Source organism: Lederbergia ruris, assembly GCF_018332955.1.
Lineage (GTDB): Bacteria > Bacillota > Bacilli > Bacillales > Bacillaceae_C > Lederbergia > Lederbergia ruris.
The window spans coordinates 1-115,343 of record NZ_BORB01000011.1; the positions used below are offsets into that span (position 1 = coordinate 1).

The 115,343-nt window shown below is 37.8% G+C and carries 121 protein-coding genes, 1 tRNA gene, 3 pseudogenes and 2 riboswitches (1 of these 127 running past the window's edge); of the genes and pseudogenes, 31 read left to right on the forward strand and 94 right to left on the reverse strand.

The window, feature by feature from the left end:
• Together KI363_RS07815 and KI363_RS21980 are read left to right on the forward strand one after the other, a co-directional pair.
• A partial coding sequence (locus KI363_RS07815; RefSeq protein ID WP_212966097.1) for a transposase occupies nucleotides 1–122 on the forward strand: 122 nt, incomplete at its 5' end.
• Nucleotides 123–179: 57 nt separating this feature from the next.
• A pseudogene (locus KI363_RS21980) lies at nucleotides 180–286 on the forward strand (LysR family transcriptional regulator); the annotation flags it as partial.
• 41 nt (nucleotides 287–327) lie between these two features.
• Here the strand turns inward: KI363_RS21980 and KI363_RS07820 are convergent.
• From KI363_RS07820 to KI363_RS07880, 13 genes are all read right to left on the reverse strand, one after another.
• A complete protein-coding gene (locus tag KI363_RS07820; RefSeq protein ID WP_158323603.1) occupies nucleotides 328–876 on the reverse strand; it encodes an NADPH-dependent FMN reductase in 549 nt (182 codons plus the stop codon).
• Nucleotides 877–1,124: 248 nt separating this feature from the next.
• Complete coding sequence (locus KI363_RS07825) at nucleotides 1,125–1,673, reverse strand: NADPH-dependent FMN reductase (protein ID WP_212966034.1); 549 nt, start codon at nucleotides 1,671–1,673, stop codon at nucleotides 1,125–1,127.
• A gap of 417 nt (nucleotides 1,674–2,090) precedes the next feature.
• Complete coding sequence (locus KI363_RS07830) at nucleotides 2,091–2,762, reverse strand: YesK family protein (RefSeq protein WP_505744238.1); 672 nt, start codon at nucleotides 2,760–2,762, stop codon at nucleotides 2,091–2,093.
• Between the two features lie 24 nt (nucleotides 2,763–2,786).
• On the reverse strand, nucleotides 2,787–3,275 hold the full coding sequence (locus KI363_RS07835; RefSeq protein ID WP_212966036.1) for a hypothetical protein: 489 nt from the start codon (nucleotides 3,273–3,275) through the stop codon (nucleotides 2,787–2,789).
• Complete coding sequence (locus tag KI363_RS07840; RefSeq protein ID WP_212966037.1) at nucleotides 3,272–3,772, reverse strand: RNA polymerase sigma factor; 501 nt, start codon at nucleotides 3,770–3,772, stop codon at nucleotides 3,272–3,274. Before KI363_RS07840 ends, KI363_RS07835 begins: the two co-directional genes overlap by 4 nt.
• A gap of 236 nt (nucleotides 3,773–4,008) precedes the next feature.
• Nucleotides 4,009–4,464, reverse strand: a complete 456-nt coding sequence (locus KI363_RS07845; RefSeq protein ID WP_212966038.1) for an FtsX-like permease family protein — start codon at nucleotides 4,462–4,464, stop codon at nucleotides 4,009–4,011.
• Nucleotides 4,465–4,469: 5 nt separating this feature from the next.
• Complete coding sequence (locus KI363_RS07850) at nucleotides 4,470–6,347, reverse strand: ABC transporter permease (protein WP_246516813.1); 1,878 nt, start codon at nucleotides 6,345–6,347, stop codon at nucleotides 4,470–4,472.
• Nucleotides 6,348–6,358: 11 nt separating this feature from the next.
• Nucleotides 6,359–7,120, reverse strand: coding sequence for an ABC transporter ATP-binding protein (locus KI363_RS07855; protein WP_212966040.1), 762 nt, complete (start codon nucleotides 7,118–7,120; stop codon nucleotides 6,359–6,361).
• A gap of 121 nt (nucleotides 7,121–7,241) precedes the next feature.
• Entirely contained in the window at nucleotides 7,242–8,501 is a 1,260-nt protein-coding gene (locus KI363_RS07860) for a HAMP domain-containing sensor histidine kinase (RefSeq protein WP_212966041.1), read from the reverse strand.
• Nucleotides 8,498–9,187 (reverse strand): response regulator transcription factor, encoded by a 690-nt coding sequence (locus tag KI363_RS07865; protein ID WP_158323610.1) that lies wholly within the window; start codon nucleotides 9,185–9,187, stop codon nucleotides 8,498–8,500. The genes KI363_RS07860 and KI363_RS07865 overlap by 4 nt, the downstream gene beginning before the upstream one ends.
• 205 nt (nucleotides 9,188–9,392) lie before the next feature.
• Nucleotides 9,393–10,211, reverse strand: a complete 819-nt coding sequence (locus KI363_RS07870; RefSeq protein WP_212966098.1) for a DUF817 domain-containing protein — start codon at nucleotides 10,209–10,211, stop codon at nucleotides 9,393–9,395.
• Between the two features lie 64 nt (nucleotides 10,212–10,275).
• The gene (locus KI363_RS07875) at nucleotides 10,276–10,500 is read right to left on the reverse strand and encodes a helix-turn-helix domain-containing protein (RefSeq protein WP_212966042.1); all 225 of its coding nucleotides are present in this window, start codon (nucleotides 10,498–10,500) and stop codon (nucleotides 10,276–10,278) included.
• Nucleotides 10,501–10,510: 10 nt separating this feature from the next.
• The gene (locus KI363_RS07880) at nucleotides 10,511–10,993 is read right to left on the reverse strand and encodes a DUF2975 domain-containing protein (protein WP_212966043.1); all 483 of its coding nucleotides are present in this window, start codon (nucleotides 10,991–10,993) and stop codon (nucleotides 10,511–10,513) included.
• Between the two features lie 222 nt (nucleotides 10,994–11,215).
• Here KI363_RS07880 and KI363_RS07885 point away from each other — a divergent pair, with 222 nt between their 5' ends.
• Together KI363_RS07885 and KI363_RS07890 are read left to right on the forward strand one after the other, a co-directional pair.
• Entirely contained in the window at nucleotides 11,216–11,761 is a 546-nt protein-coding gene (locus KI363_RS07885) for a PadR family transcriptional regulator (RefSeq protein ID WP_212966044.1), read from the forward strand.
• 158 nt (nucleotides 11,762–11,919) lie between these two features.
• Nucleotides 11,920–12,399, forward strand: coding sequence for a DUF4188 domain-containing protein (locus KI363_RS07890; protein ID WP_212966045.1), 480 nt, complete (start codon nucleotides 11,920–11,922; stop codon nucleotides 12,397–12,399).
• A 187-nt stretch (nucleotides 12,400–12,586) separates the two neighbouring features.
• On the opposite strand, the gene KI363_RS07895 is transcribed toward KI363_RS07890, so the two are convergent.
• The 15 genes from KI363_RS07895 to KI363_RS07965 all read right to left on the reverse strand — a co-directional run bounded on the left by KI363_RS07895 (nucleotide 12,587) and on the right by KI363_RS07965 (nucleotide 28,392).
• Entirely contained in the window at nucleotides 12,587–12,751 is a 165-nt protein-coding gene (locus KI363_RS07895) for a hypothetical protein (protein ID WP_191967462.1), read from the reverse strand.
• A 180-nt stretch (nucleotides 12,752–12,931) separates the two neighbouring features.
• Complete coding sequence (gene copZ, locus KI363_RS07900; RefSeq protein ID WP_158322296.1) at nucleotides 12,932–13,135, reverse strand: copper chaperone CopZ; 204 nt, start codon at nucleotides 13,133–13,135, stop codon at nucleotides 12,932–12,934.
• A 750-nt stretch (nucleotides 13,136–13,885) separates the two neighbouring features.
• Nucleotides 13,886–16,270, reverse strand: coding sequence for a heavy metal translocating P-type ATPase (locus tag KI363_RS07905; protein WP_212966046.1), 2,385 nt, complete (start codon nucleotides 16,268–16,270; stop codon nucleotides 13,886–13,888).
• Nucleotides 16,271–16,283: 13 nt separating this feature from the next.
• Nucleotides 16,284–16,586 (reverse strand): metal-sensing transcriptional repressor, encoded by a 303-nt coding sequence (locus KI363_RS07910; RefSeq protein WP_212966047.1) that lies wholly within the window; start codon nucleotides 16,584–16,586, stop codon nucleotides 16,284–16,286.
• Nucleotides 16,587–16,822: 236 nt separating this feature from the next.
• Nucleotides 16,823–18,085, reverse strand: coding sequence for a cation:dicarboxylate symporter family transporter (locus KI363_RS07915; protein ID WP_212966048.1), 1,263 nt, complete (start codon nucleotides 18,083–18,085; stop codon nucleotides 16,823–16,825).
• 474 nt (nucleotides 18,086–18,559) lie between these two features.
• Nucleotides 18,560–18,710, reverse strand: a riboswitch (cyclic di-AMP (ydaO/yuaA leader).
• A 135-nt stretch (nucleotides 18,711–18,845) separates the two neighbouring features.
• Nucleotides 18,846–19,406 carry a GNAT family N-acetyltransferase gene (locus KI363_RS07920; protein ID WP_158323977.1) on the reverse strand — a complete coding sequence of 187 codons (561 nt, stop codon included), beginning with the start codon at nucleotides 19,404–19,406 and terminating at the stop codon, nucleotides 18,846–18,848.
• A 166-nt stretch (nucleotides 19,407–19,572) separates the two neighbouring features.
• Nucleotides 19,573–20,358 (reverse strand): nucleotidyltransferase domain-containing protein, encoded by a 786-nt coding sequence (locus tag KI363_RS07925; protein WP_212966049.1) that lies wholly within the window; start codon nucleotides 20,356–20,358, stop codon nucleotides 19,573–19,575.
• A gap of 86 nt (nucleotides 20,359–20,444) precedes the next feature.
• Nucleotides 20,445–20,960, reverse strand: coding sequence for a DNA topology modulation protein (locus tag KI363_RS07930; protein WP_158323980.1), 516 nt, complete (start codon nucleotides 20,958–20,960; stop codon nucleotides 20,445–20,447).
• 66 nt (nucleotides 20,961–21,026) lie between these two features.
• Nucleotides 21,027–21,590 (reverse strand): histidine phosphatase family protein, encoded by a 564-nt coding sequence (locus tag KI363_RS07935; protein ID WP_212966099.1) that lies wholly within the window; start codon nucleotides 21,588–21,590, stop codon nucleotides 21,027–21,029.
• Nucleotides 21,591–21,783: 193 nt separating this feature from the next.
• Nucleotides 21,784–22,263: a GNAT family N-acetyltransferase gene (locus KI363_RS07940; protein WP_212966050.1), complete on the reverse strand. Its 480-nt coding sequence runs from the start codon at nucleotides 22,261–22,263 to the stop codon at nucleotides 21,784–21,786.
• A 236-nt stretch (nucleotides 22,264–22,499) separates the two neighbouring features.
• On the reverse strand, nucleotides 22,500–23,090 hold the full coding sequence (locus KI363_RS07945) for a hypothetical protein (RefSeq protein ID WP_212966051.1): 591 nt from the start codon (nucleotides 23,088–23,090) through the stop codon (nucleotides 22,500–22,502).
• A gap of 1,027 nt (nucleotides 23,091–24,117) precedes the next feature.
• Nucleotides 24,118–25,434 (reverse strand): ABC transporter substrate-binding protein, encoded by a 1,317-nt coding sequence (locus tag KI363_RS07950; protein ID WP_158323983.1) that lies wholly within the window; start codon nucleotides 25,432–25,434, stop codon nucleotides 24,118–24,120.
• Between the two features lie 17 nt (nucleotides 25,435–25,451).
• Nucleotides 25,452–26,261, reverse strand: a complete 810-nt coding sequence (locus KI363_RS07955) for a carbohydrate ABC transporter permease (protein WP_158323984.1) — start codon at nucleotides 26,259–26,261, stop codon at nucleotides 25,452–25,454.
• A complete protein-coding gene (locus KI363_RS07960; RefSeq protein ID WP_158323999.1) occupies nucleotides 26,258–27,187 on the reverse strand; it encodes a carbohydrate ABC transporter permease in 930 nt (309 codons plus the stop codon). The genes KI363_RS07955 and KI363_RS07960 overlap by 4 nt, the downstream gene beginning before the upstream one ends.
• A 1,037-nt stretch (nucleotides 27,188–28,224) precedes the next feature.
• Nucleotides 28,225–28,392 carry a hypothetical protein gene (locus KI363_RS07965; RefSeq protein WP_191967577.1) on the reverse strand — a complete coding sequence of 56 codons (168 nt, stop codon included), beginning with the start codon at nucleotides 28,390–28,392 and terminating at the stop codon, nucleotides 28,225–28,227.
• 156 nt (nucleotides 28,393–28,548) lie between these two features.
• Between KI363_RS07965 and KI363_RS07970 the strand changes: the two genes are divergently transcribed.
• On the forward strand, nucleotides 28,549–29,487 hold the full coding sequence (locus KI363_RS07970) for an SDR family oxidoreductase (RefSeq protein WP_158323986.1): 939 nt from the start codon (nucleotides 28,549–28,551) through the stop codon (nucleotides 29,485–29,487).
• Nucleotides 29,488–29,608: 121 nt separating this feature from the next.
• Here KI363_RS07970 and KI363_RS07975 read toward each other — a convergent pair whose 3' ends face one another.
• A complete protein-coding gene (locus KI363_RS07975; protein WP_212966052.1) occupies nucleotides 29,609–30,430 on the reverse strand; it encodes a MerR family transcriptional regulator in 822 nt (273 codons plus the stop codon).
• A 138-nt stretch (nucleotides 30,431–30,568) separates the two neighbouring features.
• On the opposite strand from KI363_RS07975, the gene KI363_RS07980 reads away from it, so the two are divergent.
• Entirely contained in the window at nucleotides 30,569–31,918 is a 1,350-nt protein-coding gene (locus KI363_RS07980) for an MATE family efflux transporter (RefSeq protein ID WP_373306757.1), read from the forward strand.
• 151 nt (nucleotides 31,919–32,069) lie between these two features.
• Here the strand turns inward: KI363_RS07980 and KI363_RS07985 are convergent, their stop codons facing one another.
• The 15 genes from KI363_RS07985 to KI363_RS08050 form a co-directional block, all read right to left on the reverse strand.
• Complete coding sequence (locus tag KI363_RS07985) at nucleotides 32,070–33,764, reverse strand: FAD-dependent oxidoreductase (RefSeq protein WP_212966054.1); 1,695 nt, start codon at nucleotides 33,762–33,764, stop codon at nucleotides 32,070–32,072.
• A 111-nt stretch (nucleotides 33,765–33,875) separates the two neighbouring features.
• The gene (locus tag KI363_RS22350; protein WP_212966055.1) at nucleotides 33,876–34,070 is read right to left on the reverse strand and encodes an MFS transporter; all 195 of its coding nucleotides are present in this window, start codon (nucleotides 34,068–34,070) and stop codon (nucleotides 33,876–33,878) included.
• Between the two features lie 179 nt (nucleotides 34,071–34,249).
• A complete protein-coding gene (locus KI363_RS07995) occupies nucleotides 34,250–34,528 on the reverse strand; it encodes a glutaredoxin family protein (protein WP_212966056.1) in 279 nt (92 codons plus the stop codon).
• 37 nt (nucleotides 34,529–34,565) lie between these two features.
• Nucleotides 34,566–35,237, reverse strand: coding sequence for a DUF8832 domain-containing protein (locus KI363_RS08000; protein ID WP_212966057.1), 672 nt, complete (start codon nucleotides 35,235–35,237; stop codon nucleotides 34,566–34,568).
• A gap of 154 nt (nucleotides 35,238–35,391) precedes the next feature.
• On the reverse strand, nucleotides 35,392–37,818 hold the full coding sequence (locus KI363_RS08005) for a heavy metal translocating P-type ATPase (RefSeq protein WP_212966058.1): 2,427 nt from the start codon (nucleotides 37,816–37,818) through the stop codon (nucleotides 35,392–35,394).
• Between the two features lie 86 nt (nucleotides 37,819–37,904).
• Nucleotides 37,905–38,111: a copper chaperone CopZ gene (gene copZ, locus KI363_RS08010; RefSeq protein ID WP_212966059.1), complete on the reverse strand. Its 207-nt coding sequence runs from the start codon at nucleotides 38,109–38,111 to the stop codon at nucleotides 37,905–37,907.
• A gap of 205 nt (nucleotides 38,112–38,316) precedes the next feature.
• Nucleotides 38,317–38,835, reverse strand: coding sequence for a DinB family protein (locus tag KI363_RS08015; RefSeq protein ID WP_212966060.1), 519 nt, complete (start codon nucleotides 38,833–38,835; stop codon nucleotides 38,317–38,319).
• A 173-nt stretch (nucleotides 38,836–39,008) separates the two neighbouring features.
• Nucleotides 39,009–39,431, reverse strand: a complete 423-nt coding sequence (locus tag KI363_RS08020) for a DUF1801 domain-containing protein (RefSeq protein WP_212966061.1) — start codon at nucleotides 39,429–39,431, stop codon at nucleotides 39,009–39,011.
• 495 nt (nucleotides 39,432–39,926) lie between these two features.
• Entirely contained in the window at nucleotides 39,927–41,552 is a 1,626-nt protein-coding gene (locus tag KI363_RS08025) for an ATP-binding cassette domain-containing protein (RefSeq protein ID WP_246516806.1), read from the reverse strand.
• Nucleotides 41,553–41,619: 67 nt separating this feature from the next.
• On the reverse strand, nucleotides 41,620–42,354 hold the full coding sequence (locus KI363_RS21985) for an ATP-binding cassette domain-containing protein (RefSeq protein WP_246516807.1): 735 nt from the start codon (nucleotides 42,352–42,354) through the stop codon (nucleotides 41,620–41,622).
• A gap of 248 nt (nucleotides 42,355–42,602) precedes the next feature.
• Complete coding sequence (locus KI363_RS08030) at nucleotides 42,603–43,172, reverse strand: DUF4256 domain-containing protein (RefSeq protein ID WP_212966062.1); 570 nt, start codon at nucleotides 43,170–43,172, stop codon at nucleotides 42,603–42,605.
• Nucleotides 43,173–43,306: 134 nt separating this feature from the next.
• Nucleotides 43,307–43,795: a DinB family protein gene (locus KI363_RS08035; protein WP_158323995.1), complete on the reverse strand. Its 489-nt coding sequence runs from the start codon at nucleotides 43,793–43,795 to the stop codon at nucleotides 43,307–43,309.
• A 563-nt stretch (nucleotides 43,796–44,358) separates the two neighbouring features.
• Nucleotides 44,359–45,600, reverse strand: a complete 1,242-nt coding sequence (locus tag KI363_RS08040) for a multidrug effflux MFS transporter (RefSeq protein WP_212966063.1) — start codon at nucleotides 45,598–45,600, stop codon at nucleotides 44,359–44,361.
• Nucleotides 45,601–45,761: 161 nt separating this feature from the next.
• Nucleotides 45,762–46,643, reverse strand: a complete 882-nt coding sequence (locus tag KI363_RS08045) for a LysR family transcriptional regulator (RefSeq protein ID WP_212966064.1) — start codon at nucleotides 46,641–46,643, stop codon at nucleotides 45,762–45,764.
• Nucleotides 46,644–46,964: 321 nt separating this feature from the next.
• Entirely contained in the window at nucleotides 46,965–47,147 is a 183-nt protein-coding gene (locus KI363_RS08050; protein ID WP_158323565.1) for a hypothetical protein, read from the reverse strand.
• A gap of 560 nt (nucleotides 47,148–47,707) precedes the next feature.
• On the opposite strand from KI363_RS08050, the gene KI363_RS08055 reads away from it, so the two are divergent.
• Nucleotides 47,708–48,397, forward strand: coding sequence for a hypothetical protein (locus tag KI363_RS08055; RefSeq protein WP_212966065.1), 690 nt, complete (start codon nucleotides 47,708–47,710; stop codon nucleotides 48,395–48,397).
• A 367-nt stretch (nucleotides 48,398–48,764) separates the two neighbouring features.
• Here the strand turns inward: KI363_RS08055 and KI363_RS08060 are convergent, their stop codons facing one another.
• From KI363_RS08060 to KI363_RS08080, 5 genes are all read right to left on the reverse strand, one after another.
• Complete coding sequence (locus KI363_RS08060) at nucleotides 48,765–49,070, reverse strand: hypothetical protein (RefSeq protein ID WP_158323567.1); 306 nt, start codon at nucleotides 49,068–49,070, stop codon at nucleotides 48,765–48,767.
• A 100-nt stretch (nucleotides 49,071–49,170) separates the two neighbouring features.
• The gene (locus KI363_RS08065; protein ID WP_158323568.1) at nucleotides 49,171–49,497 is read right to left on the reverse strand and encodes an AzlD domain-containing protein; all 327 of its coding nucleotides are present in this window, start codon (nucleotides 49,495–49,497) and stop codon (nucleotides 49,171–49,173) included.
• Nucleotides 49,494–50,219 (reverse strand): AzlC family ABC transporter permease, encoded by a 726-nt coding sequence (locus tag KI363_RS08070; protein ID WP_158323569.1) that lies wholly within the window; start codon nucleotides 50,217–50,219, stop codon nucleotides 49,494–49,496. Before KI363_RS08070 ends, KI363_RS08065 begins: the two co-directional genes overlap by 4 nt.
• Nucleotides 50,220–50,414: 195 nt before the next feature.
• Nucleotides 50,415–50,966 carry an NADPH-dependent FMN reductase gene (locus KI363_RS08075; protein ID WP_158323570.1) on the reverse strand — a complete coding sequence of 184 codons (552 nt, stop codon included), beginning with the start codon at nucleotides 50,964–50,966 and terminating at the stop codon, nucleotides 50,415–50,417.
• A 538-nt stretch (nucleotides 50,967–51,504) separates the two neighbouring features.
• Entirely contained in the window at nucleotides 51,505–52,389 is an 885-nt protein-coding gene (locus KI363_RS08080; RefSeq protein ID WP_158323571.1) for a helix-turn-helix transcriptional regulator, read from the reverse strand.
• Nucleotides 52,390–52,598: 209 nt separating this feature from the next.
• Here KI363_RS08080 and KI363_RS08085 point away from each other — a divergent pair, with 209 nt between their 5' ends.
• Nucleotides 52,599–53,315 carry a dihydropteridine reductase gene (locus KI363_RS08085; RefSeq protein WP_212966066.1) on the forward strand — a complete coding sequence of 239 codons (717 nt, stop codon included), beginning with the start codon at nucleotides 52,599–52,601 and terminating at the stop codon, nucleotides 53,313–53,315.
• Between the two features lie 352 nt (nucleotides 53,316–53,667).
• On the opposite strand, the gene KI363_RS08090 is transcribed toward KI363_RS08085, so the two are convergent.
• Nucleotides 53,668–54,018, reverse strand: a complete 351-nt coding sequence (locus tag KI363_RS08090; RefSeq protein WP_158323573.1) for a DUF2200 domain-containing protein — start codon at nucleotides 54,016–54,018, stop codon at nucleotides 53,668–53,670.
• Between the two features lie 62 nt (nucleotides 54,019–54,080).
• The gene (locus KI363_RS08095; protein ID WP_246516808.1) at nucleotides 54,081–55,073 is read right to left on the reverse strand and encodes a dimethylarginine dimethylaminohydrolase family protein; all 993 of its coding nucleotides are present in this window, start codon (nucleotides 55,071–55,073) and stop codon (nucleotides 54,081–54,083) included.
• Between the two features lie 390 nt (nucleotides 55,074–55,463).
• Between KI363_RS08095 and KI363_RS08100 the strand changes: the two genes are divergently transcribed.
• The 3 genes from KI363_RS08100 (at nucleotide 55,464) to KI363_RS08110 (ending at nucleotide 56,110) form a co-directional block, all read left to right on the forward strand.
• Complete coding sequence (locus tag KI363_RS08100; RefSeq protein WP_158323575.1) at nucleotides 55,464–55,790, forward strand: hypothetical protein; 327 nt, start codon at nucleotides 55,464–55,466, stop codon at nucleotides 55,788–55,790.
• A 28-nt stretch (nucleotides 55,791–55,818) separates the two neighbouring features.
• Nucleotides 55,819–55,889: transfer RNA gene (locus tag KI363_RS08105), tRNA-Gln, on the forward strand.
• Between the two features lie 47 nt (nucleotides 55,890–55,936).
• A complete protein-coding gene (locus KI363_RS08110; protein WP_191967546.1) occupies nucleotides 55,937–56,110 on the forward strand; it encodes a hypothetical protein in 174 nt (57 codons plus the stop codon).
• Between the two features lie 306 nt (nucleotides 56,111–56,416).
• Here KI363_RS08110 and KI363_RS08115 read toward each other — a convergent pair whose 3' ends face one another.
• Nucleotides 56,417–56,704 carry a hypothetical protein gene (locus tag KI363_RS08115; protein ID WP_212966067.1) on the reverse strand — a complete coding sequence of 96 codons (288 nt, stop codon included), beginning with the start codon at nucleotides 56,702–56,704 and terminating at the stop codon, nucleotides 56,417–56,419.
• 1,136 nt (nucleotides 56,705–57,840) lie between these two features.
• Between KI363_RS08115 and KI363_RS08120 the strand changes: the two genes are divergently transcribed.
• Nucleotides 57,841–58,032, forward strand: coding sequence for a hypothetical protein (locus tag KI363_RS08120; protein WP_212966068.1), 192 nt, complete (start codon nucleotides 57,841–57,843; stop codon nucleotides 58,030–58,032).
• A 484-nt stretch (nucleotides 58,033–58,516) separates the two neighbouring features.
• On the opposite strand, the gene KI363_RS08125 is transcribed toward KI363_RS08120, so the two are convergent.
• Entirely contained in the window at nucleotides 58,517–58,924 is a 408-nt protein-coding gene (locus KI363_RS08125) for a nuclear transport factor 2-like protein (RefSeq protein WP_212966069.1), read from the reverse strand.
• 338 nt (nucleotides 58,925–59,262) lie between these two features.
• On the opposite strand from KI363_RS08125, the gene KI363_RS08130 reads away from it, so the two are divergent.
• Nucleotides 59,263–60,051 carry a hypothetical protein gene (locus KI363_RS08130; protein WP_212966070.1) on the forward strand — a complete coding sequence of 263 codons (789 nt, stop codon included), beginning with the start codon at nucleotides 59,263–59,265 and terminating at the stop codon, nucleotides 60,049–60,051.
• A gap of 133 nt (nucleotides 60,052–60,184) precedes the next feature.
• Here KI363_RS08130 and KI363_RS08135 read toward each other — a convergent pair whose 3' ends face one another.
• From KI363_RS08135 to KI363_RS08175, 9 genes are all read right to left on the reverse strand, one after another.
• A complete protein-coding gene (locus tag KI363_RS08135) occupies nucleotides 60,185–61,483 on the reverse strand; it encodes an NCS2 family permease (protein WP_212966071.1) in 1,299 nt (432 codons plus the stop codon).
• 72 nt (nucleotides 61,484–61,555) lie between these two features.
• Complete coding sequence (gene deoC, locus KI363_RS08140) at nucleotides 61,556–62,227, reverse strand: deoxyribose-phosphate aldolase (RefSeq protein WP_212966072.1); 672 nt, start codon at nucleotides 62,225–62,227, stop codon at nucleotides 61,556–61,558.
• 34 nt (nucleotides 62,228–62,261) lie between these two features.
• Nucleotides 62,262–63,077 carry a purine-nucleoside phosphorylase gene (locus tag KI363_RS08145; RefSeq protein ID WP_212966073.1) on the reverse strand — a complete coding sequence of 272 codons (816 nt, stop codon included), beginning with the start codon at nucleotides 63,075–63,077 and terminating at the stop codon, nucleotides 62,262–62,264.
• 6 nt (nucleotides 63,078–63,083) lie between these two features.
• The gene (deoB, locus tag KI363_RS08150) at nucleotides 63,084–64,268 is read right to left on the reverse strand and encodes a phosphopentomutase (RefSeq protein ID WP_158323583.1); all 1,185 of its coding nucleotides are present in this window, start codon (nucleotides 64,266–64,268) and stop codon (nucleotides 63,084–63,086) included.
• A gap of 96 nt (nucleotides 64,269–64,364) precedes the next feature.
• Entirely contained in the window at nucleotides 64,365–65,669 is a 1,305-nt protein-coding gene (locus KI363_RS08155) for a pyrimidine-nucleoside phosphorylase (RefSeq protein WP_212966101.1), read from the reverse strand.
• 56 nt (nucleotides 65,670–65,725) lie between these two features.
• Nucleotides 65,726–66,925: a NupC/NupG family nucleoside CNT transporter gene (locus tag KI363_RS08160; protein WP_158323584.1), complete on the reverse strand. Its 1,200-nt coding sequence runs from the start codon at nucleotides 66,923–66,925 to the stop codon at nucleotides 65,726–65,728.
• Between the two features lie 242 nt (nucleotides 66,926–67,167).
• Nucleotides 67,168–67,893 carry a GntR family transcriptional regulator gene (locus KI363_RS08165; protein ID WP_158323585.1) on the reverse strand — a complete coding sequence of 242 codons (726 nt, stop codon included), beginning with the start codon at nucleotides 67,891–67,893 and terminating at the stop codon, nucleotides 67,168–67,170.
• Between the two features lie 161 nt (nucleotides 67,894–68,054).
• Nucleotides 68,055–68,849: an SDR family NAD(P)-dependent oxidoreductase gene (locus tag KI363_RS08170; RefSeq protein ID WP_158323586.1), complete on the reverse strand. Its 795-nt coding sequence runs from the start codon at nucleotides 68,847–68,849 to the stop codon at nucleotides 68,055–68,057.
• 131 nt (nucleotides 68,850–68,980) lie between these two features.
• Nucleotides 68,981–69,994 carry an AraC family transcriptional regulator gene (locus KI363_RS08175; protein WP_158323587.1) on the reverse strand — a complete coding sequence of 338 codons (1,014 nt, stop codon included), beginning with the start codon at nucleotides 69,992–69,994 and terminating at the stop codon, nucleotides 68,981–68,983.
• Between the two features lie 580 nt (nucleotides 69,995–70,574).
• On the opposite strand from KI363_RS08175, the gene KI363_RS08180 reads away from it, so the two are divergent.
• The 5 genes from KI363_RS08180 (at nucleotide 70,575) to KI363_RS08200 (ending at nucleotide 74,812) form a co-directional block, all read left to right on the forward strand.
• The gene (locus tag KI363_RS08180; protein ID WP_158323588.1) at nucleotides 70,575–71,189 is read left to right on the forward strand and encodes a TetR/AcrR family transcriptional regulator; all 615 of its coding nucleotides are present in this window, start codon (nucleotides 70,575–70,577) and stop codon (nucleotides 71,187–71,189) included.
• Between the two features lie 311 nt (nucleotides 71,190–71,500).
• The gene (locus KI363_RS08185) at nucleotides 71,501–71,920 is read left to right on the forward strand and encodes a cupin domain-containing protein (RefSeq protein ID WP_158323589.1); all 420 of its coding nucleotides are present in this window, start codon (nucleotides 71,501–71,503) and stop codon (nucleotides 71,918–71,920) included.
• Between the two features lie 546 nt (nucleotides 71,921–72,466).
• Nucleotides 72,467–73,072: a class I SAM-dependent methyltransferase gene (locus KI363_RS08190; RefSeq protein WP_158323590.1), complete on the forward strand. Its 606-nt coding sequence runs from the start codon at nucleotides 72,467–72,469 to the stop codon at nucleotides 73,070–73,072.
• Nucleotides 73,047–73,733, forward strand: coding sequence for a response regulator transcription factor (locus KI363_RS08195; protein WP_158323591.1), 687 nt, complete (start codon nucleotides 73,047–73,049; stop codon nucleotides 73,731–73,733). The genes KI363_RS08190 and KI363_RS08195 overlap by 26 nt, the downstream gene beginning before the upstream one ends.
• Nucleotides 73,730–74,812 carry a sensor histidine kinase gene (locus KI363_RS08200; RefSeq protein ID WP_158323592.1) on the forward strand — a complete coding sequence of 361 codons (1,083 nt, stop codon included), beginning with the start codon at nucleotides 73,730–73,732 and terminating at the stop codon, nucleotides 74,810–74,812. The genes KI363_RS08195 and KI363_RS08200 overlap by 4 nt, the downstream gene beginning before the upstream one ends.
• Here the strand turns inward: KI363_RS08200 and KI363_RS08205 are convergent.
• From KI363_RS08205 to KI363_RS08230, 6 genes are all read right to left on the reverse strand, one after another.
• Nucleotides 74,734–75,432 (reverse strand): hypothetical protein, encoded by a 699-nt coding sequence (locus KI363_RS08205; protein ID WP_246516809.1) that lies wholly within the window; start codon nucleotides 75,430–75,432, stop codon nucleotides 74,734–74,736. The genes KI363_RS08200 and KI363_RS08205 overlap by 79 nt on opposite strands.
• A gap of 198 nt (nucleotides 75,433–75,630) precedes the next feature.
• A complete protein-coding gene (locus KI363_RS08210; RefSeq protein ID WP_212966102.1) occupies nucleotides 75,631–76,140 on the reverse strand; it encodes a GNAT family N-acetyltransferase in 510 nt (169 codons plus the stop codon).
• Between the two features lie 46 nt (nucleotides 76,141–76,186).
• Nucleotides 76,187–76,501 (reverse strand): DMT family transporter, encoded by a 315-nt coding sequence (locus KI363_RS08215; protein WP_158323595.1) that lies wholly within the window; start codon nucleotides 76,499–76,501, stop codon nucleotides 76,187–76,189.
• On the reverse strand, nucleotides 76,501–76,842 hold the full coding sequence (locus KI363_RS08220; protein WP_158323596.1) for a DMT family transporter: 342 nt from the start codon (nucleotides 76,840–76,842) through the stop codon (nucleotides 76,501–76,503). Before KI363_RS08220 ends, KI363_RS08215 begins: the two co-directional genes overlap by 1 nt.
• Nucleotides 76,843–76,921: 79 nt before the next feature.
• Nucleotides 76,922–77,022, reverse strand: a riboswitch (guanidine-I (ykkC/yxkD leader).
• Between the two features lie 630 nt (nucleotides 77,023–77,652).
• Nucleotides 77,653–78,360 carry a YqeB family protein gene (locus tag KI363_RS08225; protein WP_212966074.1) on the reverse strand — a complete coding sequence of 236 codons (708 nt, stop codon included), beginning with the start codon at nucleotides 78,358–78,360 and terminating at the stop codon, nucleotides 77,653–77,655.
• Nucleotides 78,361–78,366: 6 nt separating this feature from the next.
• Entirely contained in the window at nucleotides 78,367–79,020 is a 654-nt protein-coding gene (locus tag KI363_RS08230) for a TetR/AcrR family transcriptional regulator (RefSeq protein WP_246516810.1), read from the reverse strand.
• 183 nt (nucleotides 79,021–79,203) lie between these two features.
• Between KI363_RS08230 and KI363_RS08235 the strand changes: the two genes are divergently transcribed.
• Nucleotides 79,204–79,521 carry a PadR family transcriptional regulator gene (locus tag KI363_RS08235; RefSeq protein ID WP_373306755.1) on the forward strand — a complete coding sequence of 106 codons (318 nt, stop codon included), beginning with the start codon at nucleotides 79,204–79,206 and terminating at the stop codon, nucleotides 79,519–79,521.
• Entirely contained in the window at nucleotides 79,518–80,006 is a 489-nt protein-coding gene (locus KI363_RS08240) for a DUF2812 domain-containing protein (protein WP_158323598.1), read from the forward strand. The genes KI363_RS08235 and KI363_RS08240 overlap by 4 nt, the downstream gene beginning before the upstream one ends.
• 438 nt (nucleotides 80,007–80,444) lie before the next feature.
• On the opposite strand, the gene KI363_RS08245 is transcribed toward KI363_RS08240, so the two are convergent.
• The gene (locus tag KI363_RS08245; protein WP_212966075.1) at nucleotides 80,445–82,109 is read right to left on the reverse strand and encodes a hypothetical protein; all 1,665 of its coding nucleotides are present in this window, start codon (nucleotides 82,107–82,109) and stop codon (nucleotides 80,445–80,447) included.
• 469 nt (nucleotides 82,110–82,578) lie between these two features.
• On the reverse strand, nucleotides 82,579–82,920 hold the full coding sequence (locus KI363_RS08250; protein ID WP_191967548.1) for an avidin-fold protein: 342 nt from the start codon (nucleotides 82,918–82,920) through the stop codon (nucleotides 82,579–82,581).
• A 298-nt stretch (nucleotides 82,921–83,218) separates the two neighbouring features.
• Here KI363_RS08250 and KI363_RS08255 point away from each other — a divergent pair, with 298 nt between their 5' ends.
• Complete coding sequence (locus KI363_RS08255; protein ID WP_158324375.1) at nucleotides 83,219–84,184, forward strand: bile acid:sodium symporter family protein; 966 nt, start codon at nucleotides 83,219–83,221, stop codon at nucleotides 84,182–84,184.
• A 297-nt stretch (nucleotides 84,185–84,481) separates the two neighbouring features.
• On the forward strand, nucleotides 84,482–85,492 hold the full coding sequence (locus tag KI363_RS08260) for a DUF3231 family protein (protein WP_191967611.1): 1,011 nt from the start codon (nucleotides 84,482–84,484) through the stop codon (nucleotides 85,490–85,492).
• A gap of 225 nt (nucleotides 85,493–85,717) precedes the next feature.
• Here the strand turns inward: KI363_RS08260 and KI363_RS08265 are convergent, their stop codons facing one another.
• Nucleotides 85,718–86,221 (reverse strand): DinB family protein, encoded by a 504-nt coding sequence (locus KI363_RS08265; RefSeq protein ID WP_158324377.1) that lies wholly within the window; start codon nucleotides 86,219–86,221, stop codon nucleotides 85,718–85,720.
• Nucleotides 86,222–86,502: 281 nt separating this feature from the next.
• Here KI363_RS08265 and KI363_RS08270 point away from each other — a divergent pair, with 281 nt between their 5' ends.
• Nucleotides 86,503–87,072, forward strand: a complete 570-nt coding sequence (locus KI363_RS08270; protein ID WP_212966076.1) for a Uma2 family endonuclease — start codon at nucleotides 86,503–86,505, stop codon at nucleotides 87,070–87,072.
• A gap of 74 nt (nucleotides 87,073–87,146) precedes the next feature.
• Here the strand turns inward: KI363_RS08270 and KI363_RS21990 are convergent.
• The 6 genes and pseudogenes from KI363_RS21990 to KI363_RS08295 form a co-directional block, all read right to left on the reverse strand.
• Nucleotides 87,147–87,277: pseudogene (locus tag KI363_RS21990) on the reverse strand (DMT family transporter); the annotation flags it as partial.
• A gap of 20 nt (nucleotides 87,278–87,297) precedes the next feature.
• Nucleotides 87,298–87,963 carry an HAD family hydrolase gene (locus KI363_RS08275; protein WP_212966104.1) on the reverse strand — a complete coding sequence of 222 codons (666 nt, stop codon included), beginning with the start codon at nucleotides 87,961–87,963 and terminating at the stop codon, nucleotides 87,298–87,300.
• 41 nt (nucleotides 87,964–88,004) lie between these two features.
• Nucleotides 88,005–88,640, reverse strand: a complete 636-nt coding sequence (locus KI363_RS08280; RefSeq protein ID WP_212966077.1) for an HD domain-containing protein — start codon at nucleotides 88,638–88,640, stop codon at nucleotides 88,005–88,007.
• Nucleotides 88,641–88,692: 52 nt separating this feature from the next.
• A pseudogene (locus tag KI363_RS08285) lies at nucleotides 88,693–88,908 on the reverse strand (HAD family hydrolase); the annotation flags it as partial.
• A 381-nt stretch (nucleotides 88,909–89,289) separates the two neighbouring features.
• Entirely contained in the window at nucleotides 89,290–90,162 is an 873-nt protein-coding gene (locus tag KI363_RS08290) for a pirin family protein (protein ID WP_212966078.1), read from the reverse strand.
• 38 nt (nucleotides 90,163–90,200) lie between these two features.
• Nucleotides 90,201–90,836, reverse strand: a complete 636-nt coding sequence (locus KI363_RS08295; RefSeq protein ID WP_212966079.1) for an FMN-dependent NADH-azoreductase — start codon at nucleotides 90,834–90,836, stop codon at nucleotides 90,201–90,203.
• 194 nt (nucleotides 90,837–91,030) lie between these two features.
• Between KI363_RS08295 and KI363_RS08300 the strand changes: the two genes are divergently transcribed.
• On the forward strand, nucleotides 91,031–91,603 hold the full coding sequence (locus tag KI363_RS08300) for a TetR/AcrR family transcriptional regulator (RefSeq protein ID WP_212966080.1): 573 nt from the start codon (nucleotides 91,031–91,033) through the stop codon (nucleotides 91,601–91,603).
• A gap of 66 nt (nucleotides 91,604–91,669) precedes the next feature.
• Here KI363_RS08300 and KI363_RS08305 read toward each other — a convergent pair whose 3' ends face one another.
• The 10 genes from KI363_RS08305 to KI363_RS08350 all read right to left on the reverse strand — a co-directional run bounded on the left by KI363_RS08305 (nucleotide 91,670) and on the right by KI363_RS08350 (nucleotide 102,593).
• Nucleotides 91,670–92,503: a hypothetical protein gene (locus KI363_RS08305; RefSeq protein ID WP_212966081.1), complete on the reverse strand. Its 834-nt coding sequence runs from the start codon at nucleotides 92,501–92,503 to the stop codon at nucleotides 91,670–91,672.
• A 700-nt stretch (nucleotides 92,504–93,203) separates the two neighbouring features.
• Entirely contained in the window at nucleotides 93,204–95,006 is a 1,803-nt protein-coding gene (glmS, locus tag KI363_RS08310) for a glutamine--fructose-6-phosphate transaminase (isomerizing) (RefSeq protein WP_212966082.1), read from the reverse strand.
• A 647-nt stretch (nucleotides 95,007–95,653) separates the two neighbouring features.
• Entirely contained in the window at nucleotides 95,654–96,319 is a 666-nt protein-coding gene (locus KI363_RS08315) for an LPxTATN C-terminal sorting signal domain (protein ID WP_212966083.1), read from the reverse strand.
• Between the two features lie 63 nt (nucleotides 96,320–96,382).
• On the reverse strand, nucleotides 96,383–96,973 hold the full coding sequence (locus KI363_RS08320) for a TasA family protein (RefSeq protein WP_212966084.1): 591 nt from the start codon (nucleotides 96,971–96,973) through the stop codon (nucleotides 96,383–96,385).
• Nucleotides 96,974–97,054: 81 nt separating this feature from the next.
• Complete coding sequence (sipW, locus tag KI363_RS08325; protein WP_212966085.1) at nucleotides 97,055–97,630, reverse strand: signal peptidase I SipW; 576 nt, start codon at nucleotides 97,628–97,630, stop codon at nucleotides 97,055–97,057.
• On the reverse strand, nucleotides 97,627–98,610 hold the full coding sequence (gene tapA / locus KI363_RS08330; RefSeq protein WP_158323390.1) for an amyloid fiber anchoring/assembly protein TapA: 984 nt from the start codon (nucleotides 98,608–98,610) through the stop codon (nucleotides 97,627–97,629). The genes sipW and tapA overlap by 4 nt, the downstream gene beginning before the upstream one ends.
• A 478-nt stretch (nucleotides 98,611–99,088) precedes the next feature.
• On the reverse strand, nucleotides 99,089–99,820 hold the full coding sequence (gene tatC, locus KI363_RS08335; RefSeq protein ID WP_158323389.1) for a twin-arginine translocase subunit TatC: 732 nt from the start codon (nucleotides 99,818–99,820) through the stop codon (nucleotides 99,089–99,091).
• 11 nt (nucleotides 99,821–99,831) lie between these two features.
• Nucleotides 99,832–100,059, reverse strand: coding sequence for a twin-arginine translocase TatA/TatE family subunit (gene tatA / locus KI363_RS08340; RefSeq protein WP_158323388.1), 228 nt, complete (start codon nucleotides 100,057–100,059; stop codon nucleotides 99,832–99,834).
• Between the two features lie 14 nt (nucleotides 100,060–100,073).
• Complete coding sequence (locus KI363_RS08345) at nucleotides 100,074–101,789, reverse strand: GMC family oxidoreductase (RefSeq protein ID WP_158323387.1); 1,716 nt, start codon at nucleotides 101,787–101,789, stop codon at nucleotides 100,074–100,076.
• Between the two features lie 15 nt (nucleotides 101,790–101,804).
• A complete protein-coding gene (locus tag KI363_RS08350; RefSeq protein ID WP_191967531.1) occupies nucleotides 101,805–102,593 on the reverse strand; it encodes a gluconate 2-dehydrogenase subunit 3 family protein in 789 nt (262 codons plus the stop codon).
• Nucleotides 102,594–102,819: 226 nt separating this feature from the next.
• Here KI363_RS08350 and KI363_RS08355 point away from each other — a divergent pair, with 226 nt between their 5' ends.
• A complete protein-coding gene (locus tag KI363_RS08355; protein WP_158323385.1) occupies nucleotides 102,820–103,179 on the forward strand; it encodes a DoxX family protein in 360 nt (119 codons plus the stop codon).
• A 249-nt stretch (nucleotides 103,180–103,428) separates the two neighbouring features.
• The gene (locus KI363_RS08360; protein ID WP_212966086.1) at nucleotides 103,429–103,620 is read left to right on the forward strand and encodes a YbxH family protein; all 192 of its coding nucleotides are present in this window, start codon (nucleotides 103,429–103,431) and stop codon (nucleotides 103,618–103,620) included.
• Nucleotides 103,621–104,114: 494 nt separating this feature from the next.
• On the opposite strand, the gene KI363_RS08365 is transcribed toward KI363_RS08360, so the two are convergent.
• Nucleotides 104,115–104,885 carry an alpha/beta fold hydrolase gene (locus tag KI363_RS08365; RefSeq protein ID WP_246516811.1) on the reverse strand — a complete coding sequence of 257 codons (771 nt, stop codon included), beginning with the start codon at nucleotides 104,883–104,885 and terminating at the stop codon, nucleotides 104,115–104,117.
• A 188-nt stretch (nucleotides 104,886–105,073) separates the two neighbouring features.
• Between KI363_RS08365 and KI363_RS08370 the strand changes: the two genes are divergently transcribed.
• From KI363_RS08370 to KI363_RS08385, 4 genes are all read left to right on the forward strand, one after another.
• Complete coding sequence (locus KI363_RS08370; protein WP_212966088.1) at nucleotides 105,074–105,991, forward strand: proline dehydrogenase family protein; 918 nt, start codon at nucleotides 105,074–105,076, stop codon at nucleotides 105,989–105,991.
• 14 nt (nucleotides 105,992–106,005) lie between these two features.
• Nucleotides 106,006–107,550, forward strand: coding sequence for an L-glutamate gamma-semialdehyde dehydrogenase (gene pruA / locus KI363_RS08375; protein WP_212966089.1), 1,545 nt, complete (start codon nucleotides 106,006–106,008; stop codon nucleotides 107,548–107,550).
• Between the two features lie 179 nt (nucleotides 107,551–107,729).
• Nucleotides 107,730–108,965 (forward strand): PucR family transcriptional regulator, encoded by a 1,236-nt coding sequence (locus KI363_RS08380; protein ID WP_212966090.1) that lies wholly within the window; start codon nucleotides 107,730–107,732, stop codon nucleotides 108,963–108,965.
• Between the two features lie 89 nt (nucleotides 108,966–109,054).
• The gene (locus KI363_RS08385; protein ID WP_212966091.1) at nucleotides 109,055–109,330 is read left to right on the forward strand and encodes a hypothetical protein; all 276 of its coding nucleotides are present in this window, start codon (nucleotides 109,055–109,057) and stop codon (nucleotides 109,328–109,330) included.
• A gap of 294 nt (nucleotides 109,331–109,624) precedes the next feature.
• Here the strand turns inward: KI363_RS08385 and KI363_RS08390 are convergent, their stop codons facing one another.
• The 6 genes from KI363_RS08390 to KI363_RS08415 all read right to left on the reverse strand — a co-directional run bounded on the left by KI363_RS08390 (nucleotide 109,625) and on the right by KI363_RS08415 (nucleotide 114,572).
• Entirely contained in the window at nucleotides 109,625–111,211 is a 1,587-nt protein-coding gene (locus KI363_RS08390) for a PTS sugar transporter subunit IIABC family protein (RefSeq protein WP_246516812.1), read from the reverse strand.
• Nucleotides 111,212–111,383: 172 nt separating this feature from the next.
• Nucleotides 111,384–111,836, reverse strand: coding sequence for a hypothetical protein (locus KI363_RS08395; RefSeq protein ID WP_212966093.1), 453 nt, complete (start codon nucleotides 111,834–111,836; stop codon nucleotides 111,384–111,386).
• 24 nt (nucleotides 111,837–111,860) lie between these two features.
• The gene (locus KI363_RS08400; protein WP_212966094.1) at nucleotides 111,861–112,106 is read right to left on the reverse strand and encodes a DUF6429 family protein; all 246 of its coding nucleotides are present in this window, start codon (nucleotides 112,104–112,106) and stop codon (nucleotides 111,861–111,863) included.
• Between the two features lie 68 nt (nucleotides 112,107–112,174).
• The gene (glsA, locus tag KI363_RS08405) at nucleotides 112,175–113,104 is read right to left on the reverse strand and encodes a glutaminase A (RefSeq protein ID WP_158323368.1); all 930 of its coding nucleotides are present in this window, start codon (nucleotides 113,102–113,104) and stop codon (nucleotides 112,175–112,177) included.
• A gap of 63 nt (nucleotides 113,105–113,167) precedes the next feature.
• Entirely contained in the window at nucleotides 113,168–114,160 is a 993-nt protein-coding gene (locus KI363_RS08410) for a hypothetical protein (protein ID WP_158323367.1), read from the reverse strand.
• Between the two features lie 58 nt (nucleotides 114,161–114,218).
• Nucleotides 114,219–114,572, reverse strand: coding sequence for a calcium-binding protein (locus KI363_RS08415; RefSeq protein ID WP_191967530.1), 354 nt, complete (start codon nucleotides 114,570–114,572; stop codon nucleotides 114,219–114,221).
• Between the two features lie 346 nt (nucleotides 114,573–114,918).
• On the opposite strand from KI363_RS08415, the gene KI363_RS08420 reads away from it, so the two are divergent.
• Nucleotides 114,919–115,343, forward strand: partial view of a ZIP family metal transporter gene (locus tag KI363_RS08420; RefSeq protein WP_212966095.1) — the 5' portion only. Its footprint extends 391 nt past the window's final position; the window shows 425 of its 816 coding nt (coding positions 1–425); the start codon lies at nucleotides 114,919–114,921; its stop codon lies beyond the right edge, outside the window.

Genomic DNA, 115,343 nt, shown 5'->3' on the forward strand with positions numbered 1-115,343 from the left:
ATCTTAAACCCTATTATTGGAAACCGTATTTTTGGAGTAAAAGCTACCTTCTGCTTACAACAGGGGGAGCACCGATATCAGTAATAAAGGAATATATCAAAAATCAAGACCGCGAAGGCTAACCCCCCACTAAATGCGGCGCATTTTGAAGGGGACTGCACCTTCGCTTTTTTGTTCAATTGGATATAAGACAACTTCGGCATTTTATAGTAATTGTACAAGTAAGATTTCTGCCGCTGCTGAACGGCTTCATATTTCTCAACCTCCATTAAGCCAACAACTTAAAAAGGCAGCCATCTACGGCCGCCTTCCATGATAATTATGCTGCTAATGTTTCTTGATTAACTCAATAAACGCATCCACAAAGGTTTGTAAAAATTCTCTTGTTCCTTCGTTTTTTAAGTGTCCATTTTCATCTAACAATTCTGCAACATTTCCAAGATATGCTTCTGGTTGCTGTAGTATTGGCATATTTAAAAAGACAAGGGATTGTCGTAAATGATGATTGGCACCAAATGCACTTAAATTTCCGGGAGATTGGCTAATAATCGCGGCAGGCTTACCATCCCATACACTTGAGCCATAAGGTCTTGACCCTACGTCCAATGCATTTTTTAATACAGAGGGCACCGAACGATTGTATTCAGGAGTGACGAATAATACTGCGTCTATTGCCTGCATTGTTGTCCGAAATATAGTATATGCCTCTGGTACCTTGTTTTCATCATCGTAATCCTGATTGTATAAAGGCAGATGGCCGATTTCTATCATTTCTGTTTCGTATCCTTCTGGAAAGAGGGGTGCAACATTTTGAGCAATTTTTTTAGAGAATGAATCTTTACGGAGACTTCCGACTAAAATTCCAACTTTTGCCATTTTTGTTTCCTCCCTATTTTTTAATTGTAAATAACTGGTTCTAGTTACTATTCCCGAAATACAACGATTTAATATAATTAAAAAGTTTGTTTACTGTACTATCCTATCGTTATTCTCACCTACTTTCATTTACGAATTAGCAAGATTGTCTCTATTATGTAATTCAAGTAAATGTGAATTTTACCTTCTAACCTACAAAAAAACCGACCTATTTTATAAAAAAAGAAGGTCGGTTTAAATTCATTCACTTATCTTAAAGTTTTTAATGCTCCACTCCAGGCAAGTACCTCATCTAACATGGTGTTAACATTTACAAGATGCAATTCTTGTGGTTGAAATTCTGTTGCATTCACGAAATCTGTAAATAAGCTTAAAGTTGGATGTGTACGAACATCTGCAACTTTTTGTTCTGCTAAAATACCGCGCAAATGTTCAGCAGCGCGTGCTCCACCAGTTGAGCCATAACTTACAATCCCAGCAGCTTTGTCATACCAAGCTTCTCGAGCAAAATCGATCGCATTTTTTAGAGCGCTCGTAATACTATGGTTATACTCTTGAACAATAAATACAAAGCCATCAAAGCTGGCAAGTTTTTCATTCCACGCGACAATTCCCGGTTCTGTTCCATCAGTTGTTCCAAAAAGTGGGAGATTGTATTCCGCAATATCAACGATTTCATAATGAGCATCTCCGCGTTGAGCGGCAATTCCTTTCACCCATTCTCCTACTTGTGGACTTACTCGCCCTTGTCGTGTACTCCCTAAAATAATTCCAATGTTTAATTTTTCAGTTGTCATTCATTCTTCCTCCATGGTTTGCTTCCCTAATATTTTTTGTTCCCTACTTAGCAAGCTAGCTAAAAATTAGCTGAACTGATCAAGCTAATTGTTCACCAACTCTATACTTTCAAACTAGTAACATCTGGTTTTCTTTCCTATATTGTAAAATCCCAACCGGTTACTTTATGTAAGTAAGTATAGTTATATAAGCATATTAAGTCAAGTAACTAATGAAAATGAGATTATTTCCCGGTTATTGCCTTTCTTGCTATCGCATCATTATATGGCTTCACTCAAAACCACTATTTTTTTAGAATCGAAGTGGAATTATATCAATTGAAATCGTTTTCTTTTTCTTCTATTTTACCATTCATTCCCAATTCATCCACAAAATCATTAAAAAGACTATTTTAAAGGTAACATAGCAACACAATTTCAGTTAAGTGGAGTCTTTCTCCAAAAGTAATAATCAAACTTTGGTGGAATGTTTTCTCCATCTTTCATGCGAATTTCCAGTGGTTCGACGATTTTATCTAGACCTATCTTAATATATGGAAGTCTTTCCACTTCTCCTTCATCAATAGCACTGATTATAATCTCGGTATTACCGATGGTTTTTATATTTTCGATCTTAATTGCTTTCCCTTCATATTCCTCCCCTAATTGAATCAGTAGTTGTTTTTTCCCTTCTGATATGGTGGAGATTGTATAATAGGTAGCCGTACCTTGTCCGGCGGCCATATCACCCTCACCACTAATCCAATATCCTTTGCTTTCGTACATCCCCCAGCCAATCAACGCAAAAAGCAGTAGTGGAATGATGACGAGAATGGATTTATCCAGTTTTGTAAACTCAGACTTTTTCATCCCTTTCATAAAAGGTAAAAAGAGTACTCCAATGATCGCTACTCCCCACATGCAAGCTCCCAAAATACCAAAGCCCATGCCTTCAAAGCCGCCTATCTTAAATAAACTATAAAAAACGATAAACATTGCAATTAAAAATGTCACAAGCGGGGCTAAATAGAATTTCCCTGTTTTTTTCGCGGCAACAAAAGTAAAAAGATAGATCAAAATCCCTAAAAAGAAACCCATAGTCATAAGCATTCCCAAAAAATTCACCCCTGTTCATTAAATGAAGAGCGATATCAACGTATCTAAAAATAAAATGATGCACAAATCAAAAAGAAGAGAAATGACAATCCAGCGTTTATTAAAAAACATCATCGCAAATACAGTTAAAAAAAGCACCGCTGGGAAATAGAACAGGAAGGTGCCACTTTTAATATAGTCAATGGCCGCATTAGCAGATAGCTCCCAGTTGTATAATTGAATGGCTGAAAAAATAATATAAAATAAAAGCAGTGCTCGAATCGTAATAAACAACCATTTTAGCCCTCGATTAAACTGGACTAATTTCTTTAATGGCTTGATTCCGACCTCTTCTTCTCTTGTTGGAGTTGGATGATCTTCTGCTTTCGATGTATCACTATATACTCGCTGACACTCCTGACAATCTTGGATATGCTCGAGAAGAACTTCTTTTGTTTCCTGTTCAAGCTCATCAAACACAAGTATTAATTCACGAGAAAGAATATGAATTTTTTGAAACTCATTCATGTTTTGCACCTCTCTTTAGCCATTTGCTTGCGCATTCTGAATATCTTAGATTTCAATGTAGGAACAGGTATATCCAAGAGTGTACTAATTTCTTGATAATGATAGCCATAGTGAAACTTTGCTAAGAAAATTGCTTGATCTTGGGTCGATAAATGACCTAAAGCTGTTTTAATTTGAAATTGAATCATCATTTTCGATTCAGGTGTTTGATTCTCTATCAATAAGCTTTCAATGACACTTTCATCATATAACAGCTCTGGTTTCTTTTTTCGATAATGATCGAGGAATGTATTCTTTGCTGCCTTCACTAACCAACTTTTCATATGTGTCACTTGTTGAGTTTTTGCTGGATCCGTTAACATTTTCGCAAATAATTCCTGAATAATATCATCAGCTAGCTCGTCACTTTTCGTTAGTCCGATTAGAAAGTGCCGTAAATAGGTGTAATGCTCTTTATAAAGCCCTTCAATCACCCCAAATGGATTTTGATTCAGCATGTTTATCCTCCATAAAATCTCCCTTACTAAAGAGACGATTTAAAATGAAAAAGGTTTTACGTTTTATAGAAAAGTTTTTAGATCCTCCCCCATTTTAGGCACACAGGTTAATTGTAAAGTAAAAATCGAATTGCTTTATTCAGAAGTTCATAACAACATAATAAAAGACCGCCCATGCGTGAACATGGAACGATCCGAGTGTAACAGCCCTTCCAGGGGGCGGCTCGCAGGGTCATCTATTCTGCCATTAAACCGTAAGCAGAAATTTTCTTAATCTTCCGGGATACGAACATGGAGACAATATAGGCTAAAATTAAGATTCCTACACAAACCATTAGAATAATCGGAAAATGAACAATAAAGTCTAAACGCTTTACCCCTGCACTGGAAAGTAATACGGAAAGTATAGGATTCGTGAAAAAGTAACCGAGTATACCACCGATTACGACTCCTGTAATGATTATAGGTAAAAAACTAATGGATATTTGATTCATCAATTGAATCGTCGAATAGCCTATTGCTTTCATGACGCCAAACTCTTGCTTGCGTTTAATAATGACCGTTTTGATCACCAGATATAGAATCATCACTACGACCACAACGGTAATGGCCAATACCATCAACATCACGGCAAACACGGCAGCTGTATACATCCCTGTTTGGCTTTCGATATTTTCATCGATATCTAACATCTCAGCTATGGCCCCCCGTATTCCTCTTGGACATTATCGATAAAGTCTTTATTCGATATCCCATCCAAATATACATAAAGAGTCGATCCTTGATAATTTGAATGTAATTGTTGCATTCCTTCCATCGTTAATGCAGCAATCTGGCCTGCATTACCAATGGACTGACTAAGACCGGTAATTAGGAAATTACCTGTTTCATCTCCATATTTCAATTCAACCGTATCGCCAATTCCTTTATTGATTTGACTTGATATAACCCAAGAGATCGCTATTTCATTCTCATACTTTGGCTGCCGTCCCTCATAAACAATATTATTTTCTAACTGATCATAATCCTCTGTAACGTTTGTATATGCGGTCTGACCGTCAATTTTCGTTTGAATCAAGTCAAAAATACTCAATTTTTCTACATGATCCATTTTTTCAAAGTTACTCATAAGCTCCTTAATATTTGCATCTGATTGAACCATTATGTACACATTGGCCGGTTCAGATCCAAATAAGTTAATAAAGGCCGTTTTGTCTGAAGCAATATTGTAATAAAGAACCATTGAAAAGATTGATGTAAAAGTTAGCGCGATTGTGATTAAGAGAATCATGATATTTTGTTTTGCATGAACTAACATCGATTTCATAGCCAGTAAAAAATGAAGACTACCCTTTGCTTTCTCTAAAGGAAAATGATTTCTTCTAAAGTTATGCGTTTTGACCCCACCACGAAGTGCCGAAACAGGGGGGATCTTTCGGATAGTGATGGCTGATAGTAATGTAACGGTAATGACACAGAAGGCAACAAAAAATATGCTAACTAAATTCATTGTTATATCAAAACTCTGAGACCATATTAATCCAGATAAAGATGATATTATCTCTCCAAAGAAAGGCATAAGTCCATATGACACTGCAATACCTACTATACTTGCACTTAATGAAACTAAGATAAATTGTAAAATAATCGATAAAAGAATTTGCCTACTCGTATAGCCAATAGCTTTAAGTACGCCGATATTCACCATTCCATCCTCAATGCTACTGGAAACTCGGAACCTAATGACTATGAGTGAAATAAGTACGATAATAGCTGCAAAAGTAACTAATATTGTAGCAACGATATTAATCGTTAATGTATTGACGCTCTTCACCAGATCTATATTTAATGACTCAATATCAAAAATGGTTTCTTCCCCTGTTGACCGTTGAAATTCTCTCATAAATTCAGTTTCTAATTTCGCTGATTGTGTTTGGTCATCCATTATCGCAGAAATCATCATACCCTCTGATTGATCATCTAATTCATTTAACAATTTATCATACGATTTTTCCGGTAACATAAATTTCATCATACCAATATTGCTCGTGCCCATCATGGTTGTTTCAAAGAATCCAGCAATCTGATACTCATACTTTTTGTTTTGATAAGTAATGGTAAAATGATCGCCTAATGTATATCCCCCGTTTTTAAAACTATAAGGTACATAAATTTCGTCATCACTATTCGAGGTAGTGTTCCGCTTTTCAATCAATTGTAAGGGTGCAACATCGCGTTTTGCATCCGCATTAAATAAAATAACACTGTTTGATAATTCCCCATTCCCAAAATCAAATTTAGCCATATTCATTTTTATAATATTTTCTGTTTCTTCCACAGATACACCAGGATAGTTTGCTATAAATGCTTCATACTCTGCTTGATTACTAGTATCATCCATCATGATTGTGACATGTGGATCTTTTAATTGTTCTACTTTATGATCAAAGAATGCATTGATTTGAGTCATTACCATTAACCCTATATTCAGCAGCACCGCAGCAACTAATATAAAGACAAATAAAGAAACCATCGCCGATTTACCTTTTCTAATATTGGCCAACGCCAGCTTCATAATACTCACTTTTACCACCCCATTTCTGCAAGGAAATGTTTGAGCTTTTCATGCCGCTCGTCATTTTCACTCTCACAGTATGCCCCTAACTGTAAATCTCCACAAATGACACCATCGCGCAAATAAAGAATGCGATTTCCCCGTAATGCTGTTTGAATATCATGTGTGACCACGACAATACTTTGCCCATTATCATGGACATTCGTGATTACATCTAAGACCCGCTTACTAGCTGCTGAGTTTAAAGCACCTGTTGGCTCATCTGCAAACAGGACTTTCGGACGGTTAATTAATGCTCTAACAATCCCTACTCGTTGCGCTTCCCCACCAGAAAGCTGCGTTGGAAATTTAGACCATGAGTTTTCATGAATTCCTACCTGCAATAGTAGTTCTTTAGATTCTTTTACAAGTTCCCGCTTATTTTTATTTACTAAAAGACCACTTGCTAGTACATTATCAAGTACGCTCATATTGTCTAGTAAATAAATTTGCTGAAATACAAACCCACAATGTTTTCTTCGAAAAACAGCTAATTGATCATTATTTAATTTGACTAAATTTTTCCCAGCAAAATCGATACGACCTAATGTCGGTTGATCCATACCACTTAATGCATAAAGTAAAGTGGATTTTCCAGACCCTGAACTCCCCATGATGATCGTAAAATCCCCTTCAAATAAACGAATATCTAAATTTTTTAATACATGCTGCTGAATTCCACCGCTAGAAAAGCTTTTACATAGCTTCTCCGTTTCAATAATGGTTTTTGTCATGGTTTATAGGCACGCTCCTTTATTTTCCACCTCAAAAAAGACTGTAAAAAAGCTTACAGTCTTAGCATACAAAATAAATTCTTATTAAATCTTTGTGCAATTCTTAATTAATTCTAAAATCTTAAGCCAACTTAATTTTCAGGACAACTGTAAAACCATCATTGCGGTTGGAACAGCTAATTTCTCCCTTCATATTCTCCATGAAGTACTTCGATATAAAGAGACCTAAGCCTGAACCATTCTCTCCTTTTACATTTTTCCCCCGATAATATTTATTAAATAAAAGTGGCAATTCTTCTGCGCTGATTCCTGGTCCAAAGTCGAGAATATGAAGTTCGAGATAACCTTGATTGATTTGCGAGTGAACGGTAATCCTTGTTCCGGCATACTTATATGAGTTGCTGATAATATTATCTATCACCTGTTGCATGCGAACAGGATCCATTAAAATCATACATTCCGGAATGGGGTCATGAATAATTTGCTGATCATAATTAACATTTTCAATCATATCAATGAGTATTTCACTCGATTCTTCCGTTACAGTCAATTTCAACTGTTGCAGTTCTTCTAAAGTGGCATGGAACATATCCGTAACAAGTAAGTCAATTTGCTCAGCTTTTGAATAGATGGTATTCACTTGTTTCGTTACCTTTTCATCTTTAGCTTGTATAAGCAGCAATTCACTAACCGCTTTGATCGAAGCAATAGGTGTCTTAATATCGTGACTTAATGTAGCCACAAGCTCTTTCTTGCTTCGATTGGATTCATATTCTCTTTGCCGTGCAAGGCTAAGTTCTTCACGCATTAAATCAAAACTTTCCGTAAAGGCACCAAAGTAATTATTCTGGGTCATGTTTAAAGGGATATCTAGATTACCCCGTGCCACATTTGCTGCAAAATCTTTCAAGTGTTGAAACGGCTTCAATAATGTTCTATCAATATAAACAATATATATAATACTCGTAACCATGAGGAAGCTAAAGATCAAACTGATCGCTATAATCAGTTCTTTTTTTATTTGTTGTAATATTTCATGATCCTTATTGGGGATAATCAATTTCCCAACCATTTCGTTGTTTTGCCATATATCGATAATAGTTTCTCTATGTTTGATTGATTCGTATAAATTGATATAATGACTGCCTGAAGTTTGATAAACCAGCTTTCCTGAAGGATCTACGACGGAAAATGACTGTTTAAAATCGAGTTTGTTAAAGGATTCCTCCTTCCCCCAATTTTTTTCAATCGTTTTAACCAATTCATTCATGGCTACAAGATCGACTTCTGAGCTATTTTTGTTATGAATAATCATGACAGAGAGCATCATACCAACACTAAAAACAAGCAAATTCAAGACGATTAACCTTTTTACTTTCATTGATTGGCATCCTCTAAAACATACCCTGTTCCCCAAATCGTTTTGATTAATTGTGGATTCTTTGGATCTTTTTCAATTTTCTCTCGTAAATGTCGAATATGTACATTCAAAGTTCCATCTCCTACAAAGGAATCTCCCCACACATTTTGAAACAGTTCATCTTTTGGAATAATGCGATTTTTATTTTTCGCCAAATAAGACAAAAGTTTATATTCCATCGTTTTTAATTGAATCTCAGCATTATTTATTCGGACGCGTTGCAGCTTCGTATCCATTTGGATCTGGCCAAATTCCAAAACATCTGGCTGATTGTCCATGTCATTCCCATATCTTTTTAAGACAGCTTTCACTTTGGCCAGTAGAATACTTAGTGTATAAGGCTTTTGAATGTAATCGTCTCCACCTATATTTAAAGCAATCAGAACGTCATCATCACTAGAACGTGCACTAATAAATAGAATCGGAATCTGTGTTGTTTTACGTAACTTTTTACATAAATCAAATCCAGAAGAGTCTCCAAGATTAATATCAAGAAGAATCAATGATGGTTCATGCTCCGACAAAAAGCGTTCACATTCCTTAGCACTTGTCACAAACGCTGTTTTAACCTCAAACATATTAAAATACTCACAAGTTGTTTCCACTAAAGCAATCTCATCATCCACAATCAAGCAATCTAATTTCATAGCAAATCTCCTAGAAATATACTATCTAAATCTATGTCTAGATATATACAGTATACATGATATCTGGTAAGCAGATGTACATTAATAGGACTATTTCCGTTGGTTGGAAATCTTTTTATCATGACAAGCGGTTTACTAGCAAATGCTAATCTTATTCTAAGGGGCATTATTTAGGAGGTACTGAGGCTTTTCAAAATTTACTTTTCTAACCTTGTTTCCCCTTCACTCGCTTCAACATCGCGACAATTAGAAAACTAACAATGACTAATAAGACCCAAGAGCTGACTTTTCCTAAATGGACAAGGCTCCATACTTCTGCCTGGTTCGGATATGTCCAAGCGCCAAAGAACGTGGCAATATTTTCGGCGATCCAGATGAAAAAGCCGATTAACATAAAAGAAAAGGCAAGTGGCATCCGGTAACGTGCTCCATTTACTTCGTATGTCACCCACGTTTTCCAGAAGACAATGATCACAAGTCCAGCTAACCACCACCGGATATCGATCCAATAATGATGGGTAAAAAAGTTCAGATAAATAGCTATGGCAAGCGGCGCAACGATCAGAAATGGTGGCCACTTAATTAGATCAACCTTTAACCTTCTCCATGCCTGGCAAAGATAACTCGCAACACTTGCATACATAAATCCGCTGTAAAGTGGCACACCGAAAATTTTAAAATAGCCATCCTCTGGATATGACCAAGAACCCATATGTACTTTAAAAAGTTCGAGGGCAAGCCCAATCAGGTGAAACATTGTAATCACCTTTAATTCGTCCTTCGTTTCAAGCCCTGAACGCACCATCCACCATTGCATTAGAAGGCAAATGATCAGCATCCAGTCGTATCGACCAAGGAATGGGAGTGGTAAGATTTTCGTCAAAGCTAAGGAGGAAAAAATAACGACAGGAAACAAACAGGACAGCGCCTGCTCCCAACCAAAATGAATGAGTTGTTTAGCTGCTCTTACAACTTGTGCCTTTAAAGGCTTTTTCTGTGACTTATTTTCAATGGCTAAATTCATCGATAACTCCTCTTTTTGCAATGTATTTGAATGGAACTCGCCGGTTTCTTGCAAGCATTTTCTCCTATTCATCTTCAATGCCTTCATTATTTTGATATTCTAAAATATCTCCTGGTTGACATTCTAAAGCTTTACAAATTGCATCTAATGTTGATAAGCGAATCGCTTTGGCTTTTCCATTTTTCAAAATCGAAAGGTTTGCCATTGTAATTCCGACTCTCTCTGAAAGTTCTGTCACACTCATCTTCCTTTTAGCCAACATCACATCAATATTGATGATAATTGCCATCTTATTCACCTCAGACCGTTAAGTCATTTTCTGATTTTATAGCGATCGCCTCTTTTAAAAGTCTTTGCAGAACAGCCGCAAAGACGGCGATGACCAAAGAAGCAAAAATAATGATCAATCCGATGACGATGATTCCTGGAGCATCATCTACCTCCGCCATAAAATAGAAGAGTGGCATGCCCACGACATAAAAGCTACTGATCGAGATTGCACAGTATTTTATATTTTTTAAAGCTTTTACAGAGATATCTGCGAACGCCTCGTTTTTGTCAATATAACTTAAAAGTTTAAATGCCTGGTACAATGCAATAAAAAACGGAATCGCTGATATATACATCACAATCAAAATGCCGTACAGTACATAAGCAAACTCCGAATAACTATCCACTGCCTCTTTGGCGACCATTGGTAATCCAAATAGACATAAAGCAAGAATGGGAGTCCCAATCAGAAAAACAGCTATTTTCAAAAAAAGCGTTGAGCCTCGTTTCATAAAAAGCACCTCACTTGGTCAATGTCAAATTGATTTTAACACTCCATTTATCGAATTACAATAAATTTTTATTCCTACTTATGATTTTTTTATTGTTAATTTATTCTTTCTGTATAAAGCAAAATTCAGACTAACTTTATATATACACCCTTTGACATCTGAGTAACAAATATCGTATTATATATCTAAATGATACATATCAATTAGATAGGTGATATAAAAATGAAAAAGTACAATCATACAACTTACGCGATTCTAGGCATTTTGACGACTGGATGCAGAACGGGGTATGCGATTAAACAGCTGATTGATCAGAGCTTAAATCATTTTTGGAAAATCAGTTATGGACAAATTTATCCTACTCTGAAATTGATTGTTGAGGAGGAATTATCAATCGTTCAAACCTTATCAGAAAGAGGCAAGCCTGAACGAAATGAATATTTTCTGACTGATAAAGGAAAAGCTGTTTTTAAAAACTGGCTGGAAACACCAATTGAGCAAATACCAGTTGAACGAAACGAAGTTTTATTAAAATTATTTTTTGGACGTCACCAATCTAAGGAAAACACCTTATTACAACTCGAAGATTATCAACAAAAGTTAGTAGAACGCTACCAACTTTATCAAAATATAGAAAAAATGATTACTTCCACCCCTCATAACACAGAAGATGTAACTTATTGGTTATTTACTTTGGATTATGGAAAACGCGTAACAAATGCGGCCATTGAATGGTGTGATGCAACGAAGGAGCATTTTATAAAGTGAAACTTCAATCAGTGGGGTTTCTTCCATCCCCACTGTTGTTAGTTGAACCAATCGGGCTGTTACGGGCAGTTTATCCCTCACCGGAGCTTCTCCGTATTCTCTAAAGCCTTGAGGTGAGGGATTACTGCCCGTTAATGCGGGATAAAAGGAGAATCAACATGACAAAAAATATTTATGCCGGACGTTATACAACCGAAAACGATAAGGATGTCGTCGTTTTTCTAATTGGAATGCGTGTGAACAACCGCTTCGCCATTCATAAATGGGGACCAGTGTTTACCGCCATGCCTGGCATGATTAAAGAGCTGTATACACATAAAGAAGAATTAGGATTTCTCTCGATGGAAAGCTATTTTGGACTGAGAACCACTGTTATGATTCAATATTGGCGATCTACCGAAGATTTATTAGCCTACGCCAAAGGTAAAAAACATTTAAGTGCGTGGAAAAATTTCAACAAAAAAGTCGGTAATAATGCGGCTGTTGGTATATATCATGAAACCTACGAACTAAAGAAGGGCAAGTATGAATCAGTCTATGGAAATATGCCTTTATATGGGTTAGGGAAAGCTATGAAGCATATTCCGATTGCAAAAGAAAATATGGGTGCGCTAAAACGACTCAAAAGATATACCTAGATTCATATAAAAATTGATCATTTTAACAGCAAAAAAACGCCCAGTTCATTCATCATTGAACTGAGCGTTTGACTTTATTATGTTGAACAAAATCTGCCCTAGCATTTCTTGCCCTCATCTTTCCACATAGGATTTTTTTCATTCTATCATAGAATAGAGACAAAATATGCTACCCTATTCATGCCTTTTATAGAGTTGATAACCAGTGAGAGCCCTTTCCTTTTGTACTTGGTTGTATATTTATGTTCACGATTTTTTTATTCGTGACCGCTTCTGGTCCTTTTCCCCGAATTCGGGCACGATTCGCACTTATTCGTGACCGTATCGGATTCTTTTCTTCAAATACGGTCACGATTGCCCCCTAATCATGACCGTTGTAGGTGATTCTGTTCAGTTTGGGGTACGATTTCTAATAGGACATTCCCCATCAATCATATCTCCCTTATGCAAATTTATTTTTATAATGTGCCAAACGAAAGATAAAATATAAAAGCTGATTTTCCAAACAGAAAATCAGCTTTTATTCATATATTTAGGCAATATCATAGCCTTGTTCTTCAATAGCTTCTTTCATAGCTTCAACATTTACTTTAGATTCATCAAAGGTAACATCTACTTTACCAGTTTCCAAATGAACTTCAGCCGCAGATACGCCATCTAATTTTTTCAATGCACTTTCAACGGACATTTTACAATGACCACATGTCATGCCTTGTACATTTAGCGTTTTCTCCATGACCTATTCACCTCCTTTAAATTGGTCCTTTTATAAGATTAGAGTATAAAATTTGGCGAGTGTTTGGATCTAGCTCCAGCGCCCAGCGACTAGCAAACTTTCGGTGCCTGCTTGCGTAAGTCAACATCCATTCGCTTTTCAATGTCTAGCTACAGGCGGTAGGGGCTCGAGGTCAAATAACCTGGAACCCTAGAAGGGAAAGAACGCCCTTCCAGGGTTCCAGAACATTTGCTTGTCGCCCCTGAACAACCGCCTTCCGCTTTTCAATGTCTAGCTGCAGGCGGTAGGGGCTCGAGGTCAAATAACCTGGAACCCTGGAAGGGAAAGAACGCCCTTCCAGGGTTCCAGAACATTTGCTTGTCGCCCCTGAACAACCGCCTTCCGCTTTTCAATGTCTAGCTGCAGGCGGTAGGGGCTCGAGGTCAAATAACCTGGAATCTTGGAAGGGAAAGAACGCCCTTCCAGGATTCCAGAACATTTGCTTGTCGCCCCTGAACAACCGCCTTCCGCTTTTCAAGCTCATGGTGTTTCCTTTATCTCAGGCCAACAGGATGTTGGTCAGAACAGCGTTGCGACGTACAAGGATGTACTAGTGCAGACGAAGCGACAGGACGTCGCGATTGAGTCTGCCGCCAGGACGGAGGCCCACAGGATGTGGGTCAGAACGGCGTTGCGCCAGGACGGCGCGCCTTTAGCCGTTCATCCTTATGGACTAAGTTTGTACGTCGCTAACGGGCGCTTGTGCTTTTCTTATAGTTTCACTCGTTTTAAGCGAAGTGAGTTCGAAACAACACTTACCGAACTTAATGCCATTGCTGCGCCAGCAATCCATGGTGCAAGTAAACCGACTGCAGCAATCGGGATGCCTGCTGTATTGTATCCGAAAGCCCAGAAGAGGTTTTGCCGGATATTTCGAATCGTTGCATGGCTTATTTTAATGGCCTTTGGAATGAGCAATAGCTCACCGCCAAGAATCGTCAAGTCAGCCGCTTCAATCGCCACTTCTGTCCCTGTTCCAATGGCGATTCCAATATCTGCTGTAACTAATGCAGGTGCATCGTTCACACCATCTCCCACCATTGCGACTTTTTTACCCTGTGATTGAAGTTCTTTTACTTTATCTGCTTTTTCTTCAGGTAATACTTGAGCAATGACTTGATCGATTCCAACTTGTTTTGCAATCGCTTGTGCCGTTCTTTCATTATCACCTGTTAACATGATCACTTCAATTCCCAAGTCTTTTAACTCTCGAATGGCTTGTGGTGCGGTTTCTTTAATGGTATCTGCAACGGCCACAATGCCACGATACTTTCCATCAATTGCAATCAACATAGCTGTTTTACCATTGTTTTCAAATTCAACTAATTTCTCTTCATAACCCTCAATATGAATTTGATGGTCATTCATTAATTTTCGATTTCCAACAAGAACATGTTTTCCAGACATCTTCGCTTCAATACCATGGCCAGCTATGGCGTTAAATTCATCCACATCCACAAAATCAATATCATTCTCTGTTGCGTATGCCACAATCGCTCCTGCAAGTGGATGTTCAGATCCTTTTTCCGCACTAGCTAAAAGTTGTAATGTTTCTTCATCACCGGAAAAGTCGGTTACTTCAGGTTTTCCTTTTGTGATGGTTCCTGTTTTATCAAGAACGATTGCCTCTAATTGATGGGTTCTTTCTAGGTGTTCTCCACCTTTAAATAAGATTCCATTTTCGGCTGCCTTTCCAGTTCCTACCATAATCGATGTTGGAGTTGCCAGCCCTAACGCACAAGGACAGGCAATAACAAGGACAGCAATGGCTGCAACTAAGCCGGATTCAACTTGGCCAGGTTGAACAAACGCAATCCAGATAATAAAGGTGATAATCGCAATACCGATGACAATTGGAACGAAATAACCGGAAATTATATCAGCCAAACGTTGGATAGGTGCTTTCGATCCTTGCGCTTCTTCCACGACCTTTATAATAGAAGCGAGGGCCGTATCTTTCCCAACTTTTGTCGCTTTCATTTCAATAGAGCCATTTTTATTTATCGTAGATCCAATCATTTTCGCTCCTGTTTCCTTTTCAATCGGGATAGACTCGCCTGTAAGCATCGATTCATCAACAGATGTTCTTCCCTTTACAAGGATACCATCTACAGGTATTTTTTCTCCTGGTTTTACAATCAAATGATCCCCAACCACTACATTTTCAACCGGAATCAGTACTTCTTTGCCATCCCTTATGACACGAGCCTCTTTTGCTTGTAAATTAAGCAATTCAGATAACGCATTGGTCGTTTGACTTTTGGCTCTTGCCTCCAAATATTTACCAAATAAAATTAACGTAATTAATACTGCGCTTGTTTCAAAATACAAATGCGGCATATAGTCAGGATGGCCAATTGTCTTAACAGCTTCGTATAAACTATAGAAATAAGCAGCACTTGTCCCTAATGCAACAAGCACATCCATGTTCGCTCCACCATTCTTCAGGTTCTTATAGGCACCAACATAAAATTGCCATCCAATGATAAATTGAACAGGTGTTGCTAAAGCAAATTGGAACCATGGATTCATGAATATATCCGGTAGATTCATGCCAAATAAATGAACGAGCATCGTTAATAGTAATGGAGCAGATAGAACAGCTGAAACAATTAGTTTCGTCTTCTTATGTTGCAGTTCTTTTTCTTTATACGTTTGTTTTTCATCGGCTTCTGCTTTTGGTTTCGCATCATAGCCAATATTTTGGATTTTCCCTATTAATGCCTTTGGATCAACTAATCCAGGGTTATATTCAACCGTTGCACTTTCGGTCGTTAAGTTTACCGTTGCACGTTTAACCCCTTCTTGTTTATTTAGTATTTTTTCAATACGGGTAGAACAAGCCGCACAAGTCATCCCAAAGACATCAAATTCAGCCTTTTCCATTAGAACACTATAACCGATATTTTCTATTTTTTTCGTAATATCTTCAATAGACGTTTTCTCTGGATCAAAATCGACGGTGGCCTTTTCTGTTGTTAAATTGACTTGGGCATCGACCCCATCCATTTTATTTAATGTTTTTTCAACACGATTGGAACAAGCAGCACAAGTCATACCTGTTATACCAAGTGTTGCATGGTTTGTTTCACTCATCATAACTCCCTCCTTACTTAGAAAACTGTTTTAATACTCCCATCAATTCCTCGATGGTTTCTTTCCCCTCCCCTTGTTTGATCGCATCACTGACACAATGGTTGATATGTCGTTCAGTGATCGCGAAACCTACATTTTTTAAAGCGGATTGAATCGCACTAATTTGTACTAAAATATCTAAGCAATAACGATCATCTTCCACCATTTTTTGTATGCCACGAACTTGACCTTCTATTCGCTTTAAACGGTTGATGACCGCTTGCCTTTCATCTTTTGTTCTAGGTTTAACCGGGTGATCATGCAAGAATTTATCCAAATGAATCACTTCCTTTTCTTTATATCTATACTATACCCCTATATGGTATAATTGTCAACAGAAGTGCCTAAAGCATTTTTAGTTTATCCTGAACCCCGAAAATATACATTTGCAATGTATGAACAAGGGGATAATAACTAAGACAAGCACAAAGAAAGGGTCCCATGACATTCACAAAAAAAAACACTCACAAATATGAATGTTATCAACATTAGTGAGTGTTTCCCTAAATAATATTATAAAGGTTGTTCAATTAATTCTTCTTCCGTTGGAGGGTTAAATTGCCCTTCCCATTTCGCAATCACAATCGCCGCTAGTGAGTTCCCGACCACGTTCACTACGGTACGTCCCATGTCAAGAATGCGATCGATTCCCGCAATAAACGCTAACCCTTCGGCAGGTAATCCAATCGTACTAAAGGTAGCAAGTAACACGACAAACGATACACCTGGCACTCCAGCCATTCCTTTAGATGTCACCATCAAAACTAACATTAAGGTAATTTGATGTCCAATGCTTAATTCTATCCCGAACATTTGTGCAATAAATAACGAGGCAATCGCTTGATATAAAACAGAGCCATCTAAATTAAAAGAGTAACCTGTTGGAATAACGAATGAAGCAATATGTTTCGGACTTCCTGCTTGCTCCATTTTGTCCATAATTCTCGGAAGCACTGTTTCTGAACTTGATGTTGAAAAAGCCAAAATTAATTCTTCTTTTATCATCTTTAATAAAGTAAAGATACGAAATCCAACAATTCTAGCCATCAAACCTAACACAATAATAATAAAGAAAGCCATCGTTCCATATACAGTGAAAGCTAACTTGCCTAATGGAATGAGGGATTTAAAACCATATTTAGAAATCGTTACACCGATTAAGGCAAATACCCCGATTGGTGCATATTTCATAAATAGGTTTGTCACATAGAACATTGCATTAGCCATACCTTCAAAGAATTTCAATACAGGTTTCCCTTTATCGCCAATTGCTGCGATTCCAAGGCCAAACACAACAGCAAAGAAGATGATCGCGAGCATATCTCCCTCCACCATCGCCTGTAGCGGATTGGTCGGAACGATATGTAAAAGAGTATCCGCTATCGACTTGCCTTCTTGTTCTTTCGTTGTTTCGACATAGCTTGAAATATCACTTCGCTCTAGGTTGTCCGTATTTAATCCAGCACCAGGCTGAAAGAGATTACCAGCAATAAGGCCAACCATAATGGCAACCAAAGTCATACCAATAAAATAAGTTAAGGATTTGACGCCAAGTTTACCAACGGATTTCAAATCTCCAACTCCAGCAATGGCAACGATAATACTAGACAGGACAATGGGCACAACAATCATTTTAATTAACCGAAGAAACAGATCACCGAATGGTTGTAAGATCCCTTGGGCTGTTTCACTTCCGTAGAAAATACCACCCACAATAATCCCTAAAATAAGACCAATAAAAATTTGGTTAGCTAAACTTAATTTAAATTTTTTCATCAATTACCCTACCTTCTCGTTCGTTATATAATGTGTGTTTAGGCAAGGAAAACAAAGATGATTGAAATAAAAACGATAATCGGCAAACAAAAAAAGACACGGGTTGTGTCAATTCCCACCATATCATATATTCATTTGTTTCCTTTAAGAACGTGTTCAAAAAGGAGGATAAAAAGGACCCGTCGGCTAAAGGCGCTGACGTCCTGTCAGCAACGCCGACACTAGCACATCCTGTGCGTCGAAAGTTCGAGGCGGCGTAGCTTTGAGCACAAGGAAAGCTTCCCTGAATCCGCATCGCACGCCGGAAAAGTGGTTTTCTTTTCCAAGGAGCGGACTTGTACAGGATGTACTGACTTCTGCGTTGCCCACAGGACGTGGGCGGTTTTAGCAGAAGATCCTCTAACCTGATACATGAGCAGCGAAGAAGCAAGCCAACGAAGAAATTCGCAGTGTCATTTTTACCGGACTTTTTGAACATCCTCTTTAAACGCTGACGAGGTTAGCTTTCGGGTTAGGACTATGGGAAACAGCAAGCCCATCCATTAATAGGATTCACCCCACGCGGACATACCGCCGTAAAGATTGGGTCCCCCGCTCTTAACATAAGATTAAGCGAAAATCATATAAAGCGCTTTTTAATTATACTAATATAACATCATTTTGTAAATAGTAGAGAGTTCCCATGGAAAAGGGAGCTATCTTAATAGCAGCTCCCTTTTCAAATCTATCATTTTCTCGAAGATTTATGCCCTTGTGTACTTCACACTATTTTTGCATATATGCATGTATCCCTTAATTGATTCGTATCTGGAGAGACATCATCATTTTTTAGAATACCTTCTAATGAAAACCCTAATCTTTCTGGAATGGCTCTGCTCTTCATATTTTTTGCATCGCACCTAATTTCTACCCGTCTGGCTTGCAATTCCCGAAAGGCAAATTGAGCAATCCCCTTAACCGCTTCTGTCATATATCCTTCCCCACTAAAACGGCTGTCGATCCAGTATCCGATCTCGAACTTGGGAATTGACCAATCGATTCTATGCAACCCAGAGGAAGCAACGAATTCTCCTGTTTCTTTTAAAAATACCAATAATCTTAAATCTTCTCTTTTCAAAAAGGAAATATAAGCTGACCTAATATTTACTTCAACATCTTGTTCAGATTGCTCTTTTTGAGCAAATGGCATCCAAGGCTTTAGCTCATTTATGGAGGCCCTTATCGCCTCATGTACAACTTTACCATCTCCTGGTCTCGGCATTCGAATAACTAATCGCTCAGTTGAAAACTCTTCTGGAAATTCTTTCAGTATTGGATTCATTGGATGCACTCCTATCCTACCAAAATATTTTAATTGGTTTCAAATATCCCTAATTGGTACCATTCGATTTCTGAAAAAATGATTGCGCATATTTATCATTCAAATAACTTAGCATTCTCGCAAGTATAGACATTCCAGTCTGCTATTGTTAGACATTTCCCTACCCTTATGTATTCTTTTCATTGGATGATGTCAATAAATTTATCATCATCCTCAAGAACGGCCCCGCTTGTGCATTCCTACCCACATTGGATTCAATCCAATCGATTTCATCATTTAACAAATTCATTAAATGAAATATCGCTCTATTATGTGAAGCTGGTGTATTATATGTAAAAATTGTCTTTACTTTATTGAGATGACTGGAGGGTAAAAGGGATTCAAGAGCTTTTAATCCCAATTGAGCCCGTTCAGGTCTATATCTATGTAGCAATACTTTTGAAAGGTTGACCATCACATTTTGTAACATTTCGACAGCCCATAAGTCATTGCCTCTTTGGTTTGCCTTATGATATTGAAATAGAAACCAAGCCACATCATAAGCACAATCATGAAATTCTTCTTTAGAGAGCAACAAATTTTGGGTGGATTGGAATTTAGCTAACTTATTTTCAGGGTCATACACTACACGAAAAAAATCCTTTTCTTTAAATGTCTTTTCAGTCACAGTAAATAAATCAACATGAAGCAGATTATCATAAACAGCTATAATTTGCGGTGCGATGATAAAGTAGTCTTCATAAAACAATATTTTTCGATAAGATTCTAAATGTTTTAATCTCCGACTCAAAAAGTCTTCTTCCTCTTTTTCATCTACCAAACAATAAAGATCAACATCTGAATACTCGTCATATTCTCCTCTTCCCATGGAACCTTTCAGAAAAATGGCCTTCACCTGATTATCCTTTATTAAACTTTGCGAAATGGTGCGGACTGCCTCATCTTGCTTCATCCTTACACCTCCATCTGAAAAATAGGCTCTATTTTCATATAGCCAATATTTACTTGCAAGTTTACTGCTTATATCATAAAAGAATGCTAAGAAAATTTTTTTATTTTATTTAAAAATTGCTCTACCTCCATGGGAGAACGTAAGATCACGATTTCTTTTTCAGTTGAAAACGACGCCAATTTTTTTAAGATTATCGGTTTGTTTGATTTTGGATACTCCCATACCCATTTTAAAAATTCAACTGAAATTTTTTCTTCACAGCCTTCTCCCATATCCGGCCGCGTCTTATTTCGGTATTGAATCCACCGTTTGATGACACGATACACACAGATGGTTCGTGGCATATCTAGAAAAATAATCGTATCCGCTTTATTCAAACGAATATCCATAGTTCCGCCGTAATTTCCATCAAAAATCCATTTTTCTTTTTCTACTAATTCATTTTGAACGAGTCGTTGCTCTTGTTTGGACGTTCCAATCCACCCGGGTTTCCAAAATAACGCATCGAGATGAAATACCTCAATCTTTAATAATTCTCCTAACTTCCTGGCTAAAGTAGATTTCCCTGAGCCTCCCGAACCGATAATAGCGACCTTTTTCACCAGATCCCTCCTCGCCTTACAAGCGTAAAACGCAATATAATAAACGTTATTTGGTTTTCCTACACCCTAAAGGGTAGAGTTCTTCCATATTCTCTGCACCTCTATAAGCTTCTTTTCGTTAAATGAACATTTATATATATCGGGCATGTCAAGTTTCTTCCAAAAATCAAATCCGTAACTAGAATCGAAATAATTCATTATTAACACCATTATATTGCCATGAGTGCTAATTACAACGTTTTTCCCTTTGTGACTTTCTAAGACTTGTAAAATAGCGCGGCACCCTCTTTTTTGAGCAATTCTATTGGATTCCCCGCCACTCCATGAAAAATCATCGTCCTCCCAGACTTTTGTAATGGCTATCGTGAAATTTTCTACAGGTTTCTCAGCTAAAATACGTTCTTTAAAATCATTTTCAATATGAATTTCTTTATCTATGTATCTAGCCAATCCTTCTATGGTTTGCATTGCACGCTTATAGGGACTGGAATAAACATAATCAATATTTTCCTCTTTTAGTAATTCGGTCACTGTTTGGGCACCAGCAAAACCGCCTTCAGACAAAGGTCTTTCCAACTCGTCTGGGGTATAGATCGAATGGGCATGTCTAACTAAATATAAATTCGTCAGCAAATGGACCACCTCCTAACCAACGTTAAATTATAGCGCGTTATGGAAAAATCTGGCTAAATATCCATGTAAATTGAATTTTCGGAATCAGCATTTCAATATGGCGTCCCCTATTCATAATTTATGTATGAGAGATTCATTGTTAATTTAATATTTTTCACTATCGATTTAGCAGAGGCATCTTATAATTATTTTACGATAATTTTTTAATAAACCAAGCGTCCGTAGCATTATGCTCAGAACCAGCAAGTGGTCTATCAAGTGGTTGGAAACCAAATTTACTGTAAAGAAGATTCGCTACTTGGAGTTTCTTCACTGTTTCTAAGTAACAGTATGTATAGTGTTCTTTGGCGAAGTTCAGTGCTACCTTCATCAGCTCGCTGGACAGCCCCATCCCTTGCGCTTCAGGTGAAATGTAGAGCTTTTGCAACTCGCAAATCGCCGTCTCCAGCCCAAATGGAGCAATCCCCACGCCGCCTACCACTTCATCTAGTTCATTCACTACAACCCAATACCTTGCATTTGATTGTTGCTTATAAAACTGGGCTAGACTCCCCAGTTGTGGATCAAAATAGGCGGTTCCTGGAATATTTAAATTAAATGACTCCAATGAACGTTTAATGATTCGCTCTATTGTTCTATTATCTTTTTCTTCGATTTCTCGTATTTGCATTATTTTATCCCCGATTTCCCGTTATTTAATGACTAAATTCTATTCATTTTATCATACACTTCAGTCAGGATTTGTATGGATTTAGAATTTAAGTCATTTGAATATTGTTTCCCCTCGTTATGACACCTTTCTCTTTGCGTTCATCTTGGTCATCCACTTTTTTAGCAGAAGAAAGGAGTAAAGCAGGGAGACAGCAACTCAGCTCGTTTTAAATTAAATTTAATGAAATAAAACAACTAATCTTCCCAATAAAAAATAGCATCTATGATCAAATACCCATTAGGTTCACGATAAATCGTTGGTATTTTCGTATGAAAAGGCAAGGGTTGATTCACTTTTTTAGCTTCTAGTAGTTCATAACCAAATTCTTTTAAGGCTTGTTCTAATTTTTTTGCAATTGTTTGGAATTTCTCGCTCAAATATAAGAGATTTGAACCACCAAGCAAAGAACCATATGCCCCACCTATTTCTTCGTTCGTTTCGATATGAATTGTCTTATATCTTTCATCTTCGCCCATGATGGCTACAGGTGCTAAACGACAAATATCGATAATAATTCCTTCGGTCTTTATCTCCCGCCGTCCATATTTCTCTTCAACGACTATCACATCTTCTTTTTGGCAGCAAAAAAGTTCAACAAAGGAGGCATAGCCACTGCCAAAATGATTCCACTCTGCTTCACACACTACATTCGGAATACGGTTTATTCGATGAAATAGCCGTCGGATATGTGCTTCAATTTCTTGCTCATTATTTGTATCATAAGGGAACTCGTTTCCAATGATTTTTCCTTCAATTAAATCTTGTAATTGTTCAATAGAAAACATTCACAAAACACCTCTCCTTTTTTCTTCACTATACGAATACCGAAGAAACAATTCCATACTAGATTTTTAAAAAACTTATCAATACACAACAACAAATAGAAGGAATGGGAATTCGTGCTGAATCTCTTGTATCACCAATGTGATTAAGAAAAGCGCAAGCGCCCGTTTAGCGACGTACAAACTTGGATAATAAGGCTGAACGGCTAAAATCGCGCCGTCCTGGCGCAACGCCGTTCTGACCAACATCCTGTTGGCCTGAGATAAAGGAAACACAGTGAGCCACGAAAAGCGGAAGGCGGTTGTTCAGGGGCGACAAGCAAATGTTCTGGAATCTGGAAGGGCGTTCTTTCCCTTCCAGAATTCCAGGTTATTTGACCTCGAGCCCCTACCGCCTGCAGCTAGACATTGAAAGGCGAACTGATGTTAACTTATCGTAGGAAGGCACCGAAAGTTTGCTAGTCGCTGGGCGCTGGAGCTAGATCCAGCATTAGCCAAAATTTATACTTTCCTATCCTGTTAAAAACCACTTGAACCAAGATTATGTAGAATTTATATAAATTCCAGAAGTGACTCCCAAAAATACGAATCCTGCGAAAATGGGGACTCTAAATGGAAAAGCTGTGCGAAATACACTATTAATTGAATACTTTTTTCACTTCCTGATCATTTACTTGTATTCATTTATAGCATACAAAATCCATACAACCAATAATAAAATTGTATGGATTACAATCCCATTCCTTTATAGAACAAAAGCGCCCTTGCGCTTTTTCTCTATCTCCATCGATAACGTGACGACGAGCCACCTAAAGTTTGCCAGGCCTAGAGTTGAACTACGCTTATTATCCACTACTACAACTTATCCACAAGCTAGATTTTATAATTTTCGAAGCAACAAAGAACCCCCCAATATTAATAAAATGGGAAGTTTTTAAATTTTTTCTCCATAAAATCACATATGCAAACCCTACAACTATATCCTAGAGAACCCCTATGTGCAAAGTTTAAAACCAAATGATGACTCCTCCTATTTCAAGGCATCGGTAATTTTTTGTGCCGCACTATCAAGCGCTTCTTTTGGATCCTTGCCTTCGTACATTTCACCAAGTGCGGTTTCGATGATTTTTCTCGCTTCCGGAAGAACCTCAGTTAAGGCGCCTTGTGTTGCCGGACTTACTGTTGTGTTTTCCAACTGATTCACCGCTACTTTGAATTGTGGATATTCTTCATACTTCTCTTTTAAAACCTCTTCATCATATGCAGTAGGTGTAATGGGGAAATAGCCTGTCGAAGCTGCCCATTCAGCTTGGATATCTGCCTTTGTCATAAATTTAACAAATTCCCATGCAGCATCTTGCTGCTTCTCATCTACTTGGTTCGTGATCCATAATGATGCACCACCAACCACTACTCCTTGTGGATCTTTTCCGTCCGCAGCAGGTAAGAAGGCAGATCCTACTTCAAATGGAGAGTTTTTAATTACTTCCGCCGTATTTGCTGTTGAATCAAAGTACATCCCTACCTGTCCAGCAAAGAATGGACCGCGCGGGTCTTCCCAGTTACTTCCATAGTTTGTAAAAGTTTCAGCTTTATTCATTTCATCCAACCATTTGAAGATGTTTAGACCTTCTTCCGAGTTTACCAAAGCCTCTGTTGCCTCTCCACTACGACCATTATCATGATCCAAATATAATGCACCTTGGTTTGCGAGTAACTGCTCAACAAACCAACCGATTGTAGCCATCGTAAATCCATAATTGCCATCTGTGGAAAGTTTTTCAGCCGCATCTTTCATTTCACTAAATGTTTTCGGTGGATTTTCTGGATCTAAACCAGCCTCTTTAAATTTGTCCTTGTTATAGAACATAACGGCATTGGATGTATTAAAGGGCATGGAATATAATTGATCATCCAATGTATAGTAGGAAAGAATGTTTTCCTCCAGTTGAGATATATCAAAATTGTCTTTATCAATAAACTCCTGCATTGGCGTAATAAAACCACTTTCACTCATATACTTTGTACCAATTTCAAAAACCTGTACAATGGCAGGTGCTTCACTTGAGCCACCTACTGCACGCAATTTGTTCAATAAATCATCATAGCTTCCTTGATAAATTGCCTTTACTTCAACTGAATCTGACTGTTCATTAAATTTATTCACAATTTCCTCCAACGCTTTTCCGTTGTCGCCACTCATGGCATGCCAAAATGAAATATTGGCCTTCTCTTGAGAAGCCTCACCAGGCTTGCTAACATCTTTGGTATCTCCACCGCTACATCCTGCCAATACAAAAGCAAATACAATAGTCAAGACGACCCCGCCAAAAAATAACTTCTTCATTGATTTTTCCCCCTTTATTATCCTTTGATTGCTCCAGCGGTTAAGCCTTCGCGAATATATTTTATTCCCACAAATAAGAGTATTAGTGTAGGAAGTAAAATGGCTACAACCCCTGCCATAACCATGTTCCACGATGAGGAGCTCTCATTGGCTATCAGCATTTTAAGACCAATTTGAACAGGCCTTACCGTATCATCATTTGTTACTAATAGTGGCCACAGGTACATGTTCCACGTTGTCAAGAACCCGTAAATGCCTAATGCACTTAATGATGATTTGGATAATGGCAGTACAAATTTCGAATAGAAACGAAATCGGGAACAACCGTCAACCTGGGCTGACTCCCATAATTCCTTTGGGATAGTTAGAAAATGCTGTCTTAATAAAAACACCCCAAAAGGTAAGGCAAAATGCGGGAAAGTTAAACCCATATACGTGTTCACCCACCCTAGGTTCAATACCGTTAAAAAGTTCGGGATAATCGTTGCTTCCCATGGAATAAGCATCGTTGCTAAAAATAAAAAGAAGATTGCATTTCTGCCCTTAAATGGGATAAACACAAACGCATAAGCGGAAAGACTACAGACAATTAATTGCCCCACCATAACGATAAAGGACATCCAAAAACTAACCGATAAATAATGGAGCAGTGGTATGCTATGAAACACCTCTTTATAGGCATCAAAACTAAACGAAGATGGCAGCAGTTTACCAGCGTATATTTCTTGCGGCTGCATAAAACTTGCCGATATTGCATACAAAATCGGGAAGAAAAGAATCAAGGCTGACACGGATAGTAATATATATAAAAATGTTTTTCTGATCATTGGTAGTGCACCTTCTTTTCTCCGATACGAAATTGAATAATCGTTACGATTAAGATGATTAGGAATAGAACGATCGCTTGTGCACTGGCATAGCCAAAGTTACCGAAAGAAAATGCTTGTTGGTAAATAGAGTAAACAATAATATTTGTTGCCCCGGCTGGACCACCGCTTGTTAGAATATCAATCTGTCCAAATGTTTGAAACGCACCGATAACAGCAATGATTGTAACGAAGAACAATACTGGAGATAGCATCGGAATCGTAATTTTAAATAGCCTTGCCCAATACCCAGCTCCATCAATCTGTGCACTTTCATATAATTCTTGAGAAATATTTTGCAATCCCCCTAGCAAGATAATGAAATTAATACCGATATGCATCCAAACCGTAGTCAGTGCAACAGAAAAAAGCGCCCATTTTGAATTCGTTAGCCAATCAATGCTATCAATTCCCAAATGCCCTAGGATATTATTTAAAACTCCAAGTGATGGATGATACAGGAACAGGAAAATCGTAGCCCCTGCAGCAACGGAGACACCTAAGGTTGACGAAAAAATAGTTCGGAAAAATCCGATCCCTTTCAATTTTTCACTAGCAATGATTGCAAGAAAAAGAGATAGTATAATTTCTAATGGCACCGTATATAGAACAAAGAGAAAAGTACCCTTCATACTTTTTAGAAATTCTTCCGAGTGTAATAGGGTCGAATAATGATCCCAGCCCACGAAACCATTAATTATTCCACCTCCCCCAACATCAAAAAAACTAAAATAAAGTGTTTTAATGATTGGATAAAATAGAAATACACTTAGCAAAACCAATGCCGGGAGCAAGTACAACATTCCAGAACCAAACAATTTTAACTGGCTATGGTACCTAGATTTTCGCGGTTTTGTCTCTATTACGGCAGCATCTGATTTTGTCATCATCTTTTAAGCACCCCTTTTAAAAAATAATCTATAAATCTATCATTTTTATTTGCTCATTCCCTCCATTATAAGAATATGAGCCACCTTTTCTTTTTAGACATCGATTGCTTATCTATACAATAAACAACCTATTTTAAGCACCTATATAAGGAATGTGAAGAATCTATAAAGCTTTGATTGAACTTTGTAAAGAAAAAGCACAAGCGCCTGTTCAAGGGATGTTAGAGGCTGAACGGCTAAGTCCGCGCCATTCCGACCTACATCCTGTTTTGTAAGTAAAGGCATTGAGAGTATAATTTGCCAAAAATACACCTTCATCTTACATAACATATTTAATTTCCAGTAAATCATTCTTAAAGCGTTTGTTAAGTTTCATAGATGAAATGACCGGTAATCTATACATCCCTTTTCACGATTGATTTTTAACATTAGATAGATTTTCATCCTTCGTATTGTTTCTTCTACTTATTCTCACAAAATGATGTTCCTCCCTTCGAATGCCAACTATATAGTGGAAGGGTTTACAAAGAAACACAAAAAAGAGAACCCTAAACTAGATTTTAGATACACAATCTCTCTGCACCAAAAATCGTTTAGGATTCTCTTATTCTCCATCCAAGTTATATTAACTTTTTATTAATTGTTATAATTGTCAATACACTTTTTCGTTTCTTTAATTGCACAATATTCTTTCAATTCTTTTTTACATAAGATTTTCTGCCATTCCTCACTCGTACAAGCCACTATCTTGGGTTGATCACTTAATTTGAACGTTTCCAGAAGCCTAGAGGTAATAAGAATTTCTCATAGATTTTCCGTTATCTAAATATGAGGGTTTGCCTGAAAGAAAACCTTGTTATAATTTTCATTAAAAGGGCTCTCAGATTATACCATATTATGAAAATGGCAAAGTGTTACATTGGGCTTAATCTCCAATGGGGCAACATCTTTATGCAAAAATCCTCAAAATTACGATATAACCTTCACCCAAAATATTGTCAAGGATCCAATCCCATTGGCCCCCTGGCTTCCGACTAGATAACAGGATAATACTGCTCATACCGTGGATTACAATAATATGGCGGTCTAGGTCCAATTTTAGGCATTGGCCAAGTATGAGAGTTGAAATCGTATAACATCTCAACCTGTTCATCAGAATGATCTACCAACAAAAACTTTACCTCTGGATGATAATAATGCAACGTGATAACCTCCCTAGGATTTTTCTTTACTTTATTCGACCTTTCGAAGGATTGAGCCAGTACCAGGAATGTGCGGGCAAACGGATCATTACCATGCACTTAATTCGCCTATGTCACATAAAGTAACGGAAAACGGCTATTTCGAGGAGGATAAGTATGTCGCAAAATCATCACAAATATCAGAAAAAGTCAGCTGAGCAAGGTTATCCGCTGTATCCCAATTACGGAAAAATAACTCGATACGAAGATATTCCGATCACGGTTCCAGAACAACGTCAGCTTCGCCAACCCGGTGTAGAAAAAATGATGGTTCCCAGACCAATCATTGAAAATCCGAATTATCGGGGAAGTGGAAAACTAGTAGGGAAGGTCGCCCTTATCACAGGTGGTGATAGTGGAATGGGCGCAGCAGCAGCCATCGCTTTTGCTAAAGAAGGTGGAGATGTTGCCATTGCATATCTAGATGAGCATGAGGATGCAAATCGCACTAAGGCAAGAATTGAAGAACTCGGACAACGCTGTTTATTATTGCCAGGAGACTTAAGGGAAAAACAGCAGTGCATCGACATCGTAGAAAAAACCATCCAAGCATTTGGGCGATTAGACGTTCTATGCAACCATGTCGGTATCCAATTTCAGCAATTGAGCTTACTTGATATTACTGATGAACAGTTCGATGATACATTTAAAGTGAACATCTACTCTCATTTCTATACCACACGTGCAGCACTTCCATACTTAAAAGCGGGAAGCTCCATCATTAATACGTCTTCTGTTGTCGCATATGATGGAAATGAGCAATTGATTGATTATACAGCGACTAAAGGAGCTAATCTTGGTTTCACGCGAGCATTAGCAAATAATTTAGTTAAACAGGGCATCCGGGTCAACGCCATTGCTCCTGGACGGATTTGGACTCCACTCATCCCATCAAGTTTCTCTGCAGATGAAGTTACACTAGCAGGTAACCCTATGCAGCGCCAAGGCCAGCCATTTGAAGTTGCCCCTACCTTTGTTTATCTCGCCTCCGACGATTCGCGTTTTGTGACCGGGCAAACACTTCACGTTAACGGCGGGCAATGGACGTCATCTTAATACAAAGGAAATTGTCAATTGTATGCTTAGAGGAAGGTGTAATAGAGAAGCAAAGAAATAAGGAACTCATGTAAAATGGAGAATTGCAACTAATTTTGGTAGAAGAAAAGGAGCCGCTTGCTTATTTTTCTTCTACTTGTATCATTATTTTTGTTACATAATTATCTTCCCCACTTACACTTACCTCATCAATTACATACTCTTCAAAGCTATCACCACATATACGATATCCTTCCTTACTCAAATAAGCTTTCATTTTTTCATAGGTATCCTGAATCGTCACATAACTTCCTTTATGATAGCCAACCACATATTTTCCGGCTTTTTTGATGAAAGGTTCTACTAAATCAGATTGATCCACACGCATATAAAAATGCGAATAATTCCAATAGTCCCCTGCCTCTACTTGCTCTTGACGAATCAAAACTCCAATAGGGTAGCCTATATCAAGTTCCTCTTGCTTTGTATATTTAATAAACGACATAATTGACTTCGTAAATTCTTTATCGGAACAGTTGAGAATATCTCCACTTAATACATAGTATCCTATTTCTCTTTCTTCGATTGTAAACCGGTCAAAATCCAACCGTAATGCTTCCTCGATTTGTTTTTTCTTGTTTTGAATAATTTGCTGAGTACGCTGCATTTTTGCTATTTTCTTTTTCATTGCCTCTTCTTTATCCGTTAATAATTCGATGGCATCCTTGGGGCTTTTGAAATGTAAAAAATCTTTAATTTCTGCTAATGACATCCCAATTTCCTTTAGCATCTCAATCACGCTAAAAACTTCTGTTTGTTGAACGGAATAATATCGATACCCCTTTTCGTTTTTATACTCTGGCTTTAAAAGATCGATATCATCATAATGAAAAAATGTTTGTTTTTTCACGCCACATAAATCTGCAAATTCTCCTGTTGTAAATAGCTTTTTTGTCGACTCCATTTATCTACCTCTTCTCTCTTGACTATACGGTAACCGAATACCTTATCATCATAGCATAGAAAGGACGTAAAACGTCGAATGAAGATATTCAAAAAATATAAATTTTAGGCGGTATTATTTATGGAAAGCAATCATTCAATGATGCAAACAATGGAGCCTCCTCAATTATTTAGGAAGTATTTAATCCCTTCCTTATTCGGAATGATGTTGATGGCGATCAATATTTTAATCGATGGTCTATTCGTCAGTCACGGTGTTGGAGAAAAAGGCCTAGCGGGTGTTAACATCGCAGTACCGATTTATTCGGTCATTTTATCCGTTTCTTTGTGGATTGGCATGGGAGGGGCCACGTTGTATTCGATTGCACTTGGGCAAAGCAATCAACATCGTGCGAAAAAAATATTTACACATTCGATTATTCTAGCAATTATGACAACAGGTTTAATTATTGGATTCTGTCTATTATTTGAACAGCCACTTGCTTATTTATTCGGAGCAAATGATGCAATTATTTCATATGTTGTCGATTATCTTCACATTATCCTTTTGTTTGGGATTGTCTTTGTACTTGAGAATATTTTAAGTATTTTTATCCGAAACGATGGAAATCCGACGCTCGCTATGACAGGATTAATCGTGACAGCTGTTGTGAATATTATTTTAAATTATCTTTTTATCTTCATTTTCCATTGGGGAGTAAAAGGGGCTGCCTATGCAACAGTAATCGGTACTTTCATAGGAATTCTCGTTTTACTTACACACTTCTTAACGAAGAAAAAACAATTAGGGTTCGTCCATACGAAACTTGACCTTTCTATATTAAAGAATATTTTCTCGATTGGTTTTCCGAGCTTTATCGTGGAAGGATCAACCGCAGTGATGATGGTTGCATTCAATATTACATTTAGCCATTATGTCGGAGAAACGGGGGTCGTAGCCTATGCAGTGGTCAACTATATGCATACGGTGTTTCTTATGCTCTTTATCGGGATTGGAGCAGCCCTACAGCCTATTACAAGTTACCATTTTGGCGCGAAGCTCTATCAACGTATGAAACAATTTGTCCGGATTGCAATGATTACAGGATTTGGTCTAGGGATAGCTGTATTTATTGTTGGCCTAGTCGGAAAAGGGGTTATTATCGACTTATTCGGGATCGATATTCCCGAAATTATTGATTATACGAAAATAGGGATTGTCTACTTTTTTGCGGGGTATCTATTTTTGGGAATCAATATGGTATTTGTTGAATATTATCAATCAATTAAAAATATCCGTATTGCGACATGGATTATTTTAAGTCGCAGTTTTATCTTATTCATCCCTTTGCTTTGGATTTTTCCGAATCTCTTCGGTTCTAATTCAATTTGGCTTGTTTTTCCAGTAGCTGAGGGGTTAACGGTACTTATCATGTATCTAGCATTAAAAAACAAATGGATCAAACTTGTTCCTATAGAAATGCCGGAGCTGTCCAAAAAGTCGGGGTAATAAAGGGATGACGGAAATAACCTATATCAAGATCAAGCCCCGGCATATATAGCCGGGACTTTCCCCACATGCAAAAACTTCGGGAATGTTAGTTTCAGTAGTGCCTGGCTTAGTTACGATATAACCATTTTCATTTGCCTTTACACTATTACTATTTAAAATTATATTCTGATACAATCTTCTCTCTTTTCGTAGCCAAATCATTAAAGTATTCATAAAGGTTTATTCCTAAATAGGAACCGGAAATATTGTATATATTTTCATAGCCTAAATTATTTAAAGCTATGACCATATTATAGCTTCTTTGACCTGAACGGCAGTGTATATATACAGGCTGGTCTTTTGGGATTTCATCTAGTCTTTGTCTGAATTCACTCAATGGAATATTTACCGCATTTTTCAGATGACCAGCGTTATATTCCACTTTTTCTCGAGCATCAATAATAAAAGCATTACTCTCTACTAATTCGCGCACCTGTGAAACTTTCACTTCTTTATATCGGCCTTCTAATTGATTTAGTGCCACTAATGCCGCGTGATTCACAACATCTTTTGCTGTTCCTAACATTGGAGAATAAGTTAATTCAAGCTCCTTTAAATCTTCTAAGGTACCATTCATCGTAATCATGGTTGCGATGACATCTATTCTTTTATCGACATTTCCTTTTCCAATGGCTTGTGCACCTAAAATTCTGCCAGTTGGATATTCATATACTAATTTAAAATGCATCGGGTTACTATTTGGCATTAACCCTACTTTATCTTCAGGCATGACATAAACAGAATCATGCGGAATACCAGCTTGTTCTGCTGTTCTGGCATTTAAACCGGTTGAAGCTGCATTTAAATCAAAAAGATGGATGGATGAGGAGCCTATAACCCCTTGATTGTTACTTGGGATCCCATACATATGATCTGCAGCTGCTCTTGCCTGCTTCTGGGCTGGACCTGCTAAAGCTAATCTTGTTGGTTTGTGTAATAATCGATGATATACTTCGATGGCATCTCCAACAGCATAAATATTCGGATCACTAGTGACATAATTAGAATCCACTTTGATTGCCCCAGTTTCGCCAATTTCAAGACCAGCTTCTTCAGCTAAAAAGGTCTCAGGTCTCACACCAATAGCTAAAACGACCGCCTCCGCATTTATTTTTCTTCCGGAATTGGTTTCGACGTAGTCATCGTCAATTTTTGCTAATCCATCATCTAATATAAGATTGACTCCTTTATCAGCCATTTCTTTATGAAGGATTTGAGCCATATCGTAATCAAAAGGAACCATGACTTGGTTGGCAAACTCTACTAAAGATATATTGTAACCCGCCAATTTGAGATTTTCGGCAACTTCAACTCCAATAAAACCCCCACCAATGACTGCAATATCATTTATAGCGTTTTGCTTTATAAAGTCATACATATTTTCAATATCAACCACATTACGTACTGTAAACACGTTAGTATTATCAATGCCTTCTAAATTCGGTCGAATTGGTGTCGCTCCTGGTGAAAGAACTAATGAATCGTACGGTTCTTCGTAGACTGTATCTGTAATCAAATCTTTGACAGTAATTGTTTTCTTCTCACGGTTAATTCTTACAACCTCTTGATTCACTCTTGCATCAATGTTGTATCGACTTTTAAAACTGTTTGGATTCATTAAAACGAGTTCCTGACTATCTTCCACAATTCCACTTAGATAATAAGGTAAGGAACAGTTTGAAAAAGAAACATGTGGGCCTTTTTCAAACATAATAATTTCCGCCTTCTCATCTAATCTCCTTACTCTAGCAGCAACAGACGCCCCGCCAGCAACTCCACCAACAATTAATACTTTCTTTCCCATTAATATCACACCTTTCTTTATTCTATTTCACCTTGCCAAGACATCATGGCATCAATCATGTTCGTTACATCCTAGTCCTGTTCCATTAAAAACTCATATGCCGATTATCTATTACCCACGCCTGCTTCCGAATAAATCCGCTAACCTTCCACCCAGTAGTAGAAATCCTCCAAATATATTCAGAAAAGCACTCATGCCCCATTGTAAGCTTTCTTGACTATAACCGAGCGCTCCTTTGAGAGATGGCAGGGCAATCTGAATAATCGCCGAATCCATCATCACAAGGAAATTCGCAATGCACAACAAAAAGAGTGCTTTCCAACGCTTAGGATCTGGTTACGAAATTGTCTGAGCATGTGTAGACATGATGATTACCTCCAGTATTACTGTTTAATTTTGATTTTGTTTCATTGTATTTACCATACACCGGAAAGGTATAGTTCAGGATTTAAAAAAGTTAATGGAGATATCAAGCTACACAATAGCTATCCTACATTTAATAACTTCTTTATCTCTTCTTTATTCCTCTCAAACCCTATCATACTTTTTGGTTTTCTCATCCATCCTAAGAAGGACGGGTGAGAAAATACAAGTGTTGGAACAATTCTGCTTCCTGTTATCTTCAGTAGATCTTTTTCTTTTGATGGTTCTTTAGCTAAATCGTATTCCTTGTGAGGAATATGATGAGTTTGCAAGAATTTTTTCAAATCTTGGCAATCCGAGCAAGTAGGTCTAGTGTAGACTTCAAGTTGATAGTTTTTCATCTCTAAACCTCACTCCTTTCGTTTATAATACCTTTGTTTATTCCTTTACCTCGATAATAAACGAATAGGCGTGTACATGATCACCAAACTTGAATTCCGCCCAAATTTTATACATACCAGGTTTAGAAAAATGCGCATTAAACGTGGTTGTATCGTCTGAAGCAGGGTGGACATGAATATATTGTTCAACATTTTCATCCACAATCACCACATGCCCTAGGGCACCCAGATAAGAATCAGGCGTTTCTCCATGCGTATCAAATACTAAAGGAACTTCTTCTCCAACCGTAGCATGAACATCCTCTAAGGTGACGGTCTTCCCTTCGACTTCTTTTGTCCAATTATCCTCACTCTCTAGACTTACTTTATCCGTTTCGTGTGTTCCAACCTGTACAGGGTTTGGGGCGATCTGGTACGCCTTATTTTCTGATGCAATATCGATAAAGGCTTGATAGGTGCCATCCTTTAAAGCTTGACTTACCATATAAGTTCCCACTTGTTCCTTCTCCGGATGTAAATGATAATACTCCTCTAAATCATTAGAGACTACGATAAAATGCATCTCTTTTTCATGCTGTATAGTAAGTTCTGGTGGGTTTCCTTTATCATCTTCCAATTTAATAAAAACTTTTCCATCATTATACGTTACGTTTGTCTTTACCTCCGGGTCAACCTGATGGCCATGATGATTGTGTTCGCTATGATTCATTGTCTCTTCCTCCTTTTGAACTTCTGTAGTTTTATGATTATGGTCTAATTGTCCGCTTTGAAAAGGGTTATTTCCAGTAATTAAGGAATATGCTAGGATAACCAATACTAAATATACAATCCCCAGAGAAACCCACTTTTTAATTGACATAGCTTTACTGCCCTCCCTTTAGCTTCAAACGTTGTAACCGCAAGGCATTTAGGACAACGGATACGGAACTAAACGCCATCGCCGCTCCGGCAACCCATGGAGCCAGTAAACCAACGGCAGCAATCGGGATAGAAGCAGAATTATAGATAAACGCAAAGAACAGGTTTTGCTTAATATTACGCATCGTTTTGGCGCTCAGTTCTACACTGTCCGCCACACTGTGCAAATCTCCTCGCATCAGTGTAATATCAGCTGCTTCAATGGCTACATCTGTTCCTGTACCAATCGCCATTCCAATATCCGCAACAGCTAGAGCGGGTGCATCATTCACACCGTCACCGACCATGGCTACTTTTTTATTCATTTGTTGTAATTTCCTAATTTCATTAGCTTTTTGTTCAGGAACCACTTCCGCGATGACACGGTCAATGCCGACCTGTTTCCCAATGGCTTGTGCGGTTCGTTCATTGTCACCTGTCAGCATGATAACTTCCAAGCCAAGCTCGTGCATTCTTTCAATAGCTGCTTTCGATGTTTCTTTCACCGTATCAGCTACGGCAATCACTCCTGCTAACTGTTGATCAACACCGATTAACATGGCTGTTTTACCATCTAATTCTAGTTTTGACATGACTTCTTCTACAGAGGTAACATCGATAGCTTGTTGGTGCATCAATTTTCTTGTACCTACAAAAACTGTTTTACCTTCTATTACAGCGCGAATACCGAAGCCAGGTATCGCCTTAAATGATTCTGGTTCTTTCATCATAGTCCCCATTGCTTTTGCACCTTTCACAATCGCTTCAGCAAGCGGGTGTTCCGAACTATTTTCAGCGGAAGCTACTAAAGATAGGAGTTCTTCCTCCGTGAATTCTGGTTGAGGAAGAACGTCTGTTAATTCTGGATCCCCTTTGGTTACTGTTCCTGTTTTATCTAAAACAATCGTGTTTAATAAACGTGTGTTTTCTAAATACTCTCCGCCTTTAAATAATACACCTAGTTCCGCTGCTCTTCCGGAACCAGCCATAACTGAAGTTGGTGTCGCTAAACCAAGTGCACATGGACAAGCAATGACAAGAACTGTAATGGCAGGAACAAGTGCCGAGCGTAATTCACCAGGTTCGACGATGAAGAACCAAACAAGAAACGTCACAATAGCAATCCCGACAACAATCGGAACGAAGATACCTGATACACGGTCAGCTACACGCTGAATATCCGCTTTACTTCCTTGTGCTTCCTCTACGACTTTTACAATTTGTGATAGTGCCGTATCTTTTCCAACTTTGGTCGCCTCAATGGTTAACATTCCATTTTTATTAATCGTTGAGCCAATGGCCATGTCGCCCATTTTTTTATCGACAGGGATACTTTCTCCTGTAATCATAGATTCATCTACAGCAGATTCACCTTTTATAATTTGCCCATCAACTGGAATTTTTTCACCCGGACGAACAATAATGGTATCTCCAACAATGACCTCTTCAATAGCTATTTCTTGCTCGTTCCCATCCCGAATTACCCGTGCCGTTTTAGCTTGCATGCCAAGCAATTTTTGAATAGCCTGGCCTGTACGTCCTTTGGCACGCACTTCAAAAAGCTTCCCAAGGATAACTAATGTGATAATGACTGACGCCGCTTCGAAATAAAGAACTGGCATCCCCACTTGACCGTTCATTTGCCATTCAATACCGAGGAAAATGCTGTAGAAGTATGCGACAGAAGTACCGAGTGCAACGAGAACATCCATATTGGCACTTTTATTTCGTAATGCTTTATACGCACCTCGATAGAATTGTGCCCCAACAATAAATTGAACAGGAGTTGCTAATGCCAATTGTACCCATGGATTCATCAGCATATCTGGTGAATAGATAAAGGACGTAAACTTAAAATGTGTGACCATCGTCCATAACAACGGCAACGTCAAAATAGCGGAGAAGATGAATTTACCAGTCTGGTTTCGCACTTCTTCATCCTTACTGTTTGCCGTTTCTTCTTTGGATGTTTGCACCTTTAACGTATACCCCAGCTTTTTGACCGCTTCGATCATCTCTCCAGCTGTCACTTGATCTTGGTCATAAACAACCGTGACATTCTCCAAGGCAAAGTTAACCGTAGCATTAGAAACTCCATCCATTTTAGCTAGTCGTTTTTCGATTTTATTGGCACACGCGGCACAGGTCATCCCAGAAATATCAAATGTTTGTTTATCATGTACCACGTGATAACCTAATTTCTCGATTTTGTCTTCAAAATCTTGAACATTTGTTTTTTCAGGGTCGTAAACAACCTTTGTTTTTTCTATCGCAAAATTGACATTGGCATCTACCACGCCGTCTATCTTGTTTAGACCTTTTTCAATTTTATTGGCACATGCTGCACAAGTCATGCCTTGAATTTGCAAACTTACTTCTTTTTGTGCTCCCATCGTTGTTTCGCCTCCTCACAAATACCTTATAAGGGTATATTTTTTTAAAAAAAGGAGATCGTGCTAGAAAAGCACGACCACCCCTCTTAAGCAACATCGTAGCCTTGTTCTTCAATTACTTCTGTAATATCTTTCAAGTCGACTTTTTCTGGATCGAAGGTTACATCGACTGTTCCATCTTGCAAATGAACTTTCACAATTTCCACACCGTTCAGTTCCCCAACACTTCCTTCAATAGAATTCACGCAATGTCCACAAGACATACCTTGTACGTTTAGTGTTTTATTTGTCATTGAAATTCCCTCCTAATTTTTAATTCTTCTTTATATTACCATACCCCCCTTAGGTAATGTCAAGCGGAAAATTTATGTTATGATCTTGCCCTATTTAATACCAATTATTTCAATTCCTGATGATACTCAATTCAGTCTTTTTCCCGCAAAAAAAGACACTCACCATACTTATAGATAAGCGCCGAATTGGAATTTACACGAAAAATTATTCTGCTGAATTAATTTCATAAAGATAGAAAACATAATCTGTTGGAACACTTGAATAACCTTGTTGGCGTATCATTGCTGTCAGATTTCCCCGATGATAAGTGCCATGGTTCACAACATGTTGAACCAATTCGGACAGATGTGTTTCTAAACGACCAAATTGAGGATGTTCGGGGCAAATCTCTTTATCCAAATCACCTTCATTGTGGAAAAAATCTTGATACTTCTTTGATAAATCGGCAAACAGTACTTCCATTTTTTCAAGTTCCCTATTCTTTGTCTTTTCTTGCGCTTCTATAATGGAAGCTTGAATTTCATCCATACTATTCTCTCGCATTACACCAAGCCAGATTGTGTCTGTCATATAAATATGAACAAGCGTCTCCGCAATGGAAGAAAAAACACTTTGAATTTCCCGATCATAAATATCTTGAGGCAATTCTTTCAATCTTTCAAAAAACTTGTTGTTCGCCCAAACATGATAATCATATAACTGTAACGCATGATGTTTCTTCATCAAAGATCTCCCCTTGTATTCGTTTTTTTCTACCTCTATTATTTCTGTTTTCATTGGCAAAATCCTTTATTTCAATCTAGGCCTTTTTATTCTGAAAAAATTGGCCAAAATGATCGCAAGCAGATTACAACAACAATGGCATTGTTTGGATTAAAATTTAAGATGTAAAGAATTTATTCATTCGGATAGGTTTCTTTCAAAAACGTGACAGATTGTTTGATTAATGCCTTTAATACATCCACATGAATATCTGCCACTTTGTTGATGTATACACACGCTTTTCCTGTTGTGTGTTTTCCAAAATTCTTTAATAATTCGTCTCGTTGCGTGTCACCTGTTGCAAAATATAAACTGATTTTAGCTTTTCGTGGTGAAAAACCAACGAGTGGCGCGTCGCCTTCGTGCCCAGATGCATATTTATAATGATATTTTCCAAATCCGATAATGCTTGGTCCCCACATTTTCGCTTCATACCCTGTTGTGTCCGTAAAAATATCTAACAATTTATAGGCATCTTCGCGTTTTCGAGGATGATCTACACTCTCAATAAATTCAATAACACTACTATCTGTTTCTTTCGTTTTTAGTTCGTACATCGTTCCATTCCCTCCTAAAGCAAAAGCTTTGTTAGTTTAAGTGCGTAGTCGTTTATAGAGAATCGCTCCCGAAACGATGACCCAGCCAAGTAACCGGGAACAATCTAGGTGGAATCATGCCCGAACCCTTGACTCAACCAAGAAAACGGGAACAATCCAGGTGGAATCACTCCTGAAACCCTGACTTAACCGAGAAAACGGGAACGATCGAGAGTTTATAATTATATCATCTAATCGGCCCACTCATATAACGCAATCCCCCAAAAAAATAAAGAGTAGGGGTTGTAAAAAGCTAAAAAACGGAGCTTTTGTCCCGATTTTATATGTTCTCGCTAAAAACACCCCTTTAGACAAAGATATCCAAAGGGGGAAAGCGATAAACGGCAATTTTATTTTAGCTCCACAATATTGTAGGTTTACAATAAAGTTATAGTGAATAAACTTGATAGATCCCTAAAAATGAAAATTTATTCAGAATCCATTGCTGTCTTTACTTTATAAATATTGTCCTGTCACAGATGATGGATTTGCCTTCATTTCACTTGGCGTCCCTTCGGCAATAATATGTCCGCCTTTAACACCACCTTCTGGTCCTAGATCGATGATCCAATCACTCGCGTTAATCATATGGATGTTATGTTCGACCATGATAATGGAATTCCCCTTATCGATTAGGCGATTGAACAATTCTAACAAATATTGAATATCATAAGGATGTAGACCTGTTGAAGGTTCGTCTAATAAGAATAGAGTTTTTTGTTTATTTTTCTTCATTAAAGAAGTGGATAACTTTAATCGTTGACCTTCACCGCCAGATAATGTTGTAAGGGATTGACCCAGTTTTAAGTATCCTAATCCGATTTCAGTTAATAATTGGAGGACTTTATGGATTTTTGCTTCGCTCTTGAAAATGTCTATTGCTTCTTCAACGGAACACTCTAGACAGTCATTTATATTGTAGCCATTATACGTGATATTGAGGATGTTTTCTTTGAACCGTTTGCCTCTACACGTGGGACAGACAACTTCCATATCGTTAAAAAACAACATATTACTCATCACATAGCCAAGTCCTTCACATGTCTCACACCGTCCACCATTTGTATTGAACGAAAAGTATTTAGATGTAAGACCTTGTGCTTTACTCTCTACCAGTTTGGCAAAAACATTGCGAATGTCAGTGAATACGTTGGTATAAGTCGCTACATTTGAGCGCCTCATTTTTGTAATACTTGTTTGATTAATCGTGATGACTTCTTCAAATTGCTCTAATCCCGAAACATTACCAGCTTGTTCCCCTAAGACATCAAAAATTAGTGAGGATTTTCCTGACCCTGAGACACCCGTTACACTTACAAGCGATTCTGTAGGAACGGCTACACTGACAGAAGCAAGATTATGGTGCGTGGCGTCTTGAATATGGATGGCTGTTTTCCCTGCTTGTCTAACGTCTTGCTTAGGTTGACTTCTGTTTGATATGTAGTCTTTGATTAGGGATTGTTCATTATTTTTAAGATCCTCTAATGTACCGGTCCCAATTAATTCGCCACCATATCGGCCGGCTTTTGGTCCAATTTCAATTAAATAATCAGCTTCTCTCATCACATCCGTATTATGTTCAATCACAAGAACTGTGTTCCCTTTATCTCTCAGTTTTTTCATAATATCAATGATGCCTTCTGTGTCTTTAGCATGAAGACTAGCCGTTGGTTCGTCGATAATATAAACGACATCTGTTAAATCTGAATCTAAGATGGCTGATAACCGAATACGTTGACTTTCACCACCAGATAAAGTGTTTGTCCCCCGTTCTAGAGTGAGATAACCGAGACCAAGACGTTTTATACGTTTAAGTTTTGTCTCTATATCCCGAAGATAGACATCCACTACCGATCGTTCCTCTTTTGTTAAGTTCAGGCTACACTCATTCACCCATTCTAATAATTGCTCTAAATCTAACGTTGAGATTTCAGTGATTGAACGATCCATTACTTTAACACGACGACTTTGTTCGGTTAATTTCGTGCCATTACAGTCAGGACATCTATCACTATAAAAAAAGATTGATTCTTTCCCCATATCTCCACTTTTTTCTTGATATTTACGCCAAAGGTTTGTCATGACACCTTGGAATTTACCATCCCCAACCGTTTTCGGCTCCTTTTTATCCGTAAGGTTTTGAACTTCTTTACTGCTTGTACCATAGCAAAGCAAATTGTAAGGCGTTAAAATTTTTGAGTGGTGTGTTTTCTTCAATTGGCACATTGTAATAATTCATGGTCCTTTTGATATTATCAAGTTGATACTCTAGATAGCGACCATTCCATAATGTAATGGCGCCATTTTCAATGGACAATTCCATATTAAATAATGTATTTACATTAATTTGGATGACTTTACCGATACCTTTACATTTCTGACAAGCGCCTTCGATTGTGTTGTAAGAAAAGTGGCTTCGTGTGAGTTTTTTATACTTATGATCACAGTGGGGACAAATTTGAAATACAGTGAAATCACCATCTATATGTTCTGTTTCTTCAATGGCCTGAATAGGGTTAACTTTTTTCTTACAGTTTGGACAGGAGCGGATACCAAGCTTCTCATAGATCATACGTAAACTTGTATACATGGCTGTCTTTGTCCCTACTGTCGAACGAGGATTTGATGACGTTTCTTGCTGCTTTAAGCTTATCGCAGGGGAAGCACCATATATATGTGCAACATTTGGTTTTTCAATGCCTTGCATGCCCATTGCCTCTAAATATTGCCGCTGTGATTCATTAAAAAGAATATCATGTGCAAGTGTGGATTTTCCTGATCCGGAAACCCCCGTTATCACGGTCAATTTACGCTTGGGGATTTTTACACTCACATCTTTTAAATTATGTTCGTTCGCATGCTCGACACTTATCCATTCCGTCATCACAACATCCTCCTTATTTTGTTAGAGAAGATAGTATACATGTGATCATAAGGGGATGCAACCAATATCCTAAAGAAAATCTCCATGAAAATCAAAACCGTTCAACACAGCATTCTTCTAACTTTTCATTAGAAATAAAGTAAGTCCAACTGATAATAAAAAAAGGACCAGCATTTATAAAATGAAAATGCCAGCCCTTTCAAGTTTAAGTCGATCTTATGGAGGTGCAAGTAAAGCAGCCTCTCCATTTAGACTCTTAGCGAGCCACGGAATCCTCTAGCACTATAGTAAGAGTCCGCACCGTTGTGATACACGAAGACGTGTCCAAAGCGATAATCACAAAAAAGGGCCCCACCAAGTTCTCTAATATCAGCGGGGGTTTGCACCCAGCTCGACGTTTTCCTATCGAAATGTTCAAGTTTTTGCAACGCTCGATATTGGTCTTCCGTTAATAGTTCAATGCCCATGGCAGTTGCCATATCTATCGCGCTATTTTCTGGTTTATGTTTTTTCCTTGATTCCAGCGCCTTACGGTCGTAACAAACACTTCTGCGACCTTTAGGGCTTTCTGCTGAACAATCATAAAAAACGTATTCATCCGCTTGTTCATCATATTCAACAACGTCCGGTTCCCCGCCCGTTGTTTCCATTTCATTGAGCGACCACAGTTTTTCCGTATTAGTTTCCAGCTTGGCTTGAACTTTAGCCCACTCAAGACCTTCATGACGATGCATGTTTTTCTCAAAACGAGCTTTCAATACTCTGAGTAATTCTTCACGTTGTTCAAGTGACAGCTCTTTTGGATTGTTCTTTGTCATATTCGTTTCCCCCTCGTGTGTACTTATAATGATTACCAGTTGGACAGATTATACACATCAGTACACAGCTATCTCTTAGCGATTCCATCAACTATTGCTTTTAAGCCGTCACGTTCATTCCCATTCATTTACCTTTAGACATAAAGATCGAACATGTTTATATCGTAACCAAGTTGCTTCAAATAGTTGAAAAATTGACCGCGATGATGAAAAAAATGGGAAACCTCTTCAACGAGCCAATGTGCTTGAATAGCACCTTCCTCTAAATAAAACGGCTTTGTCTTTTTAGTCAAAAAGTCTTGGTCTGACAAAGACATCATAAAGGTTTTATAATCAGCATAACCGTTATTCATGGCCTCAATCATGGCTGCGGAGGATTCTAATTGATCATACTTTGCTTCTAACTTTTGAATGGTGTCCTCGTCTTTTTCTTGCCAAAGATTGAGATCCACCTCTGGTATAGAAGCGATGTGTTTAGCCAGTTCTTTAAGAGTGCGCATATTGTCTGCCGGTCGATACTCCCAATCCTTCACCTGTACCTTTCTCAACAAACTTTCCATCGACCGAATCCCCGTTTCAAGTTCAGCTAACAATTCATTTCTTATAATATCTACAGCATTCATGGTACTCATCCTTCCATATATGTTTTTTTCATTCTACCATAGAATAAAGATAAACTATCCTACCATTAATAGAAGATTTTTGAAAAAAGGATCAACTATTCTGACGGTTCTTTAATTTCTATGGGTATTCGGATTATCGCGTGGAATATATGAAATAATAAGTCAGCCAGCAAATGAAATATGCGAGACTCCATCTCGTATATTCCATTCTTATTAAAGGATCTGATAGATGGCCCGCGCTTGTTTGGGAATCACAATCTGGCCCGTTCTCCTACCTTTAACATGCCTTCAAAAAAGACAACAAAAGAAAAAAGATTATTTTATTTGAATTTGATCGTCGATTCTTTTGGAATAAGATCGAAATAGTCGGAACCGCCTTTTATGATTCCGAAGTACTCGTCACGGATTCAGGTATAGTATTTGCCCTTCTACGGCATGGCCTCAGCGCTTTAGTATATGTATTTTTAACCTCATCCCGCCCTTTGTATACTCATATCATGAGCCTACACCGTAGAGTCGACTCCAAGTCAACTCTTTTACATTAGAGGGAGGTCCCTTTTTGACTACCGCTTGTTTAACCATTTTCGTGAGGGAGCCTGTTTACGTACAAGAAACAGGTAACTTGCCAGCGCTCCAAGGTCTGCTATCATAATCGTAAGTCCCATTGGAATAGCTGTTGATTCTCCAGCTATACCAACAAGAGGCGCGGAAATAGCTCCAAGCATATAGGGAAGTAAACCTAAAAGAGCGGATGCACTTCCCGCATGATTCCCTTGTGTTTCCATCGCTAATGAAAAACAGGTTGTTTGGACGATCCCTATGCAAGAAACAATCAAAAAGAGTGGTATAACAATAAAAACAAGTGGAGCCTTTATGAAAATCATCAGCAGCAATATCAGACTGGCTACTATAGAACCGAAAAGGCCAGTTGAAAGAATCTTACTTTCGGGAAATTTCGAAGACAGTCGCCCTGTCATTCGACTTCCTAAGACAATACCGATCCCATTCATTGCGAATAAAATGCTAAACACTTGTGGGGAAACCCCATAGATCCCTTGATAAACAAATGGCGTACCGGAGACATAAGCAAAAATGCCTGCCATAATCAATCCCTGTGCCAGTGCATACCCCATAAACGTTTTATTTTTGATGAGATCCCCAAAGGTCCGGACAGTTTGTTTGATCCCGCCTTTGGAACGTTTAGCCTGCGGAAGTGTTTCCGGAAGGGCAATGAATACAACAACCCCTATCATCAAAGTCAATATAGCCAACACGCCGAACACGCCCTGCCAAGTGGTTACTTGTAAAACGACACCTCCTAAAACAGGAGCAAGTATTGGTGAAATCCCCACGGCAAGTACGATCAATGCAAAAAACTTCGTCAATTCTTCACCGGAATACAAATCCCTGACTATCGCCCGGGAAATAACAACACCAGCTGATGCCGAGAACCCTTGTATAAATCGTAAAGCAATAAACACCCCTATGGTAGGAGCGTACATACACAATATGGAGGAAACCATATAGATCAATAGGAAAAAGAGTAAAGGCCTTTTTCTGCCTTTCGCATCACTAAATGGTCCAATGACAATCTGTCCGCCCGCGAGTCCAAGCAAACAGGCGGTCAAACTTAATTGTACAAGGGACGCGCTTGTTTGAAAGTCTTGTGCAATCGTTGGGATACCTGGAAGATACATATCCATGGAAAGTGATCCAAATGTGGCTAGTAAACCAAGTAGAACAGCCATCCCTAAACGGTTGCCTGCGCCCTTAGAATTTTGTTGTGCATCGTTTAATCGCTTCATATGAATACCCCCTCTCAGTAAATAATGAACAAGGCTAAGTGAAATATTTTTAAATTAAAAAAGTTATTTATTGGCAATCATGAGAGGCCCGCGTTAGCGTTTATACCTTCATCTTAACACCGCATAAATAACCGTATCCAATACCTATATTCTATTATTGATTATGTCTTTAAAGCATGTTTGATAAATTGAATAAAGCGAGCAGTAGTTGGACTAAAAATCTTGTGTTTCTTCCAAACAATTAGAGACCCCGATTGAAGTTCGGGATCAAACGGCCTAAAGCAAAGTGAGCGATCACTCCTTGGGGCTAGGGCACCTTCAATACATATGGCATGTCCTAAGCCATTTTCCACAAGGCTGGCTGCATTGAAAATTAAGTTATAGGTTGCAAGAAAATGTAAATCATCGTAGTCATCACCAAACCAACTGGCAATTTCATTTTGTACAATAGACCGACTAGGACTTACCAGGGGGACCCCAACCAGATCTTTTGCGGTCACATGTTCTTTCTGTGCCAAGGGAGAAGATTTCTTCGTGAGAATTCCCCAACGTTCCTTTTGTGGTAATCTGATAAAACTGTATTTTTCAATATTGACCGGCTCCAATAAAATCCCAACATCCAGTATTCCTTTATCTATTTTTTCCTTTATCTCATCCCCGGTCCCGCTAAAAATTCTATAGCTTACTTGAGGATATTCCGTGTTGAATGCCTTTAACCACTTCGATAGCATTTGCGAGGTAATCGCTTCAACGCTCCCTATGGATATCTCGCCTCCTACAAGATTTTGTTGATCTTTAAATTCTCTCTCCGTTTTAGCGGCAATGGCAAGAATTTCTTCTGCCCTCTGAAGCAAAAGCATACCAGCATCCGTTAGTGATATTTTTCTTTTTCCTCGTATAAGCAGTTGCGTTCCCAACTCTTCTTCCAAATTTGTCAACTGTCTGCTTAATGTGGGCTGTGTGACATGTAATGCATCAGCCGCGTGGGTAATACTTTCCATACGTGCAACTGTCATAAAATACCGAAGCACTCTCAACTCCATTTTCCCACCTCGTTTCATGTCAATTTTTAATGACTTATCCCATTATAGAGGATGTTCAAAAAGATGAATATATTTACGGGAAAATGTTAGAAAGCCAAAGCGCAGCATTCCTTTACCGACGGATATAACATCATTCTGATTAAAAATAATCAAGCCGTTCCTCCGACATAACTGGCTCTTTGAAGTAAAACAACTCCCTGCGTAAGGCGATTGCAAGGAGTTTACTCGGTCATTTATTTTTTACTGTTTTTTCAATGATATTTTGTGACTCCTCCAAGGATTTTGCGGAAAAAACTTTCTTTAACACTTCGTCCAACAACTCTAAATTATTGATTGAACGAACTGCTTTTGCACTGAATCTGCAGATGATCCAAACCTCGCCTCCAGAAATGTGCAAATGGAATCCTGTTTACCTTCTATTTTGCCTTCTATTTTGCCTTCTTGTTTACCTTGCTTTATTCCTTTTTCCATCCCTTTTCGCTCATAAGAAGTCATCAATTCCACGACTTTCGCCTCCTCATTAGGATTTAAGCGTTTTACTTCTTCCTGCAATGTATGTTCTTGTTCGTCCGTCAGTCGTAAATACGTTTCAAAGAAAGCTGTTAAAAGACCTGGAGTAACTCTTTAAACAAGCGATCATGGTCAATTCTACTTCCCTTGCAATTATCATTTGACATACCTAACCTCCATTTTTACCTTTATTATACCGAACATTAGTTCTTATTTAAACAAAAACAATAGGGAGTGCCAATTGTCTTTTTGATGACTAGATAACTGGAAAATAAGACTACTTATGTTTAAAACGGAGTTTTAAGACTAAATTATTACGTGAATTCTAAAATGGATACGAATATAAAAAAAGATGATGCCAATGTTTCGGCAGTAAGGGGCAAAGTATGCTACCATAAAATCCGTATTGAGTTATAGACTAAAGAAAACATTTTTTGGAGAGTGATAATAGTACTGGTCATATTCACATAACTTCAAGGGAAGGTTAACCAATGTTAGGTATTATTCACTAAATTTGCTAGCTTTTTAAAAGTGATCTGAAAGGAGAATTATATATGAAACTGTATCAAGTAAGAAAAGGACAATTTGTCTATTTTAACAATGAGTTACACAGGGTATATTCTGTGAAGCCTATATACAAACAGTCCGTCCATCTTGTCAAATTGAAAGATTTAACACAGCATTTAACCAATGCTTCAAGAGTTGAAAGGTATAAACCCAAACATCTTGACAGCTTTATTTTCAACCATAAGGCTTATACACTTCACAAGGATAAAAAAGCTGAAGAAGGGGACTATATCTTAATTACGAATCCAAGCCCTGATTACACGGATCACTATTCATTAAACGAAATTGAAATTGTATCGTCTGTTGAAACCCATGGGGTTATCACAACTAAGTTTAATGGGGTCAAACATATCGAATATTTACTGATGGTCCCGGGCCGTGATCATGACAGTCATCCTATAGATTATTTAGATAAAAATATGGCCGATAGTGATCTAACAAGCGCCGATTCTGATCACCCTGCAAAAACTCTCCAAGGTGAAATGCCGAATATTGGTGATGTATATAGAAAGCTAGATGGTGATCATGCCATTGAGGCGATGGTTGTCGCCATCGACGGTGAAACGGTCTTTTTGGGAAATAATTTAGAACTATCCTTGAATGAGTTAAATGATAGTGAAATATGGGAATTTCAATATAGCCTTCTAGATGCTGATCATGGAGAAGACATATCATGAACTCTTATGGTGGCAAGTGTCATCTTGCTTTTCGCGATCTACTTAATCTTCACTAAATATGGAAAAATTAAACTTGGCAAGACGATGAAAAGCCTAAAGTTTTAATTCAAGAAAAATGTCCCTCATTCAGGGGCATTTTTCCATAGGTAACGGCTGAAATAATCGTAAAAAAATAGCACATTATTTCGAATCTCCGGCCTAAATAGGATCTTGGTATTTTTGTTCTTCTTCTCTCACTAGATAATATGCAAATGTAATTCTCGATGATAAGCTTACGGTGGCCTTGAATCTTGATTGTGTTTTTATTTTCTTTTATACTTGGTTCCGGCTTTGGTGGCACATCCTTGCCCTGTAAGGATACATATAATTATTCCTCTCTTTCAATGAAGATTATATCATTAGGGTTGAATTCGTCTGCTTCTTCATCTTCATCTAAACGCTTTAAAATGAATCGGTCTAAAGACATGCCAGAAAAATCATTTTGATTTGTAAGATATTCAATTGCTTCATCAAGATAAACTTGTTCAAAATCAGGTAAAGCCATTTCATTAATGATCGTTTCTTTCGACTTGCCTTTCCATGAATAATTGAGTAAAAAATCGCTTGTTTTTGTATATGACATATATTCCCTTTCTGTTGAAAAATCACTTCTGGATTTTAATTTATTGCCCATCTCCATCCTCTCTTTCTTCTTCTAACTATAATGTATCCATAATGCTTATTGAGCTGTCTGCCACCGAGACCCGTGTCCTTCTTTTCAATCGATGGCTTTATTAAAACAAAAACCTAACAGAAGCCATACATATTATTCCAACTATAACCGTAACGGACAAGCTTTTTGTCCATAAAGCTATAATAAGTGTTGGTATAATAGCCGCAAGAATACTCCAATCAATGGATAGCAATGATTTATTATCTTGGATGATAAAACTATCAACGACTAGTGCAGTAAAAATACAAATAGGAATAAACGATAGCCATTTAATTACAATTTTCGGTAGCTGAATATTCCTTATAACGATAAACGGAATAATTCTCGGGATAAAAGTTACGATTGCACAGCCTAAAATGATGATTAATATGGATAATTGAATACTCATTTGTCTTTTATCACTCCAATCGTTGCAACAATTATAGTTGATAAGAGAATGGCTAGATAAGAAGGGACAAACAGACAGAGTACCAACATTAAGAGAACTACATAAACAATTAATGATAGATAAAGCTTTAATTTACTATGCTCTATGTTTTCTAATTGCAACACAAGCAAGGCCAAAAACATAGCTGTTAAAGAAAAATCTAATCCTAATATTTCTGGATTTGAAATCCATTTACCAAAGATGGCCCCTAGCACACAAGATAAAATCCAAAATATGTAAGCTGTAACATTTAACCCATTCATCCACTTAGCATTGAAAGTTGCTTTTTTAACAATTTTATTAACAGCCACACCAAATGACTCATCTGTTAAAAGGGTCCCTATCGCGATATTTTTCATTAAAGAATACTTTGTAAAATAGGGAGCCAATGTCATGCTTAATAAAAAGTGGCGTAAATTTACGATAAAAGTTGTAAATACTATCACTGAAATAGGACTTTCTGCTACGAACAATGCACAAATTATAAATTGAGCTGCACCCGCATAAACGAGAATCGATAAAAGAGCGACCTCTAGTATACTTAGATTGGATGAGGCTCCAACAATCCCCATCGCAATTCCAATACTGATATAACCAATTAATGTTGGAACACAATCTTTTACTCCTTGATAAAATGTTGTGAGATTTTCTCCTCTATTGATTTCTTCACCTAGTTCATTCATAGTTGCACCTCTGCGAAATGATTATACCGTAATGGAATACCTGAAAAATTGCTATCAATATAATCATCAAGATTTCGCCGCTTAATAATCATTTGAAGCGTCAAATCATTCATTTTCTTACTTGAAGAATGGTATAAAACGAGGAAACCAACATAGTTTATTCGTAATTGCTACCATGTTTATTAAACAATCTTATTAAGATTTGTTTCTGTTCATTATCCCACGTTGCAAATAAATCATTTCTTCGGCAAGTTTTTCGATTCTCTCCGAAATTCGTTTATCTGTAATTTCATCCGTTTCGATATCAAAGGAATCATTGTGGATGAAGACATTTCCTGTTGGAACGAGCCCTTTAAAATAAGATAGGATGGAGCCTAAATGGTATTCTAAGACAAGAAAATGTTTATTTGTCCACCCTGTTGCCACCATCCCTGTCACTTTATGTCGAAATGCGTATTCGGGTAAGTGATCAAGCAGGTTTTTTAAAGCACCTGAAAGAGATGCTTGATAAATGGGGGTGCCGAAAACGAGAAAATCTGCAGATAAAATTTTATGGATAACACTCCGAGTATCTTCATTATAAGTTGCCAAAGGGAGTCCAGATGAAAATTCAATGTCGAAATCTCTTAGGTCAATTAATTCTGTCTCTACAGTCGAGTCATGAAGTCGAGCTGCAGCCAAAACACGATGTACAGCGACAGATGTTTTCTCACCAGCAAGTGCTCCAGATACACCGACAAGTTTCATTATTTCCACCTCTTTTCATATAAGTGAAACTCAAGCAGTGGCGGGTTTCTTCTATCCCCCACTAATGCAAGATGAACTCAGACTAAATTCACCGCTCCACAAATCGCCGCCTGAATGACCAACATCCTGTTGGCCTAAATCTAAAGAGTTTCTGAACATTTTATGTTCCTAATTCCGAATTACCTTTCTCCCTTACGCTTCACATCGACGGGTATATTATACACCTCAATTCCATGCATAAACAAGCGTTCCTAAGCCTGTGGCCTCCGCTCACCTCTCTGATATACCAACTATTTAGCAAATAGCAACAGGCACACAATAAAAAAGAAGAAAGAGGCAAAAATGGTACCCCCCTCCTCTATTCTCTTACTCCATTAAAGCTTGGCAATTTTAATTAAATAAAAAGCGAGCAATCATATTCCCTGCCATAAACTTTACCGCCATAATGGCGACTACAATTCCGATACCTAATACGATATGAATAGTTTGTTTTTTGAATTTAGACATACCATCCTTCCTTTCAGATAGTTTAAAAATTTTAACCTTCAAAAGATAAATTGACAGGTTCATCTAAAAGTTGAACGGAAAAATCAATATTGGTAGTTGGTGTTTGTTGATCAACTTCCGCAAATGTAAGTTCATCTATCCACACCTGCCCATTTCCTGAGAGTAAAACACCAAAGGCAATGACTGCACTATTAGTAGGAACATCTAAAACAATAGAGTAGTGATTCCATTCAGAATCTCCTATAATGGGGCGGTCACTCATATTATCAAACTGCAGCACATCCCCTAGTGCGTCATCGACTCTCATCCAAAAACCACAGAATCCATCCACATTTTTTGATTTGATAAATCCAGATAATTTTAATCTTTTGCCAAGGTATTTCTCAGCTTTAAATTGTTGCATCATCGTCGCGAATTCCTCTTGAGTTTGAGCGGAAACTGATTTTAAATAACCAGATGCATTTCCTTTATGAATGTTCTCCCTATCAATCCCAATCTGATAATGAAATGGATGACTCCCACTTAATTGCCAGCCTTTTAGTAACGGGTCAGTCTTTTCCACCATTAATTCCTCCCTTTGCACAGTTAATTTACTCATGATTTTACGATATTGTCCTGGTGGTAATTCATAATATTTTTTAAAGGAACGAGTAAATGATTCTTGTGTTTCAAAACGATAATAGAAAGCAATGTCTATTATCCTCCTATCCGAATTAAGTAGCATGTTAGCTGAGTTAGCGATTCTCCGATAGCGAATATATTCAGAGACTGTTACACCAATCTCTTTTTGAAAAATACGATGATAGTGATACTTTGAAAATCCAGCATATTGAGCAATACGCTCTAAGGATAGTTCTTCTTGTAAGTTTTTCTCGATAAATTCAATTGTTTTTTGGATTATGGGACGGTACCTCATTCTTCCTGTAACCTCCTCACAATTAAGATAGCAAAAAAGCGAGGTGATTTTTTGATATATATTGCTTTTCCATCAAGATTTTTCTAATTTGCCAGGGATTTAAACCACATAAATTTTCTGAAATAATCAATCCATTTAATTGAGAATCGTTATCACTTATTGTATATTAGATAGTAACGATATTTATAATTGAGTAAGGGGAGAATATAATGCAAATATATTGGACGAAAATAAATAAGATTATTGATGAAACGCCGGAGGTTAAAACATATTTAGTCGACCGTCCGGAAGGCCTTACATGGGAGGAAGGCGCCCATATTCACTTGGCATTGGAAGGTTTTAATGCCGGGGATAAGCCAAACCGCAGCCTGATTCGTCATATGTCAATCTCTACTTTACCGTACGAAAATTTAATCGGGATCACAACACGCATCAGAGAGCAGTGCTCTGAGTTTAAAGCCATTTTAAGAACACTTGAAGTCGGTAATAAGGTTGCAATATTTAAAATCCATTCGAATGTACCGCTTAAAAGAGAAGACAAAAATGTTTACCTGCTGTCATCAGGTGTTGGTCTGGCAACTTTTAGACCGCTTGTACTTGATTATTTTGAACGTGCAGACAACGTCAATCAAATCCATTCGTTGAACATCGATTCATCAAAGAATTTCTTATTCACTGATATTTTTTCATCCGCATCTGACAAGAAGTTCACATCACAGTTCGTCGATAACCGTAAAGACTACTATGAAGAAGTGAAAAAGCTTGCGGCAGACAAGGATGGACTCTTCTATATTGTCGGCAGTGACGAATTCCTTAAGCAGAACATTGAAGTACTGCGTGAGCAAGGCATCAAGCCAGAACAGATTATGCTCGACAAACATGAACGACAACTGCCTGAGTTTTTATCATTTGATTTGTCAATTTAGGCGCGACAAAATATTTTCTTGGGCAGTGCTAAATAAATGTTCCATTAACAGTGCGATTGCGGAACAAGGGCCAAGATAACGCTGACTTCATCAACCAGTCCGTTTTGAACGAAAGACCAGTTGATCGTTCCACCTCCTTATGCCTTTTGTAGAACTCTATTACGAACTAATAGGAAGAGCCGCCTATATTTTAGATAAATAAATAAGTGGCTCTTTCTTTATCCTTTGCATTAGAGTTAACTCTATGGGATAAACTCAGCATATACGCAAATTCTATCAGCGAAGTCGTAAAAATTAAATCACACATCAAAACACCGATTTTTTTTATATGGAATCGGCGTTTCTTCGTTTATTATTTCCGTAAAATCTTCTCCATCGCTTTTCCCTTTGCTAACTCATCGATCAGCTTATCCAAATAGCGAATTTCCTGCATGGTTGGTTCTTCGATGTCTTCCACACGAACACCACAAACCACACCTTTGATCAAAGCCCGTGAAGGATTCAATTGGGGAGCTTCCGCAAAGAAGGTCTCAAAGTCTGTCTGTTTTTCCAGCTGCGCTTCTAACTCTTCCTGACTATATCCTGTCAACCAACGGATGATTTCATCGACTTCTGTTTTCGTACGTCCTTTTTTCTCCGCCTTCGTAACATAATGGGGATAGACACTCGCAACACTCATTGTATAAATCTTATGTTTAGTCATGATACATCCTCGTTTTATAAATTTTCCTTATCTTTTAAACCCACAGCACTCCATTTTTAGATTTACCCATTCATTCGTAATAAAGGTTGTGTCGTACAGCGAAATGAGCCACCAAAGCTTCTAGATACACTGTAATCAATGTATTCAACCATTATCCCTTTCTTGGTTAATTGTTCACCAATTATTGATTGAAATTCCATGTCCGTTACGTATACTTCTTCATTTAAAGGTAATCCATTTGTGATTAATTTTTGTGCATCTTCGAGAGAAACAGATATTTTATCCCACTCTTTTAAAGATTCTGGAATACCTTCGAGAAATGCTTCTTCACAAATAATCATTAATCCATCTTTGACCAAGCTTAACGCACAGTCTAAATGTAATATTTTAGGGTGAAGTGGTACTTCCGTGACTGTATACCCGAAATTTGACACAAAGTTCCGCAACCAAACTATTCCTTCGTGATTAGAAGCAAGACCTGATGTCCCTACGAAAATTTCTTTGTTCAGAACTAAAACATCACCGCCTTCAAGAAAAGGGCCTTTCATATCATAAAATTCACCTAATCTATCCGCCTGTGGCACAGATAAATAAAGACATTCATTCTGCTCTGCTTCATGTTCTAAAATATGGCGTATAGGCATAATTTCTTTTTTTCTGTGACCGAATTTCATACTGCCTTCAATGATCATTTGCCCTATAACAAAAAAGGGATCTCTTGCAAAGAAATTGCTATACCCCTCCCCTTTTCCATCTTTTTTTTCGTTTTCAGTAAGTAATCTAGGCCGGATTACTTCAACTTCATATTTTTTAAGCAGTTTTTCAAAGTTCTCTTTTTCATTTTCCCACTTTTTTTGTACCTCTGGTAAAGCATCTGCGATATCTTTACCGTATGCATCTTTTAATACTTCTAATGAATCTTCAGTTAGGAACTGCTCACCCTGCATATTTTCTTTGGTGGGTACAGAAAATTGTGATTGCGCTAGAACAACTCTTTTCAAAGGAGCAAATTCACTTTCAACGAAAACTTGTTCATTTTTCTTATTCATAATCATGTTAAAGATACCTACCTTTCTAAAATTGTTTGTTAGCTAGAAAATAAAATAGGCTAGGTTGGAACCATATTTAAGATTAGACTAGGAAAGACATTTGAATCTTATTGTATCCTATTCCGATTTATTTTTCATTTTTTCTACCAAATGGTTCTGAGTACTTGTTTTAAGTAGTTGAACAAGTTTTCCCTCTTCTTGATACCAGCCCTAACCGCCAGTAACTAACTTTTTTCGTCTTCATCCAAATGCAAATGGATATCGTAATGAAGAACAATTTATATTAAATTTTAGCGATTTTCCTTTGCACATGAATAATTTTAAAAAATTAATACAGAATAAACAGAGCTAAAGGTTAGCCTTTAGCAAATATTGCGAGTGCAGGAGGTTTTTAATATGCCACAAAATAATCAAAATCAACAACAGTATCAGCAAGCTATTACTGCTGCTCAACAAGCACAACAGGCTGTTCAAGCTGCTCAGGCAAATGCCAATCCACAACAACTGCAACAGGCTCAACAACAGCTCCAACAAGCACAGCAACAATTACAACAAGTTCAAAACCAAGCAGGGGCTCAAGCTACTGCACAACAACAAAGCGAATTTCAACAAGCACAACAACAGATTCAACAGGCTCAACAACAAATACAGCAAGCACAAGCTACAGCTCAAGCACAGCAAAATTCAGCCCAGCAACAAAATCAACAAAACCGTTACCAATAATAATTATCCCCTGCAAAGGGGATTTTTTTGGACTATAGCCAAGTGGTAAGGCAACAGACTTTGACTCCGTGATCGTTGGTTCGAATCCAGCTAGTCCAGTCCAGCTTCAAAGTTATTAATAATTAAAAGAAAAGGATTAAATAAAGATGAACGAAGAATGCAGGCGCGACCTACAAAAAATGGATAAAGAAATTTTACAACAAATGAAACAAAAAAGAAGGGAAATCCTTGCAAATATTTCGGATTTGCCCCCATCGAAAAAAGAAACCGTGATTAAAAATCTCGATGAATTAATTATATTAGCAAGTAAATCAGTTTAGTTTTTTGACAAAACCAACGACAACGAATATTTTTATTCCCCGGATAACCGATACTTTACGAAAGTTTCCCCACCATTCCAATGTGATTTATTTTTTCAACTTATATATTTTAGATATTCTTTTCGCCACAAAAACACCCCTTTAGACAATTAAATCCAAGGGGGCAAAAGAGCGCATCGTTTTTATAAACGGTATAACTTTGTTTTAAGCGGTGCACAAACGGCGCGACTTTATGAATTAGCCAAGAAGAACACTCGTGTTTTCAATCATGAGATGAATCGGCTTCGACAAAGCGTGTCTTATTGATTAAGGGGTCCCCTCACACGAAAAATACCAGAAATCTTTAGTTTGAATAAATCCACCCCCATTCCACCTATATGTCCATCCATTATCTAACATATTTCCATGCACGGACATATCTTCTCCAGGCAGGTACACATCAATGACCTCTCCCCCAGGCCAATCATAAGCTTCAGTGTACTCATTAACAAAACCGTGTCCATTACAAGCAGCAGAAGCCTGGTGTGGTGATATTCCTACTACAAGCATTAAACCCAATACAAAAGCCACGACTACCCCTCTTGCCTTTCTCATTTTTAAACCTCCTTCGAACATATTTTGGAAAATGTAGTACTACCTTTTTTAAGTACCCTTCTCTAAATGAATTTAATCCTTAGCGTGTTTTTTCGGAGTTATCTAAAGCAAAGAACAAAAGCGCAAGCGCCCGTTTAGCGACGTACAAACTTGGATAATAAGGCTGAACGGCTAAAATCGCGCCGTCCTGGCGCAACGCCGTTCTGACCAACATCCTGTTGGCCTGAGATAAAGGAAACACGATGAACCACGAAAAGCGGAAGGCGGTTGTTTAGGGGCGACAAGCAAATGTTCCTGAACCTAGGAAGGGCGGTTTTTCCCTTCCTGGGTTCAGGGTTATTTGACCTCGAGCCCCTACCGCCTGTAGCTAGACACCGAAGGGTGAATCGATGTTGACTTATCGTAGGAAGGCACCGAAAGTTTGCTAGTCGCTGGGCGCTGGAGCTGGATGTCAAACCGCAACGTAAACAGTTATCCACAAGTCGAGAATTTTATAATTTCCTAGACCAGAACAAAAGCGCAAGCGCCCGTTTAGCGACGCACAAACTTAAGGTAATAAGGTTGAACGGCTAAAGACGCGCCGTCCTGGCGGCAGACTCAATCGCGACGTCCTGTCGCTTCGTCTGCACTAGTACATCCTTGTACGTCGCAACGCCGTTCTGACCAACATCCTGTTGGCCTGAGATAAAGGAAACACGATGAACCACGAAAAGCAGAAGGCGGTTGTTTAGGGGCGACAAGCAAATGTTCCTGAACCTAGGAAGGGTTATTTGACCTCGAGCCCCTACCGCCTGTAGCTAGACACCAAAGGGTGAATCGATGTTGACTTACGCAAGCAGGCACCGAAAGTTTGCTAGTCGCTGGGCGCTGGAGCTGGATGTCTACCGCAACGTAAACAGTTATCCACAAGCGACAAATTTTATAATTTCCTTAACCAATAAAAAAGCCCGCACTTTCCTGATTGAAGGAATGCGAGTAATGAGAATGGTATTGATAAATAAGTGTTTAAGGGGCATCGTTTTTCCTGTAAGTTTGTACTATGACATTCAACCATTTCACTTATTTAAGGTTTCATGTTTTTTCTTAAAGGCATATGGTGTATAGAACAAAAAAAAAAAAAAAAAGAAGGTGATTAAATGCATCATCATATGCACAGTTATCATGCTCATCCAGCGCACCATCATGCTCACGCAATGCATCATCATATCCATCCAATGCACCACCATGCTTATGGGATTAATCAGACTCAGTTTCAACATCAAGGATTCCATCCACACCATACGCATTATGTCCACCCCCATCATCACCACATGTATTATGGAAAGTGATCTATTGAGTGGAAAATGCACGCTATTGTTTGAGCGCTTTAAACAAGCGTTCTAACTTTTCACTCCTTCGCTTTATGTGTCGACCGTGTAATATCTTCGGTAAATGTCATTCATTGTTCGAAAATTGAACCAAAACAGAAACAGATGAATAATATACCTTAGGACTCCTCATAATAAATTCTGAGGTGAATTGACATAGAGATTTTTAACAAAATAAATAACAGAATATCTGAATGGAACACCACTCAAACTAAAAAGAAGATAAATATCAACCGCCGCAAGGGTACGTGCCCCGATTGTTCCGGCAGAGGATTTTTTGTCACGGATGCATTTATCGATCCGACTTGTCCTAGTTGCAACGGTACCGGCTCGTTTTCCGACTGGGCCGAGACTACTCTGCAACAGCTTGAGTAGTCTTAACAGTTATGTCGTAATGGGACACAAAATTAACCTTCATCAATCTGATTTCAACTTTTGTAATATATTAAGATGATTCAATTATATAAGAAGTACATTCTTTTATTTTCGAATTATTACGCGGACTTATAAATTTGTACACGTTACAGAATGCATAACTCTTCTTATTTTCTAATATGAAGGTACCGTTTACAGAACCATCATAACCGTGGGTAATAATGTTACTAATGTGCAGTTCTATTACTTTGTTATTCTGCATTTGTTTTAATGTTTCAACAAAACTTTCTTTCCCTTGGATTAATTTCCTTCCAATTATATTCCAATTAAAATCATCTGTAATATTATCCTTAATAAAACTCAAATCGTTTTTAGCAAAAGCAATGTTTACTTCCTTAAGAAAATATTTTTTTGGTGCATTTCCACAATCTTCAGGGCAAATTATTTTTAAGTCATTGTAAGTATCCGAATTATTCATTAGATTACCTCCAAACAATATGTGTTTTTTAATTTTAAACACCTTTTTAAGGTATCATAGTAGTATGCACTTTTAAAATAGATTTCATCAAAATCTCTTCAGTATATGACGTCCGGTTCATTATAATAATGAAATTCATCTTTATTGCAAAGTGAATTTCGGAATAACGATCGTTAAAGACCTTTCAAAGTGCTCCATCATCGGGATTTGAAAGGCTTTTTATACTTTTTTATTCTTTTTGAACTTGAATAATCTCCGGCTGTCTATACACCTTGATGAATGAAACCTTTCCTGCAAAGTTTCGTATATGTACTCAACAGTGAATGGAGGTGCCAATCATGCTGTTCGTTATGGTTTCAATACTTATTTTTTCGATTCCAGGTCTTTGGTTTCTTTGGACATCGATCGATTTTAAATTAGGAAAAAGAGAAAAGATTTCTTGGAAAACTCCTGTCATCTTGCTCATTATATTGGTGTTCAGTAGTATATTGATACATATTTATTTATTCAAAACGTATGGCTTTCCCATTTTCCAAACAAATATAGAAACGGTCATCGGCATGGCAATCGTCGGTCTTGTTGCGGGGATTATTTTGATCATTAATGTATTTGTCACAATCACGATGGGCAAGCAATTGCCAAAGTCAATCCATGATCCAAAAACGGTCAATATTTTAGCATTATGTTTCGCCATTCATTTATTTATCATTTTATTCATCGCAGCACCTACCGGTAAAAAAGTAGCTTTTGCTGCGTCTATCAATCAAGCGATGGCTGCCACTCAGAACGCCGACACAGAGGAATTTTCTATCGCGTTAGTAAGTTCTGAAAGAGAATGCTTGCGGAGTACAAGTTGTCGGAGCACACCATATAGCAACCAATATTTTATTCAAAACAACTTAAGCAAAACACAGGAAGTACAAGTGAAAATACGTGCTTTGAACAGCAGCAACGAGGAAATGAAAGTGATCGATTCCAAAATCATGACATTGAAGCCGAATGAACTTCGCTTACTTGAAACAGAGGAAACGAGCGAGGATTCGAGTGTATGGAACCAGTATTCGTTCCAAACAGACTATAGGATAGCGACTTATCAGCATCTGTTGCGGTTCCGGGATCCGGAATGATGAGCAACGTGGTAAGTTGAACTCAATCAACAACAAAATGCAGACAAAGTATCTTTTGACTTTATCTGCAGCCATATGTACTATTTACCAAGTTCTTTGTTAAAAAAGGATCAAGCAATGAGGCTTAATCCTTTTAAACACCGTGCAATATAAAATTTAATAAAAATAAACCGGAGATAATATATAGGGAGATGGATATTTGGGATGCTTTTCCAACTACTAATTTTGCAATCGGATAGGCAATAAATCCAAATGCAATCCCATCAGCAATACTATATGAAAAAGGAATCATAATAATAATTAAAAAAGCTGGAATTACTTCTGATAAATCCTCGAAATTAATACTTTTCACATTTTGTAGCATTAATCCTCCAATAATGATAAGTATTGGTGCAATTGCACTATTAGGTATAATGCTTACAAATGGAATAAAGAAAATTGACAATAAAAATAACAGACCCGTTACGATTGATGTAATTCCCGTCCTTCCTCCTGCAGTAATCCCTGCAGCCGTTTCAACTGTCGAAACAGTAGGACTAGAACCAAATATACCGCTAAGCATTGCCGAAATCGCGGTAACCCGAAAAGCTTTACCATACTTTTCACTTTGATTCAGCTGTCCTAACTGTCCACTAATCAATCCGATATTTTCAAAGACAAGTACCATTGTTAAGGAAAAAACGGCGATCCAAAATGTGATGGACGTCATACTTGCAAATGTCATTGCACCAAACACAGATCCATAATCACCAGAAGCACTTCCAAAGCCGTTTTTTAACGAACTCATATCCACAAGTCCGAACATCCAAGCAATGATTGTTCCAACAAAAATAGTGATTAAGAAGTTGGCTGAAACATTTCGTAAAAATAGAATCACAGCAAGAATGAGCGTTAGGATAAACACAATGACCTGGGGACTACTTATATCCCCTAAACTAATTAAAGAATGTTCTCCTCTTACAATCAGTTGACTTTTTTCTAATCCTAGCAAGGATAAAAATAAGCCTAAGCCAACGCTAATAGAATCCTTTAACGAACTTGGAATCGCCGTAGCAAGAATATCCGACAGTGGGGTAAAGGCAATGATAGCAAATAATAATCCAGCAATGAATACTACAGCAAGCGCTTCTTGCCATGTTAGGCCCATGGAATGGACAAAGGTATAAGTAAACATTGCATTGAGACCCATACCTGGAACTATGATAAGGGGCAAATTCCCCCATATTCCCATCATTAAACACCCTGCTACACAGGTTAGGATCGTTGCCCAAACCGCAGCCTGCATTGGTATACCTGCATCTGCTAAAATACTTGAATTGACAGCAATAATATATACAATTGTGAAGAATGAGACGAAACCAGCAAGGAGCTCTTGTTTCATCGTCGTTCCTTTTTCAGAAAGATTTATGAGGTTATTCAACTTTCCTTTCATTTTATTTCCTTCTTTATTAATTTCCCTCGCCCACCCAGTCTTTTATTCCTAAGAGTAAAGACCAAAAGTAATTTAATAATCTGTTTTTGCATCTCCGCCTGAAACAATGGACACTCCGGAGCTAGCCCCAAGTCTTGTTGCACCAGCTTCAATCAATGCTAAAGCTGATTCACGACTTCTTACACCACCAGAAGCTTTCACACCTACATTAGGGCCTACTGTTTTACGCATTAATTGGATATCTTCTACAGTTGCCCCACCAGTTGAAAAACCAGTAGATGTCTTAACGTAATCAGCTCCAGCCTTAACAGCAAGTTTACATGCCATCACTTTTTCAGTATTTGTAAGTAGACAAGTTTCTATGATTACTTTAACTAATGCTTTTCCTTTTGCCGCTTCTACTACATTTCTTATATCGTTTTCAACATAGTCAAGATCGCCATCTTTTAATTTACCGATATTGATGACCATATCGACTTCAGTTGCACCATTTTCTATCGCATCTTTCGTTTCCAATGCCTTCATGTTAGTTGTGGTAGCCCCTAATGGAAAGCCAATTACCGTACATACTTTTACATCAGAATCTTCTAACTGATGGGCTGCTTCTTCTACCCAAGCCGGGTTAATGCAAACCGAATAAAAACCATATTCCTTTGCTTCTTCACATAATTTTATAATTTGTTTTTTTGATGTATCTGGTTTTAAAGCTGTATGATCAATCATTTTTGCAATGTTTTTTTCCATGATTATATCCCCTGCCTCTTTTTAATCCATGCATTTACAGACGTTCGACAATCCCTTTTACTAAGTTTAAGAAGTCTTCTTTTGCTTTTTCTGTCGTTTCAATCACCTCTTCATGGCTAAGTGGTTGATCCAAAATACCCGCAGCCATGTTCGTAATACAAGAAATTCCAATGACGTTCATTCCAGCGTGACGAGCAACAATAACCTCTGGTACTGTTGACATCCCAACTGCATCTCCACCGATTTTTTCTAGCATACGTACTTCTGCCGGCGTTTCATAACTTGGGCCACTATTCCAAACGTAGACTCCTTCTTTTAGTGTAATGTTCAAATTCTTAGCAACTTCACGTACAAGTTCCTGTAAAGAAGGTGTATAAGCCGTTGACATATCAGGAAAACGTACACCTAATGTACTGTCATTTGGACCGATTAATGGATTGGCTCCTACATTATTAATATGGTCGGTAATTAACATTAAATCCCCGGGAGTGAAGGACTGATTTACACCGCCAGCAGCATTCGTTACGACAAGCGTTTCAATACCCAAGGCTCTCATTACACGAACAGGGAAAGTTACTTCTTCTAAAGGATATCCTTCATAGTAATGAAACCGTCCTTGCATGGCTAATACCGTAACACCTTTTAATTCTCCAACCACCAATTGTCCAGCATGGCCTTCCACTGTCGATACAGGAAATCCAGGAATCATTTCATATTTAATTTTTACCGGATGATCTATTTCATCTGCCAATACTCCTAAACCTGAACCTAAAATAAGGCCAATTTTTGGTTTGGAGGAAATTTTCTCCTCTATAAATGTTTTCGCGCGCTCGATTTTACTCATCCCCATCCTCCTTCAAATTTCGTTCAAAAAACTTTTCCCATGTTGTGGACTGTTAACTTGAAAATTTTCCGCAATGGTCTCACCAATATCCGCAAATGTATTTCTTATTGGCAATGATTTTCCTGCTGTGACTCCTTTATGATGTACAAGTAATGGAACATATTCTCTCGTGTGATCTGTCCCGTGATGGATAGGATCGTTCCCATGGTCTGCAGTAATGATAAGTAAGTCGTCCTCTTTTAGTTTTCTCAATACTTCAGGTAGCCTTGCATCATATTCTTCTAATGCCTTCCCATACCCCTTCGGATCACGACGATGGCCATATTTCGCATCAAAGTCTACTAAATTCAAAAAGCTTAATCCAGTAAAATTCATGTCCATTGTTTCCAGTAATTTATCCATACCATCCATATTTGATACTGTTCTTAGCGACTTGGTTACCCCTTCACCATCATAAATATCAGAGATTTTCCCAATGGCGATTACATCATAATCCGCATCTTTTAACTCATTCATAACGGTACGACCAAACGGTTTTAAAGCATAGTCATGGCGGTTTGGTGTACGTTCAAAATGACCTGGCTCTCCGACAAATGGGCGAGCAATAACACGTCCGACCATATATTCAGGATCATTTAATAATTCACGAGCATATTGACAAATATCGTAAAGTTCTTCTAATGGAACTACCTCTTCGTGAGCGGCAATTTGTAAAACGGAATCAGCTGAAGTATAAACGATTAGGCTTCCAGTTTTCATATGTTCTGCACCTAACTCGTCTAAGATTGCCGTTCCCGATGCTGGTTTATTTCCAATAACCTTTCGACCAGTCTTTTCCTCAAGCTTATGAATGATTGCATCCGGAAATCCATCAGGAAAAGTTCTAAAAGGGGTATCAATTTGGAGCCCCATAATTTCCCAGTGTCCGGTCATTGTATCTTTTCCTGCTGAGGCCTCCTGCATTTTAGTATAATGTGCTAAGGGATTATTTGCTGGTTTTATGCCTTTTAATTTACGAATATTACTTAATCCAAGGGCACCCATATTCGGCATATTTAACCCATTCATATGTTCTGCAATATGACCTAATGTATCCGCTCCTTCGTCATTGTACTTCTTTGCATCAGGTGACTCCCCGATACCGACTGAATCCATGACAATTAGGAATACTCGTTTAAAAGGGGTTGTTTTGCTCATCCCCCAAATCCCTCCTTTATGATCTGTTTTTATCGTAAGACGTCCAACCTCTAAAGGTCAATAGAAGGGATCCGAAAATTTTGGACCCCTTTATGCTTATTTAGAAATAACATCGTATACTAATGGATTGCTATCCACCGGTTCGCTTGAAATCGAGTAGGATTCATATATTTTCCCCATTACTTCCGCTACATCTTCTCGATTACTGTGAATGGTTACAAGTGAATCACCTTTTCGAACTTGATCCCCGATTTTTTTATTTAATACAAGACCTACCGCTAAGTCAATTTGTGATTCTTTCGTCACACGACCCGCACCTAAAAGGCTTGCCGCGATTCCAATTTCGTTTGCGATAATTTCTGAAATATATCCATCCTGTTTTGCTTCCACTGCAAATGTGTGGGCTGCGGTTGGTAATTTTTCTGGTTGATCGATAATCGATGGATCGCCGCCTTGTGCAGCAACAAAGGTTTTGAATGTTTCAATCGCTTTACCAGATTCTATGGCATCCACTAATTTTTCTCGTGCTTCTTCTACTGTTTCTGCTTTTCCTCCTAGATAAACCATTCGGCTTCCTAATGTTAAGCATAACTCTTCCAAATCTTTTGGACCTTCGCCTTTTAACGTATCAATGGCTTCTCTAACTTCCAAGGCATTTCCAATGGCAAATCCCAATGGTTGATTCATATCTGAGATGACAGCAATGGTTTTGCGACCGGCCCCATTCCCAATCTGAACCATAGCTTTTGCCAATTCCTTTGCACTGTCAAGATCTTTCATAAAAGCTCCCGAACCTGTTTTTACGTCAAGTACGATTGCATCGGCACCGGAGGCAATTTTCTTACTCATTATCGAACTGGCAATCAGTGGGATGGAATCTACTGTCGCTGTTACATCGCGAAGTCCATATAGCTTTTTATCTGCAGGGGTCAAATTTCCACTTTGACCTACAACAGCTATCTTATTCTTGTTAACTAATTCATTAAATGTTTTACTATCAATTTCTACTTGAAATCCTTTAATGGATTCCAGTTTATCAATGGTACCGCCTGTATGTCCTAAGCCGCGCCCAGACATTTTAGCTACAGGGACACCAATAGAAGCAACAAGTGGTGCCAGGATAAGTGTTGTTGTATCACCTACCCCTCCCGTACTATGTTTATCCACTTTAATACCATCAATATCAGATAAATCAATCTGATCCCCTGACTCTACCATCGCCATCGTTAAATGGACTCGTTCTTCTGGAGTCATATCTTGATAAAAGATGGCCATTGCTAATGCGGACATCTGATAATCCGGTATCTCCCCTTTTGTATAACCCTGAATTGCAAAATCAATCTCTTCCTTCGTTAACGAATATCCATCACGTTTTTTCTCAATAATATCGATCATTCTCATCATGGTCACCCTTTCCTACAGGCTATCGATGTTTCTCAAATTTTTTCGAATTATCATTATGAAAAGAACATGCCTGCTACTGCTGCACTTAATAGAGAAGCCAATGTCCCAGCCAATACCGCTTTTAATCCTAGTTTGGCAATATCATTTCTACGACTTGGAGCCATACCTCCTAATCCCCCTAACAGGATTGCCAAAGAGCTTAAGTTTGCAAATCCACATAATGCGAAACTAACAATAAGTGTCGTTTTTTCTGATAATACTCCGATTTCTGGGGCAAAGGAGGCATAAGCTACAAATTCATTTAGTACTAATTTTTGCCCAATAAAACTTCCTGCTTGTATTGCTTCTGACCAGGGTACACCTACAGCAAAGGCAAATGGAGCAAATACATAACCTAAAATCTGTTCTAACGTAATTCCACCGAAGATTCCTAAAATCCCATTAATTAGAGCAATAAGTGCAATGAATGCTAACAACATAGCTCCTACATTCAATGCCAATTTTAGTCCGTCTGATGCGCCTTTTGCAGCGGCATCAATGACATTGACTGTTTCCGTATCTTTTTCCAATTGAATATCATCAGAAATTTTCGCTTCTTCTGTTTCAGGCATCATCATTTTCGCCATAATCAATCCTGCTGGAGCTGCCATGAAACTTGCAGCAAGTAAATACTCTAGTGGTACTCCTAATAAAGAATATCCTACCAATACTGAACCAGCAACAGATGCCAGTCCACCAGTCATGACTGCAAATAACTCAGATTGTGTCATTTTCTCTAGGAATGGTCTTATAACAAGTGGCGCCTCTGTTTGCCCAACGAAAATATTAGCTGCAGCTGACATGGATTCGGTCTTACTTGTTCCTAGTAATTTAGATAGTGAACCACCAATAATTTTAATAAACCATTGCATAATGCCAAGATAATATAAAACAGAAATTAATGCTGAAAAGAAAATAATAATTGGTAAAACGTGAAAAGCAAATATAGAGCCAAACTGATCACTATCCGCTAATGATCCAAATAAAAAGCTAATTCCTTCATTAGCAAAATTAATAACATCTTGAACCCTTAACGTAAACCATTGCAGGGCCTCCTTTCCCGCTTCCCATTTTAATACAATAAATGCAAATGAAATTTGAATCGCTAATCCACCAAGTATAGTTCTTAGTTTAATCGCTTTCTTTTTATTGGAAAAGAGAAAAGCTATTCCTAATACAACAACGATTCCCATGATACCCCATAGGATATTCATATAACATTCTCCTCTTTCATTTTTTTGGGTGTATTATTTTTACCTAAAAATAGATAGAACGTCCAACTTAAAACTCACATTGTAATCCCTTTCGCATTGATTACAATTCCATTGTAAGGTTAGACGTCCAACAAGTCAATTGTTTTTTAAAATATTGTCGAATATTGTTGTGGTTTTTTACGAAAACTTTATAAATCCTTTCCGACAATTCTCTTGATTATTCCTTAACCAAATTTTTTCACCTAAATGTTACGTTTGCGCAATACATTAAATGATATTTGATTAGAATTAAAGAAGTTTATGGAGTAGAGAACTGGTCTATTATTTAAATCATAATGAATTTGGCGCAAAATTAAGAGGGGTGTGTCTTGATCACAATTCATAATATCAGAGATTTCCTCGTTGTAACTCATTGTTTTTATTTCAGCTTTTGCATAACTAATCGTGATCCCTACTTCTTCTAGCGATACTAGTATTGACTCCTGGTTTAATTTATACCCTTTTTCAAGTAAATTCGCTGGAATTTTATCAATACAATAAACTAGCGGTGTCTCGTCGGCTGTTCGAACTCGTTTAACTAAAAATACTTGTTCGTTTTTCTCCAAATTTAATTCCTTAATGTCGTCGCCATGCGGGTCAACATACCCCGTAAATAGAATTTCTGTTCCTGGCTTTTTCCCTTGTCTTTCGATCATATCGGTAATGCTAAATAACTCCTCTATTCCACCGGAGAATACGGGTTTTTCATTCACAAACGTCCCAACTCCATGCTTACGGATAATGATATTTTCCTCTTCTAGAATTCGTAAAGCTTCCCGTAATGTGTTACGCGAAACGCCTAATTCCTTTGCGAATTCCATTTCAGAAGGTAAACGTTCACCCGGTTCCAGCTTGCCTTCTTTGATTTTTTCCCTTATTTGTTCAATCACCACAAGATAACGAGGTGTTTGAAAATTATAGTTGTTCATACATTCCCACTCCTTTTATGTCTCTCATTTTACAATTATTATAAATCGCTTTCAAGGTAATTGGCGACACTTCCAGAATTTTGTTAGATTTTGTAGAATGCATAAGCAAATCTATTTAAGAATAAAAAAGGAAATGTTTGTTAAACTTATATACAATAATGTTAAAAAATAGTCGGTACCATCCCCCCATCCATACGGATTGGAGAACCTTTAAATGCGGATGCATAAGGACTACATACAAATGTAGTTAGTCTACCTATTTCACTTGGCTTGATAAATCGCTGTATTTCAGATTGAGGTAGGTTGGTAGTCATAAATTCTTTCTCTTTTTCTGAAAAAGTCATATCATCATTAGGGTATATCCCCTCAATTATTTGTTGAACATTTTCAGAGAGTGTTGGTCCTGGCATGATCGTATTGACTGTAACTTCTTTTCCTATTGTTAATTTAGATAAGCTTTTTGACAATGATAATAGCATTGATTTTGTCATACAATACTGAGGCATTTGTCCTGAAGGCATGATTGCTTCTTCACTCGCAATAAAGATAATGCGACCATAATCATTTTTTAACATTTTAGGTAAATAAAATTTAGATAATCCATTTGCGGCAAGAACATTAGTACGGAAATATTTTTCCCATACTTCATCGTCAATGTCCTCATATTGCATAATTTCATAAATCCCCATATTGTTAACTAAAATATCAATAGTGGGGAATTTTTTAAATAAAGCTTCTCTTTGCCCCATATCGACAAGATCGGCTGTAGCATTTTGAGGAGAGGTAGACGGGAAATCCGATTTGAGTTCATTTACAACTCGTTCTACCTCTTCATAGTTTCGTCCATTGATTAGGACATTGACACCTTCTTTGGCAAGTTCAATGGCAATTGCCTTACCTATACCTTTCGTTGATCCTGTAACTAAAGCTGTTTTATTGTTTAATCCCATATCCATAATATATTTCTCCCATTCCTTTACCTTTTATGACTACAAAAGGTTAAAATAAAAACGCTCCTACCCTTTGAGGTAATAACTAGGTTATTCTTTGTTAATATAGTTTTAAAAAATTTACTTTTAAGCCGAAGTTAATGTATCGAGTCTGCACCTAAATGTTCAGTACGCCAATTTGCGGGAGTATCACCTTCCCAAATGCGGAAGGCGCGGTAGAACGAGTTCTGATCTTCATATCCAATCATGAAGGCTACTTCTTTAATATCAAACGAGGGGTCTGCCAAGTATTCTCGAGCCAAGTCATGTCGGACTTGTGTCAAAAGATGCTTGAAGCTTGTGCCTTCGTCATTAAGACGGCGCTGCAAGGTACGATCGCTCATCCCCAACTCGCTTGCGACAGTCTGAATGTCAGGGCGCCCTCCTGCAAGGTTACGTTTCATGATCCACTTGACCATTTCGGTGATTGAATGACTGTGTTGCTGCTCATCCAACGATTTATCTAGTACGGGAGTCAGAATTTCCAGCAACTCTTCGTTGTACGAGACAAAAGGGAGGTCCAGATCTCCTCGATGTAGCGTCAACCTGTTATAATCTGCACCAATCCGGATATGACAGCCGAAGTAAGCTTCAAGTGTCTGTATGTCGCCCATCGAGTGCGTAAATTCGACAAATCTCGCCATCAACGGTTGACCTGTGCCCCGACGTCCAAGCTCCAAAAGAAATGCCAGAGTAATTCCGACGAGCAGCGGTGGACCTGGTTGCTCGGTATATAACCAATCTAGTTCAATTGTACAGTTCTCACCTTCCTCCGTGATACGTAAGCTTTCAGGGGGACACATTCGTTTGTACCGTGCCATTCGTTTTAGAGCGTCACGGTAGTTACGAGCATGGTAAGTCGCTAAGACGGCGGGTGGGTAATGCGCTGTTTCAAAGACGGTTGTAAGCTTGATAATTCCTTCGGCAGTGTCATCAATGAGATCTGAATAAGCCTGCCAAATCGCGAAATATTGATCGGTGGTGACAACTGGCTCATTAATAATGGTGAGCGGCAGTTGTGCCTTTCGAGCGACGTCGTGGGGGGCAATCCCTAATTGATGTATGCCTGCCCAAAATCCTGCCGGGATTTTAATACGAGTATGAGACTTCATAACAGGCCCTCCTTTAGCTATCTACACATTCACTAGTGGTGGTAGTGATTGCATTCTGCCTAATTAACGGGACAGATATTATATTACCTGTTCAATGTCGCCTTGTAACTAGCAAAGGACGACATTTTACTTGCCAACTACGTCGAATAAATCCGTTAGTAAAGTCTGTAACGTTACAACAAAGTTATTTAATTTTAAATCTAAATGTTTTTCCATTATCCCCGTTAATTGAAGAAAACATCCCTTTTACCTCATTCTTACCTGTAAAATTAATTCTTTTAATAATAGCCGGATGTAGTTCTGCTTGTACATCATATTGGGGTGAATTTTGTATAAATTCTTTCTTCGATTGCTCCCAGTAATCCGCGGGATGGCTGCAAGTAACTTTTACCTAGTATCTAATGCTTAGATACTTAACCCTAAGTCTTCAAGTAATTTTCCTGACAATATATTTTACCGAACGATAGTTAAACTATTGACAAAGCGTTTTGTTTGTATTTTAATTTACCTAACGGTAGTTAAAAACATCACGTTAAAACATCGAAAATATAAATCCGGATTGTAATGTGAGGAGTAAAATATGAGGAAGAAGAAAGAACTGACATCCAATCAATTGATTGAGGCAGCATTTGAGCTTTTTGCACAACACGGGATTGAAAAAACGAGTCTGGCTATGATTGCCACAAAGGTCGGTATCACAAAGCCGTCCATTTACTATCATTTCGCATCAAAAGAAGAATTGATCGATCGAATATTTGAATACAGTCTTGGCGATTATCAATTTGACCATTTCGTCCAAATTGATGAGTGCAATGAACAAAATTTTGCTAAAAAGCTATATCAAGCGGGTCTAAGAATGTTTCCGGAAAAAGATGAAATCTATCTACGAGTTTTAAATGAATTTATGAGCTATGCTGTGCGCAATGAAAAATACTTGAAACGCATTGCGAAATTTGAGCAAGAGTTTATAGAGGGCTTCCAAGACTTATTGCAAAAGGGAGCTGATTTAGGAATAGTTAAACCGCAAAATATAGCGGCCAAGGCACATATGCTAGCTATTGTCATCGATGGTATCCAAGATTCTATAGTCATGCAGATGCCGTTTAAAACAGACTATAAAGATATCTGGCGGGAAGTAGTGAACAGTGTTCTCACGAAAAACCAAAATGAATTTGGAGAGGATGAACAACTATGAACATAATTAGAAATACCAAGATTGATGCCAATACGGCCATTGAGGCAAACAAAATAATCCTCGGAAACTGGATTTTCAGAAAGGGTACTTAAGATTTTTCGAAAAGAGTGGGAATAAAGATATAACTTAATATGGAGAGAAAAACCTTATTTAACAGCCTACCATCTTATTTTTGGTAGGTGAGGTATAACTCTCCCAAACGATGAAAGGGATAAAGAAAACAGAGAGTAAAATTCAAAAATATGAAAACAAGGAGGTGAACACTCTGCTACCCGAAAGATGTTTCTACGCTTTGTAGCAGAGTAACAGACATGAGTAAAAACATTCAACCTAACGAGGTTTCTACACAAACTTTTTCCTGGGGGATCATCAAATGGTTTGTCACACCCGACCACACCAAAGGGGCAAACGTATCCTTTGGCGAAGTAATTCTCTTCCCTGAACAGGGAGTTGAGCGACATAATCACCCTGACGCAGAGGAGGTCCTCTACGTTCTTTCTGGAGAAGGAAAACAGATGTTGAACGACGAAACGCCCTTTACGGTCAAAGCCGGCGATGTGATTCACATTCCCAAAGGAGTCTATCACCACACGATCAATACAGGTTGGGAGCCCCTCCGCGGATTGTCTATCATGAACCCAGGTGGAGCGGAAAAAATACTCACCTCTGCATCCGATTTTCACGAAATACCAGTCGGTCAAATTGCAACCTTCCGTCGCAATGAGTCATAGGACACATACGAATCAACCATTCGAGGCAGAGATCACCGCTGCCTCACTTTTTTAGGAAATACTCGGTTCCCCTAAGGGAGTAAGAATACAACTTGATTTAAAAAGAGAAAACCTATCTAACAGGGTTTAGCCTAATTAAGTTTCAACCCTTCTTCTCACCGACTGCGTTTGCCCTCTCCATAATTTCCTGTACTATTGAACCTTTTGCATCCGCATGGTCTTGGACGTGTTTCCATTTACGGTGAGCTAAGTTATGCTTTACGCTTGCATACTTATCTCGTTAGGTTCTTTTGTGCTATAAGAAACATCATCTCCATTATTACGAAGGAAGTAATTAATAATAGGGGTAGTACCAGCGAAGCTGTCACTAGCCGCAATAATGAATAAAATTAAAAATACACCATTTCTGATTTCACTTCTTCAATTGGAACTCGCTCCTAAAAGGCTTATTCAAAGCTTAAGAATTCTTAAGAATTTTTGCCCCTTTTTCTTCAGGTTTGGATCCTAAAGTATGATTATGAATTCAAACCAATGGGGTGACTAATTATGAAAAATCTCTCCTTCTTATTTCAATATATTGTAAATCCTAAATCAGTTGGTGCAATTCTTCCTAGTTCAAGATTTCTTGGAGATAAAATGATTGAAGGAATCGATTTTAAGAAAGCAAAGTACATTGTCGAATATGGACCCGGTACAGGTGTGTTCACAGAAAAATTGTTAAAAAAAAGAGACCCTAAGACAATTGTTTTATTAGTGGAAAATAATAAGGAGTTTTATTCATTACTAAAAGGAAAATTTAAAGAAGAAGAGAATTTATTCATTGTATATGGATCTGCTGAAAATATTGAGCAGTATTTAAGGGAGTATGGTATGACTTATGCCGATTATGTTATTTCTGGTCTTCCATTTGCAAGTTTACCAAAACAGGTTTCAACCAAAATTTTATTAAACACCACGAAAATCCTAAACAAGGATGGACAATTCATTACTTTCCAATACACTAAATTTAAAAAAGCATTCATCCAACATTTTTTTACCAAAATAGATATAAAAAGAGAAATTAGAAATGTACCACCAGCCTATGTCTTTAATTGTTCGATGCAAGAAAAAAATGTGGAGGGATATTGTGGAGTCCAAAATTCTTATTGTTGATGATGACAAAGAAATTAGAAAACTTATTTCGGTTTATTTAGAAAATGAAGGTATGCAAACCCAAAAAGCAGAAGATGCTATCGAAGCCTTAAAATTATTGGAAGATAAGAAGTTCGATCTCATTATTTTAGATATAATGATGCCAAAAATGGATGGTATTGAGGCATGTATGAAAATTAGGGAAGAACGCAGTATGCCCATCATCATGCTTTCTGCAAAATCAGAAGATATGGATAAAATCCAGGGTCTTGCTTCCGGCGCAGATGATTATTTATCAAAACCGTTTAATCCATTGGAATTGATTGCCAGGGTAAAATCTCAATTAAGAAGGTATAAAAAATACAATACTGATACTAACAGCAATAAAACCGTAATCGATATTGGCGATTTAACCGTTAATACTGATACTCGTCAGGTATGGGTACGGGAGAAGGAAGTAAGATTAACTCCAAAAGAATTCAATATACTGGAACTTCTCGCCAGAAACAAAGGGATTGTCTTAAGTGTTGAAAAAATTTATGAAGCAGTTTGGAAGGAAGACTTCTATAAGTCGGATAATACGGTGATGGTGCACATTACAAAAATTAGAGACAAAATTGAAGAAGACCCAAAACACCCGATTTACGTTAAAACAGTTTGGGGAGTAGGGTATAAAATATGAAGAATATCAGATTTAGAAATAAGATAATTGTAAAGCTTCTTGTTTCGATTGCGATTAGTTTACTTGTTTCGATTGCTTTGATGATCCTCATCTCTCAATTCATCACGAATCCGTATATGATGAATTCGACGGGGTTCAGTATTTTAAAATATAATTTGATGATGTTCATCATGTTTACAGTAGCTATCTTCACTTTTATTACAATTTTTTTATTCATGGTAAGAAGAAAATTAATGTATTTGAAACTCATTTCCGAGAGCGTTAACCATATTGCTAATGGAAAACTTGGTATGACAATTGGGATTGAAGGTAAAGACGAATTGACTCAACTGGCTCAAAACATTAATTACATGTCAAAAGAGTTAGAAAATAAATTTGAATATGAAAGACGCATAGAGAATGAAAAAAATGAGCTTATTACAAATGTATCCCATGATCTACGGACACCTTTGACATCAATCATTGGATATTTGGATTTATTAAAAAAAGGTCAATATGACAATAAGCTACAATATCAGGAGTGCCTTGAAATCATTTATTCAAAATCACAAAGACTGAAATACCTAATTGACGAACTATTTGAATATACCCGTTTGTCAAGTCCAGATGTTAAGTTAAAGCTGAGCGAGGTTGATTTGGCAGGGTTATTGGAGCAAATAGTTGGAGAATACATACCAATATTTGAAAAAGAACAATTAAGTGTTCAAAAATCGATAAGGGAAGAATATATACCTGTTTTAATGGATGTAGAAAAGATGGTTCGTGTTTATGAAAATCTCTTTATGAATGCGATAAAATTCAGCTTGAAACCATCCGAATTACATATAAAACTTGAAGCAAAAAGGAATAAAGCCATTTTGAAGGTATCAAATAAAACGGAAAAGCCTCCAGTAAATGATGTTAATAAATTGTTTGAAAGATTTTTCAGGGGGGATAAGGCAAGAAGGAATAATCATGGAACTGGACTTGGACTTGCTATCTCAAAAAGAATTGTTGAACTTCACGATGGGATCATTTGTGCGGAATACAAAGAGGGTTGGATGAATTTTATTCTCGAATATCCTATATATAGGAAATAGCTTATGAAGCTAAAGAGGTGATCTGGTTCTCCTAAAAACAAAAGAACAACGGCTTCTTGGACATGCGAATTATAATAAAATACAACTAACCATATAATGACAAATAATGCCGTTAAAATTCTATGAATATAGAGCTGTCCTAAACCAGGGATACATAATGACCACATAACAGAAAGAATAGGATTTCGTTTATCCAAATAGTTAATCTCAAATGATCCCAATGCATATGAATTAAAACGATGATCCTCTTGTTCAGCCAGAATGTAGACCCTATTCATATCTACAGTCGTGCGGTAACTATCCCAAATGCTAAAAAGATAAACAGGAATATACATAAGAAGCCATCTTGTATCTAACACTTGTTTTGCCATATCTATATTTCCTTGAAAGGAATAAATCATTGCGGAATTAACATTTGCATTTAGATTCACAAAAACTTCCCAAATAAATAGGGCATATCCTCTAAGGTATTTTGACAATATTAAATGTCCGAATCCTGGAAAGGCAGCAGACCACCAAGCAATAATGTACGGGTTTCTTAAATGAAGCTGAGTGGTTCCAAATATGCTTACATGCGCTTTATAACGTCTAGCTGTATTATCATTGTTGTAGTTGTTCATCTAAAAAGAGGCCACCTTCGTACAAATTAGGTTAGCCATAGTTTGCTACAAATGGGTTGTTTTATCCTTTGTGGTGGCCCTATGCCACTTGGAGAGAAGATAGCAGTGAAAAGACTGGATCACTATTGGACCCAGCCTCGGATGTTGATTCATTTTACTAAATACAAAAACATATCACAGCTTAAAACATATCACAGCTTAAATGCCAGAAGGACTTTTATCCCCATCTGTATTAATTTCAATATAAAAAGGGACAATATCAACATAGCGCCCGTCCTTTTGTTTGAAACCACCTGGGATTACACCTAATGAAGAAAAGCCTAGTTTCTTGTATAGGTGAATCGCCCCTTTGTTCGAAGCCACCACCGCATTAAATTGCATAATCCGAAAACCGAGTGATCCCGCTATTTCTAACGAATCAACCACTAATTTTTCGCCAATACGTTGCCCTCTTTGTCCAGATTTCACACCGTAGGAGGCATTGGCAATATGTCCGCAGCGCCCCACATTATTCGGGTGTACAATATAAAGACCCAGTATCTCGCCATTTTCTTCGGCCACGCCTGTATAGGCTTGTTCTGCAAAAAAAGACCTAGCTTCTTCCAATGTCAATGGCTCCTCCTGTGGAAAAGCCATACCTTCTTCCACAATATCATTCCAAATGGTTATCATGTTTGGTAAGTCTGCTTCTGTATATTGTCTAATCATGATCGCCACTTCCAATCCCCCTCTTTTTTTCGTGCTATTTCACTTATTATGTGACAAGTTTAAGGCCGACCGCTGAGCATAAAACCATCGCTATAAAAACCATTCTCTTCCAGTTTTTTGATTCACCATAGAATATCATACCAATAAGCGCACCGCCAACAACACCAATTCCTGTCCAAATGGCATAACCTGTTCCCATCGGGATGAATTGTAGTGAATAACTGAGTAATGCAAGACTTGAACCAAACCCCAAAATGAGTAAAACGACTGTTTTCCAATTTCGCTTTACAGAGAGTTGATTGATCATGGCAACACCAAATGTTTCCAATAATCCCGCTAAAATTAACGTAAACCAAGCCATTAGGATTCAACTCCTTCTTTAGACTGATCAGATGTGACTAATTTCAAACCAATGACTCCAGATAATAGTGTGATGATTAAAATAATTTTCCCCCAATTGAATTCTTCTCCGAAGAAAAGAATCCCTGCAATGACAGTGCCTGCTGTTCCCAATCCAACAAAAATGGCATAGACCGTTCCTGCTGGAAGTACCTGTGCTGCTGTAATCATTAAATAATTACTAACAATAATAAATATAATTGTTCCAGTCCATGTCCAAACATCATATGAGTGGGTCAAGCCAATCACCCAAAAAATCTCCAAAAAGGCGGCAACAAACACTTTTATCCAGTTTCGATTCACTAACAACACCTCCAGATTTATTGTTCCGAAAGAACGAATAAAAAAACAAAAAGCCCTGAGAGAAAACTGTCCATACAGTTTCTCCCGGGCTTTTATCCCTCCGTGACATAGCGGTTCGCTATGAGTTTTCTCTTGGACCAGACCAACCTTATAGGTTGCGGAACCCTAGAAAACATTTGATTGATATAATTTCTTATCATTATACATACATTTAAAGAAAAATCAAGTTTTCAGGTTAAGGTAATTGCGGATAGTATGCAGTATCTGTTGCTCAGCTTTGCTTGCGCTATGACATCCAGCTTGGTCTTGTCGTCATTCCTAAAACAGCAAATCCCGATCATATGAGAAACAATGCGGAACTTGATTTCGTTATCAGTGACGAAGATATGGAAACTTTGAAGAATGTAGAGCATATCCAGGATTATGGTGAGCATAGCTTCTTCCCGGTATTTGGTGGAAAATCAAAATAAACAGCTAATGAATGCAGGACGGACAGCTCCTACTTGTGGCTATTATACAAAAAGGACCAAATAGAATTCTCCCACCTATAAGATGGAGACTTCTGTTTGGTCTACATCATGTAGGCTACTTCATTCACCCAGTAATATCCCGCCTTCTATATCCAATGAATCCGAAAACGGATAGTCCAATAGCAAAAAGTGTTAAAACCGTCATCACCATAAAATTAATCTCATCTGTTGGGATTTGTGGGAGTCGTGGATTTCACCGTCCCGTTTGGCCCAATAAAGCCAAACACCTCTCCTTCATTAAAATGTGGAATCATTTTCTTTCTTGAAAATCGTAACTTTCTTATTCCTTTGATACTTGTCGAAAGTATTGACGTGTTTCCTCATCACGTACAATGTAACCGAGTTTCGCCAGTTCTTTGCGAAGATCTTTTATGTCGTTATATTCTTTCTTTTGTAATGCAATTTCCCGAGCCTTAAATAAGGCATTTGCAGCTGCTGAAAGATCCGGTGAATTCAGCACCCAACGTCGATACTCTTCCCTGAATGGATCCCCTTTTTTTGACCAAGGATAGGAATGACTCATAAAAGCATTTGCTATATCTTTAGCAGATGCGTCGGTTGTCTCCCTTGCAAGTTCATAGCCTGATTTTCCTAAAATGACAAGCTGATTTCCATCAAGGAATACCGTATCAATGTCTTTGAATCCAATTGTTTGTATATCCTCATCCCTTTTGAGTTGTGTTTCTTGATCCGTAATCGTAATGATCAGTATCTCGCTAATAGCCATTGTAGCTAATACGATGCCAGCTATTAAGCCAATTACGGCCAAAATGATTGGAAGCCAAAATCCATTGAAGGTGTTGATAAGTTTTAATGGTCCTTCAAACGGAAACCAAGGTAACGTGATAGCCCATGATGCGATTCGTGGAAGAAAATACCCAAAAATAAGCCCTGCTACTCCAAATCCACCATAAAGGAGGAGCCCGGTTATTTTAGAATAGCCTACAACTGTTTTTTCATGATTGAAAGACCGCCCTGATTCAGTCAATTATTTTCACCTCTTATTTAGTGCTTTACCGACAATATCTATGAGTTCATCACTATATGTTTCTAAATCTACCTTTCTTGTAATGGAAGCATTCAACATATATTCACCAATTGCACCTTGAATTATATTAGCCATTACATCTACATTGAATGTTCGAAATTCCCCTTTTTCTTGACCATCACGAAGAATCCGGCAAAGCTCATCCATCATCGGATCTTCATCATCATGATCAGCTAATTTGTAATATGGAATATTATCAGGTGTTCTAGCATTAAAAATAATTTCTACCAAAGCTATATTATATGCGTGATGTGTGCCCTGGTAGGCTAGGCTTGCCCTAATAAATGTATTTAGTTTATTCGTAGGGGTCTCCTCTTTACTTACTTTCTCCAGAACATAAGACGTAGAGCTTTCTAGTAGATTCATTAGCAAATGATTCATCAAGTCATTTTTATCTGAGAAATGATAAGAAATTAACGCTGTACTTATACCTGCCCTTTTGGCTATTTGAGAAAGGCTCGTTTTCACATATCCAAGTTCATCAAGTGTATGAATTGCAGCCTCAACTATTTGTTCGCGTCTTGCTTCAGCTATGAACGATTGTTTTCCTTTATCATTTTTATCAATAGAATGCTTTACTTTTTCTTTATCATTGCTCACCCGAAGACACTCCTTGACAACTGATTAATTGATCAATTTTTTAATTGATCGATCAATCAAATTTTAACTAAAAAAGGTATTGGTGTCAATATAGGCATGTATATCGTTGACAGTTATATCGCCTGGTGATATAGCCCTTTATATCACCAGGCGATATAGCGTTTGACGATAGGTGGTGTAATGATGGAAGATAAAGCTCCCTTGACAGAAGGTGTTTATTACATCCTTCTATCGCTGTATGAGCCAAGGCATGGATATGGAATTATGCAATTTGTTTCCGAACTTAGCAATGGTCGTGTTGAACTTGGTGCTGGAACTATTTACGGAGCGATTAAAACATTGGTTAAGCGACAATGGATTGTACCGTTAGATGAGGATAGGCGAAAAAAGGAATATGTTATTACAGATGCAGGGAAATTGATCGTTGAATATAAAATCAAACGGCTTCGTGAGCTACATCATAACGGTTTGCAAATTACGAAGGGGGAGAACCAGCTGTGAAAAAGGTACTGTATCGCCTTTATTGGGATTACGAAAAAGAAGAAAATTGGATTAATGAGATGGCAGCGCAAGGTTGGCACCTAAAAAAGTTTTTCTTTGGCCGATTCACATTTACAAAGGGGGAGCCGGGCGCATTTATTTACCGTAATGAATTTATCATCGGAATGTCTGCAAATGAGAAGAAAGATTACTTTGAATTTCTGAAAGACAGTGGTATTACCATTATTAATGAATTGTGTGGCTGGGTGTACATGAAAAAGTCAGCAGCCGAAGGTCCATTTGAAATATATTCAGATACAAAATCAAAGATTACCTATTATAAGCGTATGTTGAATATTTTCCTCTTACTCTTTTTCGTTAATGTATGGATGGGCATTATGAACATAAGTGTTTTTGGGGATTCAACGGTTGGTATTTTTAACATAGTTGTTGCATTACTTATCGCAATTCCTATTATAAAAATTATACAGCGCAAAAGGAATTAGAGAAAAAAACGGCAATTTTTTGAATAATGTACTTATCCATTCGTTAATAATTAGGCCTATGTAAAGAAGTATTAGATTAGAGTATCCCAGCTTTTACAATTAAAATAACTAAAAACAGCCTTAATCCTGCGTGATTGCTGATTCTTTGGCTGTTTTTGTTTGGCAAAGATTGTTGTGTAACATTCTCCGCTTTTAAATTGGGTTAGTGGAGAAAATATGACTCTAGCGAGAAGTATGGCCGGCCACTGAAAAAAACTATATTTTGAATACCTGCATGGTTTTATTACAGGACGGCCCGATTTCTCCATTTCTCCGCCCGATTCGATGGAAGTTTGGCCCGATTAGTTCAAAATTCCGCCCGATTTAACATGAGATCCGCCCGATTCAACCTAGGTTTGGCCCGATTTGTCCGAAAAAATTTAACCGGACCCTCATTTCTCAGCGCAATCGTTCCAATTCTGCCTTAAAAGCTCTCTTTCTAGAATGCAATTTCTTATAATATTCTATTAAACTTGTCCTTCCATGCGAGACTCCTTTTGACTCCATTGTTTCATTTAATGCTGTTATTAGTTCAGCAGCCTTATGGTAGCTTTTGCGATATCCTCCCCCTACTACAGCTTGTGTCCTTTTATCCACCTCTTCCCGTAGCCATGATATATACTTGTCATATTGGTCGTTCGTTATTACTACTTTATCTTTCCAATATAAGAACCGATCAGCGAAACTTTTCTCATCTTCCTGATTTCCTAGCCTAATGTCTATTCCATCCATCAATCGTTGTCCAGCTTTCGTTAGTTTATTATTTTTGTCCAATAGCAAAATGAAAAGTGGTACAGCAATTCCTTTAAACTGAGTGCTCCAACCCAATGTTGTTTTATCCTTGTGACATTCTTCCATGATCTCATCGAATTCTCCATTGAAAAAACGAATAGCTTTTTTATGATCCTTAGAAAGTTTATTCACCCGTAACTGTTTATTATAGAATTGCCCTTCCACCATGGGACTTTCGGTTAGTGTGATCGCATACTTTGCTGCTCGGTTCGTTACATCCTGGTATTCCGGCAGCTCAAACAACCGTAAATAGTGGTTCAATGTCGATTCAGCATAAAAAGATGCCTTATAACATTCCTTCATTACATCAAAATGTTCCAATTGTACAGCCACTTTCGCTATAAGATCTGCAATCCGTCCACGAATAATCAACTTTTCAGGTAATACACGAATAGCCTCCAAGCCTAGCTGTTCACACCTAGATATTTTATTTGCATTTAGAAGTTGCTTACAAGCTTTTTCGTACAAAACCGGATGCTTTCGCCAGACTACCTTAGCTGTTTCTGCTAGACGGTTACTACCTCCCTGATACATACATGCTTCAGACAACAAGCCCCCTGCTAGATCACCATCCTTTTCTGTCAAAAAAGAAATCCACTCTTCCATAAATCGATCAATTCCGTTTAATTCTTCCGGTCCGGCACTAAATATTTCCTCCATTTTAATGTTTTTGCACATACTCCATGTTAAATACCTGTACAGAGTGTTTACCCTTTCTTCTCCCTCAGATACCTGGTATTTCGCATACAGTAAATTAAGGGAGATTTGTTTTAAATTCAAACTGACCAAATCTTCATCTACCAGTTCCTCAAGATCCAGCTCAAACATCTCTTCCGCGTCGTTATCCATCGCCATAAACGACATACAACATAGCCGTTCATATAATTCCAAGGACTGCTCGTATTGTTTATGAGATAACAAATTCTCCGCTACCTGAAATGCTTTAGAAAGCTTGTTTCCCATGCCAAAAACATCAAAATACTCATATGACCAATCACGATCCCAATAGCTTTCTCCATACTCCTCGTAGCCTTGACATTCTATATGAATGTCCTGGTTCTCCACTTTTTCACACCATTCTTCTATCTCTTTTATTGCAAAGCCCGGAAGATACTCTTCTTCCATTTCTGTGATTGTTAAGGACTTTAGAACCATCATCCTCTGGCTTTCTATTGTTGTTCTCGCAAAATTACGGATCCACTCATCTTTTTCCTTTTCAGACATCCTAGACAGACTTTCATCAACCTGTTTCATAAAATCTTTATAATTCATTGCAATCATCCTTTATATCTCTATCTATTTATGAAATCCTAAAACCATATTTTTTCCTTTTGCCATCTGTACTTCCAAAAAAACTGCATAGAAAAACGTGCCAAGAGTTACTTTTAGCATAACTCATGGCACGACTTTGTGAAACAGTCACTTGGAAGAATTTGACAAATACTCGTTCTAAACCCAGTATATTAAAGGGCAATTTCGGTAATTTCCATCCCTTTTCTTTATAAAAAACTTATCATTAGACGAGTTTCTAAGTTCACCCAAATGGGTTATTTTTATCCTTTTTTAAGCCTTTAATCGCTCTTCATTATCTTCACGCTTACCAAGTGCAATAATTTCTGCTATTTCCGCCTTATCGCCAAACTGCCTGAACTTTACCGAAATTGTGTGACCACATTTCATTTGAGTCGGAACAATTCGCACCCAAAAACATGTCCTTTAGCTGAATAATCCACCCACTTACTTATATTACTTCTTCCACAATGGATTCACCTTCACTTTTGTCACTATCAGACCACTTCCAGCTTTCTAGCAGTCTAATTCTACCGTCAGATAGAATTTCAGGTGTAGAATAACATTGGCCACCTCTTATTTCGTTTTTAACGTTTACATGGTTATATCTAAACTGTAAGCAACCATTTTCCTTCACTATTCCTATCAGTGTTCCTTTTACAATTTCTCCTCCACTATAGGTTGCTGAAAGGATATTTCCTTCTTGTTTATATTTAAAAAAGGTTTTTGAAGAAACTTCTCCATTAGCCGTATTTTCGATTGATACAAATTTGCGCCCATCATAATTTATCACATATAACACCCCTGTAACTTTGGATTCTCAAATACTTCCCGTTTGTTGAATTATACAACCCAGCTTGTCAAGCTTAAAATGATTAACCATTTACTCCTTTTATATCTACTTTAATATTTGCCCTCTTATACACATTGAAAACTTCTCATCCAGCAACTGTCATTTACCCCATCCATACGTTCAATTATAGCAAACACGACAGTAAACCAAAAAAATGTATGGATCAACACACTATTGTTCACTTTCAGTTTATAATATATAATTCAACGGAATAAATTAATTTTAAAAGAGGGAAAAGATGAAAACTTTAGAACGTTTCAGTCAGTTTGTTAGTAGCACATTCGCTGTTTGGGTGTTAATTTTTGCAGCATTCGCTTTTTTGTCACCAAATACATTTTCTTGGATTGGCGAATATATTACTATTTTATTAGGTATTGTTATGTTTGGGATGGGTTTAACTATTACTGTAGATGATTTTAAAGGGGTATTAACGAGGCCAAAAGATGTTGCCATTGGAGTAATTGGTCAATTTGTTATTATGCCTACTCTAGCTTATCTTTTGGCGAAAGGATTTCATTTACCACCGGAAGTTGCAGTCGGAGTTATATTAGTTGGATGTTGTCCAGGAGGAACCTCGTCGAATGTCATGACATTTTTATCTAAGGGGGATGTTGCGCTTTCCGTAACGATTACATCTATAACAACTATACTAGCCCCCTTTGTTACACCGGTACTTATTTTATTATTCGCCAGTGAATGGGTTGATATAACCCCAAGCTCTTTATTCATTTCGATTGTGCAAGTTGTCTTAATTCCAATTATCTTAGGGATAATCGTCCAAAAAATATTTAAAAAACAAGCACAAGCAAGCGCGAAAGTGTTACCGTTGGTTTCGGTCATTGCCATCGTAGCAATTGTATCAGCAGTTGTTTCCGGAAGCCAAGCAAAAATCGCCGAAACAGGTTTGCTCATTTTTGCAGTTGTTATTTTGCACAACACACTTGGTTATTTCTTAGGTTACCTATTTGGAAAATTATTTAAACTGAATTTACCAAAGAAAAAAGCAATCGCAATCGAAGTTGGTATGCAAAATTCTGGATTAGGTGTTGCCCTTGCAGCTGATCATTTTTCACCTTTAGCAGCAGTACCAAGCGCAATCTTCAGTGTATGGCATAATATTTCAGGTCCCATTCTGGCAACGATCTTTAGACGTATGAAAGATAAAAAAGAAAAAAGCGATGATAATATGACTAAAGCTACATAACGGGAAAAAAGGGAAGAAATATGAGGGGAAAGATTGCATTTTCTTTATTTTTGAAGCAGAGAGCCTTGCTTTGTTTGAACAAGCATCATTTGGACCCATATGTTGCAGCAAATAGAAAGAACCCGTTTTGGAAAAAGACTGATCAAAACGGGTTTTTTCTATTTTATCCTTTTTCAAACGGTGCAACTTTATTGACTTTTTAATCTCTTTTCCATCAGTTCAGCCATTTGCGATGAATATTTTATGATGAAAGCTAAATAATATATTCAAACTGTAATGGAAATGGAGATTTTAATATTGGAAACGAATGACACCTATCAAGACGAATTAACAGCGGCAGAGGTTTCAGCCCTTTGGACATCCTATCAAAATGACACTATGATGATTTGTGGATTGCGCCATTTTTTAACACATGTTACGGATGGACAAATCCGTTCCATACTAGAACAATTTTTAGCAATATCAGAGGAACATCAAACGAAAATAACGGATATATTTAATGCTGAAAACTATCCAATTCCTCAAGGTTTTACAGAACAGGATGTTAATTTGGAAGCACCAAGGCTTTTTTCTGATCGCATATATCTTGATTTGATGTTAAATGTAGCTAACTTTAGCATGGCGATTTACGGATTAGCCTCATCTCAAGTTGAACGGGATGATATCATTCAGTTTTATTTAGAAGCTGTAGACGAAACACAGAGAATGTACAAAATAACAAAGGATACAGTCAAGGCAAAAGGTCTATACATCCGTTATCCTCAAATTCCAAAGCCGAAGCACATCGACTTTGTTACCGATGATAGCTTTTTAACAGGCTTCTTTGGAGAAAAAAGACCTTTATTGGGTGTTGAAATTACAGCACTTGTATTAAACACAAGGCGGAATGCACTTGGCCAGGCACTTGTTGCTGGATTCGCTCAAGTTGCACAGTCAAAAGAGGTTAGAAAGTATTTTGAAAAAGGGCGGGATATTGCCACAAAACATCTTGAAATTTTCTCATCCATCTTAAACAAGGAATTTATCAATGATGGGTCCCGGATTTTGACATCAGAAGTAACCAATTCAACAAATGCACCGTTTTCGGATAAATTAATGATGTTTCTCGTTACAACACTTATTGCTTCTGGTATGGGTCAATATGGATCCTCCATGTCTATCAGTCCAAGACATGATTTAGGTGTTCAATATGCCCGATTAATGGCAGAAATAGGAAAGTATGCCAATCAGGGGGCAAACATTTTGATTAATAATGCTTGGATGGAACAACCCCCAATTGCGGCTGATAGAAAAAATCTAGCAAAATAGGACCCCTGTGGGCCAGATGTATCCAACTGAAGAGCCTTTTGAGCAACACGTACATGGATGAAAATAATGAACTAAAAGAAGAACAAAACCCACAACAATCATTCAAAGCGAATGCTTAGGTTGAGTTGTTGTGTGGGAGGAGCTAATGGCTGTAACAATAAAATCGTTTAAAAATCTAATCTTTATGCCACAATCGCCCGCCCTATTACGGAAAATTTCTTATTTTTATTTAGCGAATTCCTTTTCAGGCAACCCCAATACGTCTGTATTTTTAGGTATATGGCCAAGTAGACGTAGCATTGTTACAATTTGTCCTTTATGATGCGATTCATGAGTAATTGAATGGATTAGTAATTGATGGGGTGTTTTTCTCATAAACCCACTATCTGCTTTCCAAGAAGGCACTTTTTCGATAAACTCATCAAATTTGTTTTTGAATTGTTCAAACACACTCTCTACATATTCATCAGCTTGTTTAAAATAGCGTTGAATATCATCCACCTTCATATTATTAATTACTTCCTTCGTTAATAATGGAGATGATGTTTCCGACAGCACAAAAGAACCTAACCATGCATGATAGCAACCTGCCACATGAACTAAAGAATCTCTAATGCTCTGAGAACCAAATTCAAACTCTTTAGTAAATTCATCTTCATTCAATTCTCTGCACTGATCTAATAAAATTTGACGTGTTTGTTTTATCCATTCATATTCTATCTTTTCCATAGCATCTTCCCGTCGCTAAGATATAAAGGAAAGTTTTTACCTTACTATACACCAATTTACATGATTACCCAAAATACTTTAGCAAAATATGTTTCAGATCATCCTCATTATTACTACTCAAAGTGACCTCATCAGCGATCGCCTTTGCCTCGTCTGATGGATTCCCCATCGCACCCCCTATACCTGTCCTGATTGGTAATTCCCCCAAATAAAATTAATAGGTGTATAATTTTATTTTTAATAAGAATTCGCTTATAATTTAAATAAGGATGGTGATTGAATTGAATTTAACAGATAAAAATTTCAACACCTATGAAGAATTCGTAGAGAAACAACAACAAACGGATAAAATTTTGGAATATATTGATGGAATTATTTACATGTCCCCGTCTCCAAGCATAAAACATCAAAGGATATCGTCTTTTCTTCACGGAGAACTTCATAATGTATTAAAAAATAGCGGTTGTGAAGTGTTTTCTGCACCAACGGATGTCATTTTTGAACTAAACGAGAATGATAATAATAAAAATAAAAAGGTTGTCCCCGACTTATTTGTGACATGTAATCCTGAAAATTTCACTGAAAACGAATATGTCGGAGCACCAAGTTTTATCATTGAAATATTAAGTCCATCAAATAAATCTCACGACTTAGTAAGAAAGCTAAATCTTTATATGGAATATGGAGTTAAGGAATATTGGATTGTTGATCCAATGGAAAAACGCATAATGATTTATACACTTGATGAAAATGAAGAAGTACAATTTAATTTAGTCAACGAGAATGAGAAAGCGACTTCTAAATTATTTGAAGGCTTTAAAATCGATACTAAAAATTTGTTTTTCGATTAAATAACAAAAGTTGACAAACAACAGCAAATATGTCGCTGTTGTTTTGTTTAATATTTATCTCATTGTCCCTTTTTTGGATGAGGGATCCTTAAACATTTTACGAAAATTGCCATTAAGACCCCCGCCAGGAGGAATCGCAGTGCAACCAACATGATCGGTTAGCGTACTCAAGTCCAATCTTTCCGATTGCGAAAGAAGATCCCATTAAAGATGTTGTTCATAATTTTATTTGCTTTCACAGTTGTTCATGCCTATAGTTTGTAAGTGTTGTATGAATTCGTCTACGCTACTAAACATTTGGTCTGGTTGAACACTAAACTCTAATGTCTGGTAATTTGGCAACCATTGGACCCCGATTGTATGTACTTTGGCTTGAAAACCCGCCAGAATGTCAGCTTCACTATCTCCAAGAAAAACAGCTTCGGAATTTTTTATGTTAAGATGTTCCAATGCTTTATTTATTCCCTCTGGATGAGGCTTAGGTGTATCTACATCATCACCAGTAATGATTACATCAAATAAGTCATTCATATTCAGGCATTCTAAAGAAATAAGCAGACTTCTCCTTGCTTTCCCCGTTACAATTCCTAATTTATAACCTTCTCTTTTTAATTGCAGAAGTAAGTCGTTAATTTTCTCATTATCCAAAACGAGTTCTCTGTGCTTTTCACTATATTTTTCATAATACAATTCGATTGCTTGATCATGGTTTGAATCTATAAGGTTTTCTCTGATGATACCAGTCTCGGATGGACCGAACATCGCCTTTATCTCATCTGAAGTAACCTCGATGTTATCAAATTCCTTAAATACAGCTTGAAACGCATAAAAACAAATTGGCAAAGTGTCAGCAAGAGTACCATCAAAGTCAAAAATAATCGCTTTGATAATTACACACCCTTTATCAATAATTTTTAAAACGCCTTAAACCTTTAATAATCTACTTTAGTATAAATTGAATCTTCTACTCCGGGAAGTAGTTTGTATATGCTCTTATCAAGTAATCCCTCTAACTCGTTTGTATAAAAACCTTTCCAATGAAGAGAAGTGTGTGCATTTGTCCCATGGCGTAATCCAACTGATACCAATCTTCTTTCAAGTGTAGTGAAGCCTTCGGAATCAGCAAGAGCATCACATAAAGTGATTACTTTATTGTAAATATCGTATGTCCCGTTCTTATTTAGGATTTCAACCAATTTCAATTTCATATATTCGGGGACAAGGCTCCAATCAGCTGCTATTTCTATATGTTTATTCTTGTTCGGAAATGAATGCGTAACACAAACATTTGCGTTACCAAGGAAACCCAATTCCTCAAAGTAAATGTAGCCATCATATGAATGAATAACAGATTTAGTAAACCCTTTGTACCTACCTATATCGTGCAAGAGGGCAGCATTATAACTTAAATCAACATCAACTTCATATCCATTTTTATTTAATTCAATCATGATGTTTTCAGTTGCTTTTGCAACATTGACCGAATGTTGATACCAGGGTCCCGGATTTTGTGCATATGCCCATTCTATAAGCTCTTTTGCATAACCTCTGTCCAATATATATTTCATGGAAAGTTTACCCCTTTCTAATTAGTACTTAATGATAATCTACACTTATAGTTTAATTTCTTACTAAAGTTAAAATATCTTTCGGCTCTTTTAATATATAGTCTGCTGATTCAAACCGTTCTACCGTCTTAGATCCCCATAAAGCAAGAGCAAATTTCACCCCAGCACTCTTTGCACATTGCATATCATAGATTGAATCCCCAATGTAAATGGCATCACGTTGAGTAGCTCCTAAGCCTTCTAAACAAGCTAATAAGGGGGCGGGGTGTGATAGAAGAACAAGATTATTTTACTTTACTACCTTCTATGATAGCCGAACCATTTATTCATGATAAAAAACTGTATTACCTAGAAAGTGAATTTGAAATGCCCTCACACCATATTTATATATTCACCTCAAAAAATCTCAAGAAGGAATCCACTATTAAGAAAGTATTGGATTTGTTAAAGAAATAATCTTTGAAATTATTATTTCTTGTGAATACCAGAAAAAAGGGCTGGATCACTATTGGATCTGCCCCGAATTTATATTGATTTAGATTGAATAACGATTGAATTTTTGGCAACGCTGCTATCAAAATCATTTAAGCTAATATTATTTGAATAATAGTTGTTAACATTGTCATTTCTTTTCCTATGAAAATTTCACCTACCTTTTTACAGCAGGTGGTCCGAATACTCCTCGTTGAAGATCTCGAAATGCCTCCCTTATTTCTTCTGCCGTATTCATTACAAATGGTCCACCAAATGCAATTTCTTCCCGAATTGGAACACCTGAATATATCAACACTTTAGAACGAGTTTTTGCTTTTATTTTTAATTCACTTTGGTTAGACTCGGAGCCTTCTTCATTAAAGGATATTGTAGCTGCTCCTGTTTTACCTATCTTTGTCTTACTTTCTCCGAATTCCATCTCTCCTGCCAACATGTACAAGAATGAATTATGATTCTCAGGTAAAATATGTGTAAACTCAGTTCCTTCACGAAGACTAATTTCCGCCATTGTAATAGGTACCAAACTATTCATTGGTCCTTTTACCCCTGCAATATCACCTGAATAAACTCGAATGGAACCACCTTCAAAGTTCACTACAGGAGCATCTTCAACATAGATGTTTTGATAAGCTGTTTCTGTACGCTTCAAACTTTTTGGAAGGTTTAGCCATACCTGTAATGTATGAATCAAGTCATCATCATAAGCCTCTTCCGCATGTCTAGCTGCCCATCCAGCATTCATATATTGAACATCACCAGCATTTAAAAGGCTATAGCCACCCGCATTATCTATATGTTCAAGCCTTCCATCAACAACATAGGTTACAGTTTGAAAGCCTCGGTGAGGATGATCGGCGAAGACTCCACGCTTATACCAGTCTTCGGCCATAAGAATAAAGGGAGAAAATTCTTGATTCCTCTCAGGATTAAGAATAACTCCTTGTTGGACATGTGGATAACCATTTTTATTATATGTTGGATACCAAAAATCTTTTATATCTCTATGAAATGTTGATTCATTAGACATTTCAAGTCCTCCTTGTTTGAATCTATTGCACCGTGTGATTAAACATATTGATAAACCAATTTCTCTACTGTTTCAGTTACTTTACGCATTCCATTTCCAATGATTTCATCTGCTTTATCAGGACTTGCATTATGTCCCTCAATAACAACCTCATCAGTAACTTGCATACCAAACATTCCAGCAAATATACTTCTCATATAATTCACTGCATGTTCCATCTTCTGCATTTCCGGTGAAGAATAATACCCACCTCTTGCATTCATTAGAATAATCCTTTTCTCTGGCATTAAGTAGACTGGTGAACCATCTGGACCGTATTTGAATGTGTAACCCGCTTCATCAATATAGTCGATAAATGTGTGAAGTTTTGCAGGGACAGTCAAATTCCACAATGGGAAAACAAATACGACTACATCAGCTGCAGCAAATACATCTTTCGCTTTTTGTTTCGCAGCTAGAAGACGTTGTTCTAATTCTGATAGTCCTTCGCCTCTTTGTAATTTGCCGAAAGCATCAAATAATTCTTGCCCGAAGTAAGGCATATCTTCTTCAAAAACATCATAGACAGTCACATTAAGATTTTTTGCATCTTTTATAGACTCCATAAAGGTTTCATACATTTTACTAGATACACCCTCTGGGCGATTATTTGCTTTAACTACTAATAAATTCATTTATAAAATCCTCCTAAATTCCTGTTCCCACAATAAAAGGGAATTGATTATACAACTATTGCATACGCAACACTTGTTGTATAATCAAATTATAGATATGATCTGTTCACCCCTCAAGCAACAAAATCTTCACTTTGTTGCATAAGCCACAAATCACGAAAAATGTCTTATCATTCTGGAATGGAGGTATTTTAATGACGGAGGAAAACACGGATTTGCGTTCAATTCGAACAAGGAAGTTTATTATTGATTCCTTTATAGAACTCTTGGAAAAAAAGGATTTCAATAGTATCACGATTAGTGATATTACAACAGGAGCCATGATTAACCGGGCAACCTTTTATCGTCACTTTCTCGATAAATATGATTTGCTTGAAAAAGTGATAAAAGAAGATTTACTGGAGAATGTACTTAAGGAATTGTCGAATAATGAAGAGTTCAGCGAGGAAATGCTAAAGAGTTTGTTCTTATCTATTACTACATTCCATATGAGCTTATCAACCCGTTGTCAAAGAAGTTATCATGATATGAGCGTGAATATCGAAGCCATATTAAAAAAGGAGCTTGAACAGATTATTTTTCAATCACTATTAAAAAAATATCAGGATGAAAGTATTGAAAAGCTAAGAATGAACTCTACCATGTTAAGTTGGATGGTTTACGGAGCTTCAATTGATTGGAAAGAGAACAGTAATAAATCACCAGAAGAGTATTTAGAAGATGCAAGTTTGTCTATTAGGCAATTATTAAAGAATGAAATAGTGTAGAGTCTTTTCGGTAAAAAGGCGTTACTCCAAGTGGAATAACGCTTTTTGCTTTTAATCAACTTTCTGTTAGAAAGGAATTGAAGGAAAGACCTTATTTATATATTCCTGCCAGTAATCTTCATCGCCATCAATTTCATGAAGCCAACAATACATTAATAAGACTTCAAGAAATTGTTTTTTACCTCTGATAAATGGTTTGCTGGAAATTTTTCTATGTAACGAATTAATATTGAATAAATTACTTTTTTGTTTATAGTCGTACTCATATTTTCGCCAACTATCCTTGCTTCTGATTCTATGCTTAACATCCCAAGTTTCCTCATTTTCAAAAAAGCGAGACACATAGTTTGAAGCAAAAGTCAGCAAATTTACTTGATATTTGTCCCACGTTTTTTTAATCCACTCTTCTACTTCTTCTAATATATAGATATTTTCGAAATCCATTCTTGGATTACTTTGAATTCGATGATGGTCTTTGATGAAAAGGAAAAGCATTTCCGTCTGCTCTTTCAGAAAGTGATTTTTCTTTATGAGTTGTGCATAACAATCATATGAAGCACTGCGAAACTCTTGATCAGTGTTGTATAGATTAAATAAATCATCTTTTTTAAGGTAACTAACAATGGAACGATTCAATTGCTTGTCATAATCATCATAAATTCCAACTAACCATTCCTGGATATCAGATTCATAATGCCGAAGGGAATTTTTATACTTTTCAAGTCGTTCTTCGTTTAATACTGTTTTTTCATCCATTTTTGATTCATCGAGGTATTGATTGAAATATTCAAATATATAGTTCATACACGTTTGCATGTTTTGAGCTTTCGACTCAAAATCAAATTCATTAATTCGATCTTTCTTTTTTCTTTTTGAAATGTATTCTTCAAGAGTAAGCATTCTTATTCACATCCTAAATTATCTTATCTTCCTATACCATTTCTCTATTTATTATACTAAATTCCCTTTTAAACCTTTATACATATCCCGTACCCGTCTACTATGTCCCCATCTAAATTACGTTCCAACGCCCCTTCCCCTTCTCACTCCCCTCAATCCTTTCTCCTACAAGGCCTCACGCCCTATTCACCCGTTCACTCAGAATTCCTCCATAAAATAATTCCGTTCCCGTTTTTTCCGTATTTCCACTCGGGTTTGTAACGATTTTTCACTGATTTTGATAAAAAAATTACGTTCCGTAGTAGACAGAGTAGAGAGGATTCCGAATGAGTGCCTGATCTACCTTTCGCCTGAAAGACAAACGAAAAAGCCAGAAAAAACGCCTGGAAACACTCGATTCTATTATGTGTGGAAAACAACTGAAAAGGAATTGGATAAAGCCTGAACCCTTATTGGACAAGGATTGGAGAGGGCAAACGAAGGGATATGGATTGGAAACTGGTTGAAATGAAGATTGGACTGATATCGAATTGGGATAGGATTTTTTCCGATTTTGGAAATAAAAAAACCGAAGGTCTGCCGGGAATAGTACCGGAAAACCTTCGGAATTGGAACGTTATTTTTATCTAAGAACCCTTAATTATATCTAAGGAATCGAATTTTTATTTGAAGACAATTATGATGAAACAGCACTACATTTCTATTCCACCGTCACGCTCTTCGCCAAATTCCGCGGTTTGTCGATGTCACAGCCTCTATGAAGAGAGGCATAATAAGCAATCAGTTGAAGCGGGATTACGGATATAAATGGAGTTAGCCATTCATGTACTTCTGGCAATACGTAGCGATCCTCGGAGTTGTGAAGTCCCTCCATTGCGATTAAACAAACATTGGCGCCACGAGAAGCTACTTCTTTTGCATTGCCACGGATATTACCGCTGACGTTTTTCTGTGTGTTAAGGGCGATGACAGGTGTCCCTTCCTCGATCAAGGCAATGGTTCCATGTTTAAGTTCTCCACCGGCAAAGCCTTCTGCCTGAATATAGGAGATTTCCTTCAATTTTAAAGCTCCTTCAAGACAAACGAAATAATCCAAACCGCGGCCAATGAAAAAGCAATTTCTTGTGGTCGCTAAAAATTCCGTGGTGATTTTTTCGAATTCGTCTTTTGCGTCACATAAGGTCTCCATCGCTGTAGCGACAATTCCCAGTTCCTGTATCAAATCGAACTCAAGATGAATCTGTTTCGCTTGTGCCAGCACGTAAGAGATTATCGATAAGACAGTAAGCTGAGCTGTATATGCTTTTGTCGAAGCGACGGCAATTTCTGGTCCCGCATGTAGCAGCAACGTATAGTCTGCTTCACGAGACAATGTGGAACCTGGTACATTCGCGATCGTCAAAGAAGGATAACCCCACTCTTTCATTTTTACAAGTACCGCACGACTGTCGGCTGTTTCTCCACTTTGCGAGATAAAGATGAATAACGGTTTTTCAGAAAGAAGGGGTGGATTGTAGGCAAATTCACTACCAATATGCACTTCCACGGGGATCTTCGCCATTTTCTCTATTAGTTGTTTTCCTACTAATCCAGCGTGATAACTTGTGCCCGAAGCAATGATATATAGTCGGTCCGCTTTCCGAAGGGCCTCGATAATATCATCATCTATAACCAAATCACCGCGTTCATTTCGATACGATTGCATGATTTTTCTCATAACAGCTGGCTGTTCATCGATTTCTTTTAACATATAGTGTGGATAGGTTCCTTTTTCAATATCACTTGCATCGAATGCTGCTTGATAAGGCTGTCGTGTCACTGTTGTCCCATCAAGTGTTTGAATAAGTCGCTGATTTTTTTTCACCATGACAATCTCTTGATCCATTAATTCAATAAAAGAATCGGTGACATGAAGCATCGCCATCGCGTCACTCGCTACAACATGGAAGCCTTCCCCGACACCTAATAAGAGCGGGCTTTTGTTTTTCGCTACAAAAATGGTATCCGGTGTTTCTTGATCAAGCATGGCAATCGCATAAGAACCTTTTAATAAAGTTAAGGTTTTCCGAAAAGCTTCAATTGTCTCAAGCCCTTCCTCTGAAAACATCGCAACGAGCTGAACAATTACTTCTGTATCGGTATCACTTTTAAAAATCATTTCTTGTAAGTATTTCTGTTGCAGCTCTGTGTAATTTTCGATAACTCCATTATGGACTAAAGTAAATCGTCCAGAAGTACTTTGATGAGGATGAGCATTTTCATGGCTTGGTACCCCATGTGTCGCCCACCGTGTATGTCCGATTCCCACTTGGGCTTTGACTTTTTCATCCACTACTTCACGTAACTTCGCGATTCGTCCCTTTTCTTTAAAAACTTGAACACCAGTCTCGTTCATCACGGCGATTCCCGCAGAATCGTAACCACGATATTCAAGTTTTTCCAAACCTTTTAATAAAATTTCTTTAGCATCTTCGTGTCCAATATAACCTGTAATTCCGCACATTTATTATTCCTCCCGATAAAAGGAGGTAAGCAGCTTGGGGGCATACTTACCCCCTTTTCTCTGATGTTTGTCTTATGTGCACATCATCTTTCCTTTGTCCACCTGAGTCACCTCGGTGTTTTGAGAAAGACGATTCGACTGTGTGTCTCAGCCGGGAGGCATCCGCCGAAAATTCGATAACCTCCACCTCGTCAACTAATCCTTTAGATTTCGATCATGATTAGTTCTGGCGCTTTATTTAAAAATCCTCTAAGCTCCTTTCTATCCTTGAGTACGTTGAAAACAAAAACTATCATACTATATTATTTTTGGTTTGGTCAAGATGTGTGTAAAATCGATAAAACATTGGCAGTTTATTTTTAGCTTGCATTTAACCTAAATTATTGTGTGATAATGGATTAATAAATTCTATTCCCCTTTGCCCAAATTCCCTTTGATCTTCTCATCAGCTTTAAAATGATGGATAAAATAAAACACAGTAAGACTATAGGTTATTTCGATTATAAATTTAACTTCCTATTTAGTTTGTTTCTTTATTTTCTTTCCTTTTTTCTAGCGCCGATCGTGTATCAAATTAGTACCTTTATCCATCGAGCTATCAAGAGGAAAAGATCTTCTTTAGCTTACCCAAACGAAAAATTTCGCTATCACGATCCATAGCGAAATTTCCGTAAAATATATAAAGTTAAGATTCCCCCGCACAGAAGGCCCATACCGATGAACAAGAAATTGTAATAATTGGTCGCTGTATTTGGTAATTGCGCAACAATTTTCGGTTGTATCGTACTCTCTCCTAAATTTGTTATGCCACCATTGTTGCCACCAGTTTCAGATGTAGCGATTTTGTCTCCCTCTGCAAGAAAAATAATTTCCGCCTCCGCCTTAGAACCTTGAAACTCATTTCCCAAGTGACTAGGCATCGTCACTTCAAAAAACAAGGTTTCGGATTTCCCATTCGCTAATTCCCTTGGTTCAAAACCTGTAAAATCTTTTAATTTCCCCTTGAAAAGGGTGTTCTCCTCTTTTTGTACAAGTAGCTCCAACTCTTCCAAGAGCCCTTTTGTTGATTTCGATTTGCCCATCTTAGCAATATACCTAAGATCCTGGCCTCCGTCATTGGAAATCATAATATTACGCGGAATCCAATCACCTGGTTTTAAGTTATCCGCATGAAACAGAAATCCATTAGGCGTTGTTTCAATATTAATCGGATTTTCCTTAGCTGCCGCATGACTAGCCTCGCCAAACAGAAAAAATAATAAAAGGATGATAAAAGCCTTCATTGGATTTGCCAGTAAACTCTTCACCCTCACGGCCTACCCTCACATTCTTGATTTAATAAAAGACGGGAACCGCTTCCCGCCTTTTTAGTTAAATTATCTTCTTTCTCCCTTTGTTTGCTTTGCATCGAATGTCCACTTTAACTCAACACTTGCACCTTGCAGATTATTTTGGTCTTCCCCATTATCAACGAATTCAAATTGCACAGCTAATTTATCTTTTGTCCCAGCTTTCAAACCACTTTTCTCAGCAAAAATAGAATGACTTAAATTTTTTACTGCATCTGGACTCATACTCTTTAATTCATATAATGTTTTACTTACAATGACGTTAGTTGGTAAAAGGACTCCACTTTTATCTTCATTTCTTAAAAAGTTGACCTTAATGTGTTTACCAAAGTCCTCATCGGTACCAGAGATAGTATAATCCGTAGTTAATAAAACTTGGGAAATGTCTAATGATCCATTATTCTCCAAATTAAATGTCCGTGGCATCCAATCCCCAGGCTTCAAATTATTTACATCAATAATAGTTGTAGGATTTACCGCAAGGTCCAAAGTCCCCGCCGCAAATGTATTTTCAGTTACTTCCGTATCACTAAAATACGCAAATGTTCCCCCACCAACTAAAGCCAGTCCTAGTGCTGCTGATGCTAATCCTAACCCTAAATTCTTTTTGATACTCATTTGTAAATTCCTCCCCTTACCCTGTGGGTATGTATAGTTTTTTTATATTGATCTTTGCGTGTGCAAAGAGTTCAACCTTGATTAAGCTGGTTTTTCATTGTCGGCTTTTTTGACTTTGGAATCGATTTCCCGTAATGTTGTGTAGATCGTGTAGCCTGCATAGCCTAGGAGTAATAGTCCTGGAACAACCATCAGGATAGCGCTACCTGCTTTCGATTGCGAGAAGTTGAAGAAATAACCAATATATGGCACTGTAAAATTGGCATATTGTCCTCGAACATTATCAGATAGAACTAAATCCAGATCAGGAGCATTGTTGTTATCCCCTTTGGTTTCATACATCACTTGGTCTCCACTCTTCACAACGTCCATAACTCTGTGAGTAATGAGCATGCCATCCGCTGTTTGGAAGGTGATGATGTCATCTTTTGCAAGTGATTTGCTTTCCTCTTGATTAAGTGGTTTCACCGCAATCACGGAGCCTGTCATAAAAGTCGGTTCCATTGAACCTGATAAAACAGTTTTCACTTGATAACCAAATATTTGTGGTTCTCCCCCAGATGCTTTGGAGGAGATCACCAAACATACGATAAGGATGAGATTGATAAACAATACAACCGTTACGATATTGCTAAAGACTTTTAATGTTTTTCTCATTCTTGATTCACCTGCTCATCTTTTGTTATTTCCGGTGTAACAGACATCTTTTCTTCCTTTATAGGTGTATCTTGTGGAACTTCTACAGCACGTGCTTTCTCTACATCGGCTTCTTGTCTTGTGGCGTTGTTTTCGATCTGTTGCTCTTTTTTATCTGTTGATTTTGGTTGTTCAGACATCTCTTCTTGATTATCCGGTTTCTCTGGATCTGGTTTCTTTGGAACCGGGTCTTGTTTTGCTTCTTTGCCTGTTACATCTTCAGCTGATACTTGCTGTTTGTTTTCATGGTTAAGTTCTTCTTCCGACTTTTCTTCTGTTTCCTTGCCAATGGCTTTATCATTCGTGTCGACATTCATAGTCTCATAGCTTTCTTCCTGTTCCGTCACTTCTTTTACACGTTCTTCAATTACATCCACTATTATTTCCTTACTCCAAATTTCCTTTTCCCCAGGGTAATCTTCATGCTGGTAGACTATAAACAGGTATTTTCCGTTTTTCTCAGGAGTAAATGTTAGGGTGACTTCTTCTCCCTCTTTTAGGGGTTTAATTGTTAAGCTCTCGGTTAAGGTTTCTCCTTCCTGCGGATTCCCCTTTTCTATGTAGTAAACAGCATATTTTCCCTCTTTTTTCATATCAGAGCCTTCATTCTTAACAGTGGCCGTTATTACTTTATTGGTCATAGTTGCATCCACAAACACTAAAGAACTGCAATCCCACTCCCCGTGCTCCTCTTCTGGACATCCCGAATCTTCTTTTGTCTCCCAAGTGCCTGCCTGTATCGCCCCTGTTAATCCCGTTTGGTTTGAAAAATAAGCATTCGTTTCTCCATTAAAGGAGGATGAAATCCACAACACCAAATACCAAACAGCTAGTATTTTAATGGAAAGCGATAATACTCTTTTTTTAGAGCCGTATTTCCTTAACCGCGTTTGCCTAATTGGAATCCCTCCTTCAACCAGGGAAAGTTCTTTATATTGCATCTTTTGTTCTTAATAAAGAATATAAGAAATAATCTTAGTTGAAAACCCTTAAAAACAGCCGTTTTTTCTTTATAAAGAACAACAAACTTTCTTTTTCTTTCATTTTCTCGTCCATTCTTACTTTTGTTCTTTTTTAAGAACGAAAACTAGCAAATTGATCCTTTCGTGCGTTATAACGCTCACTGACTCTTTTTTCTTCGAATGTTTTTATTCCTCAGAACAAAGGCGCAAGCGCCCGTTTAGCGACGTACAAACTTTTTAGGGGCCTGACGAGATAAAGGAAACACAGTGAGCCTGAAAGGCGGCTGATGTTGACTTATCGTAGGAAGGCACCGAAAGTTTGCTAGTCGCTGGGCGCTGGAGCCAAACGTCAATACCCATTATTAGAAATTATCTACAAGCTAGAATTTTATAGTTTCCTTAACAACAAGAAAAAATCCCCCGTACAAGTACGAGAGATTCTTCCTTAGATAAACTTTTAAATTTGTGGCAATCGATCCGCTTGCATCGCTTCTTTTTGCTGTTTTTGAAAGACTACTTTCGATAAGCCAATCCCCAGTTCATACAGGATAAACAGCGGAATTAATACGATCAATTGGGATACGAAATCAGGCGGTGTAATGATTGCGGATACGATCGCTAACACAATATAAGCGTATTTTCGCGATTTTGCTAGTTGTTCCGGTGTTAAAATTTCAACGGCTGTTAAAAACATTAGCACGAAGGGGACTTCAAATAAAAAACCCATCGGAATCGTGGTCATCATCAAAAAGGAAAAATAACTTTGGGTTGTGATCATCATTTGAAAATTGGTTGTCCCCAGATTCAACAAAAATTGATAGGAAAAAGGAAACACAACATAAAAGCCAAATAGAAGTCCACTCAAAAAACTGAAAAGCATGGCAGGTATATATCTTAATGCCTTTTTACTCTCCAAATCAGTTAAAGCCGGCCGAATAAATTTCCAAAGCAACAAGCCAATAAAAGGAGCAGACACCCCTAAACTAAGGCTGCCCGCTATCCCTGTATAAAAACGAATCACATCTAATGGCCCCAACATCGTCAGTTTTTGGTCTCTGGTAATGATCGGGATCATTTTTTGTGTAAAGATAAGAAAAATCACAAAACAAACGCCAAAAAAGAGAAGCGAATAAATGATCACCTTGCGAAGCTCACCTAAGTGCTCTGTTAAAGCTCTTTCTTCATCCATTTTAGAAACCCCTATTCTTTCGTCGGCTTAGATGCCGACTGCAAGACTTCTGTTGAAGGATGATTCTCTTGTTTTTCTGTTCCTTCTGAGCTCATAATTTCATTCGCTGACTTTTTAAATTCTGATAAAGTTTTGCCAAAGGCTGCGCCAATTTCAGGCAACTTCTTCGGTCCAAATACAATTAAGGTAATGATGAGGATGATAATTAATCCCGGGATACCTATCTGTTGAAAAAACATAGCTGCACTCCTTCCTAGGCTAACTGACCACCTTTTTTACTGTATTGAATGATCCCTTCTGAGGCTCGATATGCTAAAGCACCGAGGGTTCCAGTTGGGTTGTATCCACTGTTGTGAGGAAATGAAGAAGCTCCTACAACAAATACATTATCAGCGTCCCACATTTGCGAATAATTATTCACAGCGGAAATCGATGGATCATCCCCCATTATGACGCCGCCAACATTATGTGTGGTTTGATAAGGAACGATATTATAGTCCATTAATTCTCCAGAGTCCTCAACAATATCTGCACCCATTTCCTTCATCACTTTATGGCTTTGCTTATTAAGATAATTATAGAGATTCCGATCTTGTTCAGTGTAATTATAGGTCATTCTTAACAAAGGCACGCCATAGGCATCTTTATAATTCGGGTCAAGGTCTAGGTAGTTATAACGATAAGGCATCGATGCTCCTTGATAGCCCGCCGAAATTGTTCTTGTGTAATACTTAATTGATTTTTGTTTGAATTCTTTTCCCCATAATGGAGTTCCTGATGGGACTGGGTTATTCCCAATTGGTCGATAGCCTGCTTGACTGACGACAAGGGCACCACCATGAATAAAATCAAGATCACTATGATCAAAATTATCTCCATTAAAATCATCCACCACTTCACCAAGGGCTCCTGCCCCCATATAAGAATTAAAGCGTTCTTTCTCATAAAAACCAGTTGACCCTGGCAATATTTGGTAACAGTAATTTCTTCCAATAACCCCTTTTCCTGTATCTGGATTGTACGGTTGGCCAAGTTTAGAAACGAGTAAAAGTTTGGAATTATTCATTACATAACTAGTCAGAACGACAACATCTGCTGGCTGAATATATTCTTCCCCTTTTAGCGTATCAATATATCTAACGCCAGTTGCTTTCCCGTTTTTATGAATAATTTCCACTACATTGGCATGTGTCCTTAATTCGAAATTACCCGTTTTTTTCGCGGTTGGAATAACGGTCACATTTGGACTTGATTTTGCCCCATATTCACAGCCAAATCGTTCACAAAAAGCACAATATTGACAAGCGTTTAATTTTTCGCCATCTGGATTTGTATAGTCTGTTGACAAATTGGCAGAAGGCAAAGAATAAGGATGGAGCTTCAGTTTTTCTGCAGCATCTCTAAATTTTTTCGTTATAACTGTTTTTTTCATGGGTGGAGTCGGATAATCTGCACTTCGCTTCCCACCTAAAGGATTGGGTTCGCCGGAGATACCGCAAGTTTTTTCAAATTTATCAAAATAGGGTTCTAATTCGTCGTATGTGATCCCCCAATCTTGAATGAGATAATCTTTTTTTATTTTGTTTTTACCATATTTTTCGATTGTCTTACTTTTGATTTCAAAATCATAAGGCAGAAAACGAAAAGTATGCCCATTCCAGTGAATACCCGATCCCCCAACGCCTTCGCCCAGGAGAAACGAGCCTAACTGGCGCATAGGTAACGCTCGTTGATTTCCTTTATTTCGGAAAGTGATGGTTTCCTTTGACACATCTTGCATAAGGTCGTAGCGAATAGCATAACGTAATTCGTCATGCACCATGGAAAAATCTTCTGAATTCCGCTTATCGCCACCTCTTTCTAGTCCAACTACCTTGAGGCCCTCTTTTGCACATTCCGCTGCGATAATTCCTCCCGTCCAACCAACTCCAACGGTTACGACATCTGTTTTTGGTAAAGTTTTTGCCATATCCATCATCCTTTCTTAGCCATTAGACTTTTTCTTTTGCGCCGGCATATGTGCTGTTAAACTAACTGGCTCTATTTCTAAAAAATCAGTCGCTTCGATTTTATCTAGATAACTCATTTGGTTACCCGGGAAGCCTTTCATTTTCCAAGCTGCCATATCCCGGTTCCCACCATAAAGAGGATCCGCATATACACCTTCTAGAACAACCATTCGTAATAAGGTAAAGAAATCATCTGAGGTCACTCCGTCCATTTTGACCTTGCCTTTTTCAAAATCAATTAAAACCTTGTCTTGTTCTTCTTCACTTAATTCTGTGAATTTTTTCTTGTATTTTTCTTGACTATGGGATTGGATTTTTGAAATCCCTTGGCTAAAAATTTCATTTCTTCGTAAATGGGATTGGAATCCCTGCGTTTCTAGCCCAGGATAAAAAGGCCCCATCATATAATCACGTGCATTATTTCCCCATGTCCCTGCTAACTGATGGTCAATATAATAAGGAACATCCAGATCAATCGCTCCTGGTCCAAGATCATCGGCTGGAAAAATTCGCTCTGCTGCTTGGGAAAGAACGGTAAATTCCTCGGGATTGGAAAAAAACATCATGGCTCGCTGATAACTGACTTCTGGACCTTTACCTGAATCTTGCTGTGGTGAGGTTTGTCCTTTTTGATTGGTTTTCAGAGTTTGTTGGGTAATGAGACCACCTAAAACTCCACCACCCACAACACCTCCTGCGACATATCCTCCTTTCCGAATAAACTCTCTTCTTGTCATGCCCTTTTTATCTTGTTGATCGCTCATTCTCATACTCCTTTCAGTGAATGTTAAATAGTATTATTTACAATATCAGGGAAATTACGCATGAAAAGGGGAGATTTTTACAATAAAGCCTATTTCATCTAAATTCGAGTTCATAAATGGGGATTTCCATACAGATCCATTTTCACGTTGGATCCTGAGTCCTGTTTGTCCAAACAGCTGCATATAATGGAGATACACGAAAGAAATATGTAAAGGGGGAGCCAAAATGATCCGTTTTCCTTTTAAATCCCTTCGTTATGTAGTGGCCTATGTTTTTATCATTTCAGGTTTGATGAAAATAACAAGCTCTGAACTCGGAAGCTATTTTGTTCAACTAGGTTTACCTTTTCCCGAAATCATGCTCTATGTTGTTGCGATTATTGAAATCATTGCAGGTGCTTGTCTCTTATTCAACATGGCAACAAAGCTTGCTACTATTCCGTTAATAGCGGTCATGATCGCTGCGCTTGCCATTACGAAAATTCCTCTTCTTTCAACAGACTTTATGGCATTCCTCTTTGAAGCACGGCTAGATATCACGATGTTGGTTTTACTGATCGTTTTGTATAAATCAGAAGCTTCATGATTTTTTGTAGTAGTGGTCCGTATCTTATAAAGGTTCCCCATTTTTAATTAAGCAACCATCTCTCTGTGCAAATGAAGAAGCATTGGTAATCCGACGGAAATACATGCACTTTAAAGGAGGGGAAGGCCAGAAAAATGCGCCACTTGGCAAAGGACGGAATCAGCAATATTTTTAATCCAAAACAATGTCGTTTCAATAAAACAAAATGGGAGATAATAATCGATAGATGGCTTTAAAGGAGTGTATTTTATGGGAGCAATTGAACGAGATGGATATGTTTTTGAACCTGAACACAGTGTAATTGCCCAAAATGGTGCCGTTCATGTTTATAAAGATGGAGAATTTGTGGAAGAAATCAAATTTACTTTTTCCAGGAAATATCCGGAACTTGATCAAATTGAAGAGATTGTAGCGGAATATTGCGATGAAAAGGGTATTTAAACTTATAACAGCTGCCATGATTTAGAAATGGGTAAAGCCAACACGGTCGCCATTCCCCTTTTTTGATGTTTTCTCTGATTCGGGGACGACCACGACGGTCGCCGTACCCCTTTTTTGACTTTTTCTCCAATTCGGGGACGGCCACGACGGTCGCTGTACCCCTTTTTTGATGTTTTCTCTAATTCGGGGACGGCCACGACGGTCGCCGTACCCCTTTTTTGGCTTTTCCTCCAATTCGGGGACGGCCACGACGGTCGCCGTACCCCTTTTTTGACTTTTCCTCCGATTCGGGGACGGCCATGACGTTCGCCGTACCCCTTTTTTGACTTTTCCTCCGATTCGGGGACGGCCATGACGTTCGCCGTACCCCTTTTTTGACTTTTCCTCCGATTCGGGGACGGCCACGACGGTCGCCGTACCCCTTTTTTGATATTTTCTCTAATTCGGGGACGGCCAACGCTCATCACTGTAGCCTTTCTGAGATGCAGTTCATGTCATAATAGCCTTAATTCTTCCGGGAGTGGCTGCTTATTCACCCAGGCATCCAATGTTCGATTAAATAAATCGGGATTCGCAAGGGGGATGCCGTGCCCTACTTGTGGGAAAATAATCCCATTACTAGCAGGATGAGCCTGCACAAGATCCTCGGCGGATTTTCGCATGATTCCCTTTTCTTTTTCTCCAACAGTCACCAAAATCTCCGCCTTTGCTTGTGAGAAATTCCCAGGAAGCGTATAAGTCATATTTTCTTGTAACACCTGAATCAACGTTTCCGTTCTCATTTTCTTGCTCTCTTGAAAGTAAGTCTCAAAATTCCCCTCATTTATGTAAAGCTCTTTGGACTGAAGTCTTGCAAAGGTCCGATTTTTAATTAAGAAAGAAGTCGATTTAATCATTGGACTAATGAGGCTATGCAGGATTGGATTTGGTCTGACTAATGCACTGTTAACCATAGCATAATCAACCAGATCAGGCTCTTGATGCAACATTTCCACCACAATTTGCGCCCCTAGTGAAAAACCAACGACAACCACCTTTTTGTCGGAATTTTCCGGTTTTATCCATTTAATCAATTCTTCTGCGGTATCCCGAATCGAAAAAACATTCTCTTCTCTGCTTTGTCCATGCCCCGGTAAATCAGGTATAAGTATATGGTAATGGTTAAAATATTCTAATTGTTGATTCCACATCCATCCACTCACACCGCCGCCGTGCAAAAAAACGAGCAATGGTCCAGTTCGCTTCCCCGCCTCTTTTACAAACATATTCCCATCCCCCATTTCTTTCTTCTATAAATATACCATCTTCAGGCCCCCACTAGACAGTCAGGTCCTTTGCCGTTGTCTGCCATCCACAATGAAAGCGCTAAATTATTGTTTCTGAGCAACGATGTCAAAAAAATGGGAATTTTGTACAATAAACTTACGATGACTTATAGAGGGGGTGAAAACATATGGAAGCGGTAACTAAAAACTTTTTCATGTTTTTATCCAAAAATAAATTATTGAATACTCTTGCCCAAAAAAGAGGTGGGAATTTTGCTGCGGGGAAAATTATTAGTGGCACAGATTTTGCAAGTTCCATTCCCATCATACGCGCACTAAATCATCAAGGCTTAGCTACAACGGTCGATTACTTGGGGGAATTTGTCGATTCTGAAGAAGTGGCCAATGAAAGAGCGGAAGAATGCATACAGACGATAAAAATGATCCACCAAGAAAAGCTTGACTCCCATATGTCTGTCAAAATGACTTCCTTAGGCCTTGACATTGATCATGAACTTGTCATTCACAATATGACGCGAATTTTGGATACTGCCGAAGAATATGGAATTATAGTCACGATTGACATGGAGGATTCTCCCCGTTGCCAAGCAACGATTGATTTATTTAAACAATTTAAAGAAAAATACAACTGTGTGAGCACTGTATTGCAGGCTTATTTATATCGGACAGAACAAGACTTACAAACCTTAAGTTCCTACCAGCCTTTTTTACGCCTAGTCAAAGGGGCCTATAAGGAACCTGCCGATGTCGCCTATCCCGATAAAAAAGATGTCGACGCCCATTATAAAAAATTAATTGAACAAAGCTTTCAATACGGGTTATATATAGCGATCGCTTCTCATGATGACAACATCATTCAATTCACGAAGGAGCTTGCTGCAAAATTAAAGATCCCAAACGATCAATTTGAATTCCAAATGTTATATGGAATGCGGAGCAAAACGCAATTGGAGCTTGTGAAACAAGGATATAAAATGAGAGTTTATGTCCCGTACGGACGCGACTGGTATGGATATTTTATGCGGAGATTAGCGGAAAGGCCGGCTAATATTGCTTTCGCCTTTAAGGGCTTAACAAAAAAATAAAAGGGATGGATTGTATGATAACGTATAAACATGAACCATTTACAGATTTTTCTAAAGAGGAAAATAAGCAAGCGTTTCAAGCTGGACTAAAAGTGGTAGAACAATACCTTGGTAAGGAATATCCATTAGTCATTGGCGGAGAAAAAGTCACAACAACTGAAAAAATCGTTTCGATTAATCCAGCCAATAAAAAAGAAGTGGTTGGACGAGTATCGAAAGCGAATCAGGAACTGGCAGAACGAGCGATGGATAGTGCTTTGCAAGCTTTTGAATCGTGGAAAAGGGTCAAACCAGAAGTTCGTGCAGATGTCCTATTCAAGGCAGCGGCTATTATTAGACGCCGTAAGCATGAATTTTCCGCACTGCTTGTGAAAGAAGCAGGAAAACCTTGGAATGAGGCGGATGCGGATACCGTTGAAGGAATCGACTTCATGGAATATTATGGCCGGCAAATGCTGGAGCATAAAAATGGCAAGAAGGTTGAAAGCCGCCCAGGAGAATATAATCGCTACACCTATATCCCACTTGGTGTTGGTATTGTCATTTCTCCGTGGAATTTTGCATTTGCCATTATGGCAGGAACAACAGTGGCCGCCCTCGTGTCAGGAAATACTGTCCTATTGAAACCAGCCTCTACTACTCCCGTTGTCGCGGCTAAATTTGTTGAAGTGATGGAAGAAGCAGGTTTACCAAAGGGTGTGCTCAATTATATTCCTGGAAGCGGGGCCGAGATTGGTGATATTCTTGTCGATCATCCGAAAACACGTTTTATTAGTTTTACAGGTTCTAGAGAAGTGGGCACACGCATTTATGAACGTGCAGCTATTGTGAATAAGGGACAGATCTGGTTAAAACGTGTCATTGCAGAAATGGGTGGGAAAGATACCATTGTCGTGGATAAAGAAGCAGATTTAGAGCTTGCGGCTCAATCCATTGTTCGCTCAGCCTTTGGATTTTCAGGGCAAAAATGCTCCGCTTGTTCCCGAGCAATCGTCGTTGAAGATGTGTATGATCAGGTGTTGAATCGGGCTGTTGAATTGACCAAAAAGTTAACGATTGGAGATCCTGTGGAACCAAATAATTTTATGGGGCCTGTCAATGATCAACAGGCTTACGATAAAATTATGGCATATATTGAAATTGGCAAAACAGAAGGGCAATTAATGGTTGGTGGAGAAGGAGACGACACGGAAGGATTTTTTATCCAACCAACTATTTTTGCCGGGCTTGATCCTAATGCGCGGATTATGCAGGAAGAAATTTTTGGACCTGTTGTCGCCTTTGCGAAGGCAAAGGATTTCCAAACCGCCCTTGAAATTGCGAATAACACGGAATATGGATTAACGGGATCCGTGATCACAAACAACCGGATGCATTTAGAGCAAGCCCGTGAAGATTTTCATGTTGGAAATCTTTATTTTAACCGCGGCTGTACAGGAGCCATTGTCGGCTATCAGCCGTTCGGAGGCTTCAATATGTCCGGAACAGACTCGAAAGCTGGTGGACCGGATTACTTGCTTTTGCATATGCAAGCCAAAACGACATCAGAAATGCTGTGATGAACTTTTATCCGAATCATAAGATTTACAGAACCAGGAACAGAAAAAGCTTTAAATTGAAACACATAAATAATGCGGTTCATGAAAAGTATGATACACTTTTCATGAACCGCATTTGTTTTGCTTCCAACTGTGATCCTTCATATATTGTTTACAATAGGAACGGGGGGGGGAATCCGATGGATCGACTGTTAGAAAAAGTTCAATCGCTTACAAACTTGAACGAAATAACCGATATCATGAGTGCACATTTAAAAATGCCGATTGTGATGGAAGATGACCAGTTTTCTTTATTGGCTTACAGTTCTTTTTATATTGATCATTTCGACGAAGTCAATAGGCAAACGATTTTTACTAAACATTGGCCTCTTTCCATTTTGGAAAAGTTTATGGAAAAAGGGATTGTTGATAAACTAAAAACAAATCCTGAACCTTTTCGAGTAGAGCCATTAAGAGAAATTGGCCTAAATCAACGGATCGTTGTAAGCGCTAAATATAATGATCAAATATTAGGTTATATATGGATACAGGAGACAGACCGGCAGTTAAAAGATACGGAGATTGATTTTTTGCAAGCGGTCTCTTTTCATGTAGGTCAGCTTCTTTATCAACAAAAGAAACTTAAATGGAAAAAAGAACAAGAAAAAAGCTCCTTTTATAAAAGGGTAATGGACGACATGTTTCAAACAGAGGCTCAACTCAAATGGGAAGCGGCTAATCTAAATATTTCCTTACCAGATGTATTTACCACCGTTGTTTTTACAGTTAATTCAGCTAGAAAGGACGAGTCTGATAAACTATTGGAAAAGGTAGAACTCTTTGCCAACTCCCTTCCATTTCAGGTGGAGGTTTTTATCGATCAATTAAAAATTACCGTCATCCTTGGTTATAAACATCCTTCATCTAAAAATTTAATAGATTGCGCTAGAGAGTTAACAGCTGCCGTATTCAGTCAATTCAGCAATCGATCTGTTTTCTATGGGATCAGTAACGAATATTCTAGCATTCTTCTGCTCAAAAAAAGCTATCAAGAAGCTCTTGAAGTCATCAAGATTGCCAAATTCATCGGCCCAACCACCCTCCCAACTTACGAATATGGGAGACTGGGTATTTTTCGTTATCTTGAAAGTATTTCCCAATATCACAAAAAATGGAACGATGTAAATGAGAATCTATTGAAACTAAAACAAAAAGATAAAGAAAGTCAAACCCGCCTGCTTCAAACATTGGAAGTTTTCTTATCACAAAACTGTCGCTTAAAACCAACAGCGGAAAAGCTTTTCATTCATCCTAATACATTAAAATACCGCCTAAACCAAATAACAGAACTAACCTCGATCACATTTGACAACTTCCAGGAAAATTGCCAGTTATATATTGATTTACAACTATTAAAGGTTGATTTGATTGATTAATTCCGATCATCATAGCAGCATAAAAATGGTACGATCTTTCTTCACTCCTTTTAAGATATAGTTACCGAAGGGATGCAGGTCACAAAGGCATGGCGGTTGACGTGGCACCTTTAGCCGTTTCATCCTCTGTTCATCCATTTGATGCTTACTTTTTTACATCTTTTTATATTTCAATCTACGCACTGAATAAGGTGCGACCTGGGGATTTAACTCCTAATCAACAACGCTTGATTATTTCAATCCACGCACCTATAAAAGGTGCGACAATATTCGAATCTACAGTGGAAGACTGGAGAAAAAATTCAATCCACGCACTCACGAGGAGTGCGACTGCGATTTCAGGCAAAATAATGCATTTAAAATGACTTTTCCGCCCAAAAAGCGCTCTATCTTATAAGTTTTAGGGAAAACTTGATTACAAAAGTGAAAAAAGGAACAAAAAATCGAGAAAATCTGGTGCGAATCTCCCAAGATATTCATGTGTGCTTATGGTTCGCACCTGATCTATCAAAATATAATGTTTTCACTTAATTAAGTTTTTCACCTTTTACTATCCTTTCTTTATTATACATCAACTTATTATTATCTTGACATTTTTGGTTAACATCAGCTGCATATTTAATTTTCACCAAAAACAGTCAAGTTCAAGCCTCAATATACTACCGCTCCACCTCAACAATTCCACTCTTGTCAACAATCTCCTGCTTCCTTCTCTTCACCACCTTATTCGCAAATATTGTAATAAGAAAAGAACAGGTAAAAGCTACTAACATAGAAATCATAAAACCTACCACATTATCAGATGCAAATGGTGCGACAAAGGAAGGTAAATAAGCTGTTCCTTTTACGTTAAAGACGCCAACTAATGCTCCGCCAATTCCCGCGGATAAAAGTGCCCCACCAAAAACAAGCTTATTGGAAAACATAAAGGGATAAGCCGATTCTACAAAGGTGCCAAAACCTAGATTGATCATAAAACCTGGAGTGGCAATGGCTGCTTCCCCCTTATCGCGTGGAGCAATGATGTTTGCAAGGTTAATGCCTGCTGCCACAATCACTAGTGAAACCATATCGACGGCACCCAAAAAACTGTTTCCGCTTTTCTCCATTTCAAGTAGGACAATTGGTAAGATTGCTGCATGATAGATTCCGCCGAGAATTGCGGGCCAAATTAATAATCCCGCGACCGCGCCAGCAAGAAGAGGACTGAATGTGACGGCCTGTTCAATCACAAGTTTTATATAATCTCCCAGCATTAAGGCTAAAGGTCCTATGAGATAGAATACTAGTAAACCTGAGAGAATTCCTGAGAATCCTCCTGCAACAATATTAACGGTTGTCATCGGAAAGCGCCATTGCACACATTTGAGAAATAAAAATTGCACGAGTAACCCTGCCCCAATTCCCCCAATCATTCCACCAATAATGCCACCATTAATTGATAATACCCCAGCAATGATACCGGCGACGATTGAGACCTCATCCAAATCAGAGACTTGCTTTGCGGCAATGGCTGCGATCACAACAGGCAAGGCTTGCAATAATAGATCAAAAATTTCACCCAAGCCTGATAATCCAGGAATTTTACTCAATGCCAGAATCAGTGCTAGTGCGATGAAGGCTGGCAAGGAGGACATCATAATTCCTCTAATATTGATTCTTTTGAATGGATTTCCCGATTTTGTTTCTGCTGTTCCCCCGATTATTGGTTGGTATTTGCTCCCCCAGAATTTGCTTAATGATGAAACAAAAGATACAGCCCTTGTGCGACTTGTCGTCCCCGTAGTACCGGATGTTGAGATCACATTAGCCCCTTTTGAAGCCGTAATGGCCATCGACGTACCACCTGTCCCAACAATTGGGATTCCTTTTTCAGCAGCCGCTAAAATCGCCTCCTTATTGCTCCCTTCAGGATCGATACTCATGGTGATCAAACCATCAATTTTTCCATTTCGAATGTCTTCGGCAATCTTAGTATCAATGGAAGCCGCCTTGTCGTTTACCTCTGTCAAAATTCCCTCAAAAATTCTCGTTGGCTTTGTTTCTTGAAGAATATATAGGGCAGCTTTGGAGTGCTTTTTCGCCGTATCCATCGAAACTTCGGCCCCAATAAATTGGACTGCACTTATATTGATGCCAGCCGAATCACACTGAATGAATATTTCCGATAGAAGCTTCTCTGGATCCTTCCCACCTAAATTGTATAAGTTTCCCCCACTACTGCCTAAAATCGCTATATTTTTCACAGGTGCTCTCCCCTTCATAAAACGAAAATCATGCGTTTATTTACTACCTTATTAGCATACTAAAGTAAAAAAGTATACATACAGTATAAACCTGAAAAGTAAAAATTTAAAGAAAAGATTTTCGTTTATCCTTTATAGAGAGCAATCCTATTTTAATTACAATTATGGGGCCCTATTCCCTTGAATGAATTGCCCCCTTTTCATCCCTCTCTAAGCCTTCCCTTCTTTCTATTTCCTCCATCTCCTCATGAGTAATCCCAAATGGCGCGCCACCGCTTGTATATCCTGCAATAAATGCAAATGTTTCATCTGAATCATATTCCATCATTAATCTCTTGTTTTCTTCATTTTCTTTTCGTCTCCTTCTTCTTTCCTTTCTTCGTTCATTATGACGTTTTCTTTTTTCAACCCATTGTTGTACTTCTTGTTTATCTTCAGGGGTAATCTTTACACCTAATCGTTTAAGTTCATTCATAGCATTTTTCGGGTTTAGGCCGGAACTTTTTGAATAGGCTTTTACGATATGATCCTCATCAACCTTTTCAATCCATTCCTTCGCTTTTATTAGGCGTTCTTTTTTGGGCATTCCCATTAACTCGCCTTTTTTCTTCTTCTTTTTTTTCATGTCGGTGATCATTGCCCCCTGTACTCAATTATTCCTATTTTCACCAAAGTACTTTTTCATTAATTTTTCAGCCTCTTTAATACCGTCTTTTGTTAAATAAACAGATTTAGCGCGAATACTTCTCCTAATAAAATCCTCATCAGTAAGTTCATTTAAAATATCAAATGGATAGCCCTTCCAGCTTCTTCGCATTTCCTGAGGCAGTTCATCCTCTTTCCATGATGTTAAATATAGCAATAACAAAGTAAGCTCTTTAATCTTTTCCTCCATTTTCCTAACAAACTCCTTTTGTTAAGTTTCGCCTATTAAAAATGTAAAAGGTATCTTTGGTTTTATAATTAAAACATACTCAATTCATACTGTTTCGAAAGCAGCTCTAATAATTTGATTCCCGCTATACTGTTTCCTTTTTCATCTAAAGCAGGACCAAAAATTCCGATGCCAAATTTCCCTGGAACTGCACCCATGATGCCACCTGAAACACCGCTTTTTGCTGGTATACCAATTTTTATTGCAAATTCGCCAGAGGCATTATACATCCCGCAAGTCACCATAAACGTTTTACAGATGCGCGCGATGTCTGTAGGAATAATTTGCTTACGGCTATCGGGATCTACCCCATCCATCGCAAAAATCATGCCAATGCGCGCTAATTCTAAGCAGTTCATTTCGATCGCACATTGTTTCGTATATAAATCCATTAACACATCGACATCTTCCTGAATCATCTGATGTTGTTTTAAAAAATAACAAAGCGCCCTATTTAAAAAGGCGGTGTCAAATTCAGATTTTGCTACTTCCTCGCAATATTGGAGCGCCGAATTATTAGTCATTTCCCTTATTAACAATAAAAGCCTGCCCAATCGCTCCTCCATACTGCTTCCTTTGATCATACTCGTAACAACAAGGGCCCCGGCATTAATCATTGGATTCAATGGTTTCGCGGGGGTCAACGTTTCTAATTTGGCAATAGAATTGAATGGATCCCCCGTCGGTTCCATTCCAACACGTTCAAACACATAATCTGGCCCTCTGTCCATTAAAACTAGTGCCAAGCTAATAACTTTTGATATACTTTGAAGGGATATTTTCCGTTCAATATCACCGGCAGAAAGGCATTGCCCATCCGGGTATTGAATCGCGATCGACAAATCATGCGGATTGGCTCTCCCGAGAGCAGGAATATAATCCGCCACCCTGCCGTCATTCGTATATTTTTTGGCTTCCTTTACTAACTCGAATAATTCATCATTTGATTGACATGGCATCATCATCACCCATATATAGTATGGGCTACTGATGGAAATATCACACGAAATTCTTCATATTCTTTAATAACTCATCATATATTCCGGAAAACTATTCGTATTTTTTATATGTTTATACATCTCCTGTAAACTGGTTCTTGGTTTGATCCCTTTTTCGACTGCCACGTCAAACTCATGGATCCAGTCCTGAGTACGTTGAAAGTTCATGATTAATTCCAACAAAATGTCTAGCTTTACCTCATCAGAGTCTACATAATGCTTTTTATAATAGGTAACCGCCTCCTGGTATTCTCCAAGCCTGCTTTGTAGCATAAATATCATCGTTACGAGATGATTCCTTTTTTCTTCCTCTTTATAGGATAACTTCCCTTTACTCGGCATTTCCTCCAGCAAGTCAGCACAGATTCGAACCGCCCTTTCTTTAAGCGGGGCATTATTCAACACCTCTAACAATGTCTGGAGTAGGGATTCATATAAAGTACTGTAATCAACATCATTATCAACGATCAGCAACAGTGAGTCGCGTATCCATCTTTCCGGCTCTTCGACTTCCCTTTTCAATAAAACCACTCTTTTTAAAAAGTCCTCTTGAGGAATATTGATCGTATGGAATGGCTCCTGGCTCGCAAATACATAATGTCCCGAGGCATAACAAAATAGGACATACAACTTTTCTAAAAGTGTCGCGCAATCCTTTGCATATTCCGGTTGATTGGCCAAATTTGTTACTTGTTCAACTAATCTTTTTGCTGTAAAACGCCAGTTGGAACGTTCTTTTTTAGGTATTAACCGATTCGGAGCGAAATAATATTGAGCATATGCATGTTGGAGAAATCGTTCCACCTCATTTTTCACTTCACTAAAATCAATATGTTGCGTGCTGTGCTTCGTTCTTTTTTTGTTTTGTTTAAACGAATCGGGGTTATCAATCAAGGAATCTATTTCCTTACTTTCTCGAACCCTCTTTGGAATCTGCTTGTACATTTCAACGATCAATGATTGCAATTCTTCCTTGTTTCGAGCTTTTATTTTTTCTCGTAGTTCACTGACTTTCAAGTTATTTCCCCCTTAGGTAGTTTTTCAAATAGCTATTAGGTCAAATGCGATCAGGATTCTATCTATTAGCAAACCAAACTGCATAATCATCTATCACTTGTCTTCCCTCATCGTTTAAGTCGATTGCTTCTAAATCACATAATGGAAAGTAAATTTTCTCCCTTCCAAGCCTTGTATGGACAATAATTCCATACTTTTCATCAATGCTATCTACAGAATGAACCTTTAACCGATCTCCTTGTTGCACAATGCTCCTAAATTCTTGGAATTCCACTATTTCCGCCATAAAAGGGAATTTTACTATTTGCGTTATACGGGATTTCCAAGCCTCCAAAATCTCCAATTCATCCTCAACATCTTGAATGACTTCTAAGATTCGTCTATCTTGCTTATGATTACTATTCCAAATCACGTGATTCCCCTTCCACCCTTCAACAACATTTATTTTAGTGTATTTGAAAAAGTAGTCATTTTCAAATGGAGACGCAGGCTAGGAAGAAACACAATATGATACATGCAATTACATTTTGGGTGTGATAAACTTGTTTTATCCATTATAGACATCTCCTTTACCTGGCATTGACTTGTGAAATTTTTGTCATTATAACGAAGAAGGAATTTTTATCATAGGTATGTAAGTGTAGTTCGTTTCTGTTCGCCGCCATAGCGTAAAGCTTTAGTCTGCGGAGTTTATTGATAAGACAACTGTTTCATTCATTACAATTTATTTTTACCATTATTTTCAGAGGAGTTCTTTTATGGTAGAGTTTTTTCAAAATTTTGATCCCATTACACAAGCGTTAATCGCTACTTTATTTACATGGGCAATGACCGCTCTTGGGGCTAGTGTCGTTTTTGCCACAAAAACTTTAAACCAACGCCTTTTGGATAGTATGTTAGGGTTTGCTGGGGGTGTAATGATTGCAGCAAGTTATTGGTCTTTACTCGCCCCAGCCATCGAAATGTCGGATGACCATGCGATGGGGAGTTGGTTTCCAGCAGCATCGGGATTTTTATTGGGTGGAATTTTTCTATGGGGAATTGATAAAATTTTGCCTCATCTTCACCCAAATACCCCCATTGGGCAAGCGGAAGGTTATTATCCAAAACAAAGAAAAAGAAGTACATTGTTAGTGCTCGCCATCACCCTACATAATATCCCTGAAGGCTTAGCAGTTGGGAT

Bases quoted from the DNA above. Each gene is read 5' to 3' on its own strand.
- KI363_RS07820 (WP_158323603.1), bottom strand. From the start codon at position 876: ATGGCAAAAGTTGGAATTTTAGTCGGAAGTCTCCGTAAAGATTCATTC.
- KI363_RS07825 (WP_212966034.1), bottom strand. From the start codon at position 1,673: ATGACAACTGAAAAATTAAACATTGGAATTATTTTAGGGAGTACACGA.
- KI363_RS07830 (WP_505744238.1), bottom strand. From the start codon at position 2,762: ATGCTTATGACTATGGGTTTCTTTTTAGGGATTTTGATCTATCTTTTT.
- KI363_RS07835 (WP_212966036.1), bottom strand. From the start codon at position 3,275: ATGAATGAGTTTCAAAAAATTCATATTCTTTCTCGTGAATTAATACTT.
- KI363_RS07840 (WP_212966037.1), bottom strand. From the start codon at position 3,772: ATGCTGAATCAAAATCCATTTGGGGTGATTGAAGGGCTTTATAAAGAG.
- KI363_RS07845 (WP_212966038.1), bottom strand. From the start codon at position 4,464: ATGTTAGATATCGATGAAAATATCGAAAGCCAAACAGGGATGTATACA.
- KI363_RS07850 (WP_246516813.1), bottom strand. From the start codon at position 6,347: ATGAAGCTGGCGTTGGCCAATATTAGAAAAGGTAAATCGGCGATGGTT.
- KI363_RS07855 (WP_212966040.1), bottom strand. From the start codon at position 7,120: ATGACAAAAACCATTATTGAAACGGAGAAGCTATGTAAAAGCTTTTCT.
- KI363_RS07860 (WP_212966041.1), bottom strand. From the start codon at position 8,501: ATGAAAGTAAAAAGGTTAATCGTCTTGAATTTGCTTGTTTTTAGTGTT.
- KI363_RS07865 (WP_158323610.1), bottom strand. From the start codon at position 9,187: ATGAAATTAGATTGCTTGATTGTGGATGATGAGATTGCTTTAGTGGAA.
- KI363_RS07870 (WP_212966098.1), bottom strand. From the start codon at position 10,211: ATGAATTTAGCCATTGAAAATAAGTCACAGAAAAAGCCTTTAAAGGCA.
- KI363_RS07875 (WP_212966042.1), bottom strand. From the start codon at position 10,500: ATGGCAATTATCATCAATATTGATGTGATGTTGGCTAAAAGGAAGATG.
- KI363_RS07880 (WP_212966043.1), bottom strand. From the start codon at position 10,993: ATGAAACGAGGCTCAACGCTTTTTTTGAAAATAGCTGTTTTTCTGATT.
- KI363_RS07885 (WP_212966044.1), top strand. From the start codon at position 11,216: ATGAAAAAGTACAATCATACAACTTACGCGATTCTAGGCATTTTGACG.
- KI363_RS07890 (WP_212966045.1), top strand. From the start codon at position 11,920: ATGACAAAAAATATTTATGCCGGACGTTATACAACCGAAAACGATAAG.
- copZ (WP_158322296.1), bottom strand. From the start codon at position 13,135: ATGGAGAAAACGCTAAATGTACAAGGCATGACATGTGGTCATTGTAAA.
- KI363_RS07905 (WP_212966046.1), bottom strand. From the start codon at position 16,270: ATGAGTGAAACAAACCATGCAACACTTGGTATAACAGGTATGACTTGT.
- KI363_RS07915 (WP_212966048.1), bottom strand. From the start codon at position 18,085: ATGAAAAAATTTAAATTAAGTTTAGCTAACCAAATTTTTATTGGTCTT.
- KI363_RS07920 (WP_158323977.1), bottom strand. From the start codon at position 19,406: ATGAATCCAATACTGAAAGAATTTCCAGAAGAGTTTTCAACTGAGCGA.
- KI363_RS07925 (WP_212966049.1), bottom strand. From the start codon at position 20,358: ATGAAGCAAGATGAGGCAGTCCGCACCATTTCGCAAAGTTTAATAAAG.
- KI363_RS07940 (WP_212966050.1), bottom strand. From the start codon at position 22,263: ATGCAAATACGAGAAATCGAAGAAAAAGATAATAGAACAATAGAGCGA.
- KI363_RS07945 (WP_212966051.1), bottom strand. From the start codon at position 23,090: ATGTTTTCTATTGAACAATTACAAGATTTAATTGAAGGAAAAATCATT.
- KI363_RS07950 (WP_158323983.1), bottom strand. From the start codon at position 25,434: ATGAAGAAGTTATTTTTTGGCGGGGTCGTCTTGACTATTGTATTTGCT.
- KI363_RS07955 (WP_158323984.1), bottom strand. From the start codon at position 26,261: ATGATCAGAAAAACATTTTTATATATATTACTATCCGTGTCAGCCTTG.
- KI363_RS07960 (WP_158323999.1), bottom strand. From the start codon at position 27,187: ATGACAAAATCAGATGCTGCCGTAATAGAGACAAAACCGCGAAAATCT.
- KI363_RS07970 (WP_158323986.1), top strand. From the start codon at position 28,549: ATGTCGCAAAATCATCACAAATATCAGAAAAAGTCAGCTGAGCAAGGT.
- KI363_RS07975 (WP_212966052.1), bottom strand. From the start codon at position 30,430: ATGGAGTCGACAAAAAAGCTATTTACAACAGGAGAATTTGCAGATTTA.
- KI363_RS07980 (WP_373306757.1), top strand. From the start codon at position 30,569: ATGATGCAAACAATGGAGCCTCCTCAATTATTTAGGAAGTATTTAATC.
- KI363_RS07985 (WP_212966054.1), bottom strand. From the start codon at position 33,764: ATGGGAAAGAAAGTATTAATTGTTGGTGGAGTTGCTGGCGGGGCGTCT.
- KI363_RS07995 (WP_212966056.1), bottom strand. From the start codon at position 34,528: ATGAAAAACTATCAACTTGAAGTCTACACTAGACCTACTTGCTCGGAT.
- KI363_RS08000 (WP_212966057.1), bottom strand. From the start codon at position 35,237: ATGAATCATAGCGAACACAATCATCATGGCCATCAGGTTGACCCGGAG.
- KI363_RS08005 (WP_212966058.1), bottom strand. From the start codon at position 37,818: ATGGGAGCACAAAAAGAAGTAAGTTTGCAAATTCAAGGCATGACTTGT.
- copZ (WP_212966059.1), bottom strand. From the start codon at position 38,111: ATGACAAATAAAACACTAAACGTACAAGGTATGTCTTGTGGACATTGC.
- KI363_RS08015 (WP_212966060.1), bottom strand. From the start codon at position 38,835: ATGAAGAAACATCATGCGTTACAGTTATATGATTATCATGTTTGGGCG.
- KI363_RS08020 (WP_212966061.1), bottom strand. From the start codon at position 39,431: ATGTACGAACTAAAAACGAAAGAAACAGATAGTAGTGTTATTGAATTT.
- KI363_RS08025 (WP_246516806.1), bottom strand. From the start codon at position 41,552: ATGACAAACCTTTGGCGTAAATATCAAGAAAAAAGTGGAGATATGGGG.
- KI363_RS21985 (WP_246516807.1), bottom strand. From the start codon at position 42,354: ATGACGGAATGGATAAGTGTCGAGCATGCGAACGAACATAATTTAAAA.
- KI363_RS08030 (WP_212966062.1), bottom strand. From the start codon at position 43,172: ATGACAAAGAACAATCCAAAAGAGCTGTCACTTGAACAACGTGAAGAA.
- KI363_RS08035 (WP_158323995.1), bottom strand. From the start codon at position 43,795: ATGAATGCTGTAGATATTATAAGAAATGAATTGTTAGCTGAACTTGAA.
- KI363_RS08040 (WP_212966063.1), bottom strand. From the start codon at position 45,600: ATGAAGCGATTAAACGATGCACAACAAAATTCTAAGGGCGCAGGCAAC.
- KI363_RS08045 (WP_212966064.1), bottom strand. From the start codon at position 46,643: ATGGAGTTGAGAGTGCTTCGGTATTTTATGACAGTTGCACGTATGGAA.
- KI363_RS08055 (WP_212966065.1), top strand. From the start codon at position 47,708: ATGAAACTGTATCAAGTAAGAAAAGGACAATTTGTCTATTTTAACAAT.
- KI363_RS08060 (WP_158323567.1), bottom strand. From the start codon at position 49,070: ATGGGCAATAAATTAAAATCCAGAAGTGATTTTTCAACAGAAAGGGAA.
- KI363_RS08065 (WP_158323568.1), bottom strand. From the start codon at position 49,497: ATGAGTATTCAATTATCCATATTAATCATCATTTTAGGCTGTGCAATC.
- KI363_RS08070 (WP_158323569.1), bottom strand. From the start codon at position 50,219: ATGAATGAACTAGGTGAAGAAATCAATAGAGGAGAAAATCTCACAACA.
- KI363_RS08075 (WP_158323570.1), bottom strand. From the start codon at position 50,966: ATGAAACTTGTCGGTGTATCTGGAGCACTTGCTGGTGAGAAAACATCT.
- KI363_RS08080 (WP_158323571.1), bottom strand. From the start codon at position 52,389: ATGAGGTACCGTCCCATAATCCAAAAAACAATTGAATTTATCGAGAAA.
- KI363_RS08085 (WP_212966066.1), top strand. From the start codon at position 52,599: ATGCAAATATATTGGACGAAAATAAATAAGATTATTGATGAAACGCCG.
- KI363_RS08090 (WP_158323573.1), bottom strand. From the start codon at position 54,018: ATGACTAAACATAAGATTTATACAATGAGTGTTGCGAGTGTCTATCCC.
- KI363_RS08095 (WP_246516808.1), bottom strand. From the start codon at position 55,073: ATGATTATGAATAAGAAAAATGAACAAGTTTTCGTTGAAAGTGAATTT.
- KI363_RS08100 (WP_158323575.1), top strand. From the start codon at position 55,464: ATGCCACAAAATAATCAAAATCAACAACAGTATCAGCAAGCTATTACT.
- KI363_RS08110 (WP_191967546.1), top strand. From the start codon at position 55,937: ATGAACGAAGAATGCAGGCGCGACCTACAAAAAATGGATAAAGAAATT.
- KI363_RS08115 (WP_212966067.1), bottom strand. From the start codon at position 56,704: ATGAGAAAGGCAAGAGGGGTAGTCGTGGCTTTTGTATTGGGTTTAATG.
- KI363_RS08120 (WP_212966068.1), top strand. From the start codon at position 57,841: ATGCATCATCATATGCACAGTTATCATGCTCATCCAGCGCACCATCAT.
- KI363_RS08125 (WP_212966069.1), bottom strand. From the start codon at position 58,924: ATGAATAATTCGGATACTTACAATGACTTAAAAATAATTTGCCCTGAA.
- KI363_RS08130 (WP_212966070.1), top strand. From the start codon at position 59,263: ATGCTGTTCGTTATGGTTTCAATACTTATTTTTTCGATTCCAGGTCTT.
- KI363_RS08135 (WP_212966071.1), bottom strand. From the start codon at position 61,483: ATGAAAGGAAAGTTGAATAACCTCATAAATCTTTCTGAAAAAGGAACG.
- deoC (WP_212966072.1), bottom strand. From the start codon at position 62,227: ATGGAAAAAAACATTGCAAAAATGATTGATCATACAGCTTTAAAACCA.
- KI363_RS08145 (WP_212966073.1), bottom strand. From the start codon at position 63,077: ATGGGGATGAGTAAAATCGAGCGCGCGAAAACATTTATAGAGGAGAAA.
- deoB (WP_158323583.1), bottom strand. From the start codon at position 64,268: ATGAGCAAAACAACCCCTTTTAAACGAGTATTCCTAATTGTCATGGAT.
- KI363_RS08155 (WP_212966101.1), bottom strand. From the start codon at position 65,669: ATGAGAATGATCGATATTATTGAGAAAAAACGTGATGGATATTCGTTA.
- KI363_RS08160 (WP_158323584.1), bottom strand. From the start codon at position 66,925: ATGAATATCCTATGGGGTATCATGGGAATCGTTGTTGTATTAGGAATA.
- KI363_RS08165 (WP_158323585.1), bottom strand. From the start codon at position 67,893: ATGAACAACTATAATTTTCAAACACCTCGTTATCTTGTGGTGATTGAA.
- KI363_RS08170 (WP_158323586.1), bottom strand. From the start codon at position 68,849: ATGGATATGGGATTAAACAATAAAACAGCTTTAGTTACAGGATCAACG.
- KI363_RS08175 (WP_158323587.1), bottom strand. From the start codon at position 69,994: ATGAAGTCTCATACTCGTATTAAAATCCCGGCAGGATTTTGGGCAGGC.
- KI363_RS08180 (WP_158323588.1), top strand. From the start codon at position 70,575: ATGAGGAAGAAGAAAGAACTGACATCCAATCAATTGATTGAGGCAGCA.
- KI363_RS08185 (WP_158323589.1), top strand. From the start codon at position 71,501: ATGAGTAAAAACATTCAACCTAACGAGGTTTCTACACAAACTTTTTCC.
- KI363_RS08190 (WP_158323590.1), top strand. From the start codon at position 72,467: ATGAAAAATCTCTCCTTCTTATTTCAATATATTGTAAATCCTAAATCA.
- KI363_RS08200 (WP_158323592.1), top strand. From the start codon at position 73,730: ATGAAGAATATCAGATTTAGAAATAAGATAATTGTAAAGCTTCTTGTT.
- KI363_RS08205 (WP_246516809.1), bottom strand. From the start codon at position 75,432: ATGAACAACTACAACAATGATAATACAGCTAGACGTTATAAAGCGCAT.
- KI363_RS08210 (WP_212966102.1), bottom strand. From the start codon at position 76,140: ATGATTAGACAATATACAGAAGCAGACTTACCAAACATGATAACCATT.
- KI363_RS08215 (WP_158323595.1), bottom strand. From the start codon at position 76,501: ATGGCTTGGTTTACGTTAATTTTAGCGGGATTATTGGAAACATTTGGT.
- KI363_RS08235 (WP_373306755.1), top strand. From the start codon at position 79,204: ATGGAAGATAAAGCTCCCTTGACAGAAGGTGTTTATTACATCCTTCTA.
- KI363_RS08245 (WP_212966075.1), bottom strand. From the start codon at position 82,109: ATGAATTATAAAGATTTTATGAAACAGGTTGATGAAAGTCTGTCTAGG.
- KI363_RS08255 (WP_158324375.1), top strand. From the start codon at position 83,219: ATGAAAACTTTAGAACGTTTCAGTCAGTTTGTTAGTAGCACATTCGCT.
- KI363_RS08265 (WP_158324377.1), bottom strand. From the start codon at position 86,221: ATGGAAAAGATAGAATATGAATGGATAAAACAAACACGTCAAATTTTA.
- KI363_RS08280 (WP_212966077.1), bottom strand. From the start codon at position 88,640: ATGAAATATATATTGGACAGAGGTTATGCAAAAGAGCTTATAGAATGG.
- KI363_RS08290 (WP_212966078.1), bottom strand. From the start codon at position 90,162: ATGTCTAATGAATCAACATTTCATAGAGATATAAAAGATTTTTGGTAT.
- KI363_RS08295 (WP_212966079.1), bottom strand. From the start codon at position 90,836: ATGAATTTATTAGTAGTTAAAGCAAATAATCGCCCAGAGGGTGTATCT.
- KI363_RS08300 (WP_212966080.1), top strand. From the start codon at position 91,031: ATGACGGAGGAAAACACGGATTTGCGTTCAATTCGAACAAGGAAGTTT.
- KI363_RS08305 (WP_212966081.1), bottom strand. From the start codon at position 92,503: ATGCTTACTCTTGAAGAATACATTTCAAAAAGAAAAAAGAAAGATCGA.
- glmS (WP_212966082.1), bottom strand. From the start codon at position 95,006: ATGTGCGGAATTACAGGTTATATTGGACACGAAGATGCTAAAGAAATT.
- KI363_RS08320 (WP_212966084.1), bottom strand. From the start codon at position 96,973: ATGAGTATCAAAAAGAATTTAGGGTTAGGATTAGCATCAGCAGCACTA.
- sipW (WP_212966085.1), bottom strand. From the start codon at position 97,630: ATGAGAAAAACATTAAAAGTCTTTAGCAATATCGTAACGGTTGTATTG.
- tapA (WP_158323390.1), bottom strand. From the start codon at position 98,610: ATGCAATATAAAGAACTTTCCCTGGTTGAAGGAGGGATTCCAATTAGG.
- tatC (WP_158323389.1), bottom strand. From the start codon at position 99,820: ATGGATGAAGAAAGAGCTTTAACAGAGCACTTAGGTGAGCTTCGCAAG.
- tatA (WP_158323388.1), bottom strand. From the start codon at position 100,059: ATGTTTTTTCAACAGATAGGTATCCCGGGATTAATTATCATCCTCATC.
- KI363_RS08345 (WP_158323387.1), bottom strand. From the start codon at position 101,789: ATGGCAAAAACTTTACCAAAAACAGATGTCGTAACCGTTGGAGTTGGT.
- KI363_RS08350 (WP_191967531.1), bottom strand. From the start codon at position 102,593: ATGAGCGATCAACAAGATAAAAAGGGCATGACAAGAAGAGAGTTTATT.
- KI363_RS08355 (WP_158323385.1), top strand. From the start codon at position 102,820: ATGATCCGTTTTCCTTTTAAATCCCTTCGTTATGTAGTGGCCTATGTT.
- KI363_RS08360 (WP_212966086.1), top strand. From the start codon at position 103,429: ATGGGAGCAATTGAACGAGATGGATATGTTTTTGAACCTGAACACAGT.
- KI363_RS08365 (WP_246516811.1), bottom strand. From the start codon at position 104,885: ATGTTTGTAAAAGAGGCGGGGAAGCGAACTGGACCATTGCTCGTTTTT.
- KI363_RS08370 (WP_212966088.1), top strand. From the start codon at position 105,074: ATGGAAGCGGTAACTAAAAACTTTTTCATGTTTTTATCCAAAAATAAA.
- pruA (WP_212966089.1), top strand. From the start codon at position 106,006: ATGATAACGTATAAACATGAACCATTTACAGATTTTTCTAAAGAGGAA.
- KI363_RS08380 (WP_212966090.1), top strand. From the start codon at position 107,730: ATGGATCGACTGTTAGAAAAAGTTCAATCGCTTACAAACTTGAACGAA.
- KI363_RS08385 (WP_212966091.1), top strand. From the start codon at position 109,055: ATGGCGGTTGACGTGGCACCTTTAGCCGTTTCATCCTCTGTTCATCCA.
- KI363_RS08395 (WP_212966093.1), bottom strand. From the start codon at position 111,836: ATGAAAAAAAAGAAGAAGAAAAAAGGCGAGTTAATGGGAATGCCCAAA.
- KI363_RS08400 (WP_212966094.1), bottom strand. From the start codon at position 112,106: ATGGAGGAAAAGATTAAAGAGCTTACTTTGTTATTGCTATATTTAACA.
- glsA (WP_158323368.1), bottom strand. From the start codon at position 113,104: ATGCCATGTCAATCAAATGATGAATTATTCGAGTTAGTAAAGGAAGCC.